General features: G+C 59.3%; 98 protein-coding genes, 2 tRNA genes and 1 other RNA gene. 38 read left to right on the plus strand and 63 right to left on the minus strand.

Annotated features, from left to right (window positions below):
• Window position 1: 1 nt before the first annotated feature.
• Together G5253_RS11280 and plsY are read right to left on the minus strand one after the other, a co-directional pair.
• Window positions 2–77 (minus strand) — tRNA-Phe (locus G5253_RS11280).
• A gap of 47 nt (window positions 78–124) precedes the next feature.
• Window positions 125–787 carry a glycerol-3-phosphate 1-O-acyltransferase PlsY gene (gene plsY, locus G5253_RS11285; RefSeq protein ID WP_064337611.1) on the minus strand — a complete coding sequence of 221 codons (663 nt, stop codon included), beginning with the start codon at window positions 785–787 and terminating at the stop codon, window positions 125–127.
• Window positions 788–944: 157 nt separating this feature from the next.
• Here plsY and folB point away from each other — a divergent pair, with 157 nt between their 5' ends.
• From folB to G5253_RS11300, 3 genes are all read left to right on the plus strand, one after another.
• Window positions 945–1,316 carry a dihydroneopterin aldolase gene (folB, locus tag G5253_RS11290; protein WP_005355064.1) on the plus strand — a complete coding sequence of 124 codons (372 nt, stop codon included), beginning with the start codon at window positions 945–947 and terminating at the stop codon, window positions 1,314–1,316.
• On the plus strand, window positions 1,316–1,825 hold the full coding sequence (gene folK / locus G5253_RS11295; RefSeq protein ID WP_005336107.1) for a 2-amino-4-hydroxy-6-hydroxymethyldihydropteridine diphosphokinase: 510 nt from the start codon (window positions 1,316–1,318) through the stop codon (window positions 1,823–1,825). Before folB ends, folK begins: the two co-directional genes overlap by 1 nt.
• 126 nt (window positions 1,826–1,951) lie before the next feature.
• Window positions 1,952–2,440 carry a YbaK/EbsC family protein gene (locus G5253_RS11300; RefSeq protein ID WP_005336108.1) on the plus strand — a complete coding sequence of 163 codons (489 nt, stop codon included), beginning with the start codon at window positions 1,952–1,954 and terminating at the stop codon, window positions 2,438–2,440.
• On the opposite strand, the gene mdtD is transcribed toward G5253_RS11300, so the two are convergent.
• Complete coding sequence (gene mdtD / locus G5253_RS11305) at window positions 2,412–3,827, minus strand: multidrug transporter subunit MdtD (protein WP_266134887.1); 1,416 nt, start codon at window positions 3,825–3,827, stop codon at window positions 2,412–2,414. The two genes, G5253_RS11300 and mdtD, sit on opposite strands and share 29 nt — an antisense overlap.
• An 11-nt stretch (window positions 3,828–3,838) precedes the next feature.
• Complete coding sequence (locus tag G5253_RS11310) at window positions 3,839–4,447, minus strand: TetR/AcrR family transcriptional regulator (RefSeq protein ID WP_005355070.1); 609 nt, start codon at window positions 4,445–4,447, stop codon at window positions 3,839–3,841.
• A gap of 90 nt (window positions 4,448–4,537) precedes the next feature.
• Here G5253_RS11310 and G5253_RS11315 point away from each other — a divergent pair, with 90 nt between their 5' ends.
• Entirely contained in the window at window positions 4,538–5,638 is a 1,101-nt protein-coding gene (locus tag G5253_RS11315; RefSeq protein WP_265062011.1) for an efflux RND transporter periplasmic adaptor subunit, read from the plus strand.
• Window positions 5,635–8,742, plus strand: coding sequence for an efflux RND transporter permease subunit (locus tag G5253_RS11320; protein ID WP_266134888.1), 3,108 nt, complete (start codon window positions 5,635–5,637; stop codon window positions 8,740–8,742). The genes G5253_RS11315 and G5253_RS11320 overlap by 4 nt, the downstream gene beginning before the upstream one ends.
• Here the strand turns inward: G5253_RS11320 and G5253_RS11325 are convergent.
• The 5 genes from G5253_RS11325 to G5253_RS11345 all read right to left on the minus strand — a co-directional run bounded on the left by G5253_RS11325 (window position 8,727) and on the right by G5253_RS11345 (window position 18,370).
• On the minus strand, window positions 8,727–9,854 hold the full coding sequence (locus G5253_RS11325) for a CobW family GTP-binding protein (protein ID WP_266134889.1): 1,128 nt from the start codon (window positions 9,852–9,854) through the stop codon (window positions 8,727–8,729). The genes G5253_RS11320 and G5253_RS11325 overlap by 16 nt on opposite strands.
• Window positions 9,855–9,863: 9 nt before the next feature.
• Window positions 9,864–11,258: a D-arabinono-1,4-lactone oxidase gene (locus G5253_RS11330; RefSeq protein ID WP_266134890.1), complete on the minus strand. Its 1,395-nt coding sequence runs from the start codon at window positions 11,256–11,258 to the stop codon at window positions 9,864–9,866.
• Between the two features lie 183 nt (window positions 11,259–11,441).
• Window positions 11,442–13,007: an EAL domain-containing protein gene (locus tag G5253_RS11335; RefSeq protein WP_266134891.1), complete on the minus strand. Its 1,566-nt coding sequence runs from the start codon at window positions 13,005–13,007 to the stop codon at window positions 11,442–11,444.
• Window positions 13,008–13,287: 280 nt separating this feature from the next.
• Window positions 13,288–15,885, minus strand: coding sequence for a bifunctional aconitate hydratase 2/2-methylisocitrate dehydratase (gene acnB, locus G5253_RS11340; RefSeq protein WP_266134892.1), 2,598 nt, complete (start codon window positions 15,883–15,885; stop codon window positions 13,288–13,290).
• A gap of 229 nt (window positions 15,886–16,114) precedes the next feature.
• Window positions 16,115–18,370, minus strand: a complete 2,256-nt coding sequence (locus G5253_RS11345) for a patatin-like phospholipase family protein (RefSeq protein ID WP_266134893.1) — start codon at window positions 18,368–18,370, stop codon at window positions 16,115–16,117.
• A 234-nt stretch (window positions 18,371–18,604) separates the two neighbouring features.
• Between G5253_RS11345 and G5253_RS11350 the strand changes: the two genes are divergently transcribed.
• Both G5253_RS11350 and G5253_RS11355 read left to right on the plus strand, forming a co-directional pair.
• Window positions 18,605–20,515 (plus strand): methyl-accepting chemotaxis protein, encoded by a 1,911-nt coding sequence (locus tag G5253_RS11350; RefSeq protein ID WP_421203350.1) that lies wholly within the window; start codon window positions 18,605–18,607, stop codon window positions 20,513–20,515.
• A 143-nt stretch (window positions 20,516–20,658) separates the two neighbouring features.
• Entirely contained in the window at window positions 20,659–20,841 is a 183-nt protein-coding gene (locus tag G5253_RS11355) for a hypothetical protein (protein WP_005341657.1), read from the plus strand.
• 69 nt (window positions 20,842–20,910) lie between these two features.
• On the opposite strand, the gene lpdA is transcribed toward G5253_RS11355, so the two are convergent.
• From lpdA to ampD, 5 genes are all read right to left on the minus strand, one after another.
• Complete coding sequence (lpdA, locus tag G5253_RS11360; RefSeq protein ID WP_005336123.1) at window positions 20,911–22,338, minus strand: dihydrolipoyl dehydrogenase; 1,428 nt, start codon at window positions 22,336–22,338, stop codon at window positions 20,911–20,913.
• 148 nt (window positions 22,339–22,486) lie between these two features.
• The gene (gene aceF, locus G5253_RS11365; protein WP_266134895.1) at window positions 22,487–24,376 is read right to left on the minus strand and encodes a pyruvate dehydrogenase complex dihydrolipoyllysine-residue acetyltransferase; all 1,890 of its coding nucleotides are present in this window, start codon (window positions 24,374–24,376) and stop codon (window positions 22,487–22,489) included.
• Between the two features lie 119 nt (window positions 24,377–24,495).
• On the minus strand, window positions 24,496–27,156 hold the full coding sequence (aceE, locus tag G5253_RS11370; protein WP_266134896.1) for a pyruvate dehydrogenase (acetyl-transferring), homodimeric type: 2,661 nt from the start codon (window positions 27,154–27,156) through the stop codon (window positions 24,496–24,498).
• 79 nt (window positions 27,157–27,235) lie between these two features.
• Window positions 27,236–28,000 carry a pyruvate dehydrogenase complex transcriptional repressor PdhR gene (gene pdhR, locus G5253_RS11375; RefSeq protein ID WP_005336127.1) on the minus strand — a complete coding sequence of 255 codons (765 nt, stop codon included), beginning with the start codon at window positions 27,998–28,000 and terminating at the stop codon, window positions 27,236–27,238.
• A gap of 278 nt (window positions 28,001–28,278) precedes the next feature.
• Window positions 28,279–28,854: a 1,6-anhydro-N-acetylmuramyl-L-alanine amidase AmpD gene (gene ampD, locus G5253_RS11380; RefSeq protein WP_216952197.1), complete on the minus strand. Its 576-nt coding sequence runs from the start codon at window positions 28,852–28,854 to the stop codon at window positions 28,279–28,281.
• Between the two features lie 130 nt (window positions 28,855–28,984).
• Here ampD and G5253_RS11385 point away from each other — a divergent pair, with 130 nt between their 5' ends.
• From G5253_RS11385 to yacG, 9 genes are all read left to right on the plus strand, one after another.
• Complete coding sequence (locus G5253_RS11385; RefSeq protein ID WP_421203354.1) at window positions 28,985–29,455, plus strand: retropepsin-like aspartic protease family protein; 471 nt, start codon at window positions 28,985–28,987, stop codon at window positions 29,453–29,455.
• A gap of 3 nt (window positions 29,456–29,458) precedes the next feature.
• Entirely contained in the window at window positions 29,459–30,322 is an 864-nt protein-coding gene (gene nadC, locus G5253_RS11390) for a carboxylating nicotinate-nucleotide diphosphorylase (RefSeq protein WP_421203356.1), read from the plus strand.
• Between the two features lie 326 nt (window positions 30,323–30,648).
• Window positions 30,649–31,089, plus strand: a complete 441-nt coding sequence (locus G5253_RS11395; protein ID WP_288728883.1) for a pilin — start codon at window positions 30,649–30,651, stop codon at window positions 31,087–31,089.
• Window positions 31,090–31,092: 3 nt separating this feature from the next.
• Window positions 31,093–32,799, plus strand: coding sequence for a PilB family type IVa pilus assembly ATPase TapB (gene tapB, locus G5253_RS11400; RefSeq protein ID WP_216952199.1), 1,707 nt, complete (start codon window positions 31,093–31,095; stop codon window positions 32,797–32,799).
• A gap of 129 nt (window positions 32,800–32,928) precedes the next feature.
• Complete coding sequence (locus G5253_RS11405; RefSeq protein ID WP_216952200.1) at window positions 32,929–34,170, plus strand: type II secretion system F family protein; 1,242 nt, start codon at window positions 32,929–32,931, stop codon at window positions 34,168–34,170.
• 60 nt (window positions 34,171–34,230) lie between these two features.
• Window positions 34,231–35,103: a prepilin peptidase gene (locus tag G5253_RS11410; protein ID WP_421203358.1), complete on the plus strand. Its 873-nt coding sequence runs from the start codon at window positions 34,231–34,233 to the stop codon at window positions 35,101–35,103.
• A gap of 14 nt (window positions 35,104–35,117) precedes the next feature.
• Entirely contained in the window at window positions 35,118–35,732 is a 615-nt protein-coding gene (gene coaE / locus G5253_RS11415) for a dephospho-CoA kinase (protein WP_421203360.1), read from the plus strand.
• 37 nt (window positions 35,733–35,769) lie between these two features.
• Window positions 35,770–36,492 carry a cell division protein ZapD gene (zapD, locus tag G5253_RS11420; protein WP_216952203.1) on the plus strand — a complete coding sequence of 241 codons (723 nt, stop codon included), beginning with the start codon at window positions 35,770–35,772 and terminating at the stop codon, window positions 36,490–36,492.
• Between the two features lie 9 nt (window positions 36,493–36,501).
• Complete coding sequence (yacG, locus tag G5253_RS11425) at window positions 36,502–36,696, plus strand: DNA gyrase inhibitor YacG (protein ID WP_216952204.1); 195 nt, start codon at window positions 36,502–36,504, stop codon at window positions 36,694–36,696.
• A 75-nt stretch (window positions 36,697–36,771) separates the two neighbouring features.
• Here yacG and mutT read toward each other — a convergent pair whose 3' ends face one another.
• From mutT to rsmI, 20 genes are all read right to left on the minus strand, one after another.
• Window positions 36,772–37,176 carry an 8-oxo-dGTP diphosphatase MutT gene (gene mutT / locus G5253_RS11430; RefSeq protein ID WP_197927995.1) on the minus strand — a complete coding sequence of 135 codons (405 nt, stop codon included), beginning with the start codon at window positions 37,174–37,176 and terminating at the stop codon, window positions 36,772–36,774.
• 185 nt (window positions 37,177–37,361) lie between these two features.
• Entirely contained in the window at window positions 37,362–40,082 is a 2,721-nt protein-coding gene (gene secA, locus G5253_RS11435; protein WP_266134903.1) for a preprotein translocase subunit SecA, read from the minus strand.
• 59 nt (window positions 40,083–40,141) lie between these two features.
• Window positions 40,142–41,047, minus strand: coding sequence for a M23 family metallopeptidase (locus tag G5253_RS11440; RefSeq protein WP_005355107.1), 906 nt, complete (start codon window positions 41,045–41,047; stop codon window positions 40,142–40,144).
• A 140-nt stretch (window positions 41,048–41,187) separates the two neighbouring features.
• Window positions 41,188–42,111 (minus strand): UDP-3-O-acyl-N-acetylglucosamine deacetylase, encoded by a 924-nt coding sequence (lpxC, locus tag G5253_RS11445; protein WP_005336146.1) that lies wholly within the window; start codon window positions 42,109–42,111, stop codon window positions 41,188–41,190.
• A 99-nt stretch (window positions 42,112–42,210) separates the two neighbouring features.
• Window positions 42,211–43,362 carry a cell division protein FtsZ gene (ftsZ, locus tag G5253_RS11450; protein WP_005336147.1) on the minus strand — a complete coding sequence of 384 codons (1,152 nt, stop codon included), beginning with the start codon at window positions 43,360–43,362 and terminating at the stop codon, window positions 42,211–42,213.
• Window positions 43,363–43,401: 39 nt separating this feature from the next.
• Window positions 43,402–44,661: a cell division protein FtsA gene (ftsA, locus tag G5253_RS11455; protein WP_005336148.1), complete on the minus strand. Its 1,260-nt coding sequence runs from the start codon at window positions 44,659–44,661 to the stop codon at window positions 43,402–43,404.
• Entirely contained in the window at window positions 44,642–45,394 is a 753-nt protein-coding gene (locus G5253_RS11460; protein ID WP_005336149.1) for a cell division protein FtsQ/DivIB, read from the minus strand. Before G5253_RS11460 ends, ftsA begins: the two co-directional genes overlap by 20 nt.
• Before the next feature lie 97 nt (window positions 45,395–45,491).
• Window positions 45,492–46,946 carry a UDP-N-acetylmuramate--L-alanine ligase gene (gene murC, locus G5253_RS11465; RefSeq protein ID WP_266134904.1) on the minus strand — a complete coding sequence of 485 codons (1,455 nt, stop codon included), beginning with the start codon at window positions 46,944–46,946 and terminating at the stop codon, window positions 45,492–45,494.
• A gap of 111 nt (window positions 46,947–47,057) precedes the next feature.
• Complete coding sequence (gene murG, locus G5253_RS11470) at window positions 47,058–48,140, minus strand: undecaprenyldiphospho-muramoylpentapeptide beta-N-acetylglucosaminyltransferase (protein ID WP_236280266.1); 1,083 nt, start codon at window positions 48,138–48,140, stop codon at window positions 47,058–47,060.
• Window positions 48,140–49,321 (minus strand): cell division protein FtsW, encoded by a 1,182-nt coding sequence (gene ftsW / locus G5253_RS11475; protein WP_005336154.1) that lies wholly within the window; start codon window positions 49,319–49,321, stop codon window positions 48,140–48,142. Before ftsW ends, murG begins: the two co-directional genes overlap by 1 nt.
• Window positions 49,318–50,601: a UDP-N-acetylmuramoyl-L-alanine--D-glutamate ligase gene (murD, locus tag G5253_RS11480; protein WP_266134905.1), complete on the minus strand. Its 1,284-nt coding sequence runs from the start codon at window positions 50,599–50,601 to the stop codon at window positions 49,318–49,320. Before murD ends, ftsW begins: the two co-directional genes overlap by 4 nt.
• Before the next feature lie 4 nt (window positions 50,602–50,605).
• Window positions 50,606–51,688: a phospho-N-acetylmuramoyl-pentapeptide-transferase gene (mraY, locus tag G5253_RS11485; protein WP_266134906.1), complete on the minus strand. Its 1,083-nt coding sequence runs from the start codon at window positions 51,686–51,688 to the stop codon at window positions 50,606–50,608.
• A complete protein-coding gene (locus tag G5253_RS11490) occupies window positions 51,682–53,037 on the minus strand; it encodes a UDP-N-acetylmuramoyl-tripeptide--D-alanyl-D-alanine ligase (protein ID WP_266134907.1) in 1,356 nt (451 codons plus the stop codon). The genes mraY and G5253_RS11490 overlap by 7 nt, the downstream gene beginning before the upstream one ends.
• Window positions 53,034–54,566, minus strand: coding sequence for a UDP-N-acetylmuramoyl-L-alanyl-D-glutamate--2,6-diaminopimelate ligase (gene murE, locus G5253_RS11495; protein ID WP_266134908.1), 1,533 nt, complete (start codon window positions 54,564–54,566; stop codon window positions 53,034–53,036). Before murE ends, G5253_RS11490 begins: the two co-directional genes overlap by 4 nt.
• Window positions 54,499–56,253, minus strand: a complete 1,755-nt coding sequence (locus tag G5253_RS11500) for a peptidoglycan glycosyltransferase FtsI (protein WP_005336163.1) — start codon at window positions 56,251–56,253, stop codon at window positions 54,499–54,501. The genes murE and G5253_RS11500 overlap by 68 nt, the downstream gene beginning before the upstream one ends.
• Window positions 56,250–56,564: a cell division protein FtsL gene (gene ftsL / locus G5253_RS11505; RefSeq protein WP_005336166.1), complete on the minus strand. Its 315-nt coding sequence runs from the start codon at window positions 56,562–56,564 to the stop codon at window positions 56,250–56,252. Before ftsL ends, G5253_RS11500 begins: the two co-directional genes overlap by 4 nt.
• A 3-nt stretch (window positions 56,565–56,567) precedes the next feature.
• Window positions 56,568–57,506 (minus strand): 16S rRNA (cytosine(1402)-N(4))-methyltransferase RsmH, encoded by a 939-nt coding sequence (rsmH, locus tag G5253_RS11510; RefSeq protein ID WP_005336168.1) that lies wholly within the window; start codon window positions 57,504–57,506, stop codon window positions 56,568–56,570.
• Complete coding sequence (mraZ, locus tag G5253_RS11515) at window positions 57,507–57,965, minus strand: division/cell wall cluster transcriptional repressor MraZ (protein ID WP_033115394.1); 459 nt, start codon at window positions 57,963–57,965, stop codon at window positions 57,507–57,509.
• A gap of 442 nt (window positions 57,966–58,407) precedes the next feature.
• Window positions 58,408–58,794: RNase P RNA component class A (rnpB, locus tag G5253_RS11520), an RNA gene on the minus strand.
• Window positions 58,795–58,951: 157 nt separating this feature from the next.
• Window positions 58,952–59,785, minus strand: coding sequence for a 16S rRNA (cytidine(1402)-2'-O)-methyltransferase (rsmI, locus tag G5253_RS11525; RefSeq protein WP_266134909.1), 834 nt, complete (start codon window positions 59,783–59,785; stop codon window positions 58,952–58,954).
• A 199-nt stretch (window positions 59,786–59,984) separates the two neighbouring features.
• Here rsmI and G5253_RS11530 point away from each other — a divergent pair, with 199 nt between their 5' ends.
• From G5253_RS11530 to dolP, 4 genes are read left to right on the plus strand one after another with little or no spacing between them, the layout of a single operon-like run.
• A complete protein-coding gene (locus G5253_RS11530) occupies window positions 59,985–61,772 on the plus strand; it encodes a penicillin-binding protein activator (RefSeq protein WP_266134910.1) in 1,788 nt (595 codons plus the stop codon).
• Window positions 61,714–62,085 (plus strand): YraN family protein, encoded by a 372-nt coding sequence (locus G5253_RS11535; protein ID WP_410170583.1) that lies wholly within the window; start codon window positions 61,714–61,716, stop codon window positions 62,083–62,085. The genes G5253_RS11530 and G5253_RS11535 overlap by 59 nt, the downstream gene beginning before the upstream one ends.
• Before the next feature lie 9 nt (window positions 62,086–62,094).
• The gene (locus tag G5253_RS11540; RefSeq protein ID WP_118854505.1) at window positions 62,095–62,685 is read left to right on the plus strand and encodes a D-sedoheptulose-7-phosphate isomerase; all 591 of its coding nucleotides are present in this window, start codon (window positions 62,095–62,097) and stop codon (window positions 62,683–62,685) included.
• Window positions 62,686–62,689: 4 nt separating this feature from the next.
• Window positions 62,690–63,268 carry a division/outer membrane stress-associated lipid-binding lipoprotein gene (gene dolP, locus G5253_RS11545; RefSeq protein WP_266134912.1) on the plus strand — a complete coding sequence of 193 codons (579 nt, stop codon included), beginning with the start codon at window positions 62,690–62,692 and terminating at the stop codon, window positions 63,266–63,268.
• Between the two features lie 43 nt (window positions 63,269–63,311).
• Here the strand turns inward: dolP and G5253_RS11550 are convergent, their stop codons facing one another.
• The 8 genes from G5253_RS11550 to zapE all read right to left on the minus strand — a co-directional run bounded on the left by G5253_RS11550 (window position 63,312) and on the right by zapE (window position 69,485).
• Window positions 63,312–63,737: a ClpXP protease specificity-enhancing factor gene (locus G5253_RS11550; protein ID WP_005336278.1), complete on the minus strand. Its 426-nt coding sequence runs from the start codon at window positions 63,735–63,737 to the stop codon at window positions 63,312–63,314.
• Window positions 63,734–64,363: a stringent starvation protein SspA gene (gene sspA, locus G5253_RS11555; protein WP_005336279.1), complete on the minus strand. Its 630-nt coding sequence runs from the start codon at window positions 64,361–64,363 to the stop codon at window positions 63,734–63,736. The genes G5253_RS11550 and sspA overlap by 4 nt, the downstream gene beginning before the upstream one ends.
• Window positions 64,364–64,450: 87 nt before the next feature.
• The gene (locus G5253_RS11560; RefSeq protein WP_201938939.1) at window positions 64,451–65,185 is read right to left on the minus strand and encodes a cytochrome c1; all 735 of its coding nucleotides are present in this window, start codon (window positions 65,183–65,185) and stop codon (window positions 64,451–64,453) included.
• Complete coding sequence (locus tag G5253_RS11565) at window positions 65,182–66,399, minus strand: cytochrome b (protein ID WP_005341735.1); 1,218 nt, start codon at window positions 66,397–66,399, stop codon at window positions 65,182–65,184. Before G5253_RS11565 ends, G5253_RS11560 begins: the two co-directional genes overlap by 4 nt.
• A 2-nt stretch (window positions 66,400–66,401) precedes the next feature.
• A complete protein-coding gene (gene petA / locus G5253_RS11570) occupies window positions 66,402–66,992 on the minus strand; it encodes a ubiquinol-cytochrome c reductase iron-sulfur subunit (RefSeq protein WP_266134913.1) in 591 nt (196 codons plus the stop codon).
• A gap of 295 nt (window positions 66,993–67,287) precedes the next feature.
• A complete protein-coding gene (gene rpsI / locus G5253_RS11575) occupies window positions 67,288–67,680 on the minus strand; it encodes a 30S ribosomal protein S9 (RefSeq protein WP_005336286.1) in 393 nt (130 codons plus the stop codon).
• Between the two features lie 15 nt (window positions 67,681–67,695).
• Window positions 67,696–68,124 (minus strand): 50S ribosomal protein L13, encoded by a 429-nt coding sequence (gene rplM, locus G5253_RS11580; protein ID WP_005341737.1) that lies wholly within the window; start codon window positions 68,122–68,124, stop codon window positions 67,696–67,698.
• A gap of 266 nt (window positions 68,125–68,390) precedes the next feature.
• Complete coding sequence (gene zapE / locus G5253_RS11585; protein WP_266134914.1) at window positions 68,391–69,485, minus strand: cell division protein ZapE; 1,095 nt, start codon at window positions 69,483–69,485, stop codon at window positions 68,391–68,393.
• 140 nt (window positions 69,486–69,625) lie between these two features.
• Between zapE and G5253_RS11590 the strand changes: the two genes are divergently transcribed.
• The 3 genes from G5253_RS11590 to degS all read left to right on the plus strand — a co-directional run bounded on the left by G5253_RS11590 (window position 69,626) and on the right by degS (window position 72,683).
• A complete protein-coding gene (locus G5253_RS11590) occupies window positions 69,626–70,006 on the plus strand; it encodes a YhcB family protein (RefSeq protein WP_216952219.1) in 381 nt (126 codons plus the stop codon).
• Between the two features lie 81 nt (window positions 70,007–70,087).
• Window positions 70,088–71,449, plus strand: coding sequence for a Do family serine endopeptidase (locus G5253_RS11595; RefSeq protein ID WP_216952220.1), 1,362 nt, complete (start codon window positions 70,088–70,090; stop codon window positions 71,447–71,449).
• 109 nt (window positions 71,450–71,558) lie between these two features.
• The gene (gene degS / locus G5253_RS11600; RefSeq protein WP_266134915.1) at window positions 71,559–72,683 is read left to right on the plus strand and encodes an outer membrane-stress sensor serine endopeptidase DegS; all 1,125 of its coding nucleotides are present in this window, start codon (window positions 71,559–71,561) and stop codon (window positions 72,681–72,683) included.
• 146 nt (window positions 72,684–72,829) lie between these two features.
• Here degS and npr read toward each other — a convergent pair whose 3' ends face one another.
• The 10 genes from npr to G5253_RS11650 form a co-directional block, all read right to left on the minus strand.
• Window positions 72,830–73,102, minus strand: a complete 273-nt coding sequence (gene npr / locus G5253_RS11605) for a PTS phosphocarrier protein NPr (RefSeq protein WP_005336318.1) — start codon at window positions 73,100–73,102, stop codon at window positions 72,830–72,832.
• A 20-nt stretch (window positions 73,103–73,122) separates the two neighbouring features.
• A complete protein-coding gene (rapZ, locus tag G5253_RS11610; protein WP_040068818.1) occupies window positions 73,123–73,989 on the minus strand; it encodes an RNase adapter RapZ in 867 nt (288 codons plus the stop codon).
• 45 nt (window positions 73,990–74,034) lie between these two features.
• The gene (gene ptsN / locus G5253_RS11615; RefSeq protein ID WP_005336322.1) at window positions 74,035–74,481 is read right to left on the minus strand and encodes a PTS IIA-like nitrogen regulatory protein PtsN; all 447 of its coding nucleotides are present in this window, start codon (window positions 74,479–74,481) and stop codon (window positions 74,035–74,037) included.
• Between the two features lie 2 nt (window positions 74,482–74,483).
• A complete protein-coding gene (gene hpf / locus G5253_RS11620; protein WP_005336323.1) occupies window positions 74,484–74,771 on the minus strand; it encodes a ribosome hibernation promoting factor in 288 nt (95 codons plus the stop codon).
• Between the two features lie 20 nt (window positions 74,772–74,791).
• The gene (locus G5253_RS11625; RefSeq protein WP_005336331.1) at window positions 74,792–76,231 is read right to left on the minus strand and encodes an RNA polymerase factor sigma-54; all 1,440 of its coding nucleotides are present in this window, start codon (window positions 76,229–76,231) and stop codon (window positions 74,792–74,794) included.
• Between the two features lie 65 nt (window positions 76,232–76,296).
• Window positions 76,297–77,022 (minus strand): LPS export ABC transporter ATP-binding protein, encoded by a 726-nt coding sequence (gene lptB / locus G5253_RS11630; protein WP_005336333.1) that lies wholly within the window; start codon window positions 77,020–77,022, stop codon window positions 76,297–76,299.
• 3 nt (window positions 77,023–77,025) lie between these two features.
• On the minus strand, window positions 77,026–77,553 hold the full coding sequence (gene lptA, locus G5253_RS11635; protein WP_040068817.1) for a lipopolysaccharide transport periplasmic protein LptA: 528 nt from the start codon (window positions 77,551–77,553) through the stop codon (window positions 77,026–77,028).
• Window positions 77,540–78,100, minus strand: coding sequence for an LPS export ABC transporter periplasmic protein LptC (gene lptC, locus G5253_RS11640; protein ID WP_005336338.1), 561 nt, complete (start codon window positions 78,098–78,100; stop codon window positions 77,540–77,542). The genes lptA and lptC overlap by 14 nt, the downstream gene beginning before the upstream one ends.
• Window positions 78,097–78,651 (minus strand): 3-deoxy-manno-octulosonate-8-phosphatase KdsC, encoded by a 555-nt coding sequence (gene kdsC, locus G5253_RS11645; RefSeq protein ID WP_047438734.1) that lies wholly within the window; start codon window positions 78,649–78,651, stop codon window positions 78,097–78,099. The genes lptC and kdsC overlap by 4 nt, the downstream gene beginning before the upstream one ends.
• Window positions 78,651–79,646 (minus strand): KpsF/GutQ family sugar-phosphate isomerase, encoded by a 996-nt coding sequence (locus tag G5253_RS11650; RefSeq protein WP_005356672.1) that lies wholly within the window; start codon window positions 79,644–79,646, stop codon window positions 78,651–78,653. Before G5253_RS11650 ends, kdsC begins: the two co-directional genes overlap by 1 nt.
• 207 nt (window positions 79,647–79,853) lie before the next feature.
• On the opposite strand from G5253_RS11650, the gene mlaF reads away from it, so the two are divergent.
• From mlaF to murA, 7 genes are read left to right on the plus strand one after another with little or no spacing between them, the layout of a single operon-like run.
• Window positions 79,854–80,654, plus strand: a complete 801-nt coding sequence (gene mlaF / locus G5253_RS11655; RefSeq protein WP_005336343.1) for a phospholipid ABC transporter ATP-binding protein MlaF — start codon at window positions 79,854–79,856, stop codon at window positions 80,652–80,654.
• On the plus strand, window positions 80,654–81,433 hold the full coding sequence (gene mlaE / locus G5253_RS11660) for a lipid asymmetry maintenance ABC transporter permease subunit MlaE (RefSeq protein ID WP_005336345.1): 780 nt from the start codon (window positions 80,654–80,656) through the stop codon (window positions 81,431–81,433). Before mlaF ends, mlaE begins: the two co-directional genes overlap by 1 nt.
• Window positions 81,434–81,440: 7 nt before the next feature.
• Window positions 81,441–81,938: an outer membrane lipid asymmetry maintenance protein MlaD gene (mlaD, locus tag G5253_RS11665; RefSeq protein WP_005336348.1), complete on the plus strand. Its 498-nt coding sequence runs from the start codon at window positions 81,441–81,443 to the stop codon at window positions 81,936–81,938.
• Window positions 81,939–81,940: 2 nt separating this feature from the next.
• Window positions 81,941–82,573 carry an MlaC/ttg2D family ABC transporter substrate-binding protein gene (locus tag G5253_RS11670; protein ID WP_005336350.1) on the plus strand — a complete coding sequence of 211 codons (633 nt, stop codon included), beginning with the start codon at window positions 81,941–81,943 and terminating at the stop codon, window positions 82,571–82,573.
• Entirely contained in the window at window positions 82,570–82,842 is a 273-nt protein-coding gene (locus G5253_RS11675; protein WP_005336352.1) for an STAS domain-containing protein, read from the plus strand. Before G5253_RS11670 ends, G5253_RS11675 begins: the two co-directional genes overlap by 4 nt.
• Window positions 82,842–83,099 (plus strand): BolA family iron metabolism protein IbaG, encoded by a 258-nt coding sequence (gene ibaG, locus G5253_RS11680; protein WP_005306001.1) that lies wholly within the window; start codon window positions 82,842–82,844, stop codon window positions 83,097–83,099. The genes G5253_RS11675 and ibaG overlap by 1 nt, the downstream gene beginning before the upstream one ends.
• A gap of 18 nt (window positions 83,100–83,117) precedes the next feature.
• Entirely contained in the window at window positions 83,118–84,374 is a 1,257-nt protein-coding gene (murA, locus tag G5253_RS11685) for a UDP-N-acetylglucosamine 1-carboxyvinyltransferase (RefSeq protein WP_266134917.1), read from the plus strand.
• Window positions 84,375–84,952: 578 nt separating this feature from the next.
• On the opposite strand, the gene G5253_RS11690 is transcribed toward murA, so the two are convergent.
• Complete coding sequence (locus G5253_RS11690; RefSeq protein ID WP_266134918.1) at window positions 84,953–86,206, minus strand: phospholipase D-like domain-containing protein; 1,254 nt, start codon at window positions 86,204–86,206, stop codon at window positions 84,953–84,955.
• A 73-nt stretch (window positions 86,207–86,279) separates the two neighbouring features.
• On the opposite strand from G5253_RS11690, the gene G5253_RS11695 reads away from it, so the two are divergent.
• Complete coding sequence (locus G5253_RS11695; protein ID WP_005339947.1) at window positions 86,280–86,456, plus strand: hypothetical protein; 177 nt, start codon at window positions 86,280–86,282, stop codon at window positions 86,454–86,456.
• Here G5253_RS11695 and G5253_RS11700 read toward each other — a convergent pair.
• From G5253_RS11700 to tatA, 3 genes are all read right to left on the minus strand, one after another.
• Window positions 86,434–87,855 (minus strand): transglycosylase SLT domain-containing protein, encoded by a 1,422-nt coding sequence (locus G5253_RS11700; RefSeq protein ID WP_227341810.1) that lies wholly within the window; start codon window positions 87,853–87,855, stop codon window positions 86,434–86,436. The genes G5253_RS11695 and G5253_RS11700 overlap by 23 nt on opposite strands.
• A gap of 227 nt (window positions 87,856–88,082) precedes the next feature.
• Window positions 88,083–88,385, minus strand: coding sequence for a YfcZ/YiiS family protein (locus tag G5253_RS11705; RefSeq protein WP_101531245.1), 303 nt, complete (start codon window positions 88,383–88,385; stop codon window positions 88,083–88,085).
• Window positions 88,386–88,401: 16 nt separating this feature from the next.
• Window positions 88,402–88,563, minus strand: a complete 162-nt coding sequence (tatA, locus tag G5253_RS11710) for a twin-arginine translocase TatA/TatE family subunit (RefSeq protein WP_139732154.1) — start codon at window positions 88,561–88,563, stop codon at window positions 88,402–88,404.
• A gap of 276 nt (window positions 88,564–88,839) precedes the next feature.
• On the opposite strand from tatA, the gene G5253_RS11715 reads away from it, so the two are divergent.
• Window positions 88,840–89,808: a LysR family transcriptional regulator gene (locus G5253_RS11715; RefSeq protein ID WP_005357635.1), complete on the plus strand. Its 969-nt coding sequence runs from the start codon at window positions 88,840–88,842 to the stop codon at window positions 89,806–89,808.
• Between the two features lie 76 nt (window positions 89,809–89,884).
• Here the strand turns inward: G5253_RS11715 and G5253_RS11720 are convergent, their stop codons facing one another.
• Together G5253_RS11720 and G5253_RS11725 are read right to left on the minus strand one after the other, a co-directional pair.
• Entirely contained in the window at window positions 89,885–90,484 is a 600-nt protein-coding gene (locus G5253_RS11720; protein ID WP_041202392.1) for a YhgN family NAAT transporter, read from the minus strand.
• Window positions 90,485–90,583: 99 nt separating this feature from the next.
• Window positions 90,584–90,829: a YecH family metal-binding protein gene (locus tag G5253_RS11725; RefSeq protein ID WP_266134919.1), complete on the minus strand. Its 246-nt coding sequence runs from the start codon at window positions 90,827–90,829 to the stop codon at window positions 90,584–90,586.
• A 209-nt stretch (window positions 90,830–91,038) separates the two neighbouring features.
• Between G5253_RS11725 and G5253_RS11730 the strand changes: the two genes are divergently transcribed.
• On the plus strand, window positions 91,039–92,322 hold the full coding sequence (locus G5253_RS11730) for a dicarboxylate/amino acid:cation symporter (protein WP_266134920.1): 1,284 nt from the start codon (window positions 91,039–91,041) through the stop codon (window positions 92,320–92,322).
• Between the two features lie 11 nt (window positions 92,323–92,333).
• Here G5253_RS11730 and G5253_RS11735 read toward each other — a convergent pair whose 3' ends face one another.
• Together G5253_RS11735 and G5253_RS11740 are read right to left on the minus strand one after the other, a co-directional pair.
• The gene (locus G5253_RS11735; RefSeq protein WP_005341811.1) at window positions 92,334–92,648 is read right to left on the minus strand and encodes a DUF2007 domain-containing protein; all 315 of its coding nucleotides are present in this window, start codon (window positions 92,646–92,648) and stop codon (window positions 92,334–92,336) included.
• Window positions 92,649–92,657: 9 nt separating this feature from the next.
• Entirely contained in the window at window positions 92,658–93,560 is a 903-nt protein-coding gene (locus tag G5253_RS11740; RefSeq protein ID WP_266134921.1) for a LysR family transcriptional regulator, read from the minus strand.
• A gap of 96 nt (window positions 93,561–93,656) precedes the next feature.
• Here G5253_RS11740 and G5253_RS11745 point away from each other — a divergent pair, with 96 nt between their 5' ends.
• Together G5253_RS11745 and G5253_RS11750 are read left to right on the plus strand one after the other, a co-directional pair.
• Window positions 93,657–94,709 carry an HlyD family secretion protein gene (locus G5253_RS11745; protein WP_021231553.1) on the plus strand — a complete coding sequence of 351 codons (1,053 nt, stop codon included), beginning with the start codon at window positions 93,657–93,659 and terminating at the stop codon, window positions 94,707–94,709.
• Complete coding sequence (locus G5253_RS11750) at window positions 94,709–96,262, plus strand: DHA2 family efflux MFS transporter permease subunit (RefSeq protein ID WP_201987115.1); 1,554 nt, start codon at window positions 94,709–94,711, stop codon at window positions 96,260–96,262. The genes G5253_RS11745 and G5253_RS11750 overlap by 1 nt, the downstream gene beginning before the upstream one ends.
• A gap of 77 nt (window positions 96,263–96,339) precedes the next feature.
• Here the strand turns inward: G5253_RS11750 and G5253_RS11755 are convergent, their stop codons facing one another.
• On the minus strand, window positions 96,340–96,966 hold the full coding sequence (locus G5253_RS11755) for a lysoplasmalogenase (RefSeq protein WP_005348507.1): 627 nt from the start codon (window positions 96,964–96,966) through the stop codon (window positions 96,340–96,342).
• 175 nt (window positions 96,967–97,141) lie between these two features.
• On the opposite strand from G5253_RS11755, the gene G5253_RS11760 reads away from it, so the two are divergent.
• Window positions 97,142–97,297, plus strand: coding sequence for a hypothetical protein (locus tag G5253_RS11760; protein ID WP_005348505.1), 156 nt, complete (start codon window positions 97,142–97,144; stop codon window positions 97,295–97,297).
• A 214-nt stretch (window positions 97,298–97,511) separates the two neighbouring features.
• Here G5253_RS11760 and G5253_RS11765 read toward each other — a convergent pair whose 3' ends face one another.
• Window positions 97,512–98,630, minus strand: coding sequence for a fatty acid desaturase (locus G5253_RS11765; protein WP_266134922.1), 1,119 nt, complete (start codon window positions 98,628–98,630; stop codon window positions 97,512–97,514).
• Between the two features lie 147 nt (window positions 98,631–98,777).
• Between G5253_RS11765 and fabR the strand changes: the two genes are divergently transcribed.
• The gene (fabR, locus tag G5253_RS11770) at window positions 98,778–99,398 is read left to right on the plus strand and encodes an HTH-type transcriptional repressor FabR (RefSeq protein ID WP_005339921.1); all 621 of its coding nucleotides are present in this window, start codon (window positions 98,778–98,780) and stop codon (window positions 99,396–99,398) included.
• A 19-nt stretch (window positions 99,399–99,417) separates the two neighbouring features.
• Window positions 99,418–99,783 (plus strand): YijD family membrane protein, encoded by a 366-nt coding sequence (locus G5253_RS11775; RefSeq protein ID WP_019444675.1) that lies wholly within the window; start codon window positions 99,418–99,420, stop codon window positions 99,781–99,783.
• 488 nt (window positions 99,784–100,271) lie between these two features.
• Here the strand turns inward: G5253_RS11775 and G5253_RS11780 are convergent.
• Window positions 100,272–100,348, minus strand: a tRNA-Asp gene (locus G5253_RS11780).
• Between the last annotated feature and the right edge of the window lie 164 nt (window positions 100,349–100,512).

Consider the following 100,512-nt stretch of genomic DNA (forward strand, 5'->3'; position numbering starts at 1 on the left):
TTGGTGCCCAGAGACGGAATCGAACCGCCGACACGGGGATTTTCAATCCCCTGCTCTACCGACTGAGCTATCTGGGCGTGGGCGCTATTAAACGGATTTTAAGGCGGATGGTCAACGGGAAATTTCACTTTTTGTCTCGTTCGTCTCTTTTTTGCGCAACATCGTCCATTTCTGCCACTTCTTCGGCACAGGCCGTGCCTTTTCGCCCCCAGACTCTGGGTTCCTCTCCTTTGAGCAGGCGGGAGATGTTCTCGTGATGGCGGATCAGAATGAGGCAGGAGAGCAACGAGACTGGCAGGGTATATTCGGGTTTGAGCAGGTAGGTAAAGAGCGGCGTCAGCAACACGGTAATGATGGAGGCCAGCGAGGAGTAGCCGCTCACCAGCAGCACCAGCAGCCAGGTACCTATCACGGCGCCCCCCATGGTGAAACCGATGGGCATCATGGTACCCAGCGCCGTCGCCACCCCTTTGCCACCACGAAAATGAAAGAAGATGGGGTACATATGGCCGAGGCAGGCGGCGACCCCGATAAAGCCGAGGTAGACGGGTTTGATCTGCAGATACCAGGCGAGATAGACAGGCACAGTGCCCTTGAGCACATCAAGCAGCAGCACCACCAGCGCCGCCATCCGGCCACCGAGGCGCAGCACATTGGTTGCCCCCGGATTGTGGGAGCCATGATCCCGTGGGTCGGGCAGACCGGTGCAACGGGAGACCAGCACAGCACTGGATAGTGAACCACCCAGGTAGGCCAGAATAATCATCAAAATCGTCAGGGCCGTCATCTTGGTCGTTTTTACCACGATATGAATGGGGTATGATGCGGACCACATACGCTGGCATGGGCCCATGCCCACCCAGAGCGCCTCGGCAAGCCTGTTGCCCGGCCAGCATCCCTGCGCTGTCATCACAGCCCATCAAGAGTAAAGAAGAAGTACAGTCATGGACAAGGTGTTTATTCGCGGACTCGAAGTTTTGACCACCATCGGTGTATATGAGTGGGAGAAGGGCATTCGCCAAAAGCTCCGTTTTGACCTCGAGATGGGGTTCGACAACCGCCCCGCGGCAGCAACCGACGACATCAATCTGGCACTGGATTATGCCGACCTCTCCAACAAGATTTGCGAGCATGTCAGCGGCAAGGTGGTCGAGCTGGTCGAGACCATGGCCGAGCAGGTCGCCATGCTGGTGCTCGCCGACGAGCGGGTACAGTGGGTCAAGGTGACCCTCACCAAGCCGGGCGCCGTGCCCAATGCCGCCGGGGTCGGCGTCGAGATCCTGCGTCATCGCACGCCGGCCGCGAGCAGCAACTGATGACCACCATCTATATCAGCCTGGGCTCCAACATCGAGCGGGATCGCCATATTCGCGCCGGGCTCGATGCCCTGCACGCCGAATTTGGCGAGCTGCGGGTCTCCCGGGTATTCGAGAGCGAAGCGGTCGGCTTCAACGGCCGCCCCTTCTACAACCTGGTGGCGGCTGCCGAGACCGATCTGCCGCTGACCACCGTCTGCCAGCGACTGCGGGCCATGGAGTTCGCCCACGGCCGCGAGCCGGATGCCAAGAAGTTCGCCCCGCGCACCCTGGATCTCGATCTGCTGCTCTATGGCGATCTGGTCTGCGACACCCCGCTGGTGCTGCCGCGTGGTGAAGTGCTCACCAACGCCTTCGTGCTGTGGCCGCTGGCCGAGCTGGCCCCTAAACTGCGCCACCCGGTCGATGGCCGCACCATGGGCGAGCTGTGGCAAGCCTATGACAAGGCCTCCCAGCAGCTGTGCCCCATTCCCTTTCACTGGGAAGCGTGCGAATTGCAGCATCACTGATCCGCAAGGGCGCCTCACGGCGCCCTTGTTGTTTCCACAGACAGGGTTGCTTATCACGGATAAGAAAGTGTCATTGGGCCTGACCCTGCGAGGCTGGCAGGATAACGCCCACTACAGGAGAACCCCATGCCACTCGATACCATTCACCACTTTAACTGCCAGCTGCTGGCCGAACTGCCCCACCAGCGCTATGAGCATGAACCTATTCTCGACTACGCCACCGACGAAAAGGTCAAGGCCCGCCTCGGCTGGCAGGCGGAGTTCAGCAAGACCCTGTTTCTCAAGTTCAAGGATGGCCGCTTCGCCCTGCTGCTGACCCACAGGGACGGGCGGCTCGACAACAAGGCAGTCAAGGCCGCGCTCGGCGCCAAACCCTCCATCTGCACCGCCGAAGAGATGCAGGCGGAGATTGGCTGCCTGCCGGGGGCGGTCTGCCCCTTCCTACCCCGTGCCGATATTCCGCTACTGGTGGATCCGCAACTGCTCAACCACACCGCCTTCACCTGGACTCCGGGCCACCCGGAGCAGACCTTTCTGCTGGCGACCGAGCATCTGGCCGAGGTACTGGCGCAACTTCCCTGCGAAGTCAGCTATCTGCCCGCGCCGACGGCGTAGCCCCATCGCGCGCCAGCTGGGCGAAGATCAGCGCTGCCAGCATGGAGAGCAGCCCGACACAGAGGTAGGTAAGATGGAATCCGGCCAGCCACTGACCCTCGGCCACTAAGGTGCCCGCTGAGGTGCCCGCCGAGAAGAGCCCGAGCAGGCTGGCGGCAATCGCCACCCCCAAGCTCATGGAGAGCTGCATCACCACCGAGAGCAGACCGTTGCCACTGCTGGCCAGGGTCGGGCTGAGATCTTGCAGCGTGAGAGTGTTCATGGCGGAGAACTGCAGCGAGTTGATGGCACCGAAGATCGCCAGCCAGCCCAGCAGGACCCCGTAGGGGAGCTGGTTGTCGATAAAGTAGAAGCTGGCGATCATCGCCCCCAGCAACAGGGTGTTGCCGATCAGAATGCGGCGATAGCCCACCGTCGGAATCAGCTTGTTCACCAGCGTCTTGGTCAGCATGGCGCCAATCACTGTGGGGATCATGGTCATCCCCGCCTTGCTCGGGGAGAAGCCGAGCCCCAACTGCAGAAACAGCGGGGTGAGGAAAGGCATGGCGCCGCTGCCAAGGCGGGCAAACAGGTTGCCCCAGATGCCGATGGCAAAGGTGGCGGTCTTGAACAGGCTCAGGCTAAAGAGCGGCTGCGGTGCATTGGCGGCATAGAGCCAGTAGCTCGCCATCGCCGCCAAGCCGAAGATCAGTGCAAACAGCGCCCAACCGGTGGAGATGCTGTGCTCCCCCAGACCCTGCAAGCCGACCGACACCAGCACCATGCCGACGCTGAACATCACAAAGCCCTGCCAGTCGAACCGGGCGGTCTGCTGCCGCAGCTCCGGCATAAAGTGCCAGCTGGCGATAAAGCCGAGCAGCCCCACCGGCAGGTTGATGAGAAATACCCAGTGCCAACTCGCCACTTCCACCAGCCAGCCACCGAGTGCCGGCCCCATCAACGGGCCGAGCAGCCCAGGGATGGTGACAAACGACATCACCCGCAGCAGCTCGTGCTTGTCATAGACCCGCAGCACCGCCAACCGTCCCACTGGCATCAGCAGCGCACCGCCAATCCCCTGAAGTACCCGGGCGGCCACCAGCATGGAGAGCGAATTGGAGGCGGCGCAGGCGAGCGAGCCGAGGGTAAAGAGCGAGATGGCAGCCAGATAGATGCGACGGGTGCCGAATCTGTCAGCCAGCCAGCCGGAAGCCGGGATCAGCAACGCCACCGTCAACATGTAGGCAATGATCACCGACTGCATCTGCAGCGGGCTCTCTCCCAAGGTCTCGGCCATGCTGGGCAGGGCGGTGTTGAGAATGGTGCCATCCAGCGCCTGCATAAAGAAACCGACCGCCGCCAGCAGGGGCAGCCACTTGCGCTGGGCATCTGTCACTGTGTGGCTCATTGCCACCTCCATTATTTTTGCGGGGGAGCGGCGGCGGTCAGGAAGAGATCGACACAACTCAGGGTCCAGGCATCCTGCTCGGCAGCGCTCTGGGTCAACGGCAGACCCAGCTCACGGAGCATTCGCTCCTTGCCCTGCCACATCAGCAACAGCTGCAAGGCGGCCTGTTCGCTGTCTTGATGGCACAGCAGACCTTGCTGCTTCTGCTGCTCCAGCCAGTTGGACAGCATCTCGGTCACATAGAGCGGGCCCGCCTCGAAAAAAAGGGTGGCCAGCTGGGCATCGTTGCAGCTGATGCAGGTGCGAAAGATATTGATGGCATCATCGCTCAGGATCAACTTGCGAAAGCTGCGACCAAAGGCAATCAGGCTCTCCCGCACATTGTTGCCACGCAGCAACACCTCAGGCATCAGCTCGCTGCTGACGCACTTGCTGCCCACCGCTTCGGCAAACAGCGACTCCTTGTTGGCAAAATGGCTGTAGACCGTCTGCTTGGAGACGCCCGCTTCACTGGCCACCATGTCCATGCTGACCAGATGCAGACCGTGCTGACAGAAGAGCCGCCCGGCAGCATCGAGGATCGCAGCCCGCTTCTGCTGACTACGGGGTGAAATGTTCATTTTTCCTCCACAATCAAACTGGACAGTCTAGTTTCGAAAAACTAGACTCACCGGTGTGATTTGATGTTATGTCAACCAGAGGATGATGTCATGACACTTTGCTTAATCCTGCTGGCGCTGTTACTGAGTGGCTGCAGCCCGGTCACAGAGTCAGAAGAAACACCCGCCCTGACCCGGGTGATCGCCCAGCCGCTGCAAGCCAGCGATCACTACCCGGTACTGCACCGCTTCAATGGCCGGGTGATCGCTCCCGAGCACAGCCAGATAGGTTTCGAGCTGGCAGGGCGGATCGCCACCCTGCACAAGGGACGCGGAGAGCCGGTAGCGGCTGGCGAACTGCTCGCCACACTGGACACCCGGCTGCTGGCAGTGGAAGCCAAAGAGCTGGCCGCCCGGGCTGCCCAGAACGAGGCCGAGCTGACCCTTGCCCGGCAGACGCTCGACCGGCTCACCGCCTTGCGCCAGCAGCAGTTCAGCTCCCGTCAGGCGCTGGATGAACAGCAAGGCAAAGTCCGCATGCTGGAGGCAAGCGCCAACCAGCTGGCCGCCGCCCTCGAAGCCAACCGGGTCAAACAGGAGAAATCACAGCTGCGCGCCCCCTTCAACGGAATTGTGGTCAGCCGCGAGCAGGCATTGGGGGCCGTGGTGGCCGCAGGTCAGCCTCTCTTCTCCCTGACCCGCAGCGGCCAGTGGGAGGCCGATATCGGCGTACCGGTGAAACAGGCCGAGTCCCTGATCGTCGGCCAACGCTATCCCCTGCAAAGCGGGGCGCAATCACTGGAGGGGCGCCTGCTTAATCTGGGGGTACAAGTGGACGGGCAGACCCACACCCGCACCGCCCGCTTCCAGCTGACCCGGGGCGGCGAACAGCTGGCAGAGGGGCAACTGATCACCCTGTTGCATCAGACCCGCGAGCCCACCCGCGCCTACGAGGTGCCGCTCACCGCGCTGACCCAGGGATTGCGCGGCAGCTGGACCCTTTATCTGCTCAATGACGAAACGCCACCCCGGGTGGTCAGTCGGGACGTAACCCTGCTGCAGCAAGATGGCGAGCGGGCCTGGATCAGTGGTGCCCTGAACGGACAAGAACAGCTGGTGACCGATGGCCTGCATAAACTGGTGCCGGGCCAGCAGGTCACCCTGACCACCAGCGTGGATCATCAGATAACGCATCCGGAGCCACAGTCATGATCCGCCCGTTTATCGAGAATGGCCGCCTGCTGCTGTTGACGGTCGCGCTGCTGCTGACGGCCGCCCTTGCGGCATTGCAGACCCTGCCCAGAACCGAAGATCCCCAGCTCACCAGCCGCTTTGCCAGCGTGGTTACCCACTTTCCCGGGGCCAGCGCCGAACGGGTGGAAGCGCTGGTGAGCGAGCCCATCGAGAACCGGCTGCGGGCCCAGAGCGAGATCAAGCTGATCGAGTCGAGCTCTCGCCCCGGTCTCTCCATCATCAATCTGGAGCTCAAGGATGAGGTCAGCGATGTCGAGCCCGTCTGGTCCAGAGTCCGTGATCGGCTGGCAGACCTTGCCGCCGGGCTGCCAGCCGGAGCCAGTGCCCCCAGGCTGGATGACGAGAAGGGCTACCCCTTCACCCGGCTGGTCAATGTGGTCTGGCGCGGGCCGGGCCAGCCGCAGCTGGATCGCCTCGCCCGCTACAGTGCCGAGCTGGAGCGCCGGGCTCGCCAGCTGCCGGGTACCGAATACGTCGAGCGGGTCGGGGCACCGCAGGAGGAGATCGAGGTGCGGTTCGATCCCCTCGCCCTCAGTGCCAGCGGCATGAGTGGCGAACAGCTTGCCCAAGCGCTGAGCGGTGCCGATGCCAAAGTGGCCGCCGGGGAGTTGCAGGGCAGCCACAATCGCTTTCAGGTGGAGATCCGTGGCGCCCTCGATACCCTGGAGCGGATCCGCCAGATCCCGCTGCGTACCGGCGAGCAGGGCCAGACCCTGCGCCTTGGCGATCTGGCCGAGGTAAGGCGTACCCTGCACCAGCCGGAGAGCCAGCTGGCCTTTGCCAATGGTGAGCGGGCCGTGGTGGTCGGCCTACGGATGGCACAGGATCACCGCATCGACCTCTGGTCGGCACGGGTCGATACCATGCTGGCCCAGCTGCAACAGGACTTGCCGGATAATATCGGTCTCGTCACCAGCTTCGATCAGCAGCGTTATACCGATCAGCGGCTCGACACCCTGCTCATCAACATTGTGCAGGGCTTCCTCATCATAGTGGCCGTGCTGCTGGTGACCTTGGGGGTCAAGGCCGCCATTATCGTGGCCCTGTCGCTGCCGCTTACCGTGGCGTTCTCATTCGCCTGCATGAACCTGATCAATCTGCCCATTCACCAGATGTCGGTCACCGGTCTAGTGGTGGCGCTCGGGATCATGGTGGACAACGCCATCGTCATGGCGGATCGGGTGCAGTATCAGCGCCGCCGCGGCATGGCCATGAGTGCCGCCGCACTGGAAGCCATCGGCCACCTCTGGCTGCCACTGCTGGGCTCCACCCTCACCACCATGCTCGCCTTTATGCCGATCATTCTGATGCCGGGCCCGGCGGGCGAGTTTGTCGGCGGCATCGCCTGGGCGGTGATCTGCTCGCTGCTGGGATCCTACCTCATCGCCCACACCCTGGTGGCTGGCCTCGCAGCCCGCTGGATTGGCAGTGACCAGGGGGGACGCTGGTATCAGGATGGCTTGCACCTGCCCCGGGTGAGCGCACGTTTCCAGCAGAGCATCGCCATGGCGCTGGCTCACCCCTGGCGAACCCTGCTGTTGGTCAGTCTGCTGCCCCTGCTCGGTTTCTGGGTGGCGGGCCGCCTCACCGAACAGTTCTTTCCCCCTGCCGACCGGGACATGATCCACATCGAGGCCAGCCTCTCCCCACAGGCGAGCCTGGCGCGCACCCGCGAGCTGGCACTGGGGATCTCCGCCGAGCTGGCCAGTCTCCCCGAGCTGGTTCGACAGGATTGGGTGGTGGGCGACAACGCCCCCAGCTTCTACTACAACCTGGTGCCCAGAAAACAGGGGCGGGCCGATTACGCCCAGGGGATGATCACTCTGCAGGATGCCGATGCTGCCGAGCGGCTCATTCCACAACTGCAGCAGCGGCTCGATGCAAAATTTCCCGAAGCGCAGATCCTGGTACGCAAGCTGGAACAGGGACCACCTTTCAATGCCCCGGTCGAACTGCGGCTGTTTGGCCCCGACCTCGAACAGCTGCACCGCCTGGGAGAGGAGCTGCGCAGTCTGCTCGCCAATACCCCGGCCGTGGTGCAGACCCGCGCCACCTTGCAGGCCGGGGCTCCCAAACTCTGGTTGCAGGTCGATGAGGAGGCCGCCCGACTGGCTGGCATGAGCCTGACCGATGTCGCCTCCCGGCTGGCGGGCGCACTGGATGGCAGGTTGGGCGGCACTGTGCTGGAAGGCACCGAGTCGATCCCGGTTCGGGTGCGGCTGGCCGAGCCCTTGCGTCAGGATCCGGATGCGCTGCTCAATGTGCCGCTGTCGCTCACCGGCACCGGCCAGCAAGGGGCAGCCAATCTCACCTTGCGGGCACTGGCCACTCCCGAGCTGCTGCCAAGCTGGGGGGAGATCAGCCGTCGGGATGGTGAGCGGGTCAATGTGCTGGAGGCCTATCTGGCGGTCGGCGTACTGCCGCAAACCGTGCTGGAGCAGGTCAAAGAGAGGCTGGCCGCCAAGGCGCTGGCGTTGCCGCCGGGCTATCGACTGGAGTTTGGCGGGGAAGCCGCCAAGCGGGATGAATCGGTGGGCAATCTGATGGCGCATGTCAGCCTAGTCGCCGTGCTGCTGGTGGCCGTGCTGGTGCTCAGCTTCAACTCGTTCCGGCTGGCGGGCATCGTCACCCTGGTGGCGATCCAGTCGGCGGGGCTCGGGCTGCTGTGGGTCTGGCTACTGGGCTACCCCTTCGGGTTTACGGTGATCATCGCCCTGCTGGGACTGATGGGGCTGGCCATCAACGCCGCCATCGTCATTCTGGCCGAGCTGAAGGCAGACCCGCTGGCACAGCAGGGCAATCTGCCGCAGATCTGTGACCTGGTGGCCGGTTGCAGCCGCCACATCGTCTCGACCACCATCACCACGGTGGGCGGCTTCATCCCGCTATTGCTGGGGGGCGGCGGCTTCTGGCCCCCCTTTGCCATCGCCATCGCCGGTGGCACAGCGCTGGCGACCCTGCTCTCGTTCTACTTTGTGCCGGTGGCGTTTGTGTTGTTCAACCGCCGCCGTCCTGACCCGGAGCAGGAGAGCTGCAACGCGCAAGATCAGTTGTCGGGCTGACCCAGCATGGCTTTGAGCCGCTCTTCCAGAGTGGGCTCGGGGGCCTTTAAGGTCGCCATAAAGAGCTGCTCGATACCGGCCTTGTCCTGACTTTTCACGATAAACACCAGTCGGGACTGGGCCTTGCCCTCCGGCCAGTCGCCCAGCGCCTGCAGCGGATAGAGCTGGCCGTGGACGCCGTGGATCACCACCGGCTGGCTTTCGCCCTCCAGCTGCAAGATCCCCTTGAGGCGCAGCAGGGCATCGCCGTATTGGGCCTGCACCGCATCGATGGCGGCCAGCAAACGAGAGGGTTTGAGCGGCTCGCCGATGCGCAGGGAGAAACTCTCGATGTTGCCGTGCTCGAAGTGGGTGGGCGCAGCTGTGCCCACCTTGGCGGCGAACGGCTTCATCTTCGGCTGCATGGGTGAGGCCAGCCCCTGCCTGGGGGATTCGGTGCGCAGCCAGGCCAGCAGCTGGCGCACATCGCGCCCGGCCGCTTCGTTGTAGGCGCCGAGCTTCTCCAGCACCCTGGGCGACAGTTCGCCATTGGTCACCTGCTGGATCGGGGCCGCCGGATTGAGTGCCACCAGCTGGTCTTCGACCCGCGCCAGCTGCTCGCCATCCACCAGATCGCCTTTGCTCACCACCAGCAGATCCGCCAGCGCCACCTGTTTCACCGCCTCATACTGGGCCGCCAACTGCTGCTCGATATGACCGGCATCCACCACGGTGACGGTGCCATCGAAGCGGTAGCGCTGGGCGATAAAGCCCTCTTCGCGCAGGGTAAAGAGCACGGGGGCCGGATCGGCGAGGCCAGTGGTCTCGATAATCAGCCGCTTGAACGGTTTGATCTTGCGCTGGATGGCCTTCATAAAGAGCCCCTGCAACGCCTCCACCAACGAGCCCTGTACCGAGCAGCAGATGCAGCCGGAGTCGAGCAGCATCACCTGCTCATCCACCTGCTGCACCAGATGGTGATCCAGCCCCACCGAGCCGAACTCGTTGATCAGCACTGCGCACTCACCGAGCTCCGGCTGCTTGACCCAGTGGTTGAGCAGAGTTGTCTTGCCGCTGCCGAGAAAGCCGGTCAGCAGGGTCACTGGGATACGGGTATCTTGCATATCGGTCATGTCAGATCCTTACCGGTTGGCAAACAGGTCGCTGAGCCAGCGGTTTTCAAAGCGGCCGTGGGGGTCGAGCTCGGCTTTCAACGCCACGAAGTCGTTCCAGCGCGGCAGCAGGGCCGGGAAGTCATACAGATCCATCGCCAGGTGCTTGCCAAAGTGCGGGATGCCGCCGAGCGGCACCAGCAGTTGCTGCAGCTCGCGCATCTGCTCCATCGAGCCGTTGACGAAGGTGCCGTCCGCCGCCAGATAGACCAGAAAACCGATCCAGCAGACCGGCTGGCCGTAAGCGGCGCTGAGCCAGGCCTCGGAGGGGCCGGTGCAACGCAGAATAAAGGGGTAGTGCAGCACGCCCGGGTTGGCCTGCTGCCACGCTTGCAGGGTCTCCAGCGCCTCGTTCATCCGATGCAGCGGCACCGCCACCTCGCAGTTGATCTGGGGGGCCGGGATCCCCTTGCAGAGGATCTGGTAGACGTTGCCCACCAGATCGGAGGCATCCTTGAAGCGGCGTACCGTCTCGAAGTGCTCACCGGCCAGCGCCTCATCCTTGGTATCTTTCGCCATCTTCTGCAAGGTGGCATCAATGGTGGCATTCATGCGGGCGTCGATATCACCATCCAGCAGCAGCAGCTCGCTGCCGCCTGCGCGGTAGCGGGCCACCTCCTCATCAGAGGCGGGATCCACCAGCCAGATGTGACTCTCGCCGGTCCAGGCAAACCACCAGCTCTTCACAAAGCCGTGCTCGCGGTTGAGCCGCTCGTTGTGTTCCAGCAGGAAGGGATAGTCGGTGGTGAACTTGGTGCAGCGCATGATGCGGTTGGGCACGGTACGCAGGGTGATGTCGAGCAGGATGCCGAGCATCCCCATCCCCATCACGAAGGCGCCGAAGCGCGGATCGGTGCGATCCACCCGGATGATGTCGCCATTGGCCTGCATCACCGTCATCGCCTCCACCGCATCGCAGAGGGCTGACTGGTGCAGCCCCTGGCCGTGGGTGCCGGTGCTGAGGGCGCCGCCCAGGGTCTGGATGCCGATAACGCCCGGGGATGCGGGCAGCATCCGCTCCATGGCGATCAGCTCGGCATAAACGGTATCGAGCGGCGTCCCCGCCTGATAGGTCACGGTATCGGCAGTTTTCGCCAGCTGGCCGCGCAGGTGGTGCAAGTCCACCAGCAGCGCCTGACTGCCTTCGGCATAGACGCTGTGGATGGGTTCGAAAGAGAGGCCGGAGCCGATAAGGCGCAGCTTGCGCTCGGGGTGTTCCCGCAGCAGCATTTGCAACTCGTCGCGGGTTTTCGGGCGCCACACCTGATCCAGCGCCCCGAGGGGATTGGTTCTCGACCAGTTGAACAGCACCTCCCGATTACCGATCGCCTTGATGCTGTGAAATGCCTGGAACTGAACCGTCATACCGCGCCTCATCTTTTACTGACGTCAAAATGAGCGCCGATTCTACCGAAAAGCGAGCCGCAAGGCATGAAAAACAAGCCCCTGCACTCGAGGGGGGATAGGGGGAGAGCACTCCCCTACCCTGCCAGACAGGAGCTTGGCCGCCCGTCTGTCACCGATAGATCAGGTGGCGTTCGGGATGCCTCATACCCCATCTGGCTGGCGGGTTTGTGCCTCTTCCGGCAGCAGCTCCTCGCAAAACTGGCGCAGCGGCATGGGGCGGGCAAACAGATACCCCTGCAGATAATCGACCCCTTTGGCCCTGAGGTAGTCAGCCTGACGCTCACTCTCAACCCCTTCCGCCACCAGCGCCAGACCGAGCCGGGTCGCCAGATCGATCACGTTGTCCACGATATGTTCCGAGAGGGACTCGGTACCGATACGGGCGATAAAGGATTTGTCGATCTTGAGGTAATCCACATGAAACTGCTGCAGGTAAGCCAGGCTGGAGTGGCCGGTGCCAAAATCGTCGATGGCGAGTTTGACCCCCATCTCGTCCAGCTGGCGGAACAGGGAGAGGGTCTGGGGATCTGACATCAACAGCTCCCGCTCGGTCAGCTCCAGCACCAGTACCACCTTGCCGGGAACAAAGTGACCGAGGAAGGCGCGACACTCGGCCAGCAGGGCAAAATCGTGGCAATGGGCGGCGCTGATGTTGAAGCTGATATGAAACCCATCGGGCAACTGCTCCTGAGAGCGGTTCAACCGTGTCGCCACCTGCTTCATGATATGGGTGGTCATGGGTACGATCAGTCCCGACTCCTCCGCTTGCGGAATAAAGAGATCGGGCCGGATCACCCCTTCATTGACATGCTCCCAGCGCATCAGCACCTCGGCGCCCATCATCTTGCCGTCGTGGCTGGCAATCAGCGGCTGCAGATAGGGAACAAACTCCCTGGCCCGCAGGGCACGTCGCAACTCATCTGTTGGCGAGCCGGGACGCCCCAGCACCCACCACACCAGCCAGGCCAGCAAAAGCGAGGAAACCGCCAGCCACGACAGCGCCACGTGCCGCGCGGCCCACAGCGACTTCCAGTAGACCGGCATGGCATAACCGGCATGGATGGTGAAAGGATAATGGGATGAGGTGAGGGCCTGGCTGATCCCGCGATGGAGGGTGGGCGCTTCGCTCAGATAACGGCCAGACTCATTGAGCCAGGCCGACCCCACCTGCAGATAGAGCGCACTGGATTTTCCGCTCATAGAGAGCATGAAGCTGAGCTGGGTACTGTCGATGGCGCTCAAGGCGGCATCCTTTCCCTGCTCGGTGCGCACCACCAGCAGAGGGTGATTTTGCCGCACCCGGTTGCCACTCATCAGCAGTAGCTTGCGGCCGGTGTAGATGGAGCCGTCATCGGCATCATTGGCCTCACCAAACAGCGAGGTGCAATTGATGATGCCGTTTCGTACCAGATTGACCGAACGCAGGAAGGGCTCGATGGCGACCTTCTTGCGCAGCACCAGCAGGTTGTCGCGACAGGGAGCATTCACCAGAGGCAGCACGGAGCGATTAGCCTGCTCCGCATGATCCAGCATCGACTCCATCAGGGTTCTGGCCTTGTGGGCCGAGGCGCTGGATTCCGCTTTCAGCTCCTGCACATAATTGCTGTGGATGAGCCAAGCTCCCACCAGCAGCGGCAGGGTAAAGACCAGCAAGGCACCGCCGAAGCGTAACCCGGTTCGGGAGAGATCGATCCTGAACAGAAACATAAAGAACCACGCCGCAATTCGTCAGGCCTGCCAACGCAAGCACCCAGTGAACAGATATCCACTTTCCCTCGATAACGATGCCTCATCATTACCGCACATAACCGAACAACATAACCCAAAGCGTTTATAAAACGAACCACCAAACAGGTGGTTGGATCTCTCTAGCAAGGATCGTGCAAACAATCCTCAAAAAAGACGGTGAATAACACACAAATAAATAATGCCGCGTAAATACGCGGCATTATTGGCTTCTTATCGCGCAAATCGCGCAAGAACTCCGTTAAACGGCTTGCTGCAGGATCACCGCATCGGCCTTCTTGGTGTAGGAGGCAATCTCGTTGAAGTTGAGGTAGCGGTAAGTATCTGCCGCAGTGGCATCGAGCGCCTTGGCGTACTGCAGGTACTCCGCCACGGTCGGGATCTTGCCGAGGATGGCGGCAACAGCTGCCAGCTCCGCAGAGGCCAGATAGACGTTGGCACCTTTACCCAGACGGTTCGGGAAGTTACGGGTGGAAGTGGAGACCACCGAGGCCCCTTCCGCTACCCGCGCCTGGTTGCCCATGCAGAGGGAGCAGCCCGGGATCTCGATGCGGGCCCCGACGCGACCAAAGATGCCGTAGTAGCCCTCTTCGGTCAGCTGATCCTTGTCCATCTTGGTGGGCGGTGCGATCCACATACGGGTCGGCAGCTCGCCCTGATACTTCTCGAGCAGTTTGCCGGCGGCACGGAAGTGACCGATGTTGGTCATACAGGAACCGATGAACACCTCGTCGATCTTGTCACCAGCCACGTCGCTCAGCAGACGGGCATCGTCCGGATCGTTCGGCGCACACAGGATCGGCTCCTTGATGGTGGCCAGATCGATCTCGATGATTTCGGCGTACTCGGCATCCTTGTCCGCTTCCATCAGGGTCGGGTTGGCCAGCCACTCTTCCATCCCCTTGATGCGACGGGTGATGGTGCGCACGTCACCGTAGCCTTCGGAGAGCATCCATTTCAGCATCACGATGTTGGACTTCAGATACTCGATGATCGGCTCTTTATCCAGCTTGATGGTGCAACCGGCAGCGGAACGCTCGGCGCTGGCGTCCGCCAGTTCGAACGCCTGCTCTACCTTCAGGGTCGGCAGACCTTCGATCTCGAGGATGCGGCCGGAGAAGATGTTCTTCTTGCCCGCTTTCTCGACAGTCAGCAGCCCTTTCTGGATGGCGGCATAGGGGATGGCATGAACCAGATCACGCAAGGTGATGCCCGGTTGCAGCTCGCCCTTGAAGCGTACCAGCACGGATTCCGGCATATCCAGCGGCATCACGCCGGTAGCAGCGGCGAAAGCCACCAGACCGGAGCCCGCCGGGAAGGAGATACCGATGGGGAAACGGGTGTGGGAGTCACCACCGGTACCCACGGTATCCGGCAGCAGCATGCGGTTCAGCCAAGAGTGGATGACGCCGTCACCCGGACGCAGAGAGACACCGCCGCGGTTCATGATGAAGTCCGGCAGGGTGTGGTGAGTCTGTACGTCGATGGGCTTCGGATAGGCTGCGGTATGGCAGAAGGACTGCATGGTCAGATCGGCGGAGAAGCCGAGGCAGGCCAGATCTTTGAGCTCGTCGCGGGTCATCGGGCCCGTGGTATCCTGGGAGCCGACCGTGGTCATCTTGGGCTCGCAGTAAGTGCCCGGGCGAATGCCCTTCACGCCGCACGCCTTGCCCACCATCTTCTGGGCCAGAGTGAAGCCTTTACCGGTATCGGCCACCGGCTGCGGACGACGGAATACGGTGGAGAACGGCAGACCCAGCGCCTCGCGGGCCTTGTCAGTCAGGCCGCGACCGATGATCAGCGGAATACGGCCACCGGCGCGTACTTCGTCGATCAGCACGTCGGTTTTCAGTTCAAACTGCGCCAGCACCTGTTCGGTGCCGTGTTTGCAGATCTTGCCGGCATAGGGGTAGATGTCGATCACATCGCCCATTTCCAGCTTGGAGACGTCCACTTCGATAGGCAGGGCACCGGCATCTTCCATGGTGTTGAAGAAGATCGGGGCAATCTTGCCACCCAGACAGACACCGCCAGCGCGCTTGTTCGGCACGAACGGAATGTCGTCGCCCATAAACCAGAGCACCGAGTTGGTGGCGGATTTACGGGAAGAGCCGGTACCGACCACGTCACCCACGTAGGCCAGCGGGAAGCCTTTCTCTTTCAGGGCATCGATGGTCTTGATGGGGCCGACGGCGCCATCCTTGTCCGGGGTAATGCCGGGACGGGCGTTTTTCAGCATTGCCAGCGCGTGCAACGGAATATCCGGGCGGGACCAGGCGTCCGGTGCCGGCGAGAGGTCGTCGGTGTTGGTTTCGCCGGTCACCTTGAACACGGTGACGGTGATCTTCTCGGCCAGTTCCGGGCGGGAGAGGAACCACTCGGCATCAGCCCAGGATTGCATCACCTGTTTGGCGTGGACATTGCCCGCCTTGGCCTTCTCTTCCACGTCGTGGAAGGAGTCGAACATCAGCAGGGTGTGGGAGAGCCCCTTGGCGGCAAGCGGCGCCAGGGAGGCGTGATCCAGCAGGTCGATCAGCGGTTGAATGTTGTAACCACCCTGCATGGTGCCCAGCAGCTCAACGGCTTCGGCGGCAGTCAGGATGGGAGAGTGGGCTTCGCCCTTGGCGACGGCGGTGAGGAAACCGGCTTTGACATAGGCCGCTTCATCAACACCGGGGGGAATACGGGAGGACAACAGCTCTTTCAGAAAGTCTTCTTCGCCAGCGGGCGGGTTCTTGAGAAGCGTTACCAGGGCGGCGACCTGCTCTGCATCCAGAGGTTTGGCAACCACGCCCTCGGCGGCACGTTCTGCGACGTGTTTACGGTATGTTTCAAGCACGACTAATTCCTCTTTGGTCTTTTTTTGGGGTTCGCCCACGCTCGCGGCGATCGTCCTTGCGGGACACCCCGTAGGGTGCTCCCCACTATATAAGTTTTAACGACTAATTAAAATCCAAACCCTGTTTACTTATTCACCACAAAATCATAACCAATTAAACAGACTGGTGTTTTTTGAAAATTAATTGAACACCCTCAACCAGAGTTAACAAATTGGCATCATTTCGGCATTATTCGAACGTACTGCCCAATTGCAGATAGAAGACGTCATTGCCCCCCTCCGCCATGCCGTAGCCGAGGAACACAGGGCCGAGGAAGCTCTCCACCCCGACATAAAGCGACCCGGCGGTAAACGAGCTCTCCAGACTGATATCCTCCCCCTTGTTCCAGACCCCGCCCTGCTCCAGAGATCCGCCCAGATAGAGCGGCATCTTGAGGGCACCGAAGTCATTGTCTGCCACCCGATAGATGTAACGCAGGCCACCAAACAGGCTGTAGCGACCGCTCAGCTGGTAGCGCTGGAAACCTGAGAGGCGGAACAGCCCGCCCAGATCCTGAATATGCAGTGGCACCACCTCTTCACTGCCCGAGCCACCTCCTTCGAGGATCAGGTTGAGGCTGTGCCTGTCCCATGACCAGGGCTTGATCATGGAGAGTTGATAATTCCAGCCTTCACTGCGGCCATCTGCCGACTCGAGTCCATCCACACTGACGTGGGAGTGGCCCAGTTTCATATCCCACTTCACCCCCTGATAGGGGAAATAGCGGCTATCCAGATTGTCGTGTTCAAAGCGGACATAGGGGCCCCACGCCGTGGCATCCCCTTGCAGCTCTTTGAAGTTTTTGATCTCGATACTGCCCGTCTGCCCTTCCAGCCCCATAGACAGGCGGCTCCAGGGCTGACGATTCCAGCCGACCGCCAGATCGGCGCTGAAGAAGGAGTACTCGGTATCGAGATAGGTAAATATCGGTTCGTCCGGATCCGGATTAAAGAGGCTTCTCTGGGTCTGGTCATAGGCCAGGCTCGCCTCGCCATAGAAGGTCTGGGAGGGCTCCAGCGGTGTATAGAAGTCGGTCTTGATATGTTTGGCCGTGCCCAGTGATGCCTCGGTCAACCACTCGGCCCCCCACTCGTTGACGTTGGTGAGGGTGTAGGACATGCCGACGTTGTAGTTGGAGGTATTCTCGAAGTCATCGGTGAAACCGAACTGGAAGTTGAGGTAACCAGGCCCCCAGTTCTTCTCGCTGGCATCCACTACCAGCACGTTCTCCCCATCGCGCTCCTCCACTTCATAGGTGATGCGGTCAAACGACTCCAGCGCATAGAGGCGGCGAATGCCAGCCTCCAGACTCTCGTTGGTCTGGATCTTGTCCGGCCGAACCTTCAGCATGGCGTGCACCGTCTCGTCGGAGAGGCGCGACTTGTTGATGATCTCCACCTTGTCGATGAAGTAGGCGGGTTGACCACTTCGCTCGGCACGGCGGCTCAGCTTCTGGTTGCGATAGGCGTTGTACTGCGCCTTGGTGAGCGACAGCTTATCGAGTTGCAGCGACGCCTTGTACGCCGCCGCCTCACCCATTTTGATCCCCTCCGGCATGCGGGCAAAGTCGGCGATCCCCATATCGCCAAACTCGGGAGCGATCAGTATGTCTTTCGGCCCCATCAGCGCCTTCTGCTTGTCGGTACCCACCTGGGTCATGTAGGTGGTGAGCTGGTCGATCATCGCCAACCCTGACTTGAGTGATTCACGGGTACGCAGCTTGGCACCGATATCCACCGCGATCACCACGTCGGCCCCCATTGCCTTGGCGACATCCACCGGCATGTTGTTGACGCTACCGCCGTCCGCCAGGATGTGCCCCTCCCACTCCACCGGCTTGAGGGCACCGGGAATGGACATGGAGGCCTGCATTGCCTTGGCCAGGCTGCCGTGATCCAGCACAAAGGGGGTGACCGTCTCCATGTCGGTCGCCATGGCGCGGTAGGGAATGGGGAGATCGTCGAAGCTCTCCTGTACCGGCAGGTTGGAGGTGGCCCCCCGCAGCAGGCTGGCCATGGATTGGCCCTGGAAAAAACCGTCCGGCAGCTGGGTGGTGTCGCCATTCACCCCGATATCGGTGCGCAGCTGATACTGCTCGTTCTGCTGCTTTTTACGCAACGACAGCTCGTCGCGGCCCACCTTGTCCTGATAGCCCTTGTTCCAGTCGATGGCCAGGGTAGTGCGCTCCACCTCCTCGGCACTGAGCCCCATGGCGTACATCCCCGCCACATAAGAGCCCATGCTGGTGCCGACTATGATGTCGACCGGAATCCGTTTCTGCTCCAGCACCTTGAGGATGCCGATATGGGCCGATCCCTTGGCGCCGCCGCCGCTGAGCACCACCGCAATTTTCGGGCGATCCCCCTGTGCCGCCACAGCCAGCAGTGGGCAGGCCGCCAGCATCACCAAAAGCAGACGGGTCCATCCCGCACCTAAGCTGCGCATCATATTTTCCATATTATTCAGAGGGTCAGTCACCAAGGATGGCCTCTACTATAAGGGGCCCGGCAGTTAGCGCAACCGTCAATCCGCATCCCGCCTGTGCTGCATGGCGAAGGGGCACGCCGCCGCCCCTGTGAGCGCAAACGTAATCCGCAAATAAAGGGCTGCAAGCCTCATGGGTAGCCCCGCGCTGCCGCTAATATGAGCGTCGTCAATCTCAACCTTTTGAGCACCTTTATGCTGGCAACCCTCACTCTTAAACAGAAAATACTGGCCACGGTCACCCTGGCCGTGGTCGTCTCCTGCCTGCTGGTAGGCTACTTCAGTCAACGCTCGGCCCAGCAACTGATCGAAAACCGGATGTTCGAGCAGGAGCTCCCCAACCTGACCCAGCGGATCAGCAAGGAGATTGAACAGGATCTCCACGGCATCGCCCAGGCCGCCCGCCAACTGGCCACCGACCGCTTCATCCTCGACTGGGTGGATCGGGGCATGCCCAAAGAGCAGGAGCCGATCCTCATCAACCAGCTCAAGGATGTGGCCAACCAGTATGGTCTGGTGACCGCCTCCTTCGCCGATCGCCAGAGTGCAGCCTACTACAACCAGGATGGCTTTCTGCGCAACCTGACCCCAGCGCAGGACGCCTGGTTCTATGACTACACCAAGAGCCAGAAGGAGATGACCCTCAGCATCTTCCGCGAGAGCAACGGCGAGGTGAAGCTGTTCGTCAACTTCCAGCAGCTCAACGGGCGCGGGCTGGCCGGCTTTGCCAAATCCCTCGACACCATGGTGACCATGGTCTCCAACTTCCGGCTGGAAGAGAGCGGCATCGTCTTTATGGTCGATGGCAGCGGCAAGGTGAAGCTGCACCCCGAGGCTAATCGCATCGAGCGTGACACACTTGGCAACATTACCAGCGGTGATACCGGCAGCCTGCTGGCCAAACGCCCCTTTGCCGTCATCAACGCCGAAGTCAATGGCGAGCCCATGGTACTGGCCAGCAGCTATATCCCGCTGCTCGACTGGTATCTGGTGGCCCAGGTGCCAGAAGCCGAGATCTATGCCGAGCTAGATCAGACCCGCAACGAGATCCTGATGATCTCGCTGGTGATTGCGCTCGCCATGGGGCTGATAGGGATGCTGCTGGCAGGCTCGGTCAGCCGCCCGCTCAACGAGCTGGCCCGCCTGTTCAAGGAGCTGGGCAGCGGCGATGGGGATCTTACCCAGCGCCTGAAAGTGGAAGGACGTGACGAGCTGAGTCAGGTCGCCACCGGTTTCAACAACTTCGTCGCCAAGATCCACGGCTCCATCGAGCAGGTGGCGGAGAACTCTCGCCAGCTCGCGGCCACTGCCAATGAAGTGGCAACCAAGGCCCAACTGACCCAGCACAACTGTACCGCCCAGCGCGACCGTACCGTGCAGGTGGCCACCGCCATCCACGAAATGGGCGCTACGGTGAGCGAGATCGCCGGTAACGCTTCGCTGGCAGCAGAAGTAGCCAGACAGGCCAACGATCAGGCCGATGCAGGGGCAGTAGTGGTAGCGCAGGCGCGCCACGGCATCGTCGGCCTCTCCGGCGAGATTGAGCAGGTGGCAGGGGTTATCGAGTCGCTGGCAAGCCAGACCGACTCCATCGGCAGCATCCTCGAAACCATCCGCAGCATCTCGGAGCAGACCAACCTGCTGGCACTGAACGCCGCCATCGAGGCCGCACGGGCCGGTGAACAGGGTCGCGGTTTCGCCGTGGTGGCAGATGAGGTGCGCAATCTGGCCAACCGCTCCGCCGCCTCGACCGCCGAGATCCAGGGGATGATCAACCGCTTGCAGGAGCAGAGTGCCCGCGCCGTCAGCGCCATGGCACAGGGGCGCAACCAGAGTCTGGAGGTAGTGAGCCAGGCCGATGAGGCCAACGCCGCCCTCGGCCAGATCACCGCCCACATCACCCAGATCAACGACATGAATATCCAGGTCGCCACCGCCACCGAGGAACAATCCAGCGTAGTGGGCGAGATCAACCGTAACGTAGAGGACATCAACCAGCTCACCATGGAGACCGCCGACATTGCCCACCAGCTGACCGAGTCCAGCCGCAGCCTGCAGCAGCTCTCCGGTCAACTCGACAAGCTGGTCGGCAACTTCCGTCTGTAGTCTGCATCCCACTTATGAAGACTCACCAGAGGGCGCTGCGGCGCCCTCTGTCATAGCCACGGCAAACGGTGACGCACGGCCATTCAACCGCCGTTATGCGGCTCTCGAAATGCCTCATAATCAGGGAAATATGAGGAGGAGTTATGGGCAAGCTGATCGTAATGATATTGCTGGGGGGAGTGCTCAGCGCCTGCAGCAGCGGGCCGGTACGAGTACACGGCGCCGACGTGAGCGTAGACGATACCCGGATCCGGGTCAGTGACGGCAGTGGTGGCGGTTATGGCACCTTCTGCCCGCCCGGTCAGGCCAAGAAGGGGCGCTGCTAACCTCTTAGCCAAACCCGAAAACAAAAAGCCGCTCATTCGAGCGGCTTTTTAGACAAGTGGGGAAGAAAATTACTTTTTCTTCTTGGCCTTGGCGTTCGGCAGGTCGGTGATGGAGCCTTCGAACACTTCGGCAGCCAGACCCACGGACTCGTGCAGAGTCGGGTGAGCGTGGATGGTCAGCGCGATATCTTCGGCGTCAGCACCCATCTCGATGGCCAGACCGATTTCACCCAGCAGTTCACCACCGTTGGTACCGACGATGGCACCACCGATGACGCGGCCGCTCTCCTTGTCGAAGATCAGCTTGGTCATACCGTCGGAGCAGTCAGACGCGATGGCGCGACCGGAAGCAGCCCACGGGAAGGTGGCAACTTCGAAGTTCAGGCCCTGTTGCTTGGCTTCCTTCTCGGTCAGACCAACCCATGCCATCTCTGGCTCGGTGTAGGCGATGGACGGGATCACTTTCGGGTCGAAGTAGTGCTTCTTGCCGGCGATCACTTCGGCGGCAACGTGACCTTCGTGAACACCTTTGTGCGCCAGCATCGGCTGACCCACGATGTCACCGATGGCGTGGATGTGCGCCACGTTGGTACGCAGCTGCTTGTCCACCTCGATGAAACCGCGCTCGGTCACGGCAACGCCAGCTTTCTCGGCATCCAGCATCTTGCCGTTCGGCACACGACCTACAGCAACCAGCACGTTGTCATAACGAACCGGCTCGGCCGGGGCGTGTTTGCCTTCGTAGGATACGTACAAGCCGTCTTCGCGCGCTTCAACTGCGGTGACCTTGGTCTCCAGCATGATGTTGAATTTCTTGGCGACGCGCTTGGTATAGATCTTGACGATGTCTTTGTCGGCAGCCGGAACCAGCTGGTCGGCAAATTCCACCACGTCGATCTCGGAACCCAGAGAGGAGTAAACGGTACCCATCTCCAGACCGATGATACCGCCACCGATAACCAGCAGTTTGCCGGGAACGGTTTTCAGCTCCAGCGCATCGGTAGAGTCCCATACGCGGGGGTCATCGTGGGGGATGAACGGCAGCTTCACCGGACGGGAACCGGCCGCGATGATGGCGTTGTCGAAGGTCACGGTAGTCTTGCCGTCGGCACCTTCCACTTCAAGGGTGTTCGGGCCGGTAAATTTACCCAAGCCGTTAACAACCTGAACTTTACGCATCTTGGCCATGCCAGCCAGACCGCCGGTCAGCTGATTGATAACCTTCTCTTTCCACAGACGGATCTTGTCGATGTCGGTCTGCGGGGCACCGAAGACGATGCCGTGCTCGGCCAGCGCCTTGGCTTCTTCAATCACTTTGGCAACGTGCAGCAGAGCCTTGGAGGGGATGCAGCCCACGTTCAGGCAGACGCCACCCAGGGTGGAGTAACGCTCGACGATAATAGTATCCAGACCCAGATCGGCTGCACGGAAAGCAGCGGAATAACCGGCAGGGCCAGCACCCAGTACTACGACCTGGGTTTTGATTTCTTTACTCATCATGACCTCTTTGTCGTTCTTATATCCCCGGACAGCGCAGTCTTATACCGAAACGGGTGGCTGCAGCCGTGAAAAAAACGGGGCAAGTTTACGATCATGTTAATGAAATGAGAAGTAAAAAGGGCAGGCTCTGGGCCCGCCCTCTCACTTACAGGACCAGTCGACGAATGTCGGACAGCACGCCGTTCATGGTGGTGATGAAGCGAGCCCCATCAGCACCATCGATCACGCGGTGGTCGTAGCTCAGAGCCAGCGGCAGCATCAGGCGCGGCGCGAACTCTTTGCCGTTCCACTTCGGCTTCATCTCGGACTTGGAAACACCGAGAATGGCCACTTCCGGCGCGTTGACGATCGGGGTAAAGCTGGTACCGCCGATGCCACCCAGGCTGGAGATGGTGAAGCAACCGCCCTGCATGTCGGCAGCGGTCAGCTTGCCGGCACGGGCCTTCTTGGAGATCTCGGCCAGATCGCGAGAGAGCTCCATGATGCCCTTCTTGTTAACATCGCGCACCACGGGCACAACCAGACCGTTGGGGGTATCTACCGCCACACCGATGTGGATGTACTTCTTCATGATCAGCTTGCTGCCATCTTCGGACAGGGAGCTGCAGAAGCGCGGGTGAGCTTCCAGCGCCTTGGCGGCGGCTTTCAGGATGAACACCAGCGGGGTGATCTTCACGTCGGCCTTCTGCTTCTCGAGCATCGCGTTCTGCTCTTTGCGGAACGCTTCCAGCTCGGTGGTATCGGCTTCGTCGAACTGGGTGACATGAGGGATCATGACCCAGTTGCGGTGCAGGTTCGGACCGGAGATCTTCTGGATGCGGGTCAGCTCGACCTCTTCCACATCACCGAACTTGCTGAAGTCTACTTTCGGCCACGGCAGAACGCCCAGACCGTTGCCACCGGCTACGCCGGCAGAGGCAGGAGCGGACTCGGCACGCTTGATGGCATCCTTCACGTAGGCTTGCACGTCTTCTTTAACGATACGGCCCTTGCGACCGGAGGCTTTCACCTTGGCCAGGTTGACGCCGAACTCGCGCGCCAGACGGCGTACCGCCGGAGAGGCATGTACGTAGGCATCGTTGGCAACGAAGTCGGTCGCAGCGGCAGCAGCCTGGGCAACCGGAGCCGGAGCTGCGGCAACAGGGGCTGCAGCGACCGGAGCGGCAGCTTGAGCAACCGGCGCGGCGGCAGGGGCTGCGCCAGCCACTTCGAATACCATGATCAGGGAACCGGTGGAGACCTTGTCACCCGCCTTCACCTTGATCTCTTTGACCACACCGGCGAACGGCGCAGGCACTTCCATGGAGGCCTTGTCACCTTCCACGGCGATCAGGGACTGGTCGGCTTCAACCTTGTCACCCACAGCAACCATGATCTCGGTGACTTCCACTTCGTCGCCACCGATATCCGGTACATTGACCTCTTTGGCAGCAGCGGCAACCGGGGCAGCAGCCACGGGCGCGGCAGCTTGAGCCGGAGCAGCAGCGGCAGCAGGCGCAGCGCCAGCTACTTCAAAGACCATGACCAGAGAGCCGGTAGAAACCTTGGCGCCAGCGGCAACCTTGATCTCGACCACGCGACCTGCGAACGGAGCCGGTACTTCCATGGAGGCCTTGTCACCTTCCACGGCAATGATGGACTGCTCGGCTTCTACCATGTCGCCCACGGCAACCATGATTTCAGTCACGTCCACTTCGTCGTCACCTATGTCCGGTACGTGCACATCTTTGCGCACGGCAGCGGCAGGTGCGGCGGCCGGAGCAGCAGCAACCGGTGCAGCCACTTCAGCAGGGGCGGCAGCGCCTTCGGCTTCGAAGATCATGATCTGGGAACCGGTGGCAACCTTGTCGCCCACCTTGATCAGGATCTCTTTGACGATACCGGCGGACGGAGCCGGAACTTCCATGGAGGCCTTGTCGCCTTCTACCGCGATGATGGACTGGTCCAGCTCGACCTTGTCACCCACGGCCACCATGATCTCGGTGACTTCAACTTCATCGGCGCCGATATCCGGCACCATAATCTGTTTGGACATTGTGCTTTATCCTCTTGCGTCGATCCGCGTGACTGGCTGATGCCGCCACGCACATCTCGCGTTAACCGTTTTAAATCCTGGCAGGGTCGCGCCGCATGACGGCGCGACCCTTGATCCACTTACGCGTACAGCGGGTTGACCTTGTCGGCATCGATGCCGTACTTGGCGATGGCGTCGGCCACAACCTGCTTGTCTACCTCGCCGCGCTTGGCCAGTTCGGTCAGGGCAGCAACCACCACGTAGAACTCGTTCACTTCGAAGTGACGACGCAGGTTGGCACGGCTGTCGGAACGGCCGTAACCGTCGGTACCCAGCACGCGGTAGTTCTCGGTCGGAACGAAGGCGCGAACCTGATCGGCGAAGGACTTCATGTAGTCGGTCGCAGCGATGGTTGCTTCGGAACCCAGTACCTGAGCGATGTACGGTACGCGAGCTTCGGCAGTCGGGTGCAGCATGTTCCAGCGATCCGCGTCCTGACCGTCACGGGCCAGCTCGTTGAAGGAGGTGACGCTGAACACATCGGAACCAATGCCGTACTCGCTGGCCAGGATCTGGGCAGCCTTGCGTACGTGACCCAGGATGGAACCACAACCCAGCAGCTGAACTTTCGCCTTGGCACCGGCTACGGATTCCAGCTTGTAGATACCCTTGCGGATGCCTTCCTCGGCGCCTTCCGGCATGGCCGGCATGGCGTAGTTCTCGTTCAGGGTGGTGATGTAGTAGAACACGTTCTCCGGGTTCTCACCGTACATGCGGCGCAGGCCGTCCTGTACGATCACCGCCACTTCATAGGCGTAGGACGGATCGTAGGAGATGCAGTTCGGGATGGTGTTCGCCAGGATGTGGCTGTGACCATCTTCGTGCTGCAGACCTTCGCCGTTCAGGGTAGTACGACCGGAGGTCGCACCCAGCAGGAAGCCACGGGCTTGCTGGTCACCGGCTGCCCACGCCATGTCGCCGATCCGCTGGAAGCCGAACATGGAGTAGTAGATGTAGAACGGGATCATCGGGCAATCGTTGGTACTGTAAGAGGTCGCAGCAGCCAGCCAGGAGGACATGGCGCCCAGCTCGTTGATACCGTCTTGCAGAACCTGACCCTGCTTGTCTTCCTTGTAGTAGGAGACGATGTCGCGATCTTGCGGGGTGTACTGCTGACCGTGCGGGCTGTAGATACCGATCTGGCGGAACAGACCTTCCATACCGAAGGTACGGGCTTCGTCAGCCAGGATCGGAACGATGCGCTTGCCGATGGACTTGTCTTTCAGCATCACGTTCAGGGAACGCACGAACGCCATGGTGGTGGAGATTTCGCGCGCCTGCTCACCCAGCAGCGGGCCGAAGGCATCCAGTGCCGGGATTTCCAGCTTGGTGGTGCTTTCGCGCAGACGGGTCGGCAGATAGCCTTTCAGGGCGGTGCGACGGTCGTGCAGGTATTTGTGCTCGGCAGAACCGGCTTCGATCTTCAGGTACGGCAGATCGGCCAGCTGCTCGTCGGCCACCGGCAGGTTGAAGCGGTCACGCAGGTGACGCACGGAGTCCAGCTCCATCTTCTTGACCTGGTGAGCGATGTTCTTGCCTTCAGCCGCTTCACCCATGCCGTAACCCTTGATGGTCTTGGCCAGAATAACGGTCGGCTTGCCCTTGGTCTGGGTCGCCTTGTTGAATGCAGCGAACAGTTTGCGAGGATCGTGACCACCGCGGTTCAGAGCGAAGATCTCCTCGTCGGTCATGTCTTTGACCAGCGCGGCAGTTTCCGGATAACGATTGAAGAAGTGCTCGCGGATGTAGCCACCGTCGCGGGACTTCATGGTCTGGTAGTCGCCGTCTACGGTCTCGTTCATCAGCTGGATCAGCTTGCCGGAAGTGTCTTTCTTCAGCAGCTCATCCCACTTGCGACCCCAGATCACCTTGGTGACATCCCAACCGGCGCCAGCGAACAGGCCTTCCAGCTCGTTGATGACCTTGCCGTTACCGACAACCGGACCATCCAGACGCTGCAGGTTGCAGTTAACCACGAACACCAGGTTGTCGAGCTTTTCACGCACGGCAACGGTCAGAGCACCTTTGGCTTCCGGCTCGTCCATCTCGCCGTCACCCAGGAAGGCGTAAACGGTCTGCTCGGAGCAATCCTTGATGCCACGGTCGGTCAGGTACTTCAGGAAGCGAGCCTGATAGATGGCGGCGATGGGGCCCAGACCCATGGAGACGGTCGGAAACTGCCAGAAGTCCGGCATCAGTTTCGGGTGCGGATAGGAAGGGATACCCTTGCCGTCCACTTCCTGACGGAAGTTGTCCAGCTGCTCTTCGGTCAGACGACCCTCAGCAAAGGCGCGAGCATAGATGCCCGGGGAGATATGACCCTGGAAGTAAACCAGATCGCCACCATCCTTCTCGTTGCGAGCACGGAAGAAGTGGTTGAAGCAGACATCATAGATGGTCGCAGAAGAAGCGAAGGAAGACATGTGACCACCCAGGTCCAGGTCTTTCTTGGACGCGCGCAGCACGATCATCATGGCGTTCCAGCGGATGATGGCGCGAATGCGGCGTTCCATCTCCAGGTCACCCGGGTAGTCCGGCTCATCGCTGGACGGGATGGTGTTGATGTAATCGCGATTTGCCTTGGCAGCCACGTCCACACCGCTTACGCGGGCTTTCTCGGCCAACTGTTCAAGGATGAACTGAGCGCGTTGCGGACCCTCTTCACGCAGCAGGGATTCCAGAGAGGCAAGCCACTCCAGCGTTTCTATCGGGTCCACATCGTTCTTCAGGATATCAGACATGGCTGGTTCCTATGTTGTTGTGATTGCACGGCATTGCACGGCGAAGGGCGCAAGCATTCGACAATAAAGCCTTGTGGGATTAGTTTTCCTGCTGACGGATCCGACGCATGGATCGCTGGATCCGGCTGTCTTCCCTCTGCATATCCAACAAGGTGTCCTCGATAAAGGCCAGATGCTCATGACAAGCTGTTCTGGCCCGCTCCGGAGCCCCCGAAAGAATAGCCTCGATCAGATTCGCGCGATGGCGACGTATCTTGGCTACCACTCCCGGGCGGCGATTCAAAATCTCGTTATTCTGCAGAATGTTCTGTTCGAGCATCGGGCTCATGGCCCGCAGCAGGTGCAGCAGCACCACGTTGTGGGACGCCTCGGCCACCGCCAGATAGAACTGGGTCACGGCTGCCGATTCGGCCACCAGCGAGCCCAGCTGGCCCGCCTCTTCGATAGTGGTTTGCACCTGACGAATACGCTCGAAATCAGACCCGGTTCCCCGCAAGGCCGCGTAGTAGGCACAGATGCCTTCCAGCGCGTGGCGAAACTCCAGCAGGTCATACTGGGCTTCCGGGTGGGTACTGAGCAGTTCGAACAGAGGATCGGCGATCCCCTTGCTCAGGGCATTCTGCACATAAGTGCCGCCGCCCTGACGGCGATAAAGCAATCCGCGCGCTTCCAGTCGCTGGATGGCTTCGCGCAGGGAGGGGCGCGATACCTGAAACTGGATGGCGAGTTCCCGCTCGGGAGGCAATTTCTGTCCCGGCTGCAGGCTGCCTTCCAGAATCATCTGTTCCAGCTCGGCGACAATGGAGTCGGCCAACTTGGGTTGCGTAATCTTGCGATAGGGCATGAGGCTACTTTGTTAAATTGGTATTACCAATTTCATGGATGGGGCGAAAATTAGCAGAGGCCTTTTGAAAAGTCCACTCAAAAGATGATCTGAGTCAAGAATCAGCCCTGCCACTTAAGAGGTAAAGCAGGGGAAACATGATTTAGCTCATAGAAAATGGTCTGACCAATATTCTTGACTTCGCTCACAAATAACATTTGCGCAACCAGAGACAAAAATGGCCTGCCAGATAGGCAAGCCATTGATTTTAAAATCCAAACTAAATTTGAATATTTACTTTAGCTGTTTAGTAGTTGCCGGTAGTAATCCCACTGGAAACTGGCTCCGGGATCCGTCTTGCGCCCTGGCGCGATATCGCAATGGCCGACAATTTTTTCGTGGGTGATGGCCGGATAGCGCTCCGAAATAGCTCGAGTGAGCCCTGCCAATGCCCGGTATTGAGCCTCGGTGTAGGGGATTTCGTCAGTCCCTTCCAGCTCGATGCCGATGGAGAAGTCATTGCATGCCTCCCTCCCCTGCCAGCTCGATACTCCCGCATGCCAGGCGCGCGCGCCAAACGGCACATACTGCACCAGCTCGCCATCACGGCGGATCAGGCAGTGGGCCGAGACTCGCAGCTGATGGATACCGGCAAAATAGGGGTGAGCCTCAGGGTCGAGTCGTCCCATAAAGAGATTGTCGATAAAGGGGCCACCAAACTTCCCCGGCGGCAGGCTGATGCCATGCACCACCAGTAGGGAGATATCATCCGGCGCGGCCCGCTCGTTATGATGGGGAGAAGGCACTCGGCGCGCCTGCTGGCACCAGCCAGCGGCATCGATAGAGAAACAAGGTTGCGAAGCGAGTTGAGTCATCGGCTACTCGAGTTGGCTGATAAATAGCGAGAAAACGAAGATACCTGATAGGCAATCCGGCACCAACTCACTGAATCCAAGGGAAATGGTATGTTAGGCTGAGTCATCTTCCGCTCGATATGGATGGGGTATGCAGCACACGGCACGCTGGATGTGGTTACTGGCCTGGCTCTCTTTGATGGGCCTGCTGACCCTCTATTTTCACTCCCGCAACCAACCCAGCGTCACCGCCAGCGGCGAGCTATTGCTGCGGGCCGACCAGAGAGGCCACTATCGTCTGGAGGGTGCCATCAACGGCCAGCCGGTGCAACTGCTGCTCGATACCGGCGCCACCCGTATCACCATCCCGCAGCAGGTTGCCGAGCGGCTCGGCCTGACCGCTCATGGCAGCAGCCAGGTCAATACCGCCGCGGGGCAGATCCGGGTCGGCAACGGCACCATCGAAACGCTGGCGATGGGGCCATTGACCTTGTACGATCTGGCCATCTTTATCAATCCGGCGGCAGACGGTGACGAAGTGCTGGTTGGCATGAACGCCCTCGGTCGGCTGGAGCTGGTTCAAAAGGAGCGGCAACTGCTGCTCAGACCCTTGCAGGAATAAGGCATGTTTCAACAGGATGTCAGCCGCGCCGTGCGCGCCGCACTACTCGAAGATCTGGGCGATGCCCTCACCACGCTGGACCAACCGGACGCCAGTGCCGATATCACCGCCCAGCTGATCCCGACCGACCGGATGGCCAGCGCCCGGGTTATAACCCGTGAAGCCGGTGTGTTCTGCGGCCAGCCCTGGGTGGATGAAGTGTTCGTACAACTCGGCGGCGATGTGAAGGTGGAGTGGAAGGTGCAGGATGGGGAGGTGCTCTCCCCCAATCAGGAGCTGTTCCGCCTCCATGGCCCTGCCCGCCTGCTGCTGACCGGCGAACGCAATGCCCTAAACTTTGTCCAGACCCTATCCGGCGTCGCCACCCTCACCGCTCGCTATGTGGCAGAGCTGGAGGGCACCGACTGCCGTCTGCTCGACACCCGCAAAACCATACCGGGGCTGCGCACCGCCCAGAAGTACGCGGTCACCTGCGGCGGCGGCAAGAATCATCGCATCGGCCTCTACGACGCTTACCTCATCAAAGAGAACCATATCCTCGCCTGTGGCGGCATTGCCGAGGCGATTAATGAGGCTCGTCATCTCAATCCGGGCAAACCGGTGGAGGTGGAAGTCGAATCGCTGGCAGAACTGGAGCTGGCGCTGGCGGCCAATGCCGATATCGTTATGCTCGATAACTTCGACGTGACCATGATGCGGGAAGCAGTCGCCATCAATCAGGGCCGCGCCAAGCTGGAAGTCTCCGGCAATGTGACCCTCGACACTCTGGCCGAGTTTGCAGCCACCGGCGTCGATTTTATCTCAGTCGGGGCGCTCACCAAGCATGTACGGGCACTCGATCTCTCCATGCGCTTTATCCAACCGTGAGACGTCCCCCACAGGCTTGAGCAAACACTCGATATAACCGGATAAACAACTTGCAAAAGGCGCCAGAGGCGCCTTTTCTTTATGCAGGATCCCTCGGCAAAGGAGTGTACAGACGGACCCTAACTCGGCCACAGAAAGAGTCATAGGAGGCTACTTCTTTTATGACACGCATCAAGTTTTTGCTAAATGAAAGAAGTGTGATTAACAAAATGGACAATCTCTGTTGCCACCCCTGACAGCTCGGATAAGATACTGACGTGCAGATGATTTTCCACCGGCACTTCCCAGGAACCAAGGATAAAAGGATATTTTCCATGAACAGCAAAATGAAGAAACAATCAGGTTTTACCCTTATTGAACTGATGATCGTGGTCGCGATCGTAGCCATTCTGGCGGCGATTGCACTACCGGCTTATCAGACCTACACACAGAAAGCACGTTTCACTGAAGTAATTTCTGCTGCTGGTCCGGCAAAAACAGCCATTGAAGTCTGTGTACAGTCCAGTTCGAATAACTGTATAGCAAAAGCTCAGGGCTCAGTCTCAGGAGCACAGACAACAACACCAAATGTCGCATCCGTAACAGTAAGCAGTAGTATCACTGATGCCGATACTCCGGCAGAGGGAGATACTTTCGAAATTCAAGCCGTAGGCACGGATGCTGTTGGTGGGTCAGACATAATTTTTGGTGGGACAGTAACTAGCGGTAGAGTGATTTGGACGCAACCAGCTTCCGGTTCTACTTGTATTGCTAATAATCTCTGCTAACGCATGACATCTAGCCCTAATAGCGGCCTGGCGTTAAGCCTGGCCGCCTCTTCACTGATCAGTGAAGAGGATTCCCAGCGCTATCTGAGCCAGGCCAAGGCCCAGCGCAAACCCTTTGTGACCTTTCTGATAGAAAACGACATTCTCGACAGCAAGGCGCTCGCCGATTTTTGCGAGCTGGAGTATGGGGTACCTCTGCTGGATCTTGCCGCCTTCGATTTGGCCGAGATCCCGCAGAAGTACCTCAATCAGAAGCTGATTGAGAAGCATCACGTGCTGCCCATCTATACCCAGGGCCACACCCTCTATATCGCCATGTCGGATCCGACCAATGTCTCGGCCCTGGAGGACTTTGGCTTCAGTTTCGGCCTTCATACCGAAGCGCTGCTGGTGGAGGAGAACAAGCTCACCGCCGCCATCGGCAAGCTGCTGGAGAGCGAAAACGACGCCCTCGGCATGGAGGATATCGACGAGGCCGAGATCTCCGACCTCGAGGTAAGCGACGAGAGCAGCAGGCTCGACGAGAGCGTCAATACCGCCGATGACGATGCCCCCATCGTCAAGTACATCAACAAGATCCTGATGGATGCCATCAAGCGCGGCGCCTCCGACCTGCACTTCGAGCCTTACGAATTCAAGTATCGGGTGCGCTTTCGCATCGATGGTATTTTGCACGAAATCGCAACCCCGCCGGTCAATCTGGCCAACCGCTTCTCTGCCCGCCTCAAGGTGATGGCGCGACTCGATATCGCCGAGCGGCGGCTGCCGCAGGATGGCCGCATCAAATTGAAGCTATCGCGCAACAAGTCGATGGATATGCGGGTCAACACCCTGCCCACCATGTGGGGGGAGAAGATCGTTATCCGTCTGCTCGACTCCTCGGCGGCCCGCCTCAATATCGAGCAGCTTGGCTTCGACGACCGCCAGAAGGCACAGTACCTGCGAGCCCTCTCGAAACCGCAGGGGATGATACTGGTCACCGGCCCCACCGGCTCGGGCAAGACGGTATCGCTCTATACCGGCCTCAATATTCTCAACACCACCGAGGTGAATATCTCTACCGCTGAAGATCCGGTGGAGATCAACCTGCCGGGCGTCAACCAGGTGCAGGTCAACCCCAAGGCGGGGCTGACCTTTGCCAGCGCTCTGCGCTCCTTCTTGCGGCAAGATCCGGATGTGGTGATGGTGGGGGAAATACGGGATCTCGAAACCGCCGAGATCGCCATCAAGGCGGCACAAACCGGCCACCTGGTGCTCTCGACCCTGCATACCAACTCGGCTGCCGAAACCCTGACCCGGATGATGAACATGGGGGTGCCCGCCTTCAATATCGCCTCTTCGGTCACCCTGATAATGGCCCAACGGCTGGCCCGCAAGCTGTGTGACCACTGCAAGGCGCCGGAGGTGGTGCCGGAAGCCGAGCTGCTGGAGCTGGGTTTTACCCCGCAGCAGCTGGCAGCCGGCTTGCGACTGTTCAAACCGGTTGGTTGCAAGGAGTGTTCCGGCGGCTACAAGGGGCGAGTCGGCATCTACGAAATCATGCTAATGTCGGAGAATATCGCCAAATTGATCATGCAGGGCGCCAACTCCCTGCAAATTGCGGCGATTGCCCAGAAAGAGGGCATGCGCACCCTGCGCACCTCGGGACTGGAGAAGGCACGGCTCGGTGTCACCAGCCTGGCCGAGGTCAACCGGGTCACCACCAATTAAACCTCGCCAAGATGCGAGCAAGATGATCTACCAGCAAGCGACCAGATGGTGCCAAGCCGTTTGAGGATATTTATCAGGTCAGATGGTTCAGGGGCTCCCTGACCATCCGCCCAATTGCAGGATGCAAAGATGGCAACCCTAACGAAAAAGAACACCCCCCCGAAAAAAGTCTTCGCCTTCCGCTGGCACGGGGTCAATCGCAAGGGGCAGAAGGTCTCCGGCGAGCTGCAGGCTGACAGCATCAATACCGTCAAGGCGGAGCTGCGCAAGCAGGGGGTAAACGTCACCAAGGTGGCCAAAAAATCCCAGGGGCTCTTCTCCAAGGGCGGCGCCAAGATCAAGCCGATGGATATCGCGATTATCTCCCGCCAGATCACCACCATGCTCTCCGCCGGCGTACCACTAGTACAGAGCCTGCAGATCATCGCCCGCAGCCACGAGAAAGCCGCCATGCGCGAGCTGATGGGTGAGATCGCCTCCGATGTTGAGACCGGAACCCCCATGTCGGAGGCGTTGCGCCGCCACCCTCGCCATTTTGACGATCTCTACTGCGATCTGGTTGAGGCGGGGGAGCAATCCGGTGCACTGGAGACCATCTACGACCGTATCGCCACCTATCGGGAAAAGTCGGAAGCGCTCAAGTCGAAGATCAAGAAGGCCATGTTCTATCCCACCATGGTTATTCTGGTGGCCATAGTAGTGACTTCCATCCTGCTGCTGTTCGTCATCCCCCAGTTCGAGGATATCTTCAAGAGCTTTGGCGCCGAGCTGCCGGTGTTCACCCAGTTTGTCATCGGCATCTCGCGCTTTATGCAGAACTGGTGGTATGTCTTCTTTGGCGGAGCTGCGCTCGCCATCTTCCTCTATGTGCGCGCCTGGCGCGCCTCCCAGAAGGTAAGGGACAATACCGACAAGTTTGTGCTCACCATCCCGGTAGTCGGTATGATCCTGCACAAGGCGGCCATGGCCCGCTTTGCCCGCACACTCTCAACCACTTTCTCGGCCGGTATCCCGCTGGTGGATGCTCTCATCTCGGCGGCCGGAGCCTCCGGCAACTATGTCTATCGCACCGCCGTTATGGCCATTCGCAACGAGGTGGTGGCCGGTATGCAGATCAACGTGGCAATGCGCACCGTCGATCTCTTCCCGGACATGGTGATCCAGATGGTGATGATCGGCGAGGAGTCCGGTGCCATCGATGATATGCTCTCCAAGGTTGCCACCATCTTCGAGCAAGAGGTGGACGACCTGGTCGATGGCCTTACCAGCCTGCTGGAACCCCTCATCATGGTGGTGCTCGGGGTGCTGGTCGGCGGCATGGTTATCGCCATGTACCTGCCCATTTTCAAACTTGGCGACGTGGTGGGTTGATTCATCAGGGCATGGAGCCAAAGCCATGCCCTTCACTCATTCAATAACTGACGGTTGGTTATGACACTTCTTCTCGAGCTGGCTCACGGCTTGCCATGGTTCTTTTTTTCGCTGGTTTTTATCTTTTCCCTGATGATCGGCAGTTTCCTCAACGTAGTTATCCACCGCCTGCCCATCATGCTGGAGCGAGAGTGGCAGGCCGAGTATCGCAGCTACTTCTCCCCCGACGAAGAGGCCATCGCACCAGAGCGCTACAACCTGATGGTACCGCGCTCCGCATGTCCTCACTGTGGTCACCCCATTACCGCCATCGAGAACATTCCGCTGCTGAGCTGGCTCTGGCTCAAGGGGCGTTGCCGCGACTGTCAGGCGCCCATCTCGGCCCGCTATCCGCTGGTAGAGCTGATAACAGCCCTGCTCTCGGTGGCCGTTGCCATGGTCATAACGCCGGGCTGGGGCACACTGGCCGCCCTGCTGCTGACTTGGGTATTGGTGGCCCTCACCTTTATCGATCTCGACAAGATGTTGCTGCCAGATCAGCTCACCCTGCCCCTGCTGTGGGGCGGTCTGCTGTTCAATCTGGCAGGTGGCTTCGTACCGCTGGCGGATGCCGTGGTTGGCGCCATGGTCGGCTATCTGGTGCTCTGGAGCCTCTACTGGGCCTTCAAGCTGCTCACTGGCAAGGAGGGGATGGGCTATGGCGACTTCAAGCTGCTGGCGGCCCTGGGTGCCTGGCTCGGCTGGCAGGCGCTGCCGATCATATTGCTGCTCTCATCCCTGGTCGGCGCCGTGATCGGCATCAGCCTGATCGCCTTGCACAAACACCATCAGGGCAAGCCCATCCCCTTCGGCCCCTACCTCGCCATCGCGGGCTGGATTGCCCTGCTGTGGGGCGATACCATCACCAACTGGTATCTCTCTACCCTGCTTTGAGCAAGAGGCCCCCCATGTATGTAGTTGCTATCACAGGCGGTATCGGCAGTGGCAAGACCACCATCGCCAATCAGTTTGCCGAACTGGGTATCGAGGTGGTGGATGCCGATGTGATCGCCCGCGAGGTCGTAGAGCCGGGCACCCCGGCCCTTGCCACCATCGCCGACCATTTTGGCCCGGATGTGATTGAGCCGAGCGGTCAACTCGAGCGTCGCACCCTGCGCGAGCGGGTCTTCAGCGACCCGCAGGCCAAGGAGTGGCTCAATGCTCTGCTCCATCCGCTGATTCGCAGTGAAATGCTGCGCCAGTGTGCCGCAGCCAGTTCTCCTTACTGCCTGCTGGTGGTGCCGCTTCTGGTGGAGAACAAACTCACCGGCCTCGCCGACCGGGTGCTGGTGATCGATGTGGACGAAGCGACCCAGATTGAACGCACCTGCCGTCGTGATGGCGTCAGCACCGAGCAGGCCAGAGCCATCATCGCAGCACAGGCCAGCCGGACAGAACGGCTCGCTGCGGCGGATGATGTCATCGAGAACGCCAATGGCAGCGAAATGGCGATAAAAACGCGGATTTTGGCATTGCACGAGACATATCTGGCATTTGCCTCTCAACAACCCCGTCAACAGTGAGTACACTAGGCCGGTTTATGGCTGGCCAGGATTAGGCATGATTTACGATTTTCCCCTCAATGAAAAAAGCCGGACCTACCTGCGTCTGGAGTCCCTGTTTTCCCAAATTCGCGACAATCTGGAGAGCGAGCAATCCTGGGCCCATATCGCCTTCTTCAAAGGGCTGTTCGATCTGCAGGAGCTGCTGGAGCGTGGTGACTTGCGCGCTGACCTTATCAAGGATCTGGAGCGTCTCGGCCAACGTCTGAGCCACTGGGCCAGCCTGCCCGACGTCGATCTGGAGCAGATCAAACAGATGCAGCAAGAGAGCAGCCAGCTCTCCCGCAACCTGCTCAACTCGCCACGCCCGGGAGCCCGCCTGAAAGAGGATCGTCTGCTCGGTTCCATTCGCCAGCGCTTCTCCATCCCGGGTGGCCTGTGTGCCTTCGACGTGCCCCAGCTGCACCACTGGCTCGGAACCCCGGCCATCACCCGTCACCAGCAGATGCAGGGCTGGCTTAGCGACATCACCCTGCTGATGAACGCCATCACCCTCTTGCTGCGTCTGTGGCGTGAATCGGGCAGCTTCAGCGAGCAGGTGGCGACCAACGGCTTCTTCCAGGACACCGCCGAAAGCGCCGAGCTGATCCGCATCAAGCTGCCGGGCAATCTGTTCTGCTACCCGACCCTGAGCGGCCACAAGAATCGTTTTGCCCTGCGCTTCCTGCCTACGGGCGAGCAGCAGATTGGCGATGTGCCATTCCAGCTCGCCTGCTGCTAAGGAGTACTTATGGTCACCAAGGTAAAGTGTCCGACCTGCCAGAGCGAAGTGGAGTGGGGCTCGCAGAGTCCGTTCCGACCTTTCTGCAGCAAACGCTGCCAGCTGATCGATCTCGGCGAGTGGGCTGATGAAGAGAAACGGATCCCCGGGGAGATCAACCCGGATCTGCTGCCAGAGCAGGAAGAGGGCGATCAGTGGCTATAAGCCCCTGGTCACTCTCCGCTATAAAATAAAAAAGGGCCGATGGGCCCTTTTTTGATGCTTGTTTTTGCAACCGGTTCAAGCCAGCAGGCCTTGAAGCCGCGCGACAATCGGACCGTTGGCATCGGGAAAGTGGTAGTTGTGCAGCTCGGCCACCGGCACCCATAGACACTCCTGCCCCTCCTTGCCGAACGGCTCGCCGCTGAAACGGGTCACCTTCCAGATATCCAGCAACACCTGCTTCTCGGGGTAGTCGTGCTGCAGCTCCATGAAAGGGGCACAATCCTGCACCCGGATGCCGATCTCTTCCCACAGCTCCCGATCCAGTGCGGTGAGAAGATCCTCGCCCGACTCGACCTTGCCACCTGGAAACTCCCAGCGATCCCCCTGATGGCGATCGGAGGAGCGTCTGGCGATAAAGATATCGCCCTGTTCATTCTCGATGACGCCAACCGCTACCCAGATCCGCTTTTTCTGTTCCATCTTGTTACCTTTGTACGCTATGGCTGACCAGGCCGTTCAATGCGCCCAACCTCCGGCTGGATGAACGGCCGATGATGCCTGATATCCGATAACCCTTGGTCAGATGGCGCCACCACAGTGACGTCGCCACCCTCTGACAAAAACAAGGCGGGCACCGGGCCCGCCTTGTCATAGCACTGCCTCGATCAGGTCAACTGACCGTGGCAATGCTTGTATTTCTTGCCTGAACCGCACGGGCAGGGATCGTTGCGACCAACCTTCTGCTCATCGCGCACGAAGGTGGTGTGGCCCTCTTCACCTGCGGCCTGTTCATCGGCCAGCTGGCTCTCAGCCGCGGCATGGGTGTAGGTACGGGGAGCGGCTTCCGCCTGCTGGCGCTGCTGCTCTTCCATCGCTTCCACATCGCGCTCCTGCACCTGAACACGGCTCAGGATGCTGACCACGTCGCGCTTGAGGGTTTCCAGCATCTGGGTGAACAGATCGAAGGATTCGCGCTTGTACTCCTGCTTGGGGTTCTTCTGGGCGTAGCCGCGCAGATGGATGCCCTGACGCAGGTGATCCATGGCCGCCAGATGCTCTTTCCACAGACCGTCCAGAGTTTGCAGCATCACTGCCTTCTCGAAGTTGCGTAGCACCTCTTTGCCAACCAGCTCCTCCTTGTGGGCATAGAGCTTGGTGGCTTCGTCCAGAATGCGCTCGCGCAGCTTCTCTTCATACAGCTTGTCATCTTCCGCCAGCCACTGCTGCAGCGGCAGATCCAGCGCGAAGTCTGCCTTCAGGCGCGCTTCCAGACCCGGCACATCCCACATCTCTTCCAGAGACTGGGGCGGGATGTACTCGTCAATCACGCTGCCGTAGACATCATCACGGATAACGTGGATGGTCTCGGAGATATCGTTGGTATCCAGCAGCTCGTTACGCTGCTCGTAAACCACTTTGCGCTGGTCGTTGGCCACATCGTCAAACTCCAGCAAGCTCTTGCGGATGTCGAAGTTGCGACCTTCCACCTTGCGCTGGGCATTTTCGATCGCCTTGGTGACCCAGGGGTGTTCGATGGCTTCGCCCTCTTCCATACCCAGCTTCTTCATCATGCCGGTGACGCGATCGGAGGCGAAGATCCGCATCAGAGTATCTTCCATGGAGAGGTAGAAGCGGGAGGAACCCGGGTCGCCCTGACGACCGGAACGGCCGCGCAGCTGGTTGTCGATACGACGGGATTCGTGACGCTCGGTGCCGATAATGTGCAGACCACCGGCGGCCAGCACCGCATCGTGGCGCACCTGCCAGGCCGCTTTCAGCTCGGCAATCTGCTCCTCGGTCGGGTTCTCCAGCTTGGCGATCTCTGCCTGCCAGTTGCCCCCGAGCACTATGTCGGTACCACGACCGGCCATGTTGGTGGCGATGGTGACCGCGCCAGTCTGGCCTGCCTGGGCAACGATCTCCGCTTCCATGGCGTGGAACTTGGCGTTCAGCACCTGATGCGGGATCTTCTCCTTGGTCAGGATGCCGGAGAGCAGCTCGGAGTTTTCGATGGAGACGGTACCCACCAGCACCGGCTGGCCGCGCTCCACACACTCGCGAATATCCTTGACGATGGCAGCATACTTCTCATTGGCGGTCAGGTAGACCAGATCGCCCATGTCTTTGCGCACCATCGGCTTGTTGGTCGGGATAACCACGGTATCCAGGCCATAAATCTGCTGGAATTCAAAGGCTTCGGTATCCGCAGTACCTGTCATCCCCGCCAGCTTGTTGTAGAGGCGGAAGTAGTTCTGGAAGGTGATGGATGCCAGCGTCTGGTTCTCGTTCTGGATCTTCACCCCTTCCTTCGCTTCAACGGCCTGATGCAGACCATCGGACCAGCGACGACCCGGCATGGTACGGCCGGTGTGCTCGTCGACGATGACGATCTCGTCTTTCTGGACGATATAGTCGACGTTGCGTTCGAACAGGGTGTGAGCGCGCAGACCCGCATTGACGTGGTGCAGCAGGCTGATGTTGGAGGCGGAGAACAGGGAGTCGTTCTCGTCCAGCAGCCCCTCTTTCTTGAGCAGCTCTTCCACGAAGATCTGACCGTTTTCGGTCAGCAGTGCCTGACGGTTCTTCTCGTCCACCGTGTAGTGACCGTCGCCGGTGTACTCTTCGGTGTCTTCCTTGTCCTGCTTGACCAGCAGCGGGATCAGCTTGTTGACGCGGATATAGAGCTCTGAGCTATCTTCAGCCGGGCCGGAGATGATGAGCGGAGTACGGGCTTCATCGATAAGCACCGAGTCCACCTCATCCACCAGCGCGTAGTTGAGCGGACGCTGTACGCGCTGCTCGGGCGAGAACGCCATGTTGTCGCGCAGGTAGTCAAAACCGAATTCGTTGTTGGTACCGTAGGTAATGTCGGCTGCGTAGGCGTCACGCTTCTGGGATGCATCCATACCGGGCACGTTGCAATCGACGGTCATGCCGAGGAAGGCAAACAGCGGGCGGTTCGCCTCCGCATCACGCTTGGCCAAATAGTCGTTCACCGTCACGACGTGCACACCGCGGCCACTCAGGGCGTTCAGGTAAGCTGGCAGAGTCGCAGTAAGAGTCTTACCTTCACCGGTTTTCATTTCCGCGATACGGTTGGAGTTCAGCACCATGCCGCCGATCAGCTGCACGTCGAAGTGACGCATGCCAAACACCCGCTTGGAGGCTTCACGCACGGTCGCGAACGCTTCCGGCAGCAACTGCTCCAGGGTCTCACCCTGCTCGATACGCTGACGATATTCAGCCGTTTTGGCCTGCAACTCGGCATCGGACAGAGCCTCGAACTGCGGCTCCATGGCATTGATCTGTTTTACAATTTTGCGCAAAGCCTTGAGCGTTCTGTCGTTCCGGCTGCCGATAATCTTGGTAAGCAGTGTGCTAATCATGGGTACCAACTATTTCTGGTTATAAAAGCGTTCCGTCACTGGAACCTGAAGAAAAAAACCTAACCCCGTCTGGCACTGAGAAAGCGTGCGGGGTTGACCTGACGACCATCTTTCAACACTTCGTAATGCAGATGGACCCCGGTCGCGCGACCGGTGCGTCCCATCAAGGCAATCTTCTGACCCTGATCAACCAGGGTGCCCACCTCGACCAGCAACTTGGAGTTGTGGGCATAGCGGGTGACCAGGCCATTGCCGTGATTAATCTCCACCATATTGCCAAATTCCGGATGACGGCCCGCCCAGCTGACAATGCCGGGCCCGGTGGCCAGAATCGGGGTTCCGGGTTTGCCACGGAAATCGACCCCTTTGTGCATCTTGGCACGCCCATTGAACGGATCGACCCGTCCACCAAACCCGGACGAGACCCAAACTCGCTCCTGTTTGACTGGCGTGCCGGAAATAAAACCGGCATCGGTGATATGGTGATTCATGATGAAAGATTCAAGTACCGACAGCTGCTCTTCGCGGCTGCTGAGCTGCTGGCTGAGGTGTTTCATCGAGGCTTGCAGCTCGTTGAGGCTCACTTCCAGCTCTTCATCGTAAGAGGGGCCGCCCATGGGGGGCAGCTCTTTGAAATTGAACTCGTCGGGATCGAGATCGGCCTGCTCGGTCAATCGTTCGCCGAGGGCATTGAGACGGCCAAGCTGGCCTTGCATAGTGCCCACCTGAGCAGCCAGCATTGCCAACTGTTCACGGGCTTCGTCGCCACTCTGGTCGACGGACTGTTGCTCGGCAACGGCAAGCGCCACTTCCAGCGCCTCCATTTTCTGGTGCCAGCTCTGCCAGAGCCAACCACCACCAAGGGCCAACAGGGAGAAGAGAATACCGCCGACCCAGGCCAGACGTTGTTTGGGCAGGTGCAACTTGCGTCGTTGCTTGCCGTGGAGGATCAGGGTAATGCTCATAGAAATCAGTCTGCTCGGTCAGGTGCGGCCAGGAGCCTGCACGGGAAATAAAACCGGGAGATAATCGGTATTAAAGGATGGAGTAAACAAATGACGGAACGTCGGTGCGGAGAGAGGACCGACGTTCCGTTGCACAGCTATCAGGCCAGAACCAGACCGTTATCGTAGTAAGCGATAGGCGCTTTGTCGCCCTCACCCTCGAAGGTCACCAGTTCCCAAGCCTCCTGCTCGGCCAGCAAGGCACGCAGCAGCTTGTTGTTCAGGGCATGCCCGGTCTTGTAGGCACGGAACTCACCGATGATGCTGCGGTTACACATATAGAGGTCACCGATCGCGTCCAGCATCTTGTGCTTGACGAACTCGTCCTCATAACGCAAACCGTCTTCGTTCAGCACCCGATAGTCGTCCAGTACCACGGCGTTTTCCAAGCTTCCGCCCAGCGCCAGGTTCTGGGAACGCAGGTACTCGATATCGCGCATGAACCCGAAGGTACGGGCACGGCTGATCTCTTTCACGAAGGAGGCACCGGAGAAATCCAGTACGCAACGCTGATTGCGCCCTTCAAAGACCGGATGCTGGAAATCGATCTCAAGATCCATCTTGAAGCCGTTGCGATAGGGGTGGAATTCCGCCCACTTGTCGCCGTCTTCAACCCGGATGCTCTTCTTGATCCGCACAAACTGCTTGGCAGCATTCTGCTCACGGATCCCGACTTCCTGCAGCAGGTAGATAAAGGGATGCGCACTACCGTCCATTACCGGGATCTCGGGTGCGTCAACCTCAACGTAGAGGTTGTCGATCCCCATCCCGGCCAGCGCGGCAGAGAGGTGCTCAATGGTAGAGACACGGACACCGGCTTCGTTGACCAGAGCGGTACAGAGCACGGTATCGCGCACCTGATCGGCATTGGCTGGCAGCTCCACCACAGGATTCAGGTCGGTACGCAAGTAAACGATCCCTGTGTTCACAGGCGCCGGACGGAACGTCATGGTGACTTTCCGGCCCGAATGCAGGCCGACACCAGTCGCCTGTACACTCGTTTTCAAGGTTCTTTGTCTAATCATGGGTGTACCCTAAACAGCTTAAAATCCGGACCAGATGGTCGTTGGCAGGCCATCTTAGCACATTCCTTGAACAACAAACAAACGAGAGCCATAAGAGGCTTAGTCAGCTTGCTTGCGCAGGAACGCCGGAATATCCAGGTAATCCGGTTCACGACGGGCTTGCGGCTCGGCGTTGACCACCTTGGCCGGGGCTTCGTCCATCACGCGGCCTTGCATCATGTCGCTAACCAGCGGCTGACGCACCGGGCGCTCTTGCACCTGGCTGCTCTTGACCAAAGTGATGTCCGGCTTGCGCTCGGCACCGATACCGGTAGCAACCACGGTCACACGCAGCTCGTCGTGCATTTCCGGATCGATTACGGTACCCACAACTACAGTGGCGTTCTCGGAAGCGAAGGCCTTGACCGCGTTACCCACGGTTTCGAACTCTTCGATGGTCATGTCCATACCGGCGGTGATGTTGACCAGGATGCCACGGGCACCAGCCAGATCCACGTCTTCCAGCAGCGGGCTGGAGATGGCTTTCTCGGCCGCTTCTTCGGCACGGTCATCACCAGAGGCGGAACCGGTACCCATCATGGCGGTACCCATTTCACGCATCACGGTACGCACGTCCGCGAAGTCGACGTTGATCAAGCCCGGACGGGTGATCAGCTCGGCAATGCCCTGTACCGCGCCAAGCAGTACATCGTTGGCCGCCTTGAAGGCATCCAGCAGGGAGATACCGCGACCCAGCACCTTCAGCAACTTGTCGTTGGGGATGGTGATCAGGGAGTCGACGTTTTTGGAGAGCTCTTCGATACCGTGGGCGGCGAAGCCCATCCGCTTCTTCCCTTCAAAGGAGAACGGCTTGGTGACCACGGCAACGGTCAGGATGCCCATCTCGCGCGCCACTTCGGCCACGATCGGCGCAGCACCGGTACCGGTACCACCACCCATACCGGCGGCGATGAACACCATGTCGGAACCGGTCAGCAGCTCACGCAGTGCTTCGCGATCTTCCATGGCCGCATCACGACCCACTTCCGGATTGGCGCCGGCACCCAGACCCTTGGTGATGCCACCGCCGATCTGCAGAGTGGTGTTGGCACTGGAGTTGCGCAGTGCCTGAGCGTCGGTGTTGACGGTAATAAACTCAACACCCTCAATATTTTGACGAACCATGTGCTCGACAGCGTTGCCGCCGCCGCCACCTACACCGATCACTTTAATGACGGCTTCGTCAGTGTGGCTATCCATAAATTCAAACATGTTGTCTCTCCGCTTTATTTGCCTGACTCAGCAAAATTCTTAGAACTCGCCACGCAGCCAGTTGCTAACCCGTTTGACCAGGCCACCGACGCTTGCCTTGGCGGCATATTCTTTGTTGCTACCTGTGGCTTGATGGGTGCGGCCATATTGCAGCAACCCGACCGCGGTCGAGTACACCGGTGCCTGCACGTAATCACTCAAACCACGTATGTTCATGGGCTCTCCCACCCGGACCTGGCTCTGGAAGATCTGCTCTGCACACTCCACAATGCCTTCAATCTGGGCAGCGCCGCCGGTCAAGACCACACCGGCTGCCAGCTGATGCTTGACCCCCTGCGCTTTCAACTCGCTTTGTACCCGCACCAGCTCATCATTCACCATGGAGAGCAACTCGGTGTAACGGGGCTCAATCACTTCAGCCAGTGTCTGCCGTTGCAGGCTGCGCGCCGGGCGACCGCCGACACTGGGTACTTCAATATTGTCTTCCTTGCTGACCAGACGACCGAGGGCGCAACCGTAGCGCACCTTAATCGCTTCCGCGTCGAGCGGCGGCGTGCCGAAGGCGTAGGCGATGTCGCTGGTCACAGTGCTGCCAGCGTACGGGATCACCTTGGTGTGGCGCAGGGCACCGCCGGTAAACAGCGACATGTCCATGGTGCCGCCACCGATGTCCACCACGCAGACACCCAGCTCTTTCTCGTCTTCGGTCAATACGGCATAGCTGGAGGCCAGCGCGGAGAAGATCAGTTGATCCACACGCAAACCGACCTTCTCCACACATTTCTCAATGTTGCGGGCCATGTCGTTATGGCAGGTGATCAGGTGAACCTTGGCTGCCATCCGCACACCGGAGAGGCCAACCGGATTCTTGATCCCTTCCTGATAATCGATGGCAAACTCCTGAGGCAGTACATGCAGCACGCGCAGCTCGTCGGAGAGGCGAACCGACTTGGCGGTGTGGATCACGTTGTCCACATCCTCCTGGGTCACCTCTTCATCGGAGATGGGCACCATACCGGTCTCGTTGCGGCAGTCGATATGCTTGCCGGACAACCCCAGATAGACCGAGCTGATCTGGCAATCTGCCATCATCTCGGCCTCTTCCACCGCGCGGCGCAGTGACTTGACCACGGAGTCGAGGTCATTGACCCCGCCCTTCTCCATTCCGCGAGAAGCGTGACTGCCCATACCGATGACGTTCAGTTCACCGTCCGGCAATACTTCCCCGACCAGAACCGCCACCTTGGTTGTGCCGATATCCAGTCCGACAATCAAATTCCTATCTGCGGTGTTGGTCATGCACTTTCTCTTCGCTCTTCTTCCAGCCAACTGCCATTCCGGTGTCGTATCGAAGATCCACGTAGGCGACTTGCGCACGGGGTTCGATAACCGGGAAGGCATCGATAAACCGCTGCAGCCGGAGCGCAATGTCATTGCGTCCCAGGAACAGCTTGATATTGCCATCCAGGGTCAGTTCCCAGGCATGGCGGGGGGTCAGATTCACCCCCAGCAACTTGTATCCCTTGGCAGCCAGTTGCGACTCGTACTGCCGACTCTCTTTCAACACCCGGGCGGCCTGGTCATCCGGCCCTGACAGCTGCAACAGCGGCGTCTTGACCCGATCCGGGGCACTGAATACCTTGCCCTTGGTGTTGACGAAGCGGTTGCCATTCCAGCGCGCCGCCACATCTTGTTCCGTGAGGTAGATCTTGATCTTGTTCGGCCACTTCTTGCGTACCGAGACCGAGGCCACCCATGGCAAGGCATTGAGCCTTGCCTGCAATTCGTTGACGTCCAATTCGAAGAAGTTGCGCAGCTCGGCGCCATCCAGCACGGCCATCCGCAGCTCTTCGGTTTGCAAATACTGGTGTTGCCCCTGCAGCAACAGCTCGCTCATGGGCAACCGGTTGGCATCTGTCAGCCAACCTTTAACATCCAGCGCCGTCCGGTAGCAGCCCCATATCACCAGCAGGAAAAATGCTACCCCTGCGATGAAGCCACCCTTGGTGCGCCCCTGTGCCCTTGCCTCCACCCGATCGATCCCCGTGTAACGCGCTAAACCGGCCTTTGACAGACCGGTTCGCCATTATATAGGCCCCGGCTTGGCGGTCAAAATACTCATTGGGCCCTCAGGCGCCAGATTTCATGCTATCTATGCTCAATTTCATCTCTCCGAGACGACGGGCCAGCGCCCCGACGTTCCCGGCACCTTGAGTCAGCACCAAATCCCCCTCGCCGATCAGGTCGGCCAGCACGGCTGGCACGTCATCCGGTGTAGCGACGAAGATGGGTTCCAGGTTGCCGCGCGAGCGAATGGAGCGGCACAGTGCCCGTCCATCAGCGCCCGGGATCGGCTCCTCACCGGCAGCATAAACCTCCAGCATCACCAGCACGTCTACCTTGGAGAGCACATCGGCGAAGTCCTCGTAGAGGTCGCGGGTGCGGGTATAACGGTGTGGCTGGAACACCATCACCAGACGCTTCTCGGGCCAACCGGCACGGGCGGCGTTGATGGTGACCTTCACTTCGCTCGGGTGGTGACCGTAATCGTCCACCAGCATCGCCTTGCCCCGACCGGTTTCAAACTCGCCATACTGCTGGAAGCGACGACCGACCCCTTCAAATTTGGCCAGTGCAGAGATGATGGCCTCATCGCTGACACCGTCCTCTGTCGCGACAGCTATCGCCGCTGCGGCGTTCAATGCGTTGTGAATACCCGGCAAATTGAGGGTCACCTGCAGCTCACCGGCCTCTTTGCGGCGAACACGGAAGCAGCTGTGGTTGGTGGTCTGGACAAAATCCAGCACCTGCACGTCGGCATCATCAGAGAGACCATAGGTCAGGGTCGGACGGGCAATCTCGGGCAACATGCCACGGATCACCGGATCATCGATGCAGACCACCGCCAGTCCGTAGAAGGGCAGGTTGTGCAGAAACTCGATAAAGGTGGCCTTCAGCTTGGAGAAGTCACCGCCGTAGGTATCCATGTGATCCGCTTCGATGTTGGTCACGATAGAGACCATCGGCTGCAGATGCAGGAAAGAGGCGTCGCTCTCATCCGCCTCGGCAATCAGGTAGCGGCTGCTGCCCAGGCGGGCATTGGTGCCGGCACTGTTGAGCAGACCACCGATGACGAAGGTCGGATCGCGATCGGCTTCGGCATAGATGCTCGCCACCAAACTGGTGGTGGTGGTCTTGCCGTGGGTACCGGCGATGGCGATACCGTGGCGGAAACGCATCAGCTCGGCCAGCATCTCGGCGCGGCGCACCACCGGGATCCGCAGTTCACGGGCAGCCAGCAGCTCCGGGTTGTCCTGCTTGATGGCAGTAGAGACCACCACCACGCTGGCACCCTCAACGTGTTCGGCACGGTGGCCGACGAAGATGTGCGCGCCCAGTCCGGCCAACCGCTCGGTCACGGCGTTGCGAGCCAGATCAGAACCCGTTACCTGATACCCTTCGTTGGCAAGCACTTCGGCGATCCCGCCCATACCGGCACCACCGATGCCGATAAAGTGGATACGACGCACGCGACGCATTTCGGGGATCACAGTACGCAGTTTTGCCAGTTCAACCTTGGTCATAATCGTCTCTTTAGTCTGCCGCAGGCCATGTGCCGTCAAAGCGCGGCTGCACGGCGGCATCAATACATACAGGTACAAGGCTGCACGGTGTCACCGCTGCAACCTTGCTCATCAATCTTTACCACGCTGCCCGGTTGCGAGCTGTTTGCACTCATCTGCAACCCGCTCGGCCGCATCGATGATGGCGACGCGGCGAGCCGCTTTCGCCATGTTAAACAGGGTCTCCCTGCGACCAGCCAGCCAGGTCAGACGCGCCGCCAGCGATGCGGTATTCAGCTCGGACTGGGGCAGAAACTCGGCGGCACCGCCGTCGACCAGGGTCAGGGCGTTACGGGTCTGGTGATCATCCACCGCATGGGGCAGCGGCACGAAAATGGCGGCCACACCGGCGGCAGCCACTTCGGAAACAGTCAGCGCACCGGCACGGCAGACCACCAGATCGGCCCAGGCGTAGGCGCTGGCCATATCCTTGATAAATTCGCTCACCTCGGCATTGATGCCGTGCTGGGCATAGGCAGCAGAGACAGCCTCGGCATTGCCCTTGCCACACTGGTGACGCACTTCAATGGGCACGCCGGATGCCGCCACCGCAGCAGGTACCTGCTCGTTGAGCACCCGCGCCCCCAGGCTGCCACCCACGATCAGCAGATGCAGTGGTTCATCCCCGCTGCGCAGTTGCGGATCCGGCAGGGCAACCACTTCGGGACGTACCGGATTGCCCACCACGGCGGTGCGACGGCTCGGCGCGAAGGCACCCGGAAATGCCATCAGCACCCGCCTGGCGATACGGGCCAGCAACTTGTTAGTCATGCCGGCAGCAGCATTCTGCTCATGGAGCAGCAACGGGATGCCGGAGAACCAGGCCGCCACGCCACCCGGGCCGGAAGCAAAACCGCCCATGCCGAGCACCACATCAGGGCGAACGGTCTTGAGCACCTGACGCGCCTGCAGGATCGATTTGACGATGCGATAGGGTGCCACCAGCAGTCGCTTGATGCCGTTGCCACGCACCCCCTGAATATCGATGAAGGAGATGGGATAACCGTGGGCGGGCACCAGCTCCGCCTCCATCCGGTCGGCAGTGCCGAGCCAGTGGACAGTCCAGCCCTGGGCCTTCAGGCGATCGGCCACAGCCAGACCGGGGAACACATGCCCACCGGTACCACCTGCCATCACCAACAGAGTCTTGCTCACTAAACCTCCCGCACGCGCGCCTGGGCTGTCGCCTGACGCAACTCAAAATCGATTCGAATCAACATGCTCACCGCCACCGACATGATGATGAGACTGGAACCACCGTAACTGACCAGCGGCAGGGTCAAGCCCTTGGTCGGCATCATACCGCTGGCCGCGCCAACGTTGACGAAGGTCTGGAAGCTGAACCAGATGCCGATACCGATGGCCAGATAACCGTCATAGAGCCGCTCGGCCACCAGCGCGCGATGCCCCAGCTTGAGCGCCTTGACCGCCAGCGCAAAAATCAGGAACAGGGCGCCCAGCACCCCGACGTAACCCAGCTCTTCACCGAGGATCGCAAACACGAAGTCGGTGTGCGCTTCCGGCAAGTACTCCATCTTCTGGATGGAGTTGCCAAGCCCTTCGCCAAACCAGCTGCCACGACCAAACGCCATCAGCGACTGGGTCAACTGGTAGCCGCTGCCGAACGGATCGGCCCAGGGATCCATAAAGGAGGTCACCCGCCGCATCCGGTAGGGCTCGACGATGATCAGCATCACCACCGAACCGAGGCCCGCGCCGATCAGGGTCAAAAACTGTCCCAATCGGGCACCGGCCAGAAACAGCATGCCGAACGAGGTCACGAACATCACCACGGTGGAACCCAGGTCCGGCTGCAACAGCAGCAAGACCGCCAGCACCCCAAACACCGCCAGCGGTTTCAGGAAGCCGATCCAGGCTTCGCGCACTTCGCTCTGGCGCCGCACCAGATAGCCGGCCAGATAGACAAACAACGCCAGCTTGCCAAACTCGGCAGGCTGCAGGTTGAAGGGACCGAGCGGCAACCAGCGCACCGCACCGTTGACGTTCCGCCCCACCAGCAGCACCAGCACCAGCATCAAGATCGCCAGCAGCAACATGGGGCCGTTGTGCTGTTGCCAACGCGCCATCGGCACCTGCAACACAAACCAGGAGATACCGAGCGCCATCACCAGAAACAGGGCGTGACGCTTCACAAACATGAAGGGGTCATCCCCCAGCGCAATCCCCTCGGGAATCGACGCCGAGGCCACGATGACCACCCCGACCGCCATCAGGGAGAGCGCCAGCAGTACCAGCTGCCGATCGTAGAGACCGGCAGGACGCGCCGGTAACAACCAGCGCTGGAACAAACCTGCTGCTGCGCGAAGGGCGTTCATAGTGCCAGCACCATCTCGGTGAAGCGATCGCCGCGCACCTCGAACGACTTGAACTGATCGAGGCTGGCACAGGCTGGCGCCAGCAGCACCCAGTCACCGGGCTTGGCATCGGCCGCTGCTTTGGCAACTGCAGCGGCCAAGTCGGCCACCCGTTCGGTCTGCTCTCCCAGTGCCAGCAGCACCTCGGCATCCTGACCAAAGCAGTACATGTGATCGATCTGGTTGCCCAGCAGCGCCTGGATCGGGCCAAAATCCTGCCCCTTGCCCTGACCACCGGCCAGCAACAGCAGGCGCCCCTTGACCGACTCGCGCACACCGGCAACGGCAGCCAACGTGGCTCCCACGTTGGTGGCTTTGGAGTCGTTGATCCAGCGCACCCCATTTACCTCGCGCACGAAGCGGGCACGATGGGGCAAGCCCTCGAAACGACGCAGCACGGTGAGTTGCGCAGCACGGGGAATGCCGACCGCATCGCACAACGCCATGGCGGCCAGCGCGTTGGCCTGATTGTGGGCACCGACGATCTTCATCTCGTCCACTGCCAGCAGTGGTTCACCGTGCAGGGTCAACCAGTAGCGACCATCCAGCAGGCAGCGGCCATAGCCATTGCAGTCGAGACCAAAGCTCTGCCACACCTGACCCACATCGGGCAGGGTCTGGGCATCGTCGCGATTGACCAGAATGTGTTTGGAGTGCTGATGGATCTCCATCTTGGCGGCGCGATAGTCGGCCATGCCCTGATAGCGATCCATGTGATCTTCTGAGAGGTTCAGCACCACGGAGGCGGCAGCACGCAAACTGTGAGTAGTTTCCAACTGGAAGCTGGAGAGCTCCAGCACGCAGAGATCCATCGGCTGCTTGAGCAGCTCCAGTGCAGGCGTGCCGATATTGCCACCCACGCCGACATTGAGGCCGGCTTCGGCAATCATCTCACCCACCAGGGTCGTGACAGTGCTCTTGCCATTGGAACCTGTGATGGCGATGACCGGTGTCTCGGTCTCGCGAACGAACAACTCGATATCGCCGACGATCTGCACACCACACTCGGCCGCCGCTTTCAGTTCGGGGGTCGCCAGCGCGATACCCGGGCTCGCGACGATCATGTGCGCCTGCTTGAGCAGCGCCTCGTCGAGACCGTGGATCAGCTCCACCTCCGGCGGCAGCTGATCCTTGCCGGGCGGGTTGGCACGGGTATCCATCACCAGTGGCGTCACGCCACGGCCGAGGAAGTAATCGACACAGGAGAGCCCGGTTTTGCCCAATCCGATGATGATGACCATGGCCTTACCTCACCTTCAGGGTGGCAAGACCCAGCAGCACCAGCACGAGGGTGATGATCCAGAAGCGCACGATGACGCGCGGCTCCGGCCAGCCCTTCTTCTCGTAGTGGTGATGGATCGGCGCCATGCGGAAGATCCGCACGCCGCGCAGCTTGTATGAACCCACCTGCAGGATCACCGAGACGGTCTCCATCACGAAGACGCCGCCCATGATCACCAACAGGAACTCCTGACGGACCAGCACGGCGATGGTGCCAAGCGCGCCGCCCAGCGCCAGGGAACCGACGTCCCCCATAAAGACCTGGGCCGGATAGGTGTTGAACCAGAGGAAACCAAGACCCGCCCCGACGATGGCAGTACAGACGATCACCAGCTCGGAGGTATAAGGCACGTAGGGAATGTGCAGGTAGTTGGCAAAGTTGACGTTACCGGTAGCCCAGGCGATCAGGGCAAAGCCCCCCGCCACCATCACAGTCGGCATGATGGCCAGGCCATCGAGACCGTCGGTCAGGTTGACCGCGTTGGAGGTGCCGACGATGACAAAGTAGGTCAGCACGATAAACATCAGGCCAAGCTGCGGCATCACATCCTTGAAGAAAGGCACCACCAGCTGGGTCTGCCCCTCATGGGTTGCGGTCGCATAGAGGAACACCGCCACCGCCAGCGCTACCGCGGATTGCCAGAAATACTTCCAGCGTGCGATCAGGCCGTCGGTGTTCTTGCGCACCACCTTGAGGTAGTCGTCGGCAAAGCCGATGGCACCGTAGGCTCCCAGCACAAACAGCACCAGCCAGACATAGGGGTTGTCGAGGCGACACCAGAGCAACACGGAAGTGAAAATGGCGGCAATGATCATCAGCCCCCCCATGGTCGGGGTACCCCGCTTGCTGAGGTGAGACTCGGGCCCATCGTTGCGGATCACCTGACCGAACTTCAGGATCTGCAGGCGACGAATGAGGCGAGGCCCCATCCAGAGCGCGACACCCAGACCGGTAATAATCGACAGGATGGCGCGAAACGTCAGGTAGGAGAAGACGTTGAAGAAGGTGAAGTGCGGGGTGAGCAGTTCAGCCAGCCAGACTAGCATGTGGCTGACTCCTGATGGCCTTTGACCATCTCGACGATATCTTCCATGCGGGAGCCACGGGCGCCCTTGACCAGAATCGAAATTTCCTGATGTGTATTTATCATTTGCGCAAGCACTTCAAACAACGACGCCTTGTTATCGAAATGTCGGCCCACCGCGGCATCTGCGGTGTGGCGACTCTCTTCCCCCACTGTCAGCACGGCATCCAGAGCGCACTCGCGGGCATGACGGCCAACCCGAGCGTGTTGCTCGGCAGACTCCTCACCCAGTTCCCGCATATCACCGAACACCAGCACCTTGAAGCCACTCATGGCGGTCAGGGCATCGATGCCCGCCAGCACGGACTCCACGCTGGCATTGTAGGTATCATCCACCAGAGTCAGACCGCCCCAGCGCTGCACGCAGAAGCGCCCCTTGACCGGCGCCATCTGTTCCAGCCCCGCCTTGACGGAGCCGAGGGATGCGCCGAGGGCCAGGCAGCCCGCGGCAGCAGCCAGTGCGTTGGCCACGTTGTGGCGACCCGGGATCGCCAGAGTCAGGCTCAGCTCGCCCTGCGGGGTCACCATCACGAACTCGGCGCAGCCTTGCTCGTTGAGCACAAGGTTGCGCGCGTGGAACGGCTGGCTCTGATCGTCGATGGAGAAGGCGCACTGAATGCCGCGTTCCCGCCACTTCGGCCAGAATTCGTTGTCGGCGTTGACGATGGCCGTGCCGCCCTCGCTCAGCCCCTCAAATATTTCGCTCTTGGCGTGGAACACCCCTTCCAGCGAGCCGAAGCCCTCCAGATGGGCCGCCGCCACGTTGTTGATGATGGCGGCATCGGGTTTGGCCAGCGAGGTAGTCCAGGCGATCTCGCCCGGATGGTTGGCACCCAGCTCCATCACCGCAAACTTGTGCTGCGGCTCGAGGCGCAGCAGGGTGAGCGGCACGCCCACTTCGTTGTTGAAGTTGCCAGCGGTGGCCAGCACTTCCCCTTCGTTGCGCAGGATGGCGGTTGCCATCTCCTTCACCGTGGTCTTGCCGCAGCTGCCGGTAATGGCCAGCACTTTCGGGTTGATGCGCTCGCGCACCAGTTTGCCGAGGCGGCCCAGCCCCTTCAGACTGTCGGTCACCACCAGCTGGGGGATGGCCAGCGGCAGCTCACGCTCGACCAGCAGGGCAGAGGCCCCTGCCTGAACGGCCTGCTCGCAAAAATCGTGGGCATCGAAGCGCTCGCCGCGCAGGGCAACGAACAGGGCACCCGCGCCCAGAGTGCGGGTGTCGGTACTGACGACGCTGATCTCGCCGTCGTCACCAATCAGACGGGCATCGAGTACCTGAGCCAGCTCGGCAAGCCTGAGGGTCATCATTTGAATGACTCCAATAATGTGTGCAAGGCGGCCGCAACGGTTTCCCGGTCGCTGTAGTGCCGCTTGTCGGTTCCAATGATCTGATAATCCTCGTGACCCTTACCGGCCACCAGGATGATGTCCTGTTTGCTCGCCTGACCGATGGCCAGCGCAATCGCCTTGACCCGGTCGTGCTCCACCTGCACCGCAGCAGGATCGCGAAGACCCGCCACCATGTCGGCCATGATCCGGGCCGGCTCCTCGGTACGGGGATTGTCGTCGGTCAGGATCACGCGATCCGCATACTGCTCGGCCATGGCGGCCATCATGGGGCGCTTGCCGCGATCGCGGTCGCCACCACAGCCGACCAGACACCAGAGCTGGCCTGTGCAGTGCACCCGCAGGGCCTGCAATGCCTTCTCCAGCGCATCCGGGGTGTGGGCGTAATCGACCACCGCCAGCGGCGTATCGCCACCGCCAAAGCACTCCATGCGACCGGTCACCGGCTGCAACTGAGGCGCTGTCGCCAGCAGTTCGTTGAAGTCGTAACCGAGCACCAGCATCACGCCCATCGCGGCCAGCACATTGCTGACGTTGAAGCGCCCGAGCAAGGGGGCGGATAATACACCATTCCCCCAGCTGGAGTTAATCTGCGCGCGAAAACCTTGCTGGTGAAAATCAAGCTGCTGCGCCGTTAATTGACGGCCCAAATGGTGTTCAATCGGGCCATTAACGCTGAACGCCACCGCTGCCGGGTATTTTTCGAGCCATGTGGCACCCAACTCGTCATCGCGGTTGATCACCGCATTCGACTCATCGACCAGTTGCAGCAACTGCTCTTTGGCCGCGCCATAGGCTGCCATGGTGCCGTGATAGTCGAGGTGATCCCGGCTCAGGTTGGTGAAAACGGCGGCGGCAAACGGCAGTGCGGCGACGCGGTGCTGCACCAGACCGTGGCTGGAGACCTCCATCGCCACCAGGTCCGCCCCCTGCGCTTGCAGCGCAGCCAGATTGGCTTGCACCTGCACGGCGCTGCCGGTGGTATTTTCCGCTTCGATCAGATTGCCGAACAGGCCGTTGCCGATGGTGCCCATCACACCCGCCTTGCCACCCAGCAGGGTGCGCCAGTTGGCGACCAGCAGTGCCGTAGTGCTCTTGCCGTTGGTACCGGTGATCCCGACCAGATCCAATTTTTGGGCTGGCTGATCGTAGAAATAGCCCGCAAGAGCAGAGAGGTGAGCGGGCAGATCCCGCATCCCGATACAGGGAACCGGAGTCGATGGTGGGATAAATTCACCATCCTCCTCAAACACAACAGCGGTCGCTCCCTGAGCCACCGCCTGTTCGATAAACCGTCTGCCATCCACCTGATGACCACGAATGGCCACGAAGAGCGAGCCGGGGCCAACCCGCCGACTATCCAGCTGGATATCGGTCAGGGTGAGCGCCGGCGCCTGGATACCGAAGGGGCGCAGTAATGCATCAAGTGCGCGGGACAAGAGAAGCCTCCGTACGGGCAAGTTTGGTGGGCACCGCTGGCGGCACCGCATCGGGACGAATATTGAAGAGCTGCAGCACCCCGCCCATGGCCTCTGCAAACGGTGGGGTCGCCACGGCGCCGCCATAATAGGCGCTGCCTTTTGGCTCGTTGATCACCACCACCATGACGAAACGGGGATCACTGGCGGGTGCGAAACCGGCAAACCAGGCCATGTAATCCTTGCCATAGCCACCGGCGACGGCGACCTTGGCGGTACCACTCTTGCCACCAACCCGATAGCCCGGGATCTTGGCTTTTGGAATGGCGTTGTCGACCACATACTCCAGCGCCTGCAACATGGCAGCGGCGTTGTTGTGGTCGATCACCTGCTCACCCTTGGGCGGTGTAGTCACCTTGACGATGGAGAGCGGCACCCGTTTGCCCTTGTTGGCCAGGGTGGCGTAGGCGGAAGCCAGCTGCAGCGGGGTGACTCGCAGACCATAACCAAACGAGAGGGTCGCCCGCTCGATATCGGACCAGCGACGACGCTGGGGCAACATGCCGCTGCTCTCGCCCATCAGCCCGCTGCCGGTATCCATCCCAAAACCGAACATGCTGAGGGTGTTAATCATCTCTTGCGCCGGCATCCGCAGCGCGATGCGCGACATACCGATGTTGGAGGAGTAACGCAGGATATCGTAGAGGTTGGTCGCCTTGTGGATACTGACGTCCTTGATCTGCTTGGCACCGATAAAGAGCGGCCCACCGGGAATGAAATCTTTCCAGCTGGTGACCCCTGCCTGCAAGGCACTGAGCAAAATCAATGGCTTGACGGTCGAACCCGGCTCGTAGGTATCGGTCACCACCCGGTTGCGTACCCGGAAGCTCTGATACTGGCCGCGGTTGTTCGGGTTATAGGAGGGGGTGTTGACCATGGCGAGTACTTCACCGGTCTTGATATCCAGCATCACCATGGAGCCGGAGGTCGCCTTGTTCTCGTCGGTTGCCCGCTTGAGGGCACGGTAGGCCAGAGCCTGCACCCGCTGATCGATACTGAGCTGCAGATCGTTGGCGTTCTTGCCCTCTTTGACGATGCCAAGGCGTTCGATGACGCGACCTTGACGATCCTTGCGCACCCGCATTTCGCCGGGTGTCGCCGTCAACCACTCGTTGTAGCTGCGCTCAATCCCTTCAATACCGCTGCCATCGATGTTGGTCACCCCCACCAGATGGGCGCTGATCTCGCCGGTCGGATAGAAGCGGCGCGCTTCGGGGCGCAGGTAGACGCCCCCCAGCTTGAGCCCCTTGATATATTCCGCCACCGCAGGAGTAACCTGACGCTGCAGATAGACGAAGCGCTTGCTGGGGTTGGCGATGCGGTGTTTGAGGGTATTGATGTCGAGCTTGAGCACGGCGGAGAGCGCCAGCCAGGCGCGCTCATTATTGATGGCCCCGGATTCATGCACCGTCTTGGGATCGGCCCAAACCGCCTCGACCGGTACCGAAACCGCCAGCTGCTCGCCGTTGCGATCGGTGATCATGCCGCGCACCGCCTGGGTAGAGGTGGTACGCAGGGAGCGCATGTCACCCTCCTGACGCAGACGATCCGGATTGATCACCTGGATCCAGGCCAGACGCAGGATCAGACCCACAAACGCGATGCCGATAAACACCGCAAGCGTGCGAAAGCGCCACGGATAGATCGATGGCGCTTTGACATTCGCTTTGGCAGCTTTGGCTGTAGCCTTGCGTTTCATGGTTGGGTAATTACCTTCTCGGTGGTCACCAGCGGACGACCCATCTGCAACTTGTCCATCGCCAGACTCGCCACCCGGGAGTGTTCAGCCAGGGTGCCCTGCTCCAGCAGCAGGTGGCGCCATTCGATATTGAGGCGATCCTCTTCCGCCATCAGATCGTTCTGCTTGGCCGTCAGACCACGGGTCATGTTGGTCACCAGGATCACGGCAAACGCGGTCACCAGCACGGCGACCGACAGAAAAATCTGCAGCTTGTGCCGCCAGAGATCGGCAACGATCTCCTTGGCCAGATGAACACGCACTTCGCTCATCGCTTACTCCGCCAGCCGTTCGGCAACCCGCAGCACCGAGCTGCGTGACCGGCTGTTTTCAGATACTTCATGATCAGAAGGCTTGAGTGCCTTGCCGACCGACTTCAATTTGCGACCGCCTGCCAGCTGGGCCTCGGTCAAGGGAATGCCGTAAGGCACTTCCGGTCCCTTCTCGTGCTTGCGGATGAAATGCTTCACCAAGCGGTCTTCCAGCGAATGGAAGCTGATAACCGACAGACGGCCATGTGGTGCCAGCACTTCCAGTGCACCGTTGAGCGCGGTTTCGATCTCGTCCAGCTCGCTGTTGATATAGATGCGAATGGCCTGGAAACTGCGGGTTGCCGCATGCTTGCCCTTCTCCTTGCTCGGATTGACCCGGGCAATCATCTCCGCCAGTTGACGCGTACGCACATAAGGCTCGGTCACGCGGTCGTGCACGATGGCACGGGCGATCTTCTTGGCAAACCGCTCCTCACCGAAGGTCTTCAACACCCAGGCGATGTCATCCACATCGGCCTTGGCCAGCCACTCGGCAGCGCTCTGGCCGGAGGTGGGGTCCATCCGCATATCGAGCGGACCATCTTTCATAAAGCTGAAACCGCGCTCGGCATCATCCAACTGGGGTGAAGAGACCCCCAGATCCAGCAGGAAGCCATCCACCTTGCCCAGCAAACCGCGCTCATCCAGATAGGAGGCGATGCCGGAGAAGGGGCCGTGCACGATTTCGAAACGGGGATCCTGGATCTTGGCCGCTTCGGCGATAGCCTGGGGATCGCGGTCGATGGCGATCAGGCGGCCATTGGGGCCAAGGTGCTGCAGGATCAGACGAGAATGACCACCACGGCCAAAAGTACCGTCGACGTAGACACCATCCGGCTTGATGGCCAGACCTTCAACGGCTTCGTGCAGCAGCACTGTGATGTGTTCAGCGGCTTGGGTCATTTATAAAGAGAAATCCTGTAGTCGTGGTGAGCTTGCCCAATCGTCCCCGGGCAGACCCAAGATGTCGTCATTGACCTGTTGTTGCCAGCGGGCTTCATCCCACAACTCAAACTTGTTGAGCTGGCCCACCAGCATGATTTTCTTGTCCAGCCCCGCATGATTGCGCAGTGGCTGACTGAGCAGCAGACGGCCATTGCCATCCAGCTCGCACTCGGTTGCATGTCCCAGCAGCAGTCGCTGCAAACGGCGCTCTGCGGGATTCATGCTGGAAAGCGTCTTTAGCTTGCGCTCGACCTCTTCCCATTCATTCAGGGGATAAAGCAGCAGACAGGGATGGGCAATATCGATGGTGCAGACCAGCTGGCCGTCGCTTTCATCGCGCAGCCAATCACGGAATTTGGTCGGAATTGCCAGCCGCCCTTTACTGTCCAGGCTGATGGCATGAGCGCCACGCAACAAATTGCAGTCCCTGAAGGTGAGTGAGCAGGCAGATTGCCCCTCTAAAAACCACTTTGATCCACTTTTCCCCACCTTGAAGTTTAAGGACGTGCAGGGGGCTTTTCAAGCAAGGAGATGAGGCAGAGGGAACATATTGACGCAGCAATTGCATGCTGCGGATTGAGTGGGTTGATTTTCCACAAGTTATTTGGCGTTAAACTCTGGTGATTAATTGAAATAAGTGAATGAACTGAGAACACACACAATATGTGGGTGCGAACAACCATCCTGGGTTCTATCACCATCTATCGCTGCCATCGTGCCAAATACAAAACTATTCGATTGATTTAAAACATATATTTTCATGCAAAATGACAAGGTCGAAAATATCTTGCCAACGAAGCCATATTTTCTCATGCATAAAAAAGAGCCCCGCGATAAATCGCGGGGCTCTTCGGAATGAGGTCGGAGTCGGCCTGTAAGCCGGGTTCTGTACCGGGTTGCCCCGGGTAGCAATCATTCCTCTAGGCCAGTAATCGCTCGCTGGCTCAAGCAACCTACCCGCCCCCAACGCGGGCCGCGCCAATAGGGGCCTATTTGGTCTTGCTTCGGGTGGAGTTTACCGTGCCACGAACTGTTGCCAGTCGCGCGGTGCGCTCTTACCGCACCCTTTCACCCTTACCTGATCCCTTGCGGGCCATCGGCGGTCTGCTCTCTGTTGCACTGGTCGTAGGCTCACGCCCCCCAGGCGTTACCTGGCACCCTGCCCTGTGAAGCCCGGACTTTCCTCCCCTCCGCCCGTCTGTCCCGAGGGACACAACGACGAAGCAGCGATTGCCCAGCCAACTCCGAGGCGCGGATTATAGCCTTGCGATACGCACGGGGTAAACCGGCAATTCCCGTTTACAGCCATTTATCGCGCTTTGGCCCCCGTTTACATGCTGAATGCTCGCCGGTTCGGGGGATTGTACAGGTCAAAAAGCAGTCTGCCTGCCTATTTCATCGGCTCAATAGTGCTCGAGACCGTATTTGTAGAGGGCATTCTTCTTCACGCCGTGGATCTCGGCGGTCAGGGCAGCCGCTTTTTTCAGTGGCAGCTCGGTTACCAGCAGACCCAGAGTACGGATCGCCTCGGCTGGCAGATCCTCTTCATCTTTGGAGGCACCACTCACGACCAGCACGATCTCGCCGCGGCAGCGGTTCTCATCCTCACCAAGCCAGGCCAGCATTTCAGAGGCTGGCAGACCGTGGATCGACTCGAAGGTCTTGGTCAGCTCGCGGCACACCACCACCTGACGCTCGCCGAGAATGCGAGCAATCGCTTCCACTGTATCCTGCACACGACGCGGGGATTCGTAAAACACCAGCGAGCGGGTGTCTTCGATAACGGCTTGCAGACGATCATCGCGACCCTTGCTCTTGGCGGGCAGGAAGCCTTCAAAGGCAAAGCGATCGGTGGGCAGACCGGCCGCACTTAGCGCGGTGATGGCAGCACAGGGACCGGGCAGCGGCACCACCTTTACCCCGGCTTCACGACAGCGGGTGACCAAGTGATAACCGGGGTCGCTGATGAGCGGGGTGCCGGCATCGGAGACCAGCGCAACACTCTTGCCCTCTTTGAGCCGGCCGATCAGCACATCGGCTTTCTGCTGCTCGTTGTGATCGTGCAGGGCGAAGGTCGGCACCGAGATTTGGTAGTGGCTGAGCAGGATACCGGTATGACGGGTATCTTCGGCGGCCACCAGATCGACACTGCGTAAAATGTCCAATGCACGCTGGGTGATGTCCGCCAGATTGCCGATCGGAGTGGGGACTATATACAGGGTTGGGATGTCACTCATGGGATCTCCGAGTGCCCCGACAATTGTGTCGCCATATTGGCCCGTTTACACTATGGGGAACTTCAACACTGGTCGGGGAATGAACTTGAACCGGGTTACAAAGCAGCTAAGTGTATCACGACTCTTCGGCATCATACTCGCGGCAGTACTGCTCGCCGCCTGTGCGTCGGAGCCCACTCAACCGTCAGGGCAGTCAGGCATGCCCTCTGCGTTCTCCAATCTGACCAAGAATGCCCAGTGGTATCTTGAGCAGGTGGATCCCGCCAAGCCGGCCGAGGCCTTTACCTGGCAGATGCTGGCGGCACGCAGCTATCTGGCGCTGGGCCAGGCCAAACCGGCCTCGGCGCTGTTCCAGCAATTGCAGAAGCAGGCCAAGGATCCCGTTCAGAAGGCGCAGTTGCAACTACTGCAAGCCCATCTGTTGCTGGCGCAAGGCCACGCCAATCAGGCGCTGATCCTGCTGGAAGGCAAACCTGAGGTGGTGCTGGATGCCGATACCCAGAAGGATTGGTATCGCCAGCGCGTAGTGCTGCAGCTCGACATCAATAACAAGTTTGGCGCAGCCAAGTCATTGATTGCACTGGAGCCCTACCTCAATCAGAGCGAGCAGGCGACCAACCATCAGCAAATCTGGTCGTTGCTCAAAAGCATGACCCCTTCCACCCTGCAAGCGCTGGAAGAGGCTCCGGCCCCTGATGTGACCACCGGCTGGCTACGACTGGCGGCACTGGTCAACGAGTTTGGCGCCCAGCCGAACTTGCTGGCCCGCCAACTGGCAGGCTGGAAGCGCGACTTCCCCAACCATCCGGCCCAGAAAGATATGCCGGCAGGATTGGGCGATCTGGCGGCCACTGCCAGCACCTCGGTGCAACAGATCGCTGTGCTGCTGCCCCTCTCCGGCAATCTGGAGCCGCAGGGCGCAGCCATCCGTAATGGTATGCTGATGTCTTATAAGGAAAATCAGGGGCAATTCACCCTGAACTTCTACGACACCCAGAGCAAGTCGACCGGCGACCTTTATAAGCAGGCGATTCAGGAAGGGGCAGACATGATCATCGGCCCGCTGCTGAAAGATCGGGTCGAGGAGCTGCTCAAGGCCAATCCGACCGTGCCGGTACTGGCGCTCAACGAGCTGGACAAGCCGGTCGTCAACGACACCACCTACTACTTCTCCCTTTCTGCTGCCGCAGATGCCGCGCAGGCAGCCCAGTACCTTTACACCCAGGGCTACCGTAAACCGCTGCTGATCGCCGCCCAGGGGCGGATCGGTTACAGCAGTATCAAGGCGTTCGAGCAGAGCTGGGCCACCCTGAGCCAGGATAAGCCGGTCGTTGCCACCTTCGGTGCGCGCAACGAAGTGCAGGGGATGGTCAAGAATGCCCTGAGCGGCCGCTCTACCGCCCGTGCAGGTGAAGTGGTGCAACTCTCTGATGCCACACCGCGCAGCATCGATGCCGTTTACGTGGTCGCCAACAGTCTGGAAACCCGGATGATCAAGCCCTATGTGGATGTCTCGGTCAATCCGATGGGCAGCCTGCCCATCTACACCAGCTCCCGTGGCTACGACAGCGCCGCCACCGAGGTCGCCTCCGAGCTCAACGGCATGCATATCGCCGATATGCCGCTGCTGCTGGGCGGCTACGAGAAACAGCGCGAGCAGATCGCTCTGCTCTGGCCGCAGACCCAGGGTGACCTGCTGCGTCTGTTTGCCATGGGCTACGATGCCGTCAGCCTGGCTGAGAACCTCCAGCAGATGCGCAAGGTAGGCGGCATGCAGCAGGCCGGCATGAGTGGTCAGCTGAGCGTGGATGCCCAGGGCAATATCGTGCGGATGCTGAGCTGGGGTACTTACCAGAACGGCAAACTGGTCGACGAGAACGCCGTTCAGCAACTGGAGGAGCCCTCCAATGAAGGAACTATGGAAACGGATGCGCCAGCAGTTGCCGAGCCTGTTCCCCTCACCAACGAGCAAGGGACAGCACTTTGAACAAGTCGCTGAACGCTGGTTGCAGGCCCGGGGCCTGCAACCGGTAGCTCGCAACTACCGCTGTCGTGGCGGTGAAATAGATCTCATCATGCACCAGGGCCAGACCCTGGTGTTTGTTGAGGTGCGCTACCGGGCCACCGGCAGCCATGGCGGGGCCGCCAGCTCGGTCACCTGCAGCAAACAGCACAAGATCATGCTGGCAGCGCGCCACTATTTGAAGCAACATGCCATCAACGAGGCCAATCAGGCCTGCCGATTCGATGTGATTGCGTTCGAGGGCGACCAGCCAGCCTGGATCCAGAACGCATTTTAAGAGGACCCTATGACTGACCGCATCAAAGAGAACTACACCGAAAGCATCCAGACCAAGATAGCCGCCGCCGAGGCGTTGCCGGATGCCATCCATACTGCAGCCCAGATGATCACCATCTGCCTGCTCAATGGCCACAAGGTGCTGGCATGCGGTAACGGTCCTTCTGCCGCACTGGCGCAACTGTTTATCTCCGAGCTGGTCAACTGCTACGAGACCCAGCGCCCCTCCCTGCCCGGCATGGCCCTGACTCCGGACATGGCAACCATCAGCGCCATCGCCACCGACCACGGTTTTGAAGAGGTCTACTCCAAGCAGATCCGCGCGCTGGGCCAGCCTGGCGACATTCTGGTGGTCATCACCACCTCCGGCCACAGCCGCAGCCTGATCAAGGCCGCCGAGGCTGCCCTCTCCCGCGACATGACCATAGTGGTGCTGAGCGGGGGTGACGGTGGCGAAATGGCAGGTCTGCTCGGCCCAAACGATGTGGAGATCCGTGTTCCCTCCGCCCGTCGCCCTCGCATTCTGGAAGTGAACCTGTTGACCCTGCACTGCCTGTGTGATCTCATCGACCAGACACTTTTCCCGCAACAGGAAGATTGAAACCATGAAAAAGCACACTATCCTGCTCGGTCTGCTGGTTAGCACCATGCTGCTGCAAGGCTGCGCAGCCCTGGTTGTTGGCGGCGCCGCAGGGACTGCCAAGGCCTCTGGCGATCGCCGAACCCTGGGCGCGCAGTGGGATGACCAGACCATCGAGCTGAAAGCGGCCAATCTGCTGGCCGACAACAAACCCCTCAGCGCAGCCAGCAAGATCAGCGTCTACAGCAACAATGGCCGCGTCCTGCTGGTCGGCCAGACACCTTCTGACGTTTACAAGATTGAGGCGGGCAAAATTGTCAGTCGCATCGAAGGGGTCCGCCACGTCTACAACGAATTGCGCATCGGCCAACCTGCCAGTTTCACCACCCGCAGCAATGACTCCTGGATCACCTCCAAGGTGAAAGCCGACATGTTCGGCACCAAGAACTTCGACAGCACCAAGGTCAAGGTGGTCACCGAGAACGGCGAGGTGTTCCTGATTGGTCTGGTGACTCGCCAGGAGGGAGAGCAGGCAGTCAACATCGCCCGCCATGTCACCGGCGTGAAGCGCGTGATCAAGGCCTTCGAATTCGCCCAGAACTAAGCCCGACCGCACATAAAAAAACGCAGCCAATCGGCTGCGTTTTTTATTTGATCACCTTCAGGGTCGGACGACCGCTTGGACGCGGCGGTTCCGGCTCAGGCTCCACCGGCGCTTCAGCCTGCTCCAGCCAGATATCGTAACCCGGCTCAGGCGGGAACATGGTGCCCACGCCGTTCTCCCGGGCATGGATAGCCAGCACGGCCGCCATCGGGATATAGACCTGCTGGGATACCCCGCCAAAACGGGCACTGAAGCTGATAGCCTCGTTATCCATGTGAAATTGCATCACGGCTCGGGGCGCGATATTCAGTACAATTTGCCCGTCCTGAGCAAACTGCATCGGCACCATCACATGGGGAATGTTGACGTTGACCACCAGATGAGGGGTCAGATCGTTGTCCAGCAACCAGTCAAAGAACGCCCGTAACAAGTACGGGCGGCTCGGTGTCATTGTCGGTTCCATGCTCATACGCCAGCACGGATCTCGCGTTCGGCTTCGGTCAGGGAAGCCTGGAAGGACTCACGCTCGAACAGACGAACCATGTAGGCCTTCAGCTCTTTGGCGCCACGACCGGTCAGGTCGATGCCAAGGCTCGGCAGACGCCACAGCAGCGGTGCCATGTAGCAATCTACCAGACCGAACTCTTCGCTCATGAAATAGGGCATTTCACCGAAGATCGGCGCGATGGCCAGCAGGTTGTCACGCAGTTCGTTGCGTGCCGCTTCAGCATCGGTACCGGCCATGATCTTGTCGGCCAGGGAGTACCAGTCCAGCTCGATGCGGTGCATCATCAGACGGCTGTTACCGCGGGCAACCGGGTAAACAGGCATCAGGGGCGGATGCGGGAAGCGCTCATCCAGATACTCCATGATGATGCGCGAGGTGTAGAGCGCCAGCTCACGATCAACCAGGGTCGGTACAGAGTTGTACGGGTTCAGCTCGGCCAGCTCATCCGGCAGATTGGCTGGGTCAACCTGACAGATATCCACACTAACACCCTTCTCCGCCAGGACAATACGCACCTGATGGCTGAACATATCGTTGGCACCGGAAAACAGCGTCATTACCGAACGCTTATTGGCAGCTACAGCCATTGAACCCTCCCGTCATAAAAAAGCAGAAACGGCAATGAAGCATCTTGGTCTTCATTGCCGTGCATTATATTACCCGGATCTGGTCGCTTAGTGAACGTCGCGCCAGAATTCCTTCTTCAACAGCACAGTGAAGATGAAGAAGATCACGATGAAGCCAAGCACCCAGAAGCCCATGCGTTCACGCTCCTGTTGTACCGGTTCAGCCGAGTAGACCAAGAAGTTTACCAGATCCAGTACCGTCTTATCATACTCTTCGTCATCCATTTCACCGTTGCCGTCAGATTTGATGCTGACAACCTGCTGGGTCTCGACGCCATCGACCATGTGAGTCGCGAACTCGGCACGGGGAGTCCCCTGCAGCGGCTCCAGCACATGGGGCATGCCCACTGACGGGAACACCACGTTATTCACACCAAACGGACGGGTCGGATCCACGTAAAAAGAACGCAGATAAGTGTAAATCCAGTCCGCACCACGTACTCGGGCAACCAGAGTCAGGTCGGGAGGCGGCGCACCAAACCACTTGGCGGCATCCTTCTCGGACATGGCACTCTTCATCAGATCACCCACTTTGGCGTCGGTGAAAATGAGGTTCTCCTTCATCAGATCCTCAGGGATCTCCAGATCGGCAGCAACCCGGTTGTAGCGTTGGTACTGGGTAGAGTGGCAGCCGGCACAATAATTCATGAAGGTGGCAGCTCCGCGTTGCAGGGATGCCTTGTCACTCAGATCGTAATTGGCCTTGTCCAGTGCAACCGCACCTCCAGCGGCAAACACCAGAGAGGGCAGCAGGGTCAGCACTGCAAATATTATTTTTTTCATTTAAATGTCACCCTCTCCGGCAGCGGCTTGGTGCGTTCGTTTTTGCTGTAGAAGAACAACAGCACGAAGAAACCGAAATAACCCAAGGTACAGATCTGGGCAACCAGCGTCAGAGTCGGCGTCGACGGCAGTACACCCAGCACCCCCAGAATGATGAAGCAGACCACAAACTGGGCGATGTTCAGCTTGTGCAGCTTGCTGCGATAGCGTACTGAACGCACCTTGCAGCGATCCAGCCAGGGCAGCAGGAACAACACCACAATAGAGAGGCCCATCATGATGACGCCAAGCAGCTTGTCAGGTACCGCACGCAGAATCGCGTAGAAGGGGGTGAAGTACCACACAGGCGCGATGTGAGCCGGAGTCTTCAGGCCGTTGGCCACTTCAAAGTTCGGCTTCTCGAGGAAGTAACCCCACATATCCGGCTTGAAGAAAATGATGGCGCAGAAGAAGAACAGGAAGCCAGCGACACCGATCATATCCTTGACGGTGAAGTAAGGATGGAATGCCACCGCATCCAGCGGCCAGCCGTTCTCGTCCTTGTGCTTCTTGATATCGATGCCATCCGGGTTGTTGGAGCCCACTTCGTGCAGCGCCAGGATATGCATCGCAACCAGCATCACCAAAACCAGCGGCAACGCGATGACGTGCAGCGCGAAGAAGCGGTTCAGAGTCGCACCAGAGATAACGTAGTCACCACGGATCCACAGGGTAAGATCGTCACCGATGACCGGAATGGCACCAAACAGCGAAATGATGACCTGGGCCCCCCAGAATGACATCTGTCCCCAGGGCAGCAAGTAGCCCATAAAGGCTTCCGCCATCAGCACCAGGAAGATCAGCATGCCGAAAATCCACAGCAGCTCGCGCGGCTTCTGGTAAGAGCCGTAAATCATACCTCGGAACATGTGCAGGTAGACCACCACGAAGAAGGCAGAGGCACCGGTAGAGTGCATGTAACGTAGCAGCCAGCCATACTCCACATCCCGCATGATGTACTCGACGGAGGCAAACGCACCTTCCGCAGAGGGGTTGTAGTTCATGGTCAGCCAGATGCCGGTGATGATCTGGTTAACCAGCACCAACATGGCCAGCGAACCGAAGAAATACCAGAAGTTCAGGTTCTTCGGAGCCGGATACTTGGCCATGTGGTCGTTGTACATGGCCGTAAGCGGAAAGCGATCGTCAATCCAGCCCATCAGTTTGCTCAACATGATCAGGCCTCCTTGCCATCGGCACCGACCAGAATGGTGGTGTCGTTAATGAATTGATACGGCGGAATAACCAGGTTCAGTGGTGCAGGCACCCCCTGGAACACACGGCCAGCCATATCGAACTTGGAGCCATGACACGGGCAGAAGAAGCCGGACGAAACCCCCTGCACCTGCTCACCAAAACTGTCAGGCAGATAAGAAGGTGAACACCCGAGATGGGTGCAGATACCGACCGCGACAAAAATTTCGGGCTTGATCGATCTGTACCCGTTATGGGCATAGTCAGGCTGCTGCGGCTCTTCTGATGAGGGATCCCGCAACTTGTCATCATGTGCTGCCAGGGCATCCAGCGTCTGCTTGGTGCGTTTCACCACCCAGACGGGTTTGCCACGCCACTCGACACGGATGAGCTGACCCGGTTCCAACTTGCTGATATCGACTTCAACCGGTGCACCGGCTGCTTTGGCCTTGGCACTCGGATTCCATGACTTTATAAACGGCACTGCGGTAAACGCAGCTCCTACCCCACCAACGGCAACCGTTGACCAGGTAAGAAATCTGCGGCGACCGGTATCAACTGGCGCATTGCTCATCCAAAAACTCTCCCATGTGGACTCCGCACATTCTTATAGTGTCCCTGTTCCCCATTTTTCCCGTGACAACAGCGGCGGAAGCTGGATTTACAATTGCCACAGAAAACAGGGGAAATTTTAAAGAAAAGATAACAACTTGACAAGAAAGAGCGGTGAGCAATAAAAACAATAAAGAAACAATTTTTTGTCTTTTGTGACGCGTGGTTAGCATTGATGTCGGTAATATTACTAATAAAAAAAGCCTGGCGGTTGCCAGGCTTTTTTGACACTCGAAAGAGTGAGCACCGAAAGCGAATTAACGCTTGGAGTACTGCGGACGCTTACGAGCTTTGTGCAGACCGACTTTCTTACGCTCAACCTTACGGGCATCGCGAGTAACAAAGCCTGCTTTACGCAGTTCGGAACGCAGGGTTTCATCGTACTGCATCAGAGCACGAGTGATACCGTGGCGGATCGCACCAGCTTGACCGGAGATGCCACCACCGTTAACGGTGATGTACAGATCCAGTTTCTCGGTCATCTCAACCAGTTCCAGCGGCTGACGAACTACCATGCGGGCAGTCGGACGACCGAAGTACTGCTCCAGGGAGCGCTGGTTGATTACGATCTTACCGCTACCCGCTTTGATAAATACGCGAGCAGTGGAGCTTTTGCGACGGCCGGTACCGTAGTATTGATTTTCTGCCATGTTGCCAGTTCCCGATTAGATATCCAGTACTTGAGGTTGCTGAGCAGCGTGAGCGTGCTCGGCGCCTGCGTAAACTTTCAGTTTACGGAACATGGCACGGCCCAGAGGACCTTTCGGCAGCATGCCTTTAACAGCAGCTTCGATTACCATTTCCGGTTTACGCTGAATCAGCTTGTCGAAGCTGATTGACTTGATACCACCCGGGAAACCGGAGTGAGCGTGGTACATTTTGTCGGTAGTTTTCTTACCGGTAACACGTACCTTCTCAGCGTTTACAACGATGATGTAATCACCGGTGTCAACGTGCGGAGTGTATTCAGCTTTGTGCTTACCACGCAGACGAGCAGCGATCTCGGTTGCGATACGACCCAGAGTTTTACCTTCTGCGTCCACAATGTACCAGTCACGTTTTACGGTTTCTGGCTTGGCAACGAAAGTTTTCATTAAGTTAAACCCAATTACCTGTTACAGACCCAATTGTTTATGGGGGCTCTCCCACAAACAACAAACGATGGCCTACCTGTACCCCTTCGAATACAAGTAAAGCTTAAAGTGTTGCTGTCTTATCGACAGCTGTAACGTGGGCCGGGCGATTATAAGTGAAGTTGCCTTAAATATCACCTGCTAATTTCACTGCCATGAAACCAGCAAATGTCGCCCGGCCCTACCTGCCGCAGATGCCCATCCGACTGGCAGGCGCGGTATTGTGACTAAGGAAGGTGCACTCTGGCAAGGTATTCGTGCGATTGCATTTCCTGAAGCCGTGAAAGACAGCGTTGGAATTCGAAATTCAGCAGCCCTTCGCCGTAGAGTTCTGCCATGGGAACCGCCGCCGATATGATGAGCTTGACGTGCCGTTCATAAAACTCATCGACCATGGCAATGAAGCGGCGAGCCGCGTCATCCGTGCCTGTGCCCATTGGCTGCACATTGGCCAGCAGAACAGTATGGAACAGTCTGGCCAGCTCGATATAGTCGTTCTGGGAGCGGGGAGTAAAGCAAAGTTGCTCAAATTCCATATAGAGCACCCCTTCCCCCATTCCGAGCGACGTCAGCTGACGATGATTGACCTCGAACGTCCCCTCGCAAGCCGTGTGCCCACCGGTTAATTGCTGAAAATAGTGGTCAAGATTGGCTTTTGCCTGCAAGTCCAGCGGGCAGTGATAAATCTCCGCTTGTTCCAGCGTACGCAGGCGATAGTCGATACCGCCATCTACGTTAAGTACCTCGCAATGACGCTCGATCAGCTCGATAGCTGGCAAAAAACGGGCTCGCTGCAGCCCGTTGCGATAAAGATCCTGCGGCGGAATATTTGAAGTGGCGACCAGCACAACACCGTGACCAAACAGCTCCTGAAACAGCGTGCCCAGCAACATGGCATCGGTGATGTCGGAGACAAAAAATTCGTCGAAACAGATGATGTCTGTCTCGCTGGCAAGCTTGCTGGCCACCAGTTTGAGGGGATCGGACTGCCCGCTCAACCCCTGCAATTCATCGTGAATGCGGTGCATGAAACGGTGGAAATGGCTGCGCATCTTGCGCGTCCCCGGCAGGCTGTCGAAAAAGGTATCCATCAGCCAGGTCTTGCCTCGGCCCACTCCGCCCCACATATAGATACCGAGGACGGGCTCCGGCGGCTTGGGCTTCTGCAGCCAACCCAGCAGCCCTCGAGATCTGGTCGGAGTCGGGCGCCGTAGCAAATCCTGATACAGTCGCTCCAGCCTGCTAATGGCCATCCCCTGCGCGGGGTCGGCCAAAAAGCCGGGGCGCAGCAGATCCTGCTGGTATTTTTGCTGCGGTGTCATCCTTGAGCGCCTCTCCAAGTCCCTGAATCGAGGACAAAATGGTATCACGGCCTCAGGACGCACGGTATAGTGCCATCAAGGCATGGCGGTTATGACGACCGCATAAACCCACTCTGTTTTAGCTGTAACAAGGAGCATCTATGAGTCTGTTAACTGGGATCCTGCTGGCTGTCGCGGCCTTGATTATCGGTATCGTTCTCGGCCGTTTTTCGGTACGCAGCCGCGATGCCGGCCGTCTGGAACAGGAACTGAAAAAGGCCCACAAGGAGCTCGAAAGCTATCAGGGCCAAATCAATACCCACTTCGCCGACAGCGCCGCGCTGATGGAGCAACTGGCCGAGCAGTATCAGACCCTCTATCGCCACATGGCCGAGCAGAGCAAATTCCTGGCCAAGGCGCAGGAACCGCTGTTCCGTGAATCATTGGTAGAAGAAGCCCCAACCAAAGAAGCAGATGAGCCAGGCGTACCGCCTCGCGACTATGCCGGCGCCTCTTCCGGACTGCTCAAACAACCAAATTAGCTCCTCGCGGAACTAATTGGCCAGCCCTGTGGTCTGACCTTGACGATTGCAATGCAACTTTTTCTGGGAGCTGTTTTTCATATGCGTAAACCTCTTTCCATGCTCAGTGTGCTAGCCCTCAGCGTCGGTATCGCCATGTCTGCGGCCCCTGCTCAGGCCGCACTGCCTTCCCTGTTAGGCTCTAATCAGGAGATGCCAAGTCTGGCCCCCGTTCTCGAACAGGTCACTCCTGCCGTAGTTAATATCTCTGTCTCCGGCAAGAAGATCACCCGCCAGCGTCTGCCGGAACAATTCCGTTTCTTCTTCGGTCCCAATATGCCCGATGAACAGGTGAGCGAGCAGCCGTTCCAGGCTCTCGGCTCCGGTGTCATCGTCGATGCCAAGAAGGGTTACGTGATCACCAACGCCCACGTGGTTCACGAGGCGGACGAGATCAAGGTCACTCTGAAGGATGGTCGTGAATATGCGGCCAAGAAGATCGGTGAAGATAAGCAGTCCGACATCGCCCTGCTGCAAATCAAGGCCGAGGATCTGGTGCAGATCAAGTTCGCCGACTCCGACGAGCTGCGGGTGGGTGACTATGCGTTGGCAATCGGCAACCCGTTTGGTCTGGGTCAGACCGTTACCTCAGGTATCGTCAGCGCGCTCGGTCGCAGCGGCCTCAACATCGAGAATCTGGAAAACTTCATCCAGACCGATGCGGCCATCAACTCAGGTAACTCGGGCGGTGCCCTGCTCAATCTGCGTGGCGAGCTGATCGGTATCAACACCGCGATTCTGGGCCCGAACGGCGGCAACATCGGCATCGGCTTTGCCATCCCCTCCAACATGGTGCGGGATCTGACCGAGCAGATCGTCAAGTACGGTGAAGTGCGTCGCGGTCAGCTGGGCATTACCGGTACCGAACTCACCTCAGACATCGCCAAGACCTTCGGCTACAACAAGAAGGATGGCGCCTTCGTCAACCAGGTCATGCCTGACTCCGCCGCAGACAAGGCGGGCATCAAGGCGGGCGATATCATCGTCAGCATCGATGGCAAGCCGGTTCGCTCCTTCGGCGAGCTACGTGCCAAGATCGCCACCATGGGCGCTGGCAAGCAGGTCGAGCTGGGACTGATCCGCGATGGCAAGTCACAAACGGCCAAAGTGACCCTGAAGCAGGCCGATGACAGCGAAGTGCGCGCCAGCGCGCTGCATCCGGCACTGGAAGGGGCCAAGCTGAGCACCACTACCGATCCGGTCTCCGGCGTCGCCGTGGCCGACATTGATCCCCGTTCTCCGGCAGCCGCTTCCGGCCTGCAGAAGGGGGACATCATCATCGGGGTCAACCGTCTGCGCATCAACACCTTGGGCGAGCTGAGCAAGGCGCTCAAGAACAAGCCTGACGTACTGGCGCTCAATATCCAGCGCGGCGACTCCTCGCTCTATCTGGTGATCCGCTAACCCCCTGATGGTTCAACAACCTCTCTATCACCCGCGGCCTTCGCCGCGGGTGATTTTTATCCATCGATAGTGTTATTCTCTGCCCGCAGCCTGTACGGATGAGAATGACATGAAAATTTCCCCTTTAGTCAGTTACTTGGGCAAGTCTGTCGGTTTCGGTTTGACCGTCGCGGTGCTGCTGTTGCTGCTGTTTCCCAATTTTCGCGGTGGCGCCCAACTCCCGGGGCTCATCACCAATGCCCGAGAACTGAGTTTCTCCTATGCCGCTCATCGGGCCGGCCCCGCCGTCGTCAACATCTACACCCGCAGCTTTGCTCCCAACCAGGGCAATCAGGGGGAACTGCGTCCACAAGGACTGGGCTCCGGCGTCATCATGACCCAGCGCGGCTACGTGCTGACCAACTACCACGTCATCGCTGACGCCGACCAGATCATCGTAGCCCTGCAGGATGGCCGGGTTTTCAGTGCCGAGCTGGTCGGCACAGACCCGCTTACCGACCTTGCCGTGCTCTATATCGAGTCAGATAACCTGCCGGTAATCCCGCAAGATCCGGAGCGGTTGCCAGAAGTGGGCGATGTAGTACTCGCCATCGGCAATCCCTACAACGTCGGCCAGACCATCACCCAGGGCATCATCAGCGCGACTGGCCGCACCGGTCTCTCCAGCATGGGGCCGGACAGCAATGGCCGGCAGGATCTGCTGCAGACCGATGCCGCCATCAACGAGGGCAACTCGGGTGGCGCGCTGGTCAACGGCCGTGGCGATCTGGTGGGCATCAACACCGCCACTTATCACCTCAACGGCAATCAGGAGAGCTACGGCATCAGCTTTGCCATCCCCTACCGGCTGGCGAAGCGGATCATGGATGAGCTGATCACCAATGGCAGGGTCATTCGCGGCTACCTTGGGATATCCAGCGTCGAGATCAACCCGATAATCGCGCGGATGATGAATCTCGGCGATCTGCGTGGTCTGGTAGTGAAGAGTCTGGATCCCTACGGTCCAGCAGCCAAAGGCGGTCTGCAACGAGGGGATGTGCTGCTCAAGATCAACGGCGAAGCCATCAGCGGTCCCAGAGCCGCCTTGGACAAGATCGCCGAGAGCCGCCCCGGCACCAAGCTGACCATATCGGTGTTACGCTCCGGCAAGCCGCTGGAAGTGGTGGTCACCATTGAAGAGGATGTGCGCTATCAGAACCGGGCTGGAGTCAGCAATGTCTCATCGGCCAGCTAACGCGGCAAAGGTCTATTGCATCAGCCTGCAGCCTGTTAGGCTGCGCCTAACTCTCATTTCTCCATGGAACTACATAGTCAGCCATGTCATGCCGCAATAGCGCGACCGAATACAAGTGAAAGGAATAGAAGAAGAACGAGGAGTGACTACTCCTCATTAAAGCCAGAGGTGAACAGCTCCACCACGGCGGCCAGGGCCTCGACCTCTTCGGGGCCCTCAACCTGTACTTCCACCTGCCGCCCTTGCGCGGAATCCAGCATCAGCAGGCCGATGATGCTGTCAGCATCGGCCTCCACACCATCTTCATTGCGCAGCAGCACGTGAGCATCGAAACCCTGCACCAACTCGAACAGCATCATGGCAGGTCTGGCATGAATACCCAGCTTGTTTTTCACTTCAACCGAGGCGGAAACAGTCATCGGGTCGTCCTATTGGTCCGTCAGGATTGGGGGGCACTCTTGTCAAGAGTGCGGTGGCGGATCTGCACGTTCTTGCCAAGCAAACGGAATGCACTGGCCAGCCGTTCTGCAATAAAGACCGAGCGGTGCTGACCGCCGGTGCAACCGATGCCGACCGTGAGGTAGCTGCGATTGTTGCGCTCCAGATGGGGCAACCAGGTCACCAGCATGTTCTCGATCTGCTGGGTAAACAGCATTACGTCAGCCTGCGCCGAGAGGTAGTTGGCGACCGGCTCATCCTTACCAGTGAACGGCTTGAGCTCGGGGATCCAGTGCGGATTGGGCAGGAAGCGGGCATCGAACACGAAGTCAGCATCCTTGGGAATGCCGTACTTGAAGCCGAACGACTCGAACACCAGCACCAGCTCGTTCTCTTTCTTGCCGAGTACCCGGGTCTTGATGAGCTCGCTCAGGTCATGAATGCTGAGGGTGGTGGTGTCGATGCGCAGGTCAGCGGTCGAGGAGAGTGGCGCCAGCAGGTGGGTCTCCTCCCGAATCGCCTCATCCAGCGACAGCTTGTTGCGTGAGAGGGGGTGCAAACGGCGGCTCTCGCCATAGCGCTTGAGCAGGGTGCCGTTGTCGGCGTCGAAGAAGAAGCTGGAGAACTCAACCCGCCCCTCATTGCGCACCTGAGCCAGCAGATTTTCCAGTTTCTCCGGATCGCTCGGCAGGTTGCGCACATCGATACTGACCGCCAGCTTGTCGTACTGGCTCTCCACCGAGACAATCAGCTGGGGCAGCAAATTGACCGGCAGGTTATCCACACAGTAGTAACCCAGATCTTCCAGCACTCGCAGGGCTACCGTTTTACCGGAGCCCGAACGTCCACTTACCACGATTAACTGCATCTTGTTCCCTCACGCCAAAACGGGTGTCTCATCCTTGGCCTGCTGTCAGGCCGAGGTCATGATCTGATAGAGCTCTTCGTCGCTGGTTGCCTGACGCAACTGGCGGCAAACCGCCTTGTCACCCAGCTTGGAAGCCATCAGAGAAAGGGTCTTGAGATGCTGCTTGCACTCGCTTTCCGGCACCAGCAAGGCAAACAGCAGGTCAACCGGTTGATTGTCGATGGAGTCGAAAGGAATAGGGTCGGCAAAGGTCATCAGGATCGCGGTTGGCGGGAACTCATCGTCAATGCGACCGTGGGGGATCGCAATACCGGCACCGATCCCGGTACTACCCATTTTTTCGCGGGCCAGCAAGCATTCAAACAGCGCCTGACGGGAGGTGCCAAGGCGTTCGGCGGCCAGCTCGCTGATGATTTCGAGGGCGCGTTTCTTGCTGGTACAAGGGACTGCACTCTTGGTGCAGTCCCGACTCAGTATGTGTTCAAGTTGCATGGTTATTTTTTGTTTAACTTATCTTTGTGCTTGATGATCTGCCTGTCCAGCTTGTCGAGCAAGGTGTCTATCGCAGCATACATATCGGCATGTTCAGAGTTGGCAAACACTTCGCCACCGCTGACGTGCAATTTGGCTTCCGCTATCTGGTTCAGTTTTTCCACGCTAAGCACCACATGAACATTGTTGATGTGGTCGAAGTGACGCTCGAGTTTGGCAAATTTGTTATTCACATAATCACGCAGAGCTTCGGTGATCTCGACATGGTGTCCGGTCAGGTTAATTTGCATAACATCATCCTTTTGTTTGCCTAAACCAGGCGTTTGCGCTGATTGGAAGGTGGGATAAACAAGGATTCGCGATACTTAGCGATCGTGCGTCTCGCCACCATAATACCCTGTTCGGCCAGCAAATCCGCGATCTTGCTATCACTTAACGGCTTGGCAGGATTCTCTGCCGTGACCAGCTTCTTGATGAGCGCGCGAATTGCGGTCGATGAGCACTCTCCTCCTCCTTCGGTGTTCACATGGCTGGAGAAAAAAAACTTCAATTCGAAGATACCACGGGGGGTATGCATGTACTTCTGGGTCGTCACCCGGGAGATGGTCGACTCATGCATCTCTACCGCTTCGGCGATGTCATTGAGCACCATCGGCTTCATCGCCTCTTCACCATACTCGAAAAAGCCCTGTTGCTGCTCGACAATGCAACTGGCCACTTTCAGCAGGGTGTCATTGCGACTTTCCAGGCTCTTGATGAACCACTTGGCTTCCTGCAAATGGGAGCGGATAAACTGGGTGTCGGTGCTGCTGCGGGCGTTGCGGGCCATGGCGGCATAGGTCTCGTTGACCCGGATGCGGGGGGCAGAGTCGGGATTGAGCTCGACCACCCACTTGCTGCCCTTCTTGACCACGGAGACGTCGGGGATCACGTACTGGGAGTCGCTCTGGATGATGCCATTGCCGGGGCGCGGCTCCAGCAGCTGGATCAAATCCAGCACCTCCTTGAGGTCGCTCTCCTTGAGTTTTGTCTTGCGGGCGAGGGTGCGGTAATCCCGGTTGCCGAGCAGCTCCATGTGCTCGAGGATCACCTCCTTGGCCTCGTTGAGCCAGGGGGTCTGCGGGTCATACTGATCCAGCTGGATCAGCAAACACTCCTGCACAGAACGGGCAGCAATACCGACCGGATCGAAGTGCTGCACCCGCTTGAGTACCGCCTCGACCTCATCGAGCTCCACCTCTACGTCATCGCTGGTGACGGCAGCCTGGATATCCTCCAGCGCAACGGTCAGATAACCTGATTCGTCGATGGCATCGATGATGGCGAGCGCGATGGCGGCATCCACATCGCTAAACGGTGTGAGTCGCATCTGCCACAGCAGATAATCCTGCAGGTTTTCGGTGGTTTCACCCTGATAGACGCTATCTTCCCCATCGTGGATGGGGCCCGCGCTCTGGGCGGTGCCGGCAGAGTAAACCTCGTCCCAGGTGGTATCCACCGGCAACTCATCCGGCATCTGCTCCTGAGCCATGGCATCGCTGGAATCCAGCTGGCTGGCATCGACCGGCGCTTCCGGACTGGTCTCTTGCGCCTCGCTCTCTTCCTGCTCCAGCAGAGGGTTGTTTTCGAGCGCTTGCTGAATTTCCTGCTGAAGTTCCAGAGTGGAGAGCTGGAGCAGACGAATCGCTTGTTGTAATTGCGGCGTCATGGTCAGGGACTGACCGAGACGCAACTGTAATGTCGGCTTCATCTACGTCGGGATATCCTTATGTTCAGCGAGGCACTCGTCAAAGGAAATGAAGGCATGCCCCCTTACTATAGACTGAATTGATCGCCCAAATAGACGCGCTTGACCTGCTCATCGGCAAGGATGTCAGCCGGTGCACCTTCGGCAATCATCTTGCCGTGGCTGACGATATAGGCCTTCTCACATACGTCCAGAGTCTCTCTGACGTTGTGGTCGGTAATCAAGACGCCAAGGCCTCTATCTTTCAGATGCTGAATGATCTTCTTGATGTCTATCACAGAAATCGGGTCAACCCCTGCAAAGGGTTCATCCAGCAGAATAAAACGCGGCTCGGCCGCCAGCGCACGGGCGATCTCGACCCGACGGCGCTCACCGCCGGAGAGGCTCTGCCCCAGGTTGTCGCGAATGTGGGTGATATTGAACTCTTCCAGCAGTTGCTGAACCTTGTCTTCACGCTCTTCACGGCTCAACCCCTTGCGGGTCTGCATCACGCCCATCAGGTTGTCGAACACCGACAGGCGACGGAAGATGGAGGCCTCCTGCGGCAGGTAACCGATGCCGTTACGCGCCCGCACATGCATGGGCTGCAGGCTGATGTCCTGATCGTCGATGGTGATGAGACCGGCATCGCGCTGCACCAGCCCCACGATCATGTAGAAGGAGGTGGTCTTGCCCGCCCCGTTGGGGCCGAGCAGGCCGACAATCTGGCCGGTGCCCACTTCCAGGCTGACGTCACTCACCACCATGCGGCGCTTGTAGCTCTTCTGCAGACCCACTGCTTTTAACACTGCCATGGCTTATTTTCCCTGCTTCTTCTGGTCGGCGGGCTTATCGAAATTCTCTACCTGATCCGGCAGGAATACAGTTTTGACCCGCTGGCTCGGGCTCTTGCTCTCGGCAATCATCTTCTGTTTGACGATGTCGTAGCGGATCAGATCGCCATTGACCTGGCTATCTTCCTGCTTGAGCTGACCGTTGCCGGTGATGGTCACCAGACGGTTCTTCAGCTCGTAGCGGATGGTATTGCCGTGGGCATTGACCGGCTTGCCGTTATCCAGGATCTGGAAGAAGGTGGCGGGCTTGCCGTAGGCAGTCATCACCTCGGCCCCTTTCTCGCCGGAACGGGTCACTACCACCTTGTCAGCCTTGATCCGGATGGTGCCCTGATTGATGGTCACATCCTCTTCGAAGGTGATGCGGTTGTCCTGCATCTCGGCCACCTGTTTGACGGCATCGACGTAGACCTTCTCGGCAAAGTCGGACTCTTTGGCAGTCACCGCACCACACAACAACAGGGCTGCGAGGGCCAGATTAGCGTTTTTCATTGAAATAGATGGCATGGCCTTGATCCAGTAACTCAAAATATTTGCGGTCCAGATGGCCCTTGAGGCCAACCCCTTGGGTCTGGAAATCCCGACCCAGAATGTTCACTTCTCGGTTGCTGCGCACATCCTGTGTCACCAGATCCAGCTCCAGATAGGGGGTATCCAGTGTGGAGATGAAAGAGGTGGGCAGCAGACCATCCAGATGCACCTTGTCCCGCAGGATGACGTTGTCGCCGGTGTTGAGCACGCCGGTTTCGGCGGTCACCTTCCACTCGGCGGCACCCTGATCGTCATACATGTAGACCACCGGCTTGTCGAAAGTGGCCTGCTCGAGGATTTGATAATACTCGGCGTAGGTCGACTCCAGCCGCTCGGTGCGCTTGCCGTTGATATCAAAACGGGTGGTCACCAGATCTTTGGCGACAAAATCCGGCTGATAGTTTTCGATTTTGACGGCGCTCTCAGGCACCAGCTCAACCTTGCCCAACTGCCAGGCAACCAGCGCGACCAGAAACAGCAGGGCAAACAACAGGGTCTGTCTGCTCATACCGAGGCCTCGGGCTGATAATCGTCGTGGCCCTGCGCCTGCAAAATGAGGTCACACACCTCGCGCACCGCCCCCATGCCACCGCCAAGCCGAGTCACCATATCGGCACGGCTCAGCACCAGCGGATGGGCATCGGCCACCGCGATACCCAGGCCGCAGGCGGCCATCACCGGCAGATCGATGGTGTCATCGCCCATATAGGCGGCCTGTTCAGCAGTCAGCCCCAGCTTGGCCAGCAGCGCTTCGAAGTGAGGCAGCTTTTTATCAGCCCCCTGCACCACATGAGCCACCCCCAGGCTTTTCATCCGATCGCTGACGATACGGGAGTTGCGCCCGGTGATGATGGCGATCTCGATCCCGGCATTGAGCAGTGCTCGCATGCCCGCACCATCACGGGTGCAGAAGGTTTTCAGCTCTTCGCCGTTGTTTCCCATGTAGATGAGGCCGTTGGAGAGCACCCCGTCCACATCGCACACCAGCAGGCGGATTTGCGCCGCCTTGTCGAACTGGCTGCGCGTCACCGGACCATAGAGGGTCGGTACGTTTTGCATCAAATTACTCCGGCTTTCAGCAGGTCGTGCATGTTGAAGGCGCCGAGCGGGCGCTTGTCACCATCCACCACCAGTAATCCGTTGATTTTTCTCGTTTCCATCAGCTTGACGGCTTCTGCAGCCATCATCTCTGGGCCTACGGTAACACAGTTGGCCGTCATCACACGGCTGATGGGGGTGTGATGGATATCGATCTGCTGGTCAAGAATGCGGCGCAGGTCGCCATCGGTAAAGAGCCCGGCCAGCAGGCCATTGCCATCGACCACAGCCGTCATACCGAGTCCTTTGCGGCTCACTTCCAGCAGCGCCTGGCTGATGGTGGCATCTATCCCTACCCGGGGCAACAGCTCACCGCTGTGCATCAGGTCGCCAACCCGCAGCAACAGACGCTTGCCAAGGGAACCGCCCGGGTGCGAAAGCGCGAAGTCATCGGCGGTAAAACCGCGCGCTTCCAGCAGGGCGACCGCCAGGGCATCGCCCATCACCAGGGTTGCCGTGGTGCTGGAGGTGGGCGCCAGACCCAGCGGGCAGGCCTCTTTCTCCACCTTGATGCACAGGTGCACATTGGCCTCTTTGGCCATGGTAGAGGCGGGATTACCGGTCATACAGATGAGCGGAATGCCGCGGCGCTTGAGCACAGGCAGCAGAGCCAGGATTTCGTCGCTCTCGCCGGAGTTGGAGATAGCGATGATAAGGTCGCCACTGGAGATCATCCCCAGATCGCCGTGACTCGCTTCTCCCGGATGAAGGAAGAAGGCCGGTGTGCCGGTGCTGGCGAGGGTGGCGGCGATCTTGCTGCCGATATGGCCCGATTTGCCCATGCCGGTGACCACTATCTTGCCACCGCAGCGCAGCACCATTTCGCACGCCTTGTCGAAGGCGTCGTTCAGATACTGATAGAGTCCATCAATGGCTTGCTTTTCTGTGTCCAGCACCGCGCGGGCACTGCGACGAAAATCGAACAGTTCAGACACTTTCTCAGGCTTTACAGACATAAAGACACAGCTCCGGGCCGAAATTAGCTGCGGGATTATAAAAAAGTCTGCCCGGATAAGCGAATCGGATGGCAAGTCCCGCTCTCGATGACGCACTTTGTTACAGAAAACTGTCGTGCAAATGGGCTTGCAGCCTGTTCAATAGTTGTTCCTTGCTGTTGCTTAGACCTAGACTACCCCATAAAATTCGCACCTCATTTACACCGGATGGACAATTGTTTGAACAATGACCTGATCACCATCTCCGATCTGACCTTCAGTCACGGAGATCGGCTGTTGTATGACGGGATCAACCTGACCATTCCTCGTGGCAAGGTAACCGCCGTCATGGGCCCGAGCGGCATCGGTAAAACCACCCTGCTGCGGCTGATCGGTGGCCAGCTCAAGCCGGAGTCCGGTCACATTCTGTTTGACGGGGAAGACATCCCCACCCTCTCCCGTTCGCGCCTCTATGAAGTGCGCAAGCGGATGAGCATGCTGTTCCAGAGTGGCGCCCTGTTTACCGGCATGACGGTCTACGACAACGTGGCCTTCCCGCTGCGGGAGCACTCCGGCCTGCCGGAGGAGCTGATCCACACCATCGTCATGATGAAGCTGCAAGCGGTGGGCTTGCGCGGCGCGGCGAAACTGATGCCCTCCGAGCTCTCCGGCGGCATGGCGCGCCGGGCGGCGCTGGCTAGGGCCATCGCCCTTGACCCCGACCTCATCATGTATGACGAGCCGTTTGTCGGGCAGGACCCCATCACCATGGCGGTGCTGGTCAAGCTGATCAAGGAGCTGAACGATGCCCTCGGTATCACCTCCGTCATCGTCACCCACGATGTAAAAGAGGTGCTGAGCATCGCCGATTACGCCTACATCATTGCCAATCGCAAGGTGGTGGCGCACGGTACGCCGGATCAGCTGCGCGAGGAGCACAATCCCGAAGTCGAGCAGTTCCTCAAAGGATTGCCCGATGGTCCTGTTCCGTTTCATTTTCCGGCAGGCGATCTGCTACAGGATCTCTGATGTTGATAAGTCAAATAAGCAAGCTGGGGCGGGTCGGAGTGCGGTTTATCAGCTCCGTCGGTCGCGCCACCATCATGTTGTTCCATGCGCTGGCGGGCAAACCCGAACCGCGCAAGCACTTCCCGCTGCTTGTCCAGCAGTTGTATGTGGTGGGCGTACAGTCGGTAGCCATCATTCTGGTCTCCGGCCTGTTCATCGGCATGGTGCTCTCGCTGCAGGGTTACAACGTATTGAAGGATTTCGGCGCAGAGCAGAGCCTGGGACCGCTGGTCTCCCTCTCCCTGCTGCGGGAGCTGGGGCCTGTGGTCACGGCGCTGCTGTTTGCCGGCCGTGCCGGTTCGGCCCTGACCGCTGAAATCGGCCTGATGAAGGCCACCGAGCAACTTTCAAGCCTAGAGATGATGGCGGTCGACCCACTGCGCCGGGTGGTTGCCCCCCGCTTCTGGGCTGGCGTCATCAGCATGCCGCTGCTGGCCTTTATGTTCAGCCTGATCGGTATCTTCGGCGGCAAGCTGGTCGGCGTGGACTGGCTAGGCGTCGACGAAGGGGGCTTCTGGTCTGCCATGCAGGCCTCCGTCGACTGGCATGAAGACATCATGCAGGGCGCCATCAAGAGCCTGATTTTCGCCCTGGTGGTCACCTGGATTGCGCTCTTTAACGGCTATGATGCCAAGCCAACCTCGGCCGGGATCAGTCAGGCCACGACCCGTACCGTGGTCCACTCATCCCTCGCCGTGCTCGGCCTGGATTTTATACTCACTGCAGTCATGTTTGGATAAGGTAAAGATGAAGTTCAGCAAAGTAGAATTCCTGGTCGGCACCTTCATGCTGGCTGGCATCGGTGCCATTCTGGCACTGGCCCTGCAAGTGGCCGGTTTGAGCTTCAAACCGGAAGGAGAAACCTATACCCTGCGCGCGCATTTCGATAATATCGGCGGCCTGAAAGTCCGTTCGCCGGTCAAGGTCGGCGGCGTGGTGGTCGGTCGGGTCAGCGACATCGTACTGGACCCGAAAACCCAGGTGCCCGAAGTGACCCTGATGATGCAAAAGAGCGCTGGCGAGTTCGCCGATACCAGTTCCCTCTCCATCCTCACCTCCGGTCTGCTCGGCGAGCAGTACATCGGTCTGGCCCCCGGCTTCAGCGATGAGGAGATGGGCACCGAGATGCTCAAGGATGGCGACCTGATTGAAGACACCAAATCCGCCATCGTGCTGGAAGATCTGATTGGCAAGTTCCTCTACAGCCAATCCTCCGACAGCAAATCAGACAGCAAGAAGGAGTAATCATGTTCAAGAAAATCGCCCTGCTGCTGGGTCTGATGACCAGCATGCTCTTTTCCCTGTCTGCCCAGGCCGCAGTCGATGCTACCGACCCCAACGCGCTGGTGGATCAGGCTGCCAAGCAGACCTTTGCCCGCCTGAAAGCTGATCAGGCCCAGGTGAAAAGCAATCCGGACCACCTGCGGGTGATCATCCGCGAAGAGCTGCTGCCCTATGTGGACAACCGCTTCGCCGCCTACAAGGTGCTTGGCAACCAGATTAAAGAGACTACCGAAGCGCAGCGCAATGCCTTCGTCGAGGTGTTCACCGAGTACATGGTGAGCTCCTACGCCGATGCGCTGGCCCATTTTGACAAGCAGACCGTCAAGGTCGAGCCGGGCAAAGCCCCCAGCGGCAATATCACCGCCGTCAACGTCAGCGTGAAAGAGGCCGGCAAGCCGGACATCTTCCTCGAGTTCAAGCTGCGCAAGAACAACAAGACCGGCGAGTGGAAAGCTTTTGACATGGTGGCAGAGGGGATCAGCCTGCTCTCCGCCAAGCAGAGCGAGCTGGGCGGTTTGATCCGCCAGAACGGCATCGATGCGGTGATCGCCCAGTTGCGCGAACACAACGCCAAGCCGCTGGTACTCAAACCATGACCCTCAGCGGTGAGCTGCAGGCGCCACAGGTCAATGACCTGTGGCAACGCCGCGCTGAATGGTGGCAGGACGACCAGCTCGAGCTCGGCGGCGTCACCACCCTCGACTCTGCCGGACTGGCCCTGCTGGTCAAATGGGCCAAAGCCGTATTAGCGCGAGGCGCCACACCGCAACTGGTGGGCGCCTCCAGTGATTTCTATACCCTGGCCAACCTCTACGGGGTGGCCGGGCTGTTTCAATCAACCCCGCTCACAACTGAGGACGCATAATGCAAGTCTCTGAAATTGAAGCGATACTCCTTGAGGCTCTGCCATTGTCCGAAGTCCATGTCAAAGGGGACGGTAGTCACTACCAAGTGATCGCCGTCGGTGACATGTTTGACGGCATGAGTCGGGTCAAGAAGCAGCAGGCCATCTATGCCCCGCTGATGGACAAGATAGCCAGCAACGCCATTCACGCCCTCTCGATCAAGGCGTTCACCGACGCCGAGTGGAAACGCGAACGTAAATTCCTATTGCCCTCCTGATTTGGTAACGAAGTAAAAATGGACAAATTCAAAATCGATGGTCGTTGTACTCTCAACGGCGAAGTGACCATCTCCGGCGCCAAAAACGCCGCACTGCCGATCCTGTTCGCGACCCTGCTCTGTGATGAAGAGGTACACCTCTCCAACGTGCCGCGCCTGAAAGATGTGGGCACCACCATCAAGCTGCTGGAGATGCTGGGCGCGACCACCAAGGTCAACGGCAACGTCACCGTGCTGACCGGTGCGGTGAACAACCACGTCGCCCCCTACGAGCTGGTGAAGACCATGCGCGCCTCCATTCTGGCGCTGGGCCCGCTGGCTGCCCGTTTCGGCGCGGCTGACGTCTCCCTGCCCGGCGGCTGCGCCATCGGTGCCCGTCCGGTCAACCTGCACGTCCACGGCCTGGAGCTGATGGGTGCCAAGATCACCATCGAAGAGGGTTACATCAAGGCCCGTGTCGATGGCCGCCTGAAAGGCGCTCACATCCTGATGGATATGGTCTCCGTCACCGGTACCGAAAACCTGATGATGGCCGCAACCCTGGCTGATGGCCGCACCGTGATCGAAAACGCCGCACGCGAGCCGGAAGTGGTCGATCTGGCCAACTTCCTCAATACCCTGGGTGCCAAGATCCAAGGTGCGGGCACCGACACCCTGACCATCGACGGTGTCGAGCGTCTGTACGGCGGCAACTACAGCGTGCAGCCTGACCGCATCGAAACCGGTACCTTCCTGGTGGGTGCAGCGGTCACCGGCGGCAAGATCACCTGCCGCAAGACCGACCCGACCCTGCTGGAAGCGGTACTGGTCAAGCTGGAAGAGGCTGGTGCACTGATTGAGAAGGGTGAAGACTGGATCACCCTCGACATGACTGACCGCACCCTCAAGCCGGTCACCATCAAGACCGCCCCCTACCCGGCCTTCCCGACCGACATGCAGGCACAGTTCACCGTACTGAACGCGGTGGCACAAGGTACCGGCATGATCACCGAAACCATCTTCGAGAACCGCTTCATGCACGTTCCCGAGCTGGTACGGATGGGCGCAGACATCGAGTTGCAGGGTAATGTGGCCATCTGCCGCGACACTGCTCAGCTCAAGGGGGCTCAGGTGATGGCGACCGATCTGCGCGCCTCTGCCAGCCTGGTGCTAGCCGGCTTCGTCGCCGAAGGCTCCACCATCGTCGACCGCATCTACCACATCGACCGTGGCTACGAGAACATCGAGCAGAAGCTGCAGGGTCTGGGTGGCCGCATCGAGCGCATCAAGGGCTGATATTTCCCTGATCGCTGGCCGATAAAAAGGCCCCCTCGCTAATGCAAGGGGGCCTTTTTACATTCACCTGGGCTGCCGAGATTCAATGCGGTCGAGAGTGGTCCATATCGTGTCAGGCTATTTACCAGCCCCCTGGCGGCCAACGTTCATTGGCTCGAGACTCGCCAAAGAACCAAAAAAGTGGGGTGACATGTCCATGTCACCCCCTCGCAAATAGCATGTTCCATATTGGAGTCCGGCCACACCGGGTCTCTGTTTCACTTTCCGATAGTTCGCGACCCATCTGAAGTGCGCGCCAATTGCAGCGATGCAACCGACCAGCTACCCGTTACAACCTTCGTCCACACGGCAGACAAGCCGCCGTGTTTGTCCTTGCAACTGAAATATTACGCATAAAAACAAAATAAAAAACGTTTTTATGCCAATTCCATTCACATTGGAGTACAAAAAACAGCCTTGTCACCACCATTAACTGGTTATAAAACAGTTAGATAGACTCTATCATGGCTATTCACCCGCGATGTGCATCGGCAAAGGCCTACACGCCTTTGCGAGATCTCGCACAAAAAATTGCCGCCTCACAGCCAACGGCGCAGTGGCAACCAGTCGCTCAGGCGGGCTATCAGTCGCCTTGACCACCCTTCGGGTTTGCGCGGCAATCCACCCGCCTGCTCCTGCCAGCGAGCCAGCCACATTCGCAGCGCCTCGCAGATCGGCGGACAGTGCAGATGCAGCATCAGCTCGGTATTGAGAAACAGCGAGCGGGGATCGAGGTTGAGGCTGCCAAACAGCGCCCGCTCCTCCCCCAGCAGGATCAGCTTGGCGTGCAGGCTGCCGTGGCCATGGTCAAACTCGGCGACGCGGATCCCGCGCCGCAGCAACCAGCCGAGATAGCGCTGATAGGCGCCATAGACCAGCGGCACATCGGTGCTGGCCAGCGAGTTGGTGAGAATGTTGATGGCGACCCCCTGCTGGCGCAGCCGCGCCAGACGGTGCCGGAACCCGCGAGTAAGGATGAGGTAAGGGGTCACCAACCCCAGCGAGCCGGGATTGTCAGCCAGCTGGCGCCAGAGCTGACGGGCAGTGGTGGGACGGGAGATAAGCCCCTTGCCAGGACGGTCGAACCACACCTCGGCCCGCCCCTCATGCCATTGCAGCGGCACATCGCTCTCGTCAAACAGCGCCGCGGGCAGCTCGTAGACCGTTGCCACCGCCGGATCCGTCATGGTGAACAGGAAGTCGTTGACCACCTCTATTTCGGCGGGCAGCAACTCGCGGCGCAGCAGATGGCGGATGAGGTGACTCCAGCGGCTGTGCCAGAACTGCTCGAACCCCTGCACCATCTGCTGGCACAGTCCCCCCTGACAGGCGAGATCGAGATCCACGAAGGGAGCTTGCGGATCCAGACCGAAGTAGCGATCGCCGATGTTGCGCCCGCCGATCAGCGCCAGCTTGCCATCCACCAGCAGCAGCTTGTTGTGCATCCGGTGGTTGATGCGGCGAAAGCTGAGCAGCCCCTCCAGAAACAGTGCCAACGGGCGCCAGCCCCGCAGCCAGAAGGGGTTGAACAGCCGCACCTCGATCCCCGGGTAGTGAGCCACCATCTCCAGAAAGCGGTTGTCACCGGCATAGAGATCATCCACCAGCAGCTGTACCTTGACGCCACGCCGGGCGGCGTGAAGCAGCTCGCTCAGCAGCAGCTTGCCGCTGCTGTCCTCCTCCCAGCTGTAGTACTGCGCCTGGATCCGCTCGCGGGCATGGCGGATCCAGTGACAACGCACCTTGAGCGCCAGCTGGGGATCGTCGATCAGGGCAAAGGATCCGGGGATCATGGTGTCATCCTGCTGTCATGGCCGGGTGTCATAACGCTGGCGAGCCTCTTCACATATTCAAAAGGAGTTGCTGATGGAACTGCATGATACCCCGATGTTGCGCTATCTGGGCCAGCTCAGCCAGCCAGATCTCATCCCGGCCACCGGCCCTGCTCACTGGTTTTTGCAACACAGGGACGGTGGCTGGCAATTGCCGACCGTGCAGGCGACCCTGCCGGTCAACCGGCTCAGGGCTGAGCCGCTTCGATAGCGGCAGCCTTGCCCTCGATCTGGGGCAGGCTGAAACGATAGGCCACGTAGTACTTGTAGATGGTGCCGACATAGTTGATCGGCCCCTGTCCGACTTCGTTGGCCACCAGCTGATCCACGTTACCGAACCAGACGTTGGGATCGAGTCCCAGTTTCTCCGCCTTGCCTCGCAGCGCCTGCACCCGGTTCGGCCCAGCGTTGTAGGCGGCGAGGGCAAACAGGTGGCGGTTGAGCCGATCCAGCTTGGGATCATTGAAGTAGGTATCGAGGATCAACCGCATGTAGCGGCAGGCGGCCTCCACATTTCCCTCCAGCGTGGTGAGTCTGGCGCCGTTGATGCCGACTTCCCGCCCCGTACTGGGCAGCAACTGCATGAGGCCCACGGCCCCCTTGGGCGAGCGCGCCTTGGGATTGAGGCCGGACTCCTTGTAGCCAAGCGCCGCCAGCATCAGCCAGTCGAGATCGTATTGATTGGCGTACTTCTCCAGCACCTTGCGAATGGTCGCGAGGCGCCCCATAGGATCCGGCGCCAGGATATTGCTCATCTGATCGCTGCGAACCAGCAAGCGGCGCAGGGTCATGTCGCTGTAGAGGCTGTTGCGGCTGACGCTCGCCAGATAGCCATTGACCGCTTTCAGCAGCTCGGGGCTGTTCTTGCGCAGCGCCCAGCCACTGGTGCCGTTGCTGCGCAGGGGGATCAACTTGTGAGCCTTGAGACCGGAGATCATGCCACTCAGCCAGATCCGCCCCTTGTAGCTGTCGGTCACCGTCAGGGGAATAATGCCGGCGGCCACCATCTCCAGCAGATCGCCATCCTGTAGATATTCGGGCACCGTCTCGATATAGACGGGGGGCAGCCCCAACTCGCGAAACAACCAGTTGAGCTGGCGCAAGCTCTCGTAGTAGCTGGAGCTGGCCCGCACCCAGACCCGCCTGCCGGAGAGCTGGGTAATGCGGCTGAAGGCGGGCAGGCTGTTCTGGCTAACCACCCACTCCTCGATGGAAGAGATGAGAGGCCGGGAGAAGGCCACCTGTTCACGCCGGGTCGGGGTCACCGTCATGGTCGCCGCCACCAGATCCCCACGCCCCTCGGTCAGATAGTCCAGCAGCTTGTCCTGCCGCACCGGGATGTAGACCACCTTGAGTTTGACCTTCTCTTTAGCGAGATAGGTGTTGTTCAGCCAGCGCTCGAATCCTTGCAGCTGATTGACCAGAATGCCGTACTGGGTGCCGCGATCGAGAAAATAGAAACCGCGCTCATAGACCACCAGAGCCCTGAGTTCGCGCTTTTGCAGAATGCTTTCGAGGTCCCCGGGTTGGGGCAAACGCACCGGCTTGAGCTCAGCCGCCAGCAGGGAAAAACAGCAGAGGGCCAGCAGAGCCCAAATCCAGCGTCGCATCACGATGGCTGCCCCTGTGCTGAGGTCACGCCTGCTGCCTGTTGGCAGCACGGATCACGATAGAGGGTGGGATTGGGGGCAGAGATCCATCGCTGCGTCATGATATTTACGCCTTCTGTTGGCCGACTCGCGCCGGGCAAACGTCTGTGGGATAGAGTAACTATAGAACGCCGACCCACAGCAGAAGGGTCAACACGGCAGGCAAACCTGCCGCGTTATCAGACAACTCAGATAGAGCGGGCCCGCATTTCGAAAATCAGTTTTTCGGCGGTGCAGGTGAATTGCAGGCGGGCTTTCAGGATCACGCCGTTGGCGCCCTGGGTCAGTTCGCTGCTCACTTGAGCTTCGGCGGTGACCTGTTTGGCCAGTGCTTCATAGGCAGCCAGCTTGGCGCGGGCATCCGCCTCGGCCGCGGCTTCAATAACCAGCTCCATCACATCGTCGCCTTCGCCGATGATGGTGCCGATCTCGGCAAAACAGCCGCAGCTGTCACAGGTTTCGTTCAGTTCAACTTTCTCGTCTACAGACATTTTCTACTCCTACTGCTTATTTCGGATGATTTGCGTCGTCACGCATCGCCTTGCGAAAATCTTTGATGGCGGTCCCCAGATCCTCACCTGCACTGGCAAGACGCTTGCTGCCGAAGACCAGCAAAACGACCAGCAAGAGGATCAGCATATGCCAGATATGAATTCCACCGAGTCCCATAGGGATACTCCCTCACAAAGAGATATCTGTTACTTGTATCAAAATAGAGCGCAGGGATTGTTGGGCAAAATCAAGGCAGGTGCAAGTGAGCAAATAAATCATAGCCAAAAAATAGGGCGACCCTGAGGTCGCCATATTGATTGTGCTACATGTCCCCTCAACCGCTACATCCTGTACCAGTGGTTCATGCGAACCTGAGACCATTCGAGGATAAGATCGCCAAGATATGAAAACAAATGGTATAAATTCATCTTAGAATTGAAGAGGATTCATATCATGCTGCTGGAACAACTGGGTCGCATCGACCTCAATTTGCTGATTATCCTGCAGGTATTGCTGGAAGAGCGCAACGGCAGCAAGGCGGCACGCCGCCTTCATCTGAGCCAGTCCGCGGTCAGCAAAGCCCTCGGCCGTCTGCGCGATACCTTCAATGATCCCCTCTTCATCCGCTCCGCCTACGGGCTGGAACCCACCGGCCGCGCCCTTGCGCTGCAACAGCAGTTGCAACCCATCCTGCTGTCGCTGGATAACCTGATCCAGCCGCCCGAGTTCGACCCCGCCAGCTCGGAGCGAGAGTTCGTCATCGCCAGCATGGACAGCGCCTTTACCCTGTTTGCCCCGCTCTACCTGAGCGAGTTGAAGCGGCAGGCACCAAGGATCCGCTTGCGTTACGAGGAGTGGACCGAGAACAGCCTGACCGAGATGAGTCAGGGACAGGTGGACATCGCCTTCGCGGTGCGGGAGAACTGCATCAGCTCCGATTATCGGCTCGATACCCTGCCCGACAGCATCTGTCAGCGAGTGCTGGCGGTCGATGATCTCACCTGTCTGGTGCAGCAGCACCACCCCGCGCTGCGGGAGCCCAACTGGAATCTGGAGCACTACCTCAGTTATCCCCATGTGCAGACTTACTGCGAGGGGAGGGACCGCTGGATGCTGGATCACAAGCTGGCAGAGCAGGATCTCTACCGGCGTATCGAGGCAACCGTCCCCTCCTTCGAGGCGGCGCTGCGGATGGGGATGCACTCCGACATGATAGTGACCCTCTCCAGGCTCTACGCTCGCCACGCCACCCAGGTCTATCCGCTGTTACAGCTGCCGCTGCCCATCGGGTTGGACAGCATCTCCCATCTGCTCATCTGGCATCAGCGTCACAGCGAGGATCCGGGCCACCGCTGGCTGCGAGAATTGCTGCTCTCCCTCATCATGAGCAAACTAGAACCCGCTGCGACCACTCACGGGTGACCGCCCCCCCTTCTCGGCGGCACAAAAAACGGGGCTCTGCGTAGCCCCGTTTCATTCACTTCAATATGTAAACCGCTCAGCCCTGACCGGTCACCGCCAGATAGTGATGTACCCCGTCCAGCAACATCTGGACCGAGATCATCACCAGCAGCATCCCCATCAGCCGCTCCACCGCAGTGAGTCCACGCTCACCCAGCAGCTTGTTGAATACCTCGTAGAACATCAGGATCACCGCGCTGGCGGCCCAGGCCATAAAGAGCGCCAGCGACCAGTCCACCATCCGGGCGGGCTCCTGATTGGCCAGCAGCATCAAGGAGGCGAGGATCGAGGGACCGGCGATCATCGGGATCGCCATCGGCACCAGGAAGGGCTCCTCGCCCGCCGCCAGCCCGGTCACGCCCCCCTCACTCGGGAAGATCATCTTGATGGCGATCAGGAACAGGATGATACCCCCCGCAATGCTGACCGCCTCCTGCCGCAGGTTGAGGAAGCCGAGGATCTGCTGACCGACGAACAGGAACAGCATCATGATGGCCAGCGAGAAGAGCAGCTCGCGCACCATCACCTTACGACGTCGCTTGGGATCAATATGACGCAGGATAGAGAGGAAGACCGGCAGGTTGCCCAGCGGGTCCATGATCAGAAACAGCATGACTGCGGCAGAGAAAGTATCCATACAACGCCCGGGCTACGCCCTGAATAGGGAAAAGAGAGGGGGCGAAATATAGCAAAGGGCGAAGAATTGAGCGAGCGCCATGATGCGCTCGCAGCGGGATTAACCGTGGTTGCAGATCTTGTCGGCACGGGTCTGGAAACCCTCGGCCGAGTCGATGAATTTGCCGCGAGCAGCCAGAAAGTCGATCAGCGCTTCCGCATCCATCTCGCTGGCGCTGCAGGTATGAAAACGGGCCTCGGCACCGAACCGCTCGGCCATCGCCTGTTTCAGGCTGGCACGGGTAAATTGCCCCCCTTGCGTCAGCATCATCTCCATCACTTCGTGACCATGAACCGATTGCGACATCTCTCACCTCAATAATGAACATATTTAATGCCAATTAAATATCTCCACGCCCGGAGGGATCTTGATATAGGCCAATAAATTGCGCATTACCTGGTCAGGGGAGTGGTCACCGCCACCGCTTTGTCGATAATGTGGCAACCCGCGTCAGGGATCGCTACACTGGCGCCCCTTTTTGGCCATCGCAGACAATGTATAAGGATATTGGCGTCATGCTGTTCCATGGAGAGGCTCTCAAGCCCTGGCAGATCTGGACCCGCCGACCACTCTGGCTCAAGACCCTGATCGGCATGTTGACAGGGGTGGGTCTGGGCGTCGGCTTTGAAGAGCAAGCCCTGTTGCTCAAGCCCCTTGGCGTCCTGTTCGTCAACACCATCCAGATGCTGATGGTGCCCCTCATTTTCTGCTCGGTCATCGCTGGTCTCACCTCGCTGCTCAAGGGCAAGGCCCTCGATCGCATCGGCAGCAAGGCGATCTGCCTCTACTTCTGTTCGACCGCCATCGCCATCTGCATCGGCCTGATGATGGGCTGGCTGCTGGAACCCGGCATGGGTGCCGACATGGGCCCCTATGAGCGGGTCGGTATGTCGGAACCACCAACCCTGGCCAGCGTGCTGAGCCATCTGGTACCGAGCAATCCGGTACAGGCGATGGTGGATGGCAAGATCCTGCAAGTGATCGTCTTTGCGGTGGCGCTGGCGGTCGCCCTCAATGCCAGCGGTCGCCGTGGCCGTCCCGCCATCCTCTTCTTCACCTCGCTGGCCGAGGGGATGTTCAAACTGACCCAGATGGTGATGGCGCTCGCCCCTTACGGTGTCTGCGCCCTGATGGCCTGGATGACCGGCAAGTATGGTCTCGACCTGCTGCTGCCGCTGCTCAAGGTGATCGGCGCCGTCTACCTCGGCTGCCTGCTGCACGTGCTCGGGGTCTACAGCACCCTGCTGCTCCTGCTGGCACGGCTCAATCCGCTGCACTACTTCAAGAGCATCGTTGATGCACAGGCGGTTGCGTTTACCAGCAGTTCCAGCAACTCCACCCTGCCCATCAGTCTGGCCTGCGCCGAGAAGCGACTGGGAGTCTCCCCCGCCATCACCGCCAAGGTGCTGCCCATCGGCGCCACCATCAACATGGATGGCACCGCCCTCTATCAGGGGGTCACAGCGCTGTTCGTGGCTCAGGCATTCGGGGTGGATCTGCACATGGTCGATTATCTGACCATCATCAGCATCGCCACCCTGGCCAGTATCGGTACGGCAGGTACCCCTGGCACCGGGTTGATGCTGCTGACACTGACCCTGACGGCGGTGGGCTTGCCGCTGGAAGGGGTGGCACTGATTGCAGGGATTGACCGGATCCTCGACATGGCGCGCACCACGGTCAATGTATCGGGGGATATTCTGGTGTCGGTGCTGATCGCCCGCAGCGAAAACGAGCTGGATCTGACGACCTATCACGATGCCAGCGCAGGGGAAGATATCGAGTTCCCGCCGCGCTAGCGGGAGAAAGATTAGCTGTCGTGGGGATCGTGATGACAGCGCCAACACACTTCGAAGTTGGCGCCGTTCTCCTCCCCGCACTGACCGCACAGCCAGCCATTACCTTGCCGCTGCTGGTAACGCTCGATAACCCGCCCTGCTCTGCTGCGATCTTCGGCCCTGACCATCAAGGTCACCTGCAGCAGGTCAACGGGCAGATCGCCAAAAGCGCCTGACAGGCCATCGCCATTGAGACGCACCGCCACCCCTTCGACCTCCAGCGCCCCTTTCAGGGCGTGTGCCTCCAGGGTATGAGAGGCGCGATAGAGATTGATCCAGTTATCCATAGCTCCCCCTTATAACAGCTTGTCGATGCCAAACTCGGCGCCGTTCTCAATCATGAAATCGATGAATGCCCGCAACTTGCGCGGCATCAGTTGCCGCTCCGGAAACAAAAGATAGATAGGGACTCTGGGTTGCTGCCACTCGGACAGCAGGGTCACCAGTTCACCGCTGGCCAGCTCATCCTGACAGAGCATAGCGGGTAGCGAGGCCAACCCCAGCCCCGCCTTCGCCGCCTCCCGGGCACAGGTAATATTATTGACCCGAAAACGGGATGGGGGGTCAACCAGCACCTCTCTGCCATCCAGCTCGAAGCACCAATGAGAGGCGAGAAACCCGCTGCTCACCGTCACCCGCTCGTGGTTGGCCAGATCCTCCGGCCGCTCGATGACCGGGCTGCGGGCCAGATAGTCCGGGCTGGCACAGAGCAGCCGTCCGGTGCTCCAGAGTCGGCGCGCCGCCAGATTGGAGTCGCTCATATCGCCAATCCGCACCACCGCATCCAGCCCTTCACTGATGGGATCCACCACCCGGTTGGTCAGCTCCAGCTCCACCTGCAGGGCGGGATAGGCCTGCAAAAACTTGGCGACCAAGCGCCCGACCACCAGTTGCCCCGTCTCGATGGGCACCGCCAGTTTGAGGGTGCCGGTCACCTCCTGCTGGCTGGCGCTCAGCATCAGCTCGGCTTCGGTCAGGGCATCGACCGCCTTGCTGCAGTGCAGGTAGTACTTCTCCCCCTCCTCGGTCAAAGTGAGCTGACGAGTGGAGCGATAGAGCAGACGCACTCCGAGCCGCTGTTCCAGTTCGGCGATGCGGCGGCTGACCATCGCCTTGGTCATCCCCAGCTCGCGGGCGGCCCCCGTAAACGAGCCCTTGTCGACGATACGCACCAGAATTAACGCGGCATTGAGATCCATTGTTGCACCAGTGAAACTGTATATCTCGTGAACCAATACTAATCGAAACAGTTGACCAGTGTTAGCCTGCGCCCCTTAAGTTCAGGAATCACAAAAATGAGTCAACACAAAAAAATTCCCCTGCTGGCAGCCATGATATTGGCGCTGCTCGGTCTGCTGTTCGCCGGTTACTGGTATCTTCACGGCCGCTATTTTGAAAGCACCGATAACGCCTATCTGCAAAGTGAAGTGACCGGGATCAGCTCCAAGCTGCCCGGCTATATCCGCGAAGTGCTGGTCACCGACAACCAGCCGGTCAAAGCGGGCCAACTGATAGCCCGTCTCGATGATCGCGAATACAAAACCAGGGTCGCGGAGGCCGAAGCCGACCTGCGCCTCAATCAGGCGACGGCCGAAAATCTGGCGGCCACCCGCACCCAACAACTGAGCCTGATCCAGCAGGCCGAGGCCAAGGTCGCCTCCGCCAATGCCGAACAGCTGCGCGCCAGCCAGCAAGTCAACCGGATCAGTCAGCTCAACCAGCGCCACTACAGCTCGCAAGACAGTCTGGACGAGGTGCGTGCCGGGCTGCAGGTCAATCAGGCGCAAGCCCGGGAGGCCCAAGCCGCCCTGCAGGCGGCCCGTGAGCGACTGCTGGTACTGGATGCCGAGCGCAAACAGAATCTGGCCAAGCTGGCATTGAGCGAAGCACAACTGGAGCAGGCCAAGCTGGAGCTCGGCTACACCGAACTGCGGGCACCGGCCGACGGCATCATCGGCAAGCGCAGCCTGCGGGAAGGGCTCTACGTCCAGTCCGGCATGCAGGTCGCCAGTTTGGTGCCGCTGCAGCAGGTGTGGGTCGAGGCCAACTTCAAGGAGACCCAGCTCGCCCATATGCAGCCGGGCCAGAAGGTCGAAGTGGTGCTCGATGCCTACCCGGATCAACCGGTCGAGGGGATCATCGACAGCCTGGCCCCGGCCACCGGTGCCAAGTTCGCTCTGCTGCCACCGGAGAATGCCACTGGCAACTTCACCAAAATCGTGCAGCGGGTACCGGTGAAGATCCGCATCCCCGAGCCAGGCCCGCTGGCAGGCAAGCTGCTGCCGGGTCTCTCCACCGAAGTGATCGTGGATACCCGCACTCCTGAGCCCGTGGTGGCTGCCAACTGATGGAACCCATTCCACGTCGCAACTGGATCGCGGTCATGGGGGGCCTTATCGGCGCCTTCATGGCCATCCTCGATATCCAGATCACCAATGCTTCCCTGAAGGATATTCAGGGGGCCCTGTCGGCCACCCTGAGCGAAAGCTCCTGGATCTCCACCTCCTATCTGGTGGCGGAGATGATCGCCATCCCCCTGAGCGGCTGGCTGAGCCGGGGGCTGAGCGTGCGCCGCTACCTGCTCTGGACCACCGGTGCGTTTATCGCCGCCTCGGTGCTCTGCTCGTTCAGCTGGAACCTCACCAGCATGATCGTCTTCCGGGCGCTGCAAGGCTTCACTGGCGGGGCGCTGATCCCGATGGCCTTCTCCCTCATCGTCACCCTGTTGCCATTACAGAAGCGGGCCACTGGCATGGCGCTGTTTGGCCTCTGCGCCACCTTCGCCCCCGCCATCGGCCCGACCCTCGGCGGCTGGCTCACCGAGCAGATGTCGTGGCACTACATCTTCTATCTCAACGTGCCGCCGGGACTGCTGGTGATGGCCATGCTGGCCCACGGGCTTGATAAAAAACCGGTGGACTGGGCCGTGATCAAGCGGGTGGATCTCATCGGGATTGTCACCATGGCGCTTGGCCTCGGCTTGCTGGAGGTGGTACTGGAAGAAGGCAACCGGGAAGACTGGTTCGGCTCAAGCTTCATCGTGCGACTGGCAGTCATCTCGGCGGTGGCGCTGGTGTTCTTCGTCATCAGCCAGCTGATCCGCCGTCACCCGCTGGTCAATCTGCGGCTGCTGCACAACCCGCGCTTCGCGCTGGCCTGCTTCGCCTATCTGATCCTCGGCATGGCGCTGATGGGCTCCATCTATGTACTGCCGCTCTACATGACCCAGATCCACAACTACAACGCGCTGGAGATCGGCGAGGTACTGATGTGGATGGGGCTGCCGCAACTGCTGGTGCTACCGCTGGTACCTAGGCTGACCCACAAGATAGACCCGCGCTATCTGGTGAGCTTCGGCTTCCTGATCTTCGCAGTCAGCTGCTTTATGAACGTCAACATGAGTGCCGACTACGCCGGGCCGCAGCTGATCCAGTCACTGATCGTGCGGGCGCTGGGGCAGCCCTTCATCATGGTGCCGCTCTCCCTGGTCGCCACCGCCAGCCTGAGCCACGACGAGATTCCCTCCTCCTCGACCCTGCTCAACGTGCTGCGCAACCTCGGTGGTGCGTTCGGTATCGCTATCATCGCGACCATGCTCGATAACGATACCCGCACCCATGTGCTGCAAATTGGCAGCACTCTGGCCGCCAGCAGTATCGAGGGACAAACCTATCTGCTGCAGCTGGCCCAGAGCATGATGGCACAGGGTTCCGGCCCCGAGCTGGCCGAGCAGCAAGCCCACGCCATGCTGGCCAATACCATCAACCGGGAAGCGGCCATCATGGCCTACAACCAGGTGTTCTACATCATGGGGATCTTCCTGCTGCTCGCCAGCGGCCTGATGTTGTTGCTCAAATCCCCCGCCCCACGGGCAGCGGATGCCGAACCGCTAGAGGCGTGAAAAACGCCGGGCATAAAACGAAAAACGGGCCAATGCCCGTTTTTCGTTATCTGTTACCTGCACTCAACCAGAAGGCGTTATCCCGCCAGCGACCCCGCAATCAGGAATTGCGCCGCAAAATAGCTGCTCATCACCCAGGCGCGGGCGTGGGGAAAGGGGCGGCGGAAGCGATCGAGCGCCAGCATGCTGTCGGAGAAGAGGAACATCAGTGCCCCCACCAGAGCGGCGGCAGAACCGGCTGTGAGAGAGGCGTGCCAGGCCCCGGCAGCCACCCAGGCCATGCCGATGATCACCAGCATGTAGCAGAAGACCGGGATCCGCATCTCCCCAAGCTTGCCCCACAGCAGGCCAAAGACCATGCCGGCGATCAGCAACAGCAGCAAACCATCCACCAGATTGAGCAACAACGGCCCTTGGGCAAAGCCGACGATATAGCAGAGATGCGCGACAAGAAATGCCGCCAACCCCTGAATGAAGCGATCACTTGGCAACATCAGCAGCACATCGCCCGCCAGCGAGAGGCAGAGGCCGAGCAGGATCCAGGCATGGGAACCGTCGTGGTCATAACTCTGGTAGCCGAACGCCAACGCGATGATAAGCAGCATGGTCAGCGGCTTGCTGATATAGAACTGGCGGCTGTCTGAACCATAGGCAGCACGGATATGCCACCAACCTGAAGCGATGATCAAGAAACTCAATAACATGCCCTGCTCCTCACCTGTTGCTCGCAGTCATACGGCAACCGTTTTTATCATGGTGCAGGGTAACAAATTCCCTCCCCCAGTGGCAGGGGTGCTTATCAAATGGACAGACTAAGCCTAAAGTCTAATTGCCGCACCGAGTGGTTCAGGGCATAAGTGACGGGTCTGGAGGATCACCATGGAAGAAGCTATGAAGAACTATCTGCCCGCCATCGATATCATGATGTGCCATCTGGGGATCAGCTTTGAGCAAGCCTGTGAACAACTGGGTCTTAGCCAGCAGGAGCAACAGGCACTGGATCAGTTGCAGCAACAGCAGAGCCAAGCCAACTAAGCCCTCCCGTTATTGGATATCATGATGCGCCATCTGGGGATCAGCTTTGAGCAGGCCTGCGAACAACTGGGTCTCAGCCAGCAGGAGCAACAGGCGCTGGATCAGTTGCAGCAAAAGCAGAGCCAAACCAACTAGCCCGTTCAAACATGCATACCAAAGAGAAGACCGCCAGCAGGCGGTCTTCTCTTTTAGTCTGTGTGATAACCGGACGGCATCATGCAATACCTGCCAGCAAACGACTCCAGTTGCGTTTACCAGCGATAAAGCCGTCACGCAGGGCCCGGTACTCCAGTTGCAGCTTGAGGCGGTCATAGCGCGCCAGCGCCTTGCGCTTGCGCAGCTCCAGCAGCCGCTTGCGACTGGCGTAATAGTGTTGCAACTGCTGGCTCAGCTTGTCGTACTCCTCCTGAAGCAACGCCTGCCACAGTTCGCGATCTTCCTGCTTGCGCAACTTGGCTTGTGCCCGTTTCAGCTGCATCTGCAGCCGGGCTTGTTCGATACGCTCCTCCGGCGAGGATCTGAGATCCCCCGCCAGACCACACCAGGAGGCGAGCCAGATCAACCACTTGGTCGGATCGAACTGCCACCAGTGAATGCCGTTGCGATAATCATTCTCGAACAGGTGGTGAAAGTTGTGGTACCCCTCGCCAAAGGTGAAAAAAGCCAGGATGCCGTTATCGCGAGCGGTATTGCGATCGGTATAGGGCTGACAGCCCCAGATGTGGGCCAGCGAGTTGATGAAGAAGGTGGTGTGGTGAGTCATCACCATCCTCAGCACGCCCGCCAACAGCAACATGCCGAGCAAGTCCCCGTGCCACAGGCCGAGCAGCAGCGGCAGTCCCAGATTAGCCGCCAGTGCCAGCGTCAGATAGTGACGGTGCTGAAACGCGACCACCGGGTTGTTCTGCAGGTCACGCACATTGCTGTAATCGCCATAGCGATCTCCTTGATGCTCCCGCAACATCCAGCCGATGTGGGAATACCAGAAGCCGCGCCCCGCGCTGTAGGGGTCTTTATCGTTGTCATCCACATGACGATGGTGACGGCGGTGATCGGCCGACCAGTGCAGGGCCGAATTCTGTAGCGCCAACGCACCGCCGATGGCAAATAACCACTGCAAAGCGGGGTGCGCCTTGTAAGCCTTGTGCGACCAGAGCCGGTGATAGCCTGCGGTGATGGAGAGACCACTCAGGCAGAACAACAACAGGAAACTGGCCCACTGCCAGAAATCGTAACCGTGGCTCACGCCGTACCAGGGCACGACAATCAACGCCACTATCCCGGAGAGGGAGAACAGCAGGGTATTGGTGAAAATAATGGGGGGTCTGGCCATCTCATTGCATCCTTTCAGCGAACAGCTGTTAGCCATTTTCTATGGTGATTTCCTCACGGTCAATGGTAAAAAAGTAGGATACAAACCTGATCCTGAGGCGCCTTCGGGTTATCATTTGGCCTCAATAAGCTGAAGGTGACTGATTTCGTGGGTATTCGCGCTCAACAAAAAGAAAAAACCCGGCGTACATTGATCGATGCTGCATTCAGCCAACTGTGCGCCAATCGGAGTTTCTCCAATCTCAGCCTGCGGGAAGTCGCTCGTGAAGCGGGTATCGCTCCTACCTCTTTCTATCGCCACTTTCGCGATATGGAGGAACTGGGCCTGACCCTGGTTGACGAAGGAGGTCTTACCCTGCGCCAACTGATGCGACAGGCACGCCAGCGCATTGCCGGTGGTGGCAGTGTCATCAGCACCTCGGTGCAGACCTTTATGGAGTTCGTCGAGAACAACCCCAACATCTTCCGGCTGCTGCTGCGGGAACGCTCCGGCACCTCGGCCGCCTTTCGTCAGGCGGTGGCTCGCGAAATCCAGCACTTTATCGCAGAGCTGACCGATTATCTGGAAGCCACCACAGAAGCACCACGGGAAGATGCCTACATCCAGGCAGAAGCCATGGTCACCATCGTCTTCAGTGCCGGTGCCGATGCACTCGACATGACCAGCGAAGAGTGCCGTGCACTCTCCGACCGAACAATTCGCCAACTGCGGATGATCGCCATGGGCGCCGAGGTACAAAACCAGAAGCGCCGTGAACCTCACCCATGACCACAGGATGGAGAACGATATGACTGAACAGCTTATGATCCCGAAAAAACCGCTCGCCATGGCCATGCTGATTGGTATCTGTGGCGATGCATCTCTGGCCGTGCTGACCAACTCAGTCGTGCCCTTCTCCTTCTTTCCACTGATTGCCCTCTGGCTGGCGGCCTATCAGCTGTTCCAGCACTATCGCCATGAACCCATGGTGGGCAACACCCCCATCTGCACCCTGCTCTGCTTCTTTATCGGTGTCTTCGGCCACTCTGCGCTGCTCAAGGTGCAATACCCGGAACTTGGCAGCAACTTCTTCTCCCTGATCATGATGCTGCTGTTACTGGCAGCCCTCTCCATCAAGCTCGGCCTGAGCATTGGCAACAAAGAGAAGCGCTGATAAATCGACCGAGTGATGGTAATCAGCTGATAGATAAAGCAAAGAGGCCTTCCCGACGGGAAGGCCTCTTTGTTTGAGCGGTACCTGATTAATCCGGCAATCTCGGTATTCCCAACCTCGCCAAGTTGACACCAAGCTGCTGGGCTTCAAGATCGATGTGCAAATGGAAGAGGGGGTGGTCAATATGGAACTGCCCTGTAGTCAGCAAGCGGCAGAAGCCTGATTTGACCACCTGCAGGATCATTCAAATGGCTGTAAATGAAGCTGATATAACGCAGATATAGATAGAAATGGTGGGAATAACCGGCTATCTGGCACTCTTACTTGGCAGGGAAAAGCCAGATATTGGTGGTTTAAGGCGCCAAAAATACAAAAGCCCGGTCGTGAAGCAGGGCTTTTTGTTGATTCTGGTGTGCAACCATCGGGGTCAGTGGGTAAAAACGCCCATAGCAAAAAGGCCTTCCCAATAGGGAAGGCCTTCAAATTAGTGGCGGAGCGGACGGGACTCGAACCCGCGACCCCCGGCGTGACAGGCCGGTATTCTAACCGACTGAACTACCGCTCCGCATTCGGTTAGCTTGCGCTAAATCATTTGCCGCTTCTTTATGAGGTGTCATCCTCGCAGCCGGTCATGTCTTTCACATCACCGTTTAATTGGGTGCCTGGCAGTGTCCTACTCTCGCATGGCGAATGCCACACTACCATCGGCGCTACCGCGTTTCACTTCTG

The sequence above is a fragment of the Aeromonas sp. 602658 genome (assembly GCF_049173005.1).
Taxonomy (GTDB): Bacteria; Pseudomonadota; Gammaproteobacteria; order Enterobacterales; family Aeromonadaceae; genus Aeromonas; species Aeromonas veronii_A.

Bases quoted from the DNA above. Each gene is read 5' to 3' on its own strand.
- rpsI (WP_005336286.1), bottom strand. From the start codon at position 67,680: ATGGCAGAAAATCAATACTACGGTACCGGCCGTCGCAAAAGCTCCACT.
- G5253_RS11440 (WP_005355107.1), bottom strand. From the start codon at position 41,047: ATGAGCATTACCCTGATCCTCCACGGCAAGCAACGACGCAAGTTGCAC.
- npr (WP_005336318.1), bottom strand. From the start codon at position 73,102: ATGACTGTTTCCGCCTCGGTTGAAGTGAAAAACAAGCTGGGTATTCAT.
- G5253_RS11650 (WP_005356672.1), bottom strand. From the start codon at position 79,646: ATGTCTGTAAAGCCTGAGAAAGTGTCTGAACTGTTCGATTTTCGTCGC.
- lpxC (WP_005336146.1), bottom strand. From the start codon at position 42,111: ATGATTAGACAAAGAACCTTGAAAACGAGTGTACAGGCGACTGGTGTC.
- zapD (WP_216952203.1), top strand. From the start codon at position 35,770: ATGATTTACGATTTTCCCCTCAATGAAAAAAGCCGGACCTACCTGCGT.
- plsY (WP_064337611.1), bottom strand. From the start codon at position 787: ATGACGGCCCTGACGATTTTGATGATTATTCTGGCCTACCTGGGTGGT.
- lptB (WP_005336333.1), bottom strand. From the start codon at position 77,022: ATGGCAGTGTTAAAAGCAGTGGGTCTGCAGAAGAGCTACAAGCGCCGC.
- G5253_RS11320 (WP_266134888.1), top strand. From the start codon at position 5,635: ATGATCCGCCCGTTTATCGAGAATGGCCGCCTGCTGCTGTTGACGGTC.
- G5253_RS11700 (WP_227341810.1), bottom strand. From the start codon at position 87,855: ATGCGACGCTGGATTTGGGCTCTGCTGGCCCTCTGCTGTTTTTCCCTG.
- lptC (WP_005336338.1), bottom strand. From the start codon at position 78,100: ATGAGCAGACAGACCCTGTTGTTTGCCCTGCTGTTTCTGGTCGCGCTG.
- rsmH (WP_005336168.1), bottom strand. From the start codon at position 57,506: ATGACCCAAGCCGCTGAACACATCACAGTGCTGCTGCACGAAGCCGTT.
- yacG (WP_216952204.1), top strand. From the start codon at position 36,502: ATGGTCACCAAGGTAAAGTGTCCGACCTGCCAGAGCGAAGTGGAGTGG.
- folB (WP_005355064.1), top strand. From the start codon at position 945: ATGGACAAGGTGTTTATTCGCGGACTCGAAGTTTTGACCACCATCGGT.
- G5253_RS11560 (WP_201938939.1), bottom strand. From the start codon at position 65,185: ATGAAAAAAATAATATTTGCAGTGCTGACCCTGCTGCCCTCTCTGGTG.
- G5253_RS11715 (WP_005357635.1), top strand. From the start codon at position 88,840: ATGCTGCTGGAACAACTGGGTCGCATCGACCTCAATTTGCTGATTATC.
- ampD (WP_216952197.1), bottom strand. From the start codon at position 28,854: ATGACTCAACTCGCTTCGCAACCTTGTTTCTCTATCGATGCCGCTGGC.
- G5253_RS11350 (WP_421203350.1), top strand. From the start codon at position 18,605: ATGCTGGCAACCCTCACTCTTAAACAGAAAATACTGGCCACGGTCACC.
- G5253_RS11490 (WP_266134907.1), bottom strand. From the start codon at position 53,037: ATGATGACCCTCAGGCTTGCCGAGCTGGCTCAGGTACTCGATGCCCGT.
- petA (WP_266134913.1), bottom strand. From the start codon at position 66,992: ATGAGCAATGCGCCAGTTGATACCGGTCGCCGCAGATTTCTTACCTGG.
- coaE (WP_421203360.1), top strand. From the start codon at position 35,118: ATGTATGTAGTTGCTATCACAGGCGGTATCGGCAGTGGCAAGACCACC.
- G5253_RS11310 (WP_005355070.1), bottom strand. From the start codon at position 4,447: ATGAACATTTCACCCCGTAGTCAGCAGAAGCGGGCTGCGATCCTCGAT.
- G5253_RS11405 (WP_216952200.1), top strand. From the start codon at position 32,929: ATGGCAACCCTAACGAAAAAGAACACCCCCCCGAAAAAAGTCTTCGCC.
- G5253_RS11755 (WP_005348507.1), bottom strand. From the start codon at position 96,966: ATGTTATTGAGTTTCTTGATCATCGCTTCAGGTTGGTGGCATATCCGT.
- aceE (WP_266134896.1), bottom strand. From the start codon at position 27,156: ATGTCTGATATCCTGAAGAACGATGTGGACCCGATAGAAACGCTGGAG.
- G5253_RS11595 (WP_216952220.1), top strand. From the start codon at position 70,088: ATGCGTAAACCTCTTTCCATGCTCAGTGTGCTAGCCCTCAGCGTCGGT.
- murA (WP_266134917.1), top strand. From the start codon at position 83,118: ATGGACAAATTCAAAATCGATGGTCGTTGTACTCTCAACGGCGAAGTG.
- G5253_RS11500 (WP_005336163.1), bottom strand. From the start codon at position 56,253: ATGAAACGCAAGGCTACAGCCAAAGCTGCCAAAGCGAATGTCAAAGCG.
- ibaG (WP_005306001.1), top strand. From the start codon at position 82,842: ATGCAAGTCTCTGAAATTGAAGCGATACTCCTTGAGGCTCTGCCATTG.
- G5253_RS11760 (WP_005348505.1), top strand. From the start codon at position 97,142: ATGGAAGAAGCTATGAAGAACTATCTGCCCGCCATCGATATCATGATG.
- tapB (WP_216952199.1), top strand. From the start codon at position 31,093: ATGACATCTAGCCCTAATAGCGGCCTGGCGTTAAGCCTGGCCGCCTCT.
- murE (WP_266134908.1), bottom strand. From the start codon at position 54,566: ATGCGGTGCCGCCAGCGGTGCCCACCAAACTTGCCCGTACGGAGGCTT.
- tatA (WP_139732154.1), bottom strand. From the start codon at position 88,563: ATGGGACTCGGTGGAATTCATATCTGGCATATGCTGATCCTCTTGCTG.
- G5253_RS11735 (WP_005341811.1), bottom strand. From the start codon at position 92,648: ATGGATAACTGGATCAATCTCTATCGCGCCTCTCATACCCTGGAGGCA.
- nadC (WP_421203356.1), top strand. From the start codon at position 29,459: ATGTTTCAACAGGATGTCAGCCGCGCCGTGCGCGCCGCACTACTCGAA.
- zapE (WP_266134914.1), bottom strand. From the start codon at position 69,485: ATGACACCGCAGCAAAAATACCAGCAGGATCTGCTGCGCCCCGGCTTT.
- G5253_RS11300 (WP_005336108.1), top strand. From the start codon at position 1,952: ATGCCACTCGATACCATTCACCACTTTAACTGCCAGCTGCTGGCCGAA.
- G5253_RS11330 (WP_266134890.1), bottom strand. From the start codon at position 11,258: ATGACGGTTCAGTTCCAGGCATTTCACAGCATCAAGGCGATCGGTAAT.
- G5253_RS11670 (WP_005336350.1), top strand. From the start codon at position 81,941: ATGTTCAAGAAAATCGCCCTGCTGCTGGGTCTGATGACCAGCATGCTC.
- G5253_RS11335 (WP_266134891.1), bottom strand. From the start codon at position 13,007: ATGTTTCTGTTCAGGATCGATCTCTCCCGAACCGGGTTACGCTTCGGC.
- lptA (WP_040068817.1), bottom strand. From the start codon at position 77,553: ATGAAAAACGCTAATCTGGCCCTCGCAGCCCTGTTGTTGTGTGGTGCG.
- secA (WP_266134903.1), bottom strand. From the start codon at position 40,082: ATGATTAGCACACTGCTTACCAAGATTATCGGCAGCCGGAACGACAGA.
- G5253_RS11720 (WP_041202392.1), bottom strand. From the start codon at position 90,484: ATGGATACTTTCTCTGCCGCAGTCATGCTGTTTCTGATCATGGACCCG.
- G5253_RS11315 (WP_265062011.1), top strand. From the start codon at position 4,538: ATGACACTTTGCTTAATCCTGCTGGCGCTGTTACTGAGTGGCTGCAGC.
- degS (WP_266134915.1), top strand. From the start codon at position 71,559: ATGAAAATTTCCCCTTTAGTCAGTTACTTGGGCAAGTCTGTCGGTTTC.
- hpf (WP_005336323.1), bottom strand. From the start codon at position 74,771: ATGCAAATTAACCTGACCGGACACCATGTCGAGATCACCGAAGCTCTG.
- mraY (WP_266134906.1), bottom strand. From the start codon at position 51,688: ATGCTAGTCTGGCTGGCTGAACTGCTCACCCCGCACTTCACCTTCTTC.
- mlaD (WP_005336348.1), top strand. From the start codon at position 81,441: ATGAAGTTCAGCAAAGTAGAATTCCTGGTCGGCACCTTCATGCTGGCT.
- G5253_RS11410 (WP_421203358.1), top strand. From the start codon at position 34,231: ATGACACTTCTTCTCGAGCTGGCTCACGGCTTGCCATGGTTCTTTTTT.
- G5253_RS11725 (WP_266134919.1), bottom strand. From the start codon at position 90,829: ATGTCGCAATCGGTTCATGGTCACGAAGTGATGGAGATGATGCTGACG.
- G5253_RS11540 (WP_118854505.1), top strand. From the start codon at position 62,095: ATGACTGACCGCATCAAAGAGAACTACACCGAAAGCATCCAGACCAAG.
- ptsN (WP_005336322.1), bottom strand. From the start codon at position 74,481: ATGCAACTTGAACACATACTGAGTCGGGACTGCACCAAGAGTGCAGTC.
- aceF (WP_266134895.1), bottom strand. From the start codon at position 24,376: ATGTCCAAACAGATTATGGTGCCGGATATCGGCGCCGATGAAGTTGAA.
- G5253_RS11325 (WP_266134889.1), bottom strand. From the start codon at position 9,854: ATGACCGATATGCAAGATACCCGTATCCCAGTGACCCTGCTGACCGGC.
- G5253_RS11730 (WP_266134920.1), top strand. From the start codon at position 91,039: ATGCTGTTCCATGGAGAGGCTCTCAAGCCCTGGCAGATCTGGACCCGC.
- folK (WP_005336107.1), top strand. From the start codon at position 1,316: ATGACCACCATCTATATCAGCCTGGGCTCCAACATCGAGCGGGATCGC.
- ftsW (WP_005336154.1), bottom strand. From the start codon at position 49,321: ATGAACGCCCTTCGCGCAGCAGCAGGTTTGTTCCAGCGCTGGTTGTTA.
- G5253_RS11625 (WP_005336331.1), bottom strand. From the start codon at position 76,231: ATGAAGCCGACATTACAGTTGCGTCTCGGTCAGTCCCTGACCATGACG.
- mutT (WP_197927995.1), bottom strand. From the start codon at position 37,176: ATGGAACAGAAAAAGCGGATCTGGGTAGCGGTTGGCGTCATCGAGAAT.
- rplM (WP_005341737.1), bottom strand. From the start codon at position 68,124: ATGAAAACTTTCGTTGCCAAGCCAGAAACCGTAAAACGTGACTGGTAC.
- G5253_RS11765 (WP_266134922.1), bottom strand. From the start codon at position 98,630: ATGGCCAGACCCCCCATTATTTTCACCAATACCCTGCTGTTCTCCCTC.
- G5253_RS11675 (WP_005336352.1), top strand. From the start codon at position 82,570: ATGACCCTCAGCGGTGAGCTGCAGGCGCCACAGGTCAATGACCTGTGG.
- G5253_RS11695 (WP_005339947.1), top strand. From the start codon at position 86,280: ATGGAACTGCATGATACCCCGATGTTGCGCTATCTGGGCCAGCTCAGC.
- mlaF (WP_005336343.1), top strand. From the start codon at position 79,854: ATGGACAATTGTTTGAACAATGACCTGATCACCATCTCCGATCTGACC.
- G5253_RS11535 (WP_410170583.1), top strand. From the start codon at position 61,714: ATGCGCCAGCAGTTGCCGAGCCTGTTCCCCTCACCAACGAGCAAGGGA.
- kdsC (WP_047438734.1), bottom strand. From the start codon at position 78,651: ATGCAAAACGTACCGACCCTCTATGGTCCGGTGACGCGCAGCCAGTTC.
- G5253_RS11740 (WP_266134921.1), bottom strand. From the start codon at position 93,560: ATGGATCTCAATGCCGCGTTAATTCTGGTGCGTATCGTCGACAAGGGC.
- G5253_RS11550 (WP_005336278.1), bottom strand. From the start codon at position 63,737: ATGAGCATGGAACCGACAATGACACCGAGCCGCCCGTACTTGTTACGG.
- G5253_RS11775 (WP_019444675.1), top strand. From the start codon at position 99,418: ATGACTGAACAGCTTATGATCCCGAAAAAACCGCTCGCCATGGCCATG.
- mdtD (WP_266134887.1), bottom strand. From the start codon at position 3,827: ATGAGCCACACAGTGACAGATGCCCAGCGCAAGTGGCTGCCCCTGCTG.
- G5253_RS11690 (WP_266134918.1), bottom strand. From the start codon at position 86,206: ATGATCCCCGGATCCTTTGCCCTGATCGACGATCCCCAGCTGGCGCTC.
- ftsL (WP_005336166.1), bottom strand. From the start codon at position 56,564: ATGAGCGAAGTGCGTGTTCATCTGGCCAAGGAGATCGTTGCCGATCTC.
- ftsA (WP_005336148.1), bottom strand. From the start codon at position 44,661: ATGACCAACACCGCAGATAGGAATTTGATTGTCGGACTGGATATCGGC.
- pdhR (WP_005336127.1), bottom strand. From the start codon at position 28,000: ATGCCCTATCGCAAGATTACGCAACCCAAGTTGGCCGACTCCATTGTC.
- murC (WP_266134904.1), bottom strand. From the start codon at position 46,946: ATGACCAAGGTTGAACTGGCAAAACTGCGTACTGTGATCCCCGAAATG.
- lpdA (WP_005336123.1), bottom strand. From the start codon at position 22,338: ATGAGTAAAGAAATCAAAACCCAGGTCGTAGTACTGGGTGCTGGCCCT.
- mlaE (WP_005336345.1), top strand. From the start codon at position 80,654: ATGTTGATAAGTCAAATAAGCAAGCTGGGGCGGGTCGGAGTGCGGTTT.
- rsmI (WP_266134909.1), bottom strand. From the start codon at position 59,785: ATGAGTGACATCCCAACCCTGTATATAGTCCCCACTCCGATCGGCAAT.
- G5253_RS11565 (WP_005341735.1), bottom strand. From the start codon at position 66,399: ATGTTGAGCAAACTGATGGGCTGGATTGACGATCGCTTTCCGCTTACG.
- G5253_RS11750 (WP_201987115.1), top strand. From the start codon at position 94,709: ATGGAACCCATTCCACGTCGCAACTGGATCGCGGTCATGGGGGGCCTT.
- G5253_RS11395 (WP_288728883.1), top strand. From the start codon at position 30,649: ATGAAGAAACAATCAGGTTTTACCCTTATTGAACTGATGATCGTGGTC.
- G5253_RS11705 (WP_101531245.1), bottom strand. From the start codon at position 88,385: ATGTCTGTAGACGAGAAAGTTGAACTGAACGAAACCTGTGACAGCTGC.
- G5253_RS11355 (WP_005341657.1), top strand. From the start codon at position 20,659: ATGGGCAAGCTGATCGTAATGATATTGCTGGGGGGAGTGCTCAGCGCC.
- ftsZ (WP_005336147.1), bottom strand. From the start codon at position 43,362: ATGTTTGAATTTATGGATAGCCACACTGACGAAGCCGTCATTAAAGTG.
- G5253_RS11385 (WP_421203354.1), top strand. From the start codon at position 28,985: ATGCAGCACACGGCACGCTGGATGTGGTTACTGGCCTGGCTCTCTTTG.
- G5253_RS11530 (WP_266134910.1), top strand. From the start codon at position 59,985: ATGCCCTCTGCGTTCTCCAATCTGACCAAGAATGCCCAGTGGTATCTT.
- murD (WP_266134905.1), bottom strand. From the start codon at position 50,601: ATGGTCATCATCATCGGATTGGGCAAAACCGGGCTCTCCTGTGTCGAT.
- G5253_RS11745 (WP_021231553.1), top strand. From the start codon at position 93,657: ATGAGTCAACACAAAAAAATTCCCCTGCTGGCAGCCATGATATTGGCG.
- G5253_RS11590 (WP_216952219.1), top strand. From the start codon at position 69,626: ATGAGTCTGTTAACTGGGATCCTGCTGGCTGTCGCGGCCTTGATTATC.
- G5253_RS11345 (WP_266134893.1), bottom strand. From the start codon at position 18,370: ATGCGCAGCTTAGGTGCGGGATGGACCCGTCTGCTTTTGGTGATGCTG.
- rapZ (WP_040068818.1), bottom strand. From the start codon at position 73,989: ATGCAGTTAATCGTGGTAAGTGGACGTTCGGGCTCCGGTAAAACGGTA.
- sspA (WP_005336279.1), bottom strand. From the start codon at position 64,363: ATGGCTGTAGCTGCCAATAAGCGTTCGGTAATGACGCTGTTTTCCGGT.
- dolP (WP_266134912.1), top strand. From the start codon at position 62,690: ATGAAAAAGCACACTATCCTGCTCGGTCTGCTGGTTAGCACCATGCTG.